Below are 94,867 nucleotides of genomic sequence, written 5' to 3' on the forward strand. Positions count from 1 at the left end.
ATCGGTAAATGAAGTGAATTGCTCTCAAATCGTGGTGAGAGACCGGCGGGACTTTGCGTGCGAAACGGTGGATTTCCGGGAAAACCCGGATATGCGGTGCCGGCAGCTTTGCATGAGGCGAGGAATCATGCTGACTACCGCACTGCACGAATTCACATGACGGAGTTTTCGCCGCACGGCGCAAGGCCGTGCCAGAAGTGGTCGCATGACGGTACAGATTGACATCGGAGAATTGACAAGCGGCGCGCGGGCCGGGCTCGATCTTGAAGAGCTGCTGGCCACCCGGCTTCTGGTCCAGGGCAATTCAGGCTCGGGAAAGTCGCATCTGCTGCGGCGTCTTCTTGAACAGTCCGCCAATTGGGTGCAACAGGCGATCATCGATCCGGAGGGCGATTTCGTCTCGCTGGCCGACAAGTTCGGACATGTTGTGGTCGACGCCGTCGGCACGGAAAAAGACCTGCAGATGATTGCTGCCAGGGTCCGCCAGCACCGGGTTTCGGTTGTACTGAACCTGGAAGGCCTCGATGCCGACCGCCAGATGAAGGCCGCGGCCACGTTCCTGGACGGGCTTTTCGATGCGGATCGCGACCTGTGGTATCCGATGGTCGTGGTCGTGGACGAGGCGCAGCTTTTTGCACCTTCCGCCGCCGGCGAGGTGACCGAGGAAGCCCGGCGGCGTTCACTCGGCGCCATGACGAACCTGATGTGCCGTGGCCGCAAGCGCGGACTTGCCGGAATTATAGCGACGCAGCGCCTGGCGAAACTCGCCAAGAACGTTGCAGCCGAAGCATCGAACTTCCTGATGGGGAGGACTTTCCTCGATATCGACATGGCCCGCGCGGCGGATCTGCTCGGTATGGAGCGCCGTCAGGCGGAAAGCTTCCGAAATCTCGACCGGGGTCATTTCATCGCTCTCGGGCCGGCGATGTCCCGCCGGCCGGTGCCGGTCAAGATCGGTCCCGTGGAGACCATGGGCCGGGGTGGAAGTCCGAAACTGATGCCCTTGCCGGAACAGCCTAAAGAAGATGCGATGGATCTCATCTTCACGCCTGGCACCGACGAAGTGCAGCCGGTGCGCCAGCGCTTTGCCGAGCCGGTCGTGTCAACCGGGGAGGTTCTGGACCAGCTGTCGAGCGCACAGCGGGCGGGGGAAGAGGCGGAGCCGCAGGCGGAAAGTCTTCTGGACTTCGGGGATCGGGAAGAAAAGATTGGCGGGATCATCGCGGAAATTCTCAGCGAGGAAGATGCCGCTTTCCAGCCGATTGCAACGCTCTATCAGGATTTCCAGGTCCGTTGCAGAATTGCCAAACTGCCCGGCGGTGCGCCCGACCTTCAGGTCTTCCGCGAAAAGCTTTCCGTCGCCCGGGCGGGTGTCGAAAAAGGCGAAATGGATGACGGTGCCTGGGCGCAGGCCGAACTGATTGCCGCCGAATTGCCTCAGGACATGCGCGGCGTCTACCTGCTGCTCGCCAAGGCGGCGCTCGGCAAGGCAGCCTGTCCCGGCAATCTGGAAATAGCCACCGCCTATGGCACCCGCTCTCCCGGCCGGGCGCGCTGGCTGTTGAGCCATATGGAAGAGCGCGGCTTTCTCGTCTGCGCCACCGACCTGCGCGGCAACCGCATTGTGACCCTCACGGACCTCGGCTGGCAGACCGCGCCGGGCGATGAGGCTGCGGCTTAGTTTCTGCCTGTTTTTTCGTGATTTTAGTTGTCAGGGGCGCTCGTCGAAAGACGGGACGGTTTCCAGATCGTGATCCCAGTCCGCCCGGCTGGTCGTAAAGATATGTGCGTTGGGTTTCATCGCAACCGGAGTGGCCAGGCAGCCGGCCGGAACCACCAGCCCGGTGCCGATTGCCTTTTCCCTGGAAAGTGCAGAGCCGCAGGTTGAACAGAAACTCTTGCCGAAGCGGGTGTCCGGCAGATGATAGACCTTGACGTTTTCCCGGCCGGAAATCCAGTGGATCGTACCATCGGGCGAGAACAGGTTGGATGCATGCGCCGAACCGCTGGACTGCCTGCACCTGGAGCAATGGCAAAGGAAGAAGCCCTCGAATGCGCCGTTGATACGAAACTTTACAGCGCCACAAAGGCAGGAACCGGAATGTGCGGTCATGGTTGTCAGCCTGGCGTTTGGAAGGGAGCCTTGATCTAACACGGCGCCGTCACTTCGCCAATTGATCAGATCGCCGGCCGCATCCGCCGCGCATGCGTCACCACGTTCACGGGTTTGGACGTCAAAAGGTAGTCGAGCTGTGACAATTCCAGTGTCAGGCTGTCGATCGTGCGGGTCAGGACGCTTTCAAGATAGCTGCCGGCTGGAGACCGGTCTCGGATGTCGATGGCGCGGTCGCGCGCCTTGCGCAGGTATTGCGTCATGGCGCGCACGTCTTCCGCCGTGACATCCGTCTCCCGCACCTCCGGTGAGGGGGCGGACGATGACAGCGCCACGGAATACAGCTCAAGGGTGGGGTCGGCCAGCCGCATGGGAAACCTCAAATGTTCATGTTATGTTCTTGTTTATATCGGTTTGTTCCCTTTGGTGCAAGCCGGATTCTGCTTCAACGGGAAAGGCCGGTGCCAGGAGAGATGGTACGCCTCAGAAATTTCTTGGGCGAATCCGGAAAGCTGAAATTTCATAATGCGTTAGCATTCAGGCCGGACAGCAACGGAGAGGTGCGCGGAAACCGTCTTGACGGTCAAAAGGTAAAAAGTTACATCTGTAACTAATTATCTCTCCGGACCGGGAGGACATCATGGACCAGAGAACGGACAGCAATCCGTACAAGGCGAATAGCCGCCGCAATGCATCTGATCTCGATTATATGCCGGGCTTCGGCAACGACTTCGAGACCGAAGCCCTGCCGGGTGCGCTGCCTCAGGGGATGAACAGCCCGCAGAAATGCGCCTATGGTCTTTACGGCGAACAGCTTTCCGGCACGGCTTTCACGGCTCCTTCCCATCAGAACGAGCGCACCTGGTGTTACCGCATACGCCCGTCGGTCAGGCACACCAGCAGGTTCAGCAAGATCGAGCTGCCTTTCTGGAAATCGGCTCCTAATATCTGCGAGGATGTGATTTCGCTCGGCCAGTACCGCTGGGACCCGGTTCCGCATTCGGGGCTGGATCTGACCTGGCTCACCGGCATGCACACCATGACGACGGCGGGCGATGTGAATACCCAGGTCGGCATGGCGAGCCATATCTATCTGGTCACCAAGTCCATGGAGGACGAGTATTTCTACTCCGCCGACAGTGAGCTTCTGGTCGTGCCGCAGGAAGGTTTCCTGCGATTTTGCACCGAACTCGGTGTGATCGAGCTGGAGCCAGGAGAAATCGCGATCCTGCCACGCGGACTGGTCTACAGGGTCGAGGTGATCGAGGGACCGGCCAGGGGGTTCGTCTGCGAAAATTACGGCCAGAAGTTCGAGTTGCCGGGCAGGGGGCCTATCGGAGCCAACTGCATGGCCAACCGCCGGGATTTCAAGACCCCGGTGGCCCATTTCGAAGATCGCGAGGTGGTGTCCACGCTGACGGTGAAATGGTGCGGCCGGTTCCATGAAACGAAGATTGGCCATTCGCCGCTGGACGTGGTTGCATGGCACGGAAATTACGCGCCCTGCAAGTATGATCTCAGCACCTATTGCCCGATTGGCGCGGTCCTGTTCGATCATCCCGATCCGTCCATTTTCACGGTGCTGACCGCGCCCTCCGGCGTCCCGGGAACCGCCAATATCGACTTCGTACTCTTCCGCGAACGCTGGATGGTTGCGGAAAACACCTTCCGTCCACCCTGGTATCACAAGAACATCATGTCCGAGCTGATGGGCAACATCTACGGACAGTATGATGCCAAGCCGCAGGGCTTCGTGCCCGGCGGCATGAGCCTGCACAACATGATGCTGCCGCACGGTCCCGACAAGAATGCCTTCGAAGGCGCCTCCAATGCGGACCTGAAGGCGGAAAAGCTCGACAATACGATGTCCTTCATGTTCGAGACCCGGTTCCCGCAGCAATTGACCGAGTTCGCCGCGAAGGAAGCACCCCTGCAGGACGACTATATTGACTGCTGGAATACGTTGGAAAAAAGATTTGACGGCACCCCGGAAGGGACCTGGGATAAGGCCGGAAAAAAGAAATGAGCGGGCCCAAAAAAGTTGGAAGGGTAAGATCGCCTGGTCCTTACCGGTTCGCTGGTATTGCCTGATTTCCGGCGCTTGCGGACTTCGCTTGAGACTGCGATCTTCTTTTTGTAAGGCCTCGCCGGATAGGGAGAGAAGATCGTCGCAGTAACCGGTGACGGGACGCGTCTTCGCCAGCACTTTCCAGTGGAACTGCCGGTCTTTGATGAAACGGATTTGCTGAAGGCGATGGACGCCTTCGCGGGAGAAACCATCGTCAGCCACGTCGGATTGACGATCACAGGAAGCGGATCGCACACATGAAACTGGCAACGCTCAAGGATGGCAGCCGAGACGGCAGGCTGGTGGTGGTCAATGACCGGCTCACCTGGTGCACCGAGGCGGGCCATATCGCCGCCACCCTCCAGGCGGCCCTGGACGATTGGGATCAGGTGGCGCCGAAACTGCAGCTGTTGTCCGAAAGCCTTTCCCATGAAGCGGTGCCGATGATCCGTTTTCACGAGCATGAGGCTCTCTCGCCGTTGCCGCGCGCCTATCAGTGGGCGGACGGTTCGGCCTTTGTCAATCATGTCGAGCTGGTGCGCAAGGCGCGCGGCGCCAAGATGCCCGACAGCTTCTGGACCGATCCGCTGATGTATCAGGGCGGGTCCGATACATTCCTCGCTCCGCGCGACCCGGTCAGCATGCGCGACGAGGCCTGGGGCATCGACATGGAAGGCGAAATCGCCGTCATAACAGACGACGTGCCTATGGGCGCAAGTCCGGCGGACGCCCGCGAGGCGATCCGGCTCGTCCTGCTGGTCAATGATGTCTCCCTGCGCGGGCTGATCCCGGCAGAGCTCTCCAAGGGGTTCGGTTTTTTCCAGGCCAAGCCGTCCTCCGCCTTTTCGCCGGTTGCCGTGACACCGGACGAACTCGGCGATGCCTGGAAGGGCGGAAAGCTGCATCTGCCGTTGCATGTCGACCTCAATGGCGCGCCTTTCGGCCGCGCGAACGCCGGCATCGACATGACCTTCGATTTCGGCGACCTGATCGCCCATGCCGCCAGAACGCGCAGTCTTTCAGCCGGAACGATCATCGGCTCCGGCACCGTTTCCAACAAACTCGACGGCGGCCCCGGAAAACCGCTGGACCAGGGCGGGGCGGGCTATTCCTGCATTGCCGAGCAGCGGGTCGTGGAAACCCTCCTGGAGGGGGATGCCAAAACCCCGTTCCTGAAATTCGGCGATACGGTGCGCATCGAGATGCTGGACAGCGACGGCCATTCGATTTTCGGCGCCATCGAGCAGACGGTTGAAAGAGCTGGCGCTTGAAGTCCGTCATTTCGGACAAGCGCAGCAAAACTGCGCGCAGATCCGCAATCCAGCGGTTCACTCGCGCGTCAGCGCGTCAGTGGTTTTGTGCGGGCAAGCCCGCGCTGAGACCCGGATACCAGATCGGCGCTCGGCTGCGCCTCACTTGTCTGGCATGACGAGTGCGAGATGAATGAGATTTGAGGAAAGAAACATGACCAAAAAATTCGCATCCGCCGGTGACATGGCCGAAAAGGAAATTTCCTTTACGGAAATCGGCCGGGACCTGTGGGCCTTTACCGCCGAGGGCGATCCGAATTCCGGCGTCATCATCGGCGACGACAGCGTGATGATCATCGAGGCGCAGGCAACGCCGCGCCTTGCCAGCAAGGTGATCGAGAAGGTGCGTTCGGTCACCGACAAGCCGATCACTCATCTGGCGCTGACCCATTATCACGCCGTGCGCGTGCTCGGGGCTTCGGCCTATGGCGCGCAAACCGTCATCATGAGTGAAAAGGCCCGCTCCATGGTCGCCGAACGCGGCCAGGAAGACTGGGACAGCGAGTTCGCCCGTTTCCCGCGCCTCTTTCAGGGGCACGAGAGCATTCCGGGTCTCACATGGCCCACGACAACGTTCAACGACCGCATGACGATCTATCTCGGCAAGCGCCGTGTCGACCTGATGTTTCTCGGTCGTGCTCATACCGCTGGCGACATGGTGGTTTACGTTCCCGATGCCAATGTGATGTTCACCGGCGACATCGTTGAATATCACTCGGCCTGCTATTGCGGCGACGGTCACTTCCACGACTGGCCGGGCACCCTGGAACGCATCCGCAATTTCAATCTCGATGCCATCGCACCCGGCCGTGGCGACGCGCTCATCGGTCCGCAGATGGTCAACGCGGCGCTCGACTCCACCCGGGATTTCGTCCGCTCGACCTACCTGCCGGTCGCCCGTGTCGCCCTGCGCGGCGGCTCCCTGAAGGAAGCCTGGGACGCATGCCGGGCGGCTTGCGACCCGAAATTCTCCGACTATGCGATCTATGAACATTGCCTGCCGTTCAACGTCGCCCGTGCCTATGACGAGGCGCTTGACATCGACACGCCGCGCATCTGGACGGCCGAGCGCGATGCCCAGATGTGGGCGGATCTGCAAGGCTAACCGATGAGCATTGCCCTGGAGCATCTCAGCCTGATGGCGCGCAACAATGCCTACGCCAACGACCGGCTTCTCGAGGCTTGCTGCGAGCTCGATCAGGCACAGTTTGCGGCCGAGCGCAGCGGCTTTTTTCCCTCGATCCGGGAAACCCTCAATCATATTTGCGAGGTCGACCGCTACTATCTCGATGCCCTGAAGGAGGAAGGGCGGGGCCGTTCGGTGTACGACGCGCCACCCATCGATACGGCAGCGGAGCTGAGAGCGGTTCAGCAGGGACTGGACCGGTCGCTCATCTCCTTTTGCGACGATCTGCGGGAAGCGGATCTGGAGCGGACTGTCGCACAGGATCGGAGTGAAAAGGGCAGGCATTTCGAAACGATCGGCACAACGCTGCTGCATCTGTTCCAGCATCAGGTCCATCACCGCGGTCAGGTTCACGCCATGCTGTCGGGGACAGGCGTCGCGCCGCCGCAACTGGACGAGTTCTTTCTGAAGTTCGAGCGCCATCCGGTGGCCGAAAGTTATCTTTGAAGCGGGAGCCGGGAGGAGAGCCTGTGACCAAATTGTTTGAAGCGCCGCTTTATCCGTACAAGCGCAGCGCTGATCAAGACGCCGGCAAGCCGGTGCGCCATCCCGTCATCATCGTCGGCGCGGGGCCGGTCGGCCTGGCCATGGCCATCGATCTTGCCCAGGCCGACATTCCGGTCGTCGTTCTGGACGACAACGACAAGGTCAGCTCCGGCTCGCGCGCGATCTGCTTTTCCAAACGGACGCTGGAAATCCTCGACCGCCTCGGCTGCGCTGACGAGCTGGTCAACAAGGGTGTCGTCTGGAACGTCGGCAAGGTGTTCTTCGGCGACCGGCAGGTCTACGAGTTCAACCTGTTGCCCGAGGAAGGCCACAAACACCCGGCTTTCATCAATCTGCAGCAGTATTATTGCGAGCTCTATCTGGTGGAGCGCATCCGGGCGCTGCAGGTGGCGGGCAAGCCGGTGGAATTGCGCGGCGGCAACAAGGTTGTCGGTCTCGACCGCAAGACGGACCATGCGGCCCTGAGCGTGCGCACCATGGACGGCGACTACGAACTGGAAGCCAACTGGCTGATTGCCTGCGACGGGGCCGGTTCGCCCACCCGCAAGATGCTCGGCCTGGAGTTCGATGGGCGCATTTTCGAGGACAATTTTCTCATCGCCGATGTGGTCATGAAAGCAGATTTTCCGACCGAACGCTGGTTCTGGTTCGATCCGCCCTTCAACCGGGACCAGTCGGCCCTGCTGCACAAACAGCCGGACGGCGTCTGGCGGATCGACCTGCAACTCGGCTGGCATGTCGACAAGGAAGAGGAAAAGAAACCGGAAAATGTCATTCCGCGGCTGAAAGCCATGCTGGGTGAGGGCGTCGAATTCGATCTGGAGTGGGTTTCCGTCTATTCCTTCCAGTGCTGCCGGATGGAGAAATTCCGCCATGGACGCGTGATCTTCGCCGGCGACAGTGCCCATCAGGTCTCGCCCTTCGGTGCGCGCGGCGCCAATTCCGGCTTTCAGGACATCGACAATCTCGGCTGGAAGCTGAAGCTGGTTCTTTCCGGCAAGGCGCCGGAAGCGCTGATTGAAACGTATGATTTCGAACGCGAGACGGCGGCGGACGAGAATATTCTCCAGAGCAGCCGCTCGACGGATTTCATCACGCCGAAATCGGAAATCAGCCGGATCTTCCGGGACGCGGTTCTGGATCTTTCCGAGCGTCATGCCTTTGCCCGGCCGATGGTGAATTCCGGACGTCTTTCCGTGCCCTGCACCTATGACAGCTCGCCGTTGAATGGGCCTGATGCGCAAGGATTGCCCGCCCGCACCCGTCCCGGCAGTCCTCCGGTGGATGCCCCGGCGGGCCGCTCGTGGCTGCTGGAGGGAACCGACGGCGACTTCACGCTTCTGGGGCTGGGCATCGAGGTGCCGGCACAAACCGAACTTCTGGGCGTGCCGCTGAAGGGTCTGACTATTGCGCATGAGGACATCGGGCCGGAACTCAGGGCGCGCTATCTGGGGGAAGCCGAGGAGGCGGTCTACCTGATACGTCCCGACCAGCATGTCGCGGCCCGCTGGAGGTCGCTTAACTGGGAAGACGTAACGGCCGCGCTGTCGATCGCGCTCGGCAAGGGAAGGGAGATCTGATGGCGGATATCGTCACCACACCTAATCTGAAGGAGCCGGACACCTTCTACGCCGATCTTCTGACGGCACACGAAGGCCTCACCAAGGAAGAGAGCGACGCTTATAACGCCCGTCTGATCCTGCTGATGGCCAATCAGATCGGCGATCACGCGGTGTTGAAGAAACTGCTCGACGAAGCGCGCATGAGGACCGGCAGCGCCTGATCCTGAATGCCGCGTGATGACCGGCCTCGGCAGTTCCGGGCAAGCGATCAAAGATATTTGGTCGTGTAGATGCCGTAGAAGGCCTCCACTTCGAACTGGAAGCCAACGTCCCTGTTGTGCAGAACTTTCCCGGTAGCGGGATCGATAACGGTTGCATTGGGCTGTGTTGTTCCGTCGACGATATAATCGCCCCAGTGGACCATTTCGTGCAGAAGTGTTGCCCTCATGATGAGGTCATAGGCCTTGGAAACCCGGTAGTCCGGATCCAGCCCATCGAATTCCCGGCAGAAGGACCGGCTGAGGAATACCTTGTCGCGATTGCATTTCAGGGCTGGCCGGTATTGACCATAGGCCTTCATGGTCCTGAAATTGATTTCTGGAGCCAGGTTGTTGATGGTCAGGGCATTGATTGCCTGCATGTGAGAGAGCTGGCTGTATTTCTTGAATGCGTTGAAAATCCTGTCGTTGCCCCGGATTTCCGGAAGCTCCCGCTGAACCCAGTAGGCCAGATTGGGGAAATGCCGCTCCAGACGGCCACTGATCTTCATGACATCGAATCTTTCAAAAAAAATGCCGCCGTGCGCCTGAAAATGCTTTGTATCGTCCGGCAGCGGAATCTTGCGGCGACGGACGGACACACTCGGATCTTTGAAGCTTAGCCGAGCAATCGGTTTGTGCAGTGATAACCGTCACATAAGCCCCGAAACGCGCCGCCGGAAATTTGTGGTGCGGGATGAAGAGGTCTAAGTGCATCGGGTTTTTCACAGTGCGTACATTTTGCGACACAATTTCGATTGTTGGATTTGGGCTCATGGCGTAGACAATTTTCACAGGGGGCATATGTAAAAATACACAGCATTTATTGCTGAAACTGAGGGGATGTGTGCGTGTCGGTTTGGAAACAGTTCTTGCTGACTCTGCTCGTGATCGGCATCGCGGCGGTGATCTGGGTTCGCTATTATCCGGGCGCCGGGGCGCATTTGTCCGCTCTCGGCCTGGACTGGCTGTCCTTTGCGGTGGCCGAGGTCTCGCCGGATGAAGATGGAAAACCAAGGCGCGGACGGGGTGCGCCGCAGGGCGCGGTTGTCACCACGCCGGTTGTGACGGTCACCATCAACGATCGTCTCTCCGCGATCGGCACCAGCATTGCCCTGCAGTCCGTCGCCCTCACGCCCTTTACCAGCGGCCGGATGACCGAAATCCTGGTGAAGTCCGGCGCGACCGTGAAGCCGGGGGACGTGATCGCCCGGCTCGATTTCGATGCCGAAGAGATTGCCGTCGAGCGCGCGGCCAATGCGCTCAAGGATGCGGAAGCCCGCCTCCAGCGCATGCAGGCGCTGCTCAAGACCAACACGGCGACTGCCGTTCAGGTCACCGATGCCGACCTTGAGGTTGAAAACGCGCGGCTGCATCTTCAGGAAGCCCAATTGGCACTGTCGCGGCGTTCGGTCGAAACGCCTATCGGCGGGGTCGTAGGCATTCTGCCCATCACCGCCGGCAACTACGTCTCCTCGCAGACGGTTATCGCCACCATCGACGACCGCAGCGAAATCCTTGTCGATTTCTGGGTTCCAGAACGCTACGCCTCCGCGATCCTGGTCGGTTCGCCTTTGACCGCGACCTCCGTGGCGCGTCCGGGTGAAACTTTCTCCGGCGTGATCAGCGCCGTAGACAACCGGATCGACATCGACAGCCGAACGCTCCAGGTGCGCGCGCGCATTCCCAACAGGGCCGACAAGTTGCGGGCCGGCATGTCGTTTCAGGTGGCGATGACATTTCCCGGCGACGAATTCCCGGCGGTGGATCCGCTTGCCGTGCAATGGGGGTCGGATGGCGCCTTCGTATGGGCCGTGCGTGACGGCAAGGGTGCCCGTGTGCCCGTCAACATCATCCAGCGCAACACCGACAGCGTGCTGGTCGATGGGCCGCTTACGCTCGCGGATGAAGTCGTGACCGAAGGCATTCACCTCGTGCGCCAGGGCGCGGAGCTGGCAATTGCAGACAGAAAGCAGGCCCCGGCTTCGGATGCGCCGCCCAGGCCGACATCGACCGAAAGCGGTTCGTAAGGGATTGTGAGAATGCGATGAAGATTGATCGTCTCAAGAACCTCGGTTTTACCGGACTGTTCGTCCGTCGTCCCGTTTTGGCTTTCGTGATCAACATGCTGATCGTCGTGGCCGGTGTTGCCGCGATCTTCGGCGTCGAGGTACGTGAATTGCCTGACGTGGACCGGCCGGTCATCACCGTCAGCACCGACTATCCCGCAGCTGCCGCCGAAACCATTGACCGCGAGGTCACGGGCGTCATCGAGGGGGCTGTCGCGCGCGTTTCCGGTGTCAAGTCGATCTCTTCCGCGTCGTCTTTCGGCCGCAGCCGCGTCACCGTCGAATTCGCCGACGATGTCGATCTCGACGTCGCCGCCTCCGACATGCGCGATGCGCTGGGCCGCATCGTCAACGATCTGCCGGAAGACGCTGATCCTTCCCGGATCATCAAGGCGGACGCCAATGCGCAGCCTGTCGTGCGGCTCGGACTGATCTCCGACACCATGACCGTCGAGGATATGACCGTCCTGGTCGAGGACGAGATCGCCGATACGCTCGCCTCCGTTCCCGGTGTCGCCGATGTCGCGGTTTATGGCGACCGCAGCAAGATCTTCCGCATCGACATCGATCAGGCCAAGATGGCCAGCCTCAATCTGACGATTGCCGATGTCGCCATCGCGCTATCGTCCATGGCCTTCGATACGCCAGCCGGATCCCTGACCAGCCGCGATCAGGACCTGATCGTCCGCGCCACCGCCGCGATAGATACGCCGGAGGCGTTCGAGAACATCATCGTAAACCGGCGTGCCCGGCTGCGGGACTTCGTCACCGTGACGCTCGGGCCGGATCTCGGCCAGACCCAACTGCGCGCCAACGGCAAGTCGGGCATCGGTCTCGGTGTCATTCGTTCCGCACAGTCGAACACGCTGGAGATATCGGAAGGCGTGCGCGCCGCGGCGGATCGCATCCAGGAAAATCTGCCGTCGGGTACATCCATCGAAGTAACCAGCGACGATGCCACCTTCATCAACGGCGCCATTCACGAGGTCGAGATCGCCCTGGCGATTGCCGTCAGCATTGTCCTGCTGATCATCTTTATTTTCCTGTGGGACTGGCGCGCGACGCTCATTCCCGGTGTCTCTCTGCCTGTCGCCCTGATCGGTACTCTGGCGGCCATATATCTTGCCGGCTTCTCCATCAACATCCTGACTCTGCTGGCGCTGGTGCTGGCCACCGGGCTGGTGGTGGACGACGCGATCGTGGTGCTTGAAAACATCGTGCGGCGGCGCAACGAGGGGATCGGCCCGCGTGCGGCCGCGGTTCTTGGAACGGAAGAGGTGTTCTTCGCGGTTCTGGCGACAACGGCGACGCTGATCGCCGTTTTCGTGCCCCTGTCGTTCCTGCCGGGACAGACCGGTGGCCTGTTCCGGGAATTCGGCTTCGTGCTCGCCATCGCCGTGTTCCTGTCGTCCATTGTCGCCCTGTCGCTGTGTCCGATGCTTGCCTCGCGCATCCTGAAGGCCCACTCCGGTGAGGAGAAGTCGGGCCACAGCGGCCCGGTTGGCGCCTTCGGGCGTTTTCTCGGTCGCCTTTACGGACGCTGTTTGAAGGTCTGCCTCGACGCGCCGCTCGTGGTCGTGACGGTGTCTGTCCTCTTCGCCGCATCGGCAGGGGTTCTCTTCGGCTCGATCAAGTCGGAACTGACCCCGACGGAAGATCGCTCCATCGCCTTTCTGCGCATTTCCGCGCCGCAAGGCGTCAGTCTGGATTATCTGTCCCAGGAGATGCGGCAGATCGAGAACCTGCTGCAGCCCTATCGCGACAGCGGTGAAATCATCAGCACCTTTTCCATTGCCGGATCCGGCGGCACCAAGAACCGCGGCTTCATGGTGATGCGGCTGGCCCCCTGGGATGAGCGGTCCCGCTCCCAGCAGCAGATCCTGTCGGAAGTCAATGCGCTGGTACGCGATGTTCCGGGCGTGCGCGCCTTCGCCTTCCAGCCCAACAGCCTGGGCATCCGGGGAGCGGGTTCCGGCCTGCAGTTCGCCGTTGCCGGCAGCGACTACGCCCGTCTCGGTGCTTCCGCGGAAAGCATCATCTCGGTGATGGAACAGGATCCGCGTTTCCGCCAGGTGCGCTTGTCGACGGAAGCCACACAGCCGCAGCTTTCGGTCTCCATCGACCGGGAACGCGCCTCCGATCTGGGCATCGACATCAACGGCCTCGGCTCGGCCATGCAGGCGATGCTCGACGGACGCAAGATCGGCCAGGTGTTCATCAACGACCAGGCCTTCGACGTGAAGTTCGTCTCCACTACCAACCCGGTCAACGACCCGACGGACATGGAGAACATTTTCATCAGGACCGGCGACGGCCGTTTCGTTCCGGTCTCCACTATCGCCACGTTGACCGAAAAGGCTGTGCCGCCGTCCCTGACCCGCGAGCAGCAGCTGCGCGCCGTCGCCATCACCTCCGCGCTCGCACCCGGGGTCGCCCTCGGCGATGCCTATGCGGCGGCGCAGGAGATCGCTGAGCCGCTTCTGCCGCCCGGCGCCCGCATCATTCCGCTTGCCGAAACCGCGACGCTGGGCGAGCAGTCATCGAGCATGGCGCGCACTTTCGGATTTGCCATCGTCATCATCCTGCTGGTGCTGGCCGCGCAGTTCGAAAGCTTCATCAGCGCCATCATCATCATGGCGACCGTTCCGCTGGGCCTTGCCTGCGCGGTGTTCGCCATGTTGCTGACCGGCACGACGCTGAATGTCTATTCGCAGATCGGGCTTGTGCTCTTAGTGGGCATCATGGCCAAGAACGGCATTCTGATCGTCGAATTCGCCAACCAGTTGCGCGATCGCGGCCAGAGCGTGCGCGAGGCGATTGAAAACGCCGCCAATATCCGTCTGCGGCCGGTGATGATGACGATGATCTGTACGATCGTCGGCGGTGTGCCGCTGATCATGGCCAGCGGCGCCGGCGCGGAGGCGCGCATCGCGCTCGGTTATGTCATCGTCGGTGGCCTGGGCCTTGCGACCGCGTCCACGCTGTTCCTGACCCCGGTCGCCTATCTCCTCCTCGGCCGTTTCATCGTCCCCGCCGCCCAGGAGGAGGAACGTCTCCACAACGAGATCGACGCCGCAAGATTGATCGGCCAGGTGCCGGGTGAGTAGGGCGCATCCGAACGGCCTTGTGAGTGATATGGCATCGGAGCGCCCGCAGGTTCGCGGAGCGGGCAAAGGTGCCGGAGCTGTCACCTCGATCCGTGCCGGCAGGTCAGACCGGTTCGCTAAAACAATGTGACGAGAATGGACCCATGTAAAATCGGTCGGAGTGCGAGGATGCGAACCTCCGTCCCTCGTCCCGAACGGGAAATACTCCTCCCAAATGCCCATATCGCAGGATCCAAGTTCATTGTCGGTGAGGGCAGATTGTCGCGCCTACAGGCGCGTGTTCAGCCAGCGAATTTTGTGGCTTTAGCTTTTTCTCCTCAGGCTTCTATCATCGCAAATCGCCACACTTATTTGGCGCTATCAAATACAAGGCACTCCTCAAACAGCCGGCAACCTCAGGTCCACCAGGGACAGCGCCAACTGGTTCGCAAATCGAGCCGGCGCGACCGGCAGGATGCGGCCCTTCATTTGCAGAAGTGAGAGCTTGCCGTAGGGCACGTCCCTCTCTCCCAGCGGGAAAATGGCGAAACGATCATCCCCGTCGATGTTCAACCCAATGGGAAACTGGAAGCCGACGGCCTGATCGTTCAGCACGTAGTGGCGCATGAATTCGAAGGAATCCGCCTCGATTGAGGGCGCCAGTTTCTGCGACATGCGGCCGACTGCGAGATCAAGCAGGTACCGGATCCCGATGGCCGGTGGTGGAACCACGTGAGGATAGGCAAGACAGTCCCGCAGGCGCAGCTTCTCCCGCCCGGCGAGAGGATGGTCCCTGCTCATCACCGCGCAGACGGGCTGCTCGATCGACAGGATGACATCGAACTCGGCGTGATGCCGGGGTTCGAACACCAGGGCGAGGTCACTTTGGTAGCTGCGCAGATCCTCCTCGGCCGCATCGCGATCCCGGACATGGACAGAAAAACTCACACCGGAATGCTCGCGCCGGTATTCGGCGATTTCCCTTGGCATGAAATAGGGCTGGATCGCCTGAGAACAGGCAATAGAGACATGACCCCGGCGGACACCGGACAGATCCGCGACCTGGGCGCGAACCCGTTCAAGATCGGACATTTGCGACCGGATGTGCTGGATCAGCAACTCTCCTGCCGGATTGAGCCGTACCCCGCGCGGCAGCCTCTCGAAGATCGGAGCGCCGAATTCTTCCTCGAAGCCCTGGATGCGCCGATTGAGAGCCGAGGAGGTGATGTTCATATCCTCCGCGGCTTTGCGAATTGATCCTGCCTTGGCGACGGCTTCGATCAGGAGCAGCGTTTGAAGGTGTTTCATTTACAGTGACTTATAATGAGCGCTGCAAATTAGGAAGCACAAAGCTGCAAAAATAGCAATAGAAGTACTCACTAAATCCGCGCATCGTGACCCCAATGGGAAGGGCTGACTTCCGCTTTCCTGCAACGAGGGGAAAAACATGCGAATTGATACTTCACGGCGCGGCTTTCTGAAGGGCGCGGGCGCGACAGCGCTGAGCGCATCCGTGCTTCCGTTTCTGAAAGTCCTGCCGGCGTCCGCAGCAGGTAGCGATGTTGTGGTGGCCGTGACCGGCCAGACCATCAACAGCCTCGACATTCACCGTACCGGAACCAACCGGCCAAGCTATCAGGTTGCCGTCAATGTTTACGACCGTCTGGTCAGTTTCGGTACCAAGACGCTGGAAGACGGCAGCCTCTCGTACGACTACTCGGTGATCGAGCCGGAGATCGCCGAGAGCTGGGAATTCGTCGACGACGGCATGGCAATCGTCTTCAAGTTGCGCCCGGAGGGCAAGTTCCAGGACGGATCGCCGATCACGGCTCAGGACGTGAAATGGTCCCTCGACCGGGCCGTCAGCGTTGGCGGGTTCCCGACGGTCCAGATGAAGGCCGGCTCGCTGGAAAATCCCGAGCAGTTCGAGGTGGTTGACGACCTCACCTTCAAGATCAAACTCCTCAGGAAATCCAAGCTGACGCTTCCGGACCTCGCAGTTCCGGTGCCGATGATCATCAACTCCAGGGTCGCCCTGGAACATGCGACCGATGAAGATCCCTGGGCGATGGAGTACCTCCACAAGAACCCGGCCGGTTCCGGTGCCTTCAAGGTGGCCGCCTGGAAGCCGGGTGAGCAGCTTGTCTACGAGCGCAACGACAACTGGACATCGGGCCCCGTCCCGGCAGTCAAGCGGGTGGTGCTGCGCGAGGTTCCGAGCCCGGCGACACGGCGGGCCCTTCTGGAACGTGGCGACGTCAACATGTCCTTCAACATGCCAAACAAGGATGCGAAGGAGCTTTCCGACAAGGACGGCATTACCATCGCGACCACGCCGATCGAGAACGCTATCTATTGCCTGTGTCCGAACCTTGCCTTCGAACCGTTCAAGGACAAGAAGGTCCGGCAGGCGATCGCATTTTCCGTTCCTTACGAGGAGGTCTTCCAGACGGCCGCCTATGGCCGTGGCGCGCCCATGTGGGGCGGGGAGGGGCCCAGCCCGTCCGACATCGCCTGGCCGCAGAAGTTCCCCTATGCAACAGATCTCGACAAGGCCAAGGCGCTGCTCGAGGAAGCCGGATACGGCAGCGGCTTCGAAGTGCCGCTCTCGATCTCGCTGAGCCAGGCGGACTGGATGGAACCTGCCGCGCTCCTGATCCAGGAGAACCTCGCCAAGGTCGGCATCAAGGCCACCATCGAAAAGATCCCCGGCGCGAACTGGCGCACGGCGTCCCTCGTTGAAAAGCGCCTGCCGCTGCACCTGGAGACCTTCGGCGGCTGGCTGAACTACCCGTGCTACTACTTCTTCTGGGCGTATCTGGAAGGCCATCTGTTCAACTCCTCGAACTACCGCAACGAGGAAATCGAGGCCCTTACGGCCGAGACCCTGCACATGTCGGTCGAGGACCCGGCCTATGCGCCCAAGATCAAGCGCATGATCGAGATCGCCTGGGACGAGGTGCCCCGGATCGCCCTGTGGCAGCCGGCGCTCAACGTGGGAACGCATGAACTCAGCGGCTACGAGTACTGGTTCCACCGCCAGCTCGACATCCGCGGTCTGAAAAAGGCCTGAGGTCATGTCCTTGCGGCTTGCCACGGTCGGTATGAGGATCACGCATTCCATTCCGGTGATCCTCGGGGTTGTCGTGGTCAGCTTCTTGCTGACCCGCGCCCTCCCCGGCGACCCTGCGGTCTATTTCGCGGGGCCCGCCGCCGACGAAGCGTCCATCGCCCAGGTGCGCACCGCGTTGGGACTGGACACGTCGCTGCCCGAACAGTTTCTGGTCTATGCAGGCGATGTGCTGAAAGGCGATCTCGGCCAGTCGATCTCGACCGGGCAACCGGTTGCCGAGGATCTGGCGAACCGCCTGCCGGCCTCCCTCGAACTCACCCTGACCGCGCTGCTGCTGTCCTGCGCGATCGCCATCCCGCTCGGCGTCCTGGCGGCGACCCATCCGGGCTCCGCCATCGATCACCTGTGCCGCGTGCTGGTGACGGCCGGCGTGTCGCTGCCGACGTTCTTTACCGGCATCGTCCTGATCTACGTTTTCTACTACCTGCTCGGAATTGCGCCGTCGCCGCTCGGCCGGCTGGATTTCATCTACATCGAACCGGACCACGTGAGTGGCTTCTATCTGATCGACGCGGCTCTTGCCGGCGATTGGGAAACCTGGTTCGGGGCGCTGAAGCAGCTCATTCTGCCCGCGACAACTCTTGCCCTTTTCACCCTTGCTCCGCTTGCCCGGATGACCCGCGCCGCCATGCTCAGTGCCCTGTCGTCGGACTACATCCGAACCGCCCGCGCGGCCGGGCTCACCGAGAACAGGGTGCTGTTCACCTATGCCTTTCGCAACGCTCTCCTGCCGGTGATCACGACGCTCGGCATGGTGTTTTCATTCACCCTCGGCGCCAACGTTCTGGTGGAAAAGGTCTTCGCGTGGCCGGGCATCGGCTCTTATGCCGTCGAGGCGCTGGTCGTCTCCGACTATGCGGCGGTCCAGGGGTTCGTGCTGGCCATGGCGCTGCTTTTCGTGGCGCTCAATCTGGTGATCGATCTCGCCTACACCCTGATCGACCCCAGGATCGGATTTGAAACCAGATGACCGACGCCGTTTCAAACTCCTCCGCTCTGAATCGAACCGATGGTGCGCTGGCACACTTCATCTACGTGCTGAAGTCCAACCCGGTGACGATGCTGGCCTTCGCCATGTTCGCGGTGCTGATCGCGGTCGGTATCCTCGGACCGGCCATCGCGCCCTATGATCCGCTGGCCTCCAACGCGGCCAGGGCCCTTGAGCCACCGTCGTGGCAGCACTGGTTCGGCACGGACAATCTCGGCCGCGACGTCTTCAGCAGGGTGATTGTCGCGACGCGGCTGGACCTTGCCATCTCCGTTGCGGCGGTTGCCCTGTCCTTTGTTGTCGGCTCGCTGCTTGGCAGCATCGCGGGCTATTGGGGTGGCTGGCTGGATGCGGTGCTGAACCGGGTGTTCGACACGATCATGGCCTTTCCGCTCTTCGTTCTGGCGATGGGCATCGTCGCGGCGCTGGGCAACACGGTCGAGAACATCGTCTACGCGACGGCGGTCATCAACATTCCCTTCTATGCCCGCCTTGTCCGGGCGGAGGTGAACATCCGCCGCGAGGCGGGGTTCGCCCAGGCCGCCAAGCTCTCGGGCAATTCGGACATCCGGGTCCTGGCGCTGCACATCTTCCCGAACGCGCTGCCGCCGATGATGGTGCAGGTGTCGCTCAATCTCGGCTGGGCGATGCTGAACGCGGCAGGCCTCAGCTTCATCGGCCTGGGCGTCCGCCCACCCACCGCCGAGTGGGGGATCATGGTCGCGGAAGGCGCGAATTTCATCGTTTCCGGCGAATGGTGGCTGGCCTTTTTCCCGGGCCTGGCGCTGATGTTTGCCGTCTTCACCTTCAATCTCCTGGGAGACGGGCTGCGAGACATCGTCGACCCCCGGCAACGCTCATGAGCCTTCTCTCGATCAAGGACCTGAAAGTCTCCTTCAAGACCCGGCGGGGCGTGGTTCAGGCCGTGCGTGGTATCTCGCTCGAGGTCGGCAAGGGTGAGATCGTCGGCATTGTCGGGGAATCCGGATCTGGCAAATCCGTGACGTCCTATGCCCTGATGCGGCTTCTGGACAGGGGTGGCACGATTTCCGGCGGCGACCTTGCCTATGGCGGCATTGATCTGAAAGCCGCCCGGGAAAGCACCATGCGCGACCTGCGCGGCCGCGAGATTTCCATGATCTTCCAGAACCCGCGGGCCGCTCTCAATCCGATCCGCAAGGTCGGGCACCAGATCGAGGACGTTCTTCGGCGCCATGCCAAGGCGACACGCTGGACGGCGCGGGCGGAGGCGATAAAGGCGATGGAAGCCGTCCGGATTGCCGATGCCGGGAAACGCTACGACGCCTATCCGTTCGAACTTTCGGGCGGCATGTGCCAGCGGGTGGTGATCGCCATTGCGCTTGCCTGCGACCCGAGGCTGCTGATTGCCGACGAGCCGACGACCGGGCTCGACATCACCACCCAGAAGGCGGTGATGGACCTGATTGCCGACCTGATCACCGAGCGGGGCATGAGCGCCCTGGTGATCACCCACGACCTCGGCCTTGCCGCCCAGTACTGCAAGCGCATTGTCGTGATGAAGGACGGCGAGATCGTGGAGGAGGGGCCCTCCGCGCGGATCTTCGCAGCGCCCCGTCACGACTACACGCGCAAGCTGGTGGACGCGACGCCGCGCGCCGGGGTTTCCGTGCGCGACCTGCTGCTGCCCGATCAGCGCACAGCGCTGCCGGCCCTGCCGAAAGCCGAAGCTCCGCTCCTGCAGGTGAACAATCTCTGCAAGACCTTTCAGGGCAAGTCCGGGCCGGTTCATGCGGTGCGGGATATCTCCTTTTCGGTGAAGAAGGGGCAGAGTGTCGGCCTGGTCGGGGAATCGGGCTGCGGCAAGTCCACCACGTCGTCCATACTGGTCCGCCTTGCCGATCCGACCAGCGGTGAGATCCTGTTCAACGGCGAGGATCTGGCCAAAATACCGGCGAGATCCTTTGCCGGGGATCCCCGGCGCGCTGCGATCCAGATGGTGTTCCAGGATGCGACCGACAGTTTCAATCCCCGCCACACCGCGCGCCATTCCATCGCGGAGCCGCTGGCGCGCCTCGCCCGGCTGTCGCGCAAGGAGCGGCGGCAACGGGTCGGGGAACTGGCTGACCTGGTCGGTTTGCCACAGACGTTGCTCGACCGTTTCCCGCACCAGCTTTCCGGAGGGCAGAAAGCCCGGGTCGGCATTGCCCGCGCGATCGCGCTCGACCCGGAATTTCTGATCCTGGATGAACCGACGGCGGCGCTCGACGTCTCGATCCAGGCGATCGTCCTGAACCTTCTGGTCGATCTGCGGGCCAGGCTCGGCATTAGCTACCTGTTCGTCAGCCACGATTTGCACGTGGTCCGCCTTTTATGTGACGAGGTGATCGTCATGAAGGACGGGCAGATCGTGGAACGGGGGGCGTCCGACGAGGTGATGACGGACCCCGCCCATCCCTATACGCGCACGCTTCTGAGCGCCGCGCCCCAGCCCCCAACCCTGATATCTTCAGCGGTAAGGGCTACCGAATGACACAAGAAAATACTTGAGGTTTCGATGTTCGACCTGCCTTTCACATTTCAATCGCTCAAAGCAGCTTACCGGTCTGGCATGTCTCCCCGGGATGTGGTCGAGGAAGTTTACAGGCGGATTGATGCTATCGGCGATCCGGGGATCTTCATCTGCCTGTTCGACCGGGAAGAAGTGCTCGCCACAGCGGACACCCTTGCTGACTACGATCCGGAAAATCCGCTCTGGGGCATTCCCTTCGTCATCAAGGACAATATCGATGCCGGGGGCAAACCAACCACGGCCGGGTGTCCTGCCTATGAATATCATCCGGACGCGGATGCCTATGTCGTTCGGAATCTGAGAAACGCCGGCGCGTTGCTGATCGGCAAGACCAATCTTGACCAGTTCGCGACGGGTCTCGTCGGCGTTCGCTCCCCCTTCCAGCCACCGAAAAACGCGGTCGATCCACTGATCGTTCCTGGCGGCTCGTCCTCCGGGTCGGCGGTTGCCGTCGGTCACGGCATCGTCAGCTTTTCGCTCGGCACCGATACCGCCGGCTCCGGTAGGGTGCCCGGCGCGCTCAACAACATTGTCGGGCTCAAGCCCACCCTTGGCGCCTTGTCCGCTTCCGGGGTCGTGCCTGCCTGCCGCTCGCTCGATACGATCTCGATTTTCGCGCTGACCGTGGAAGACGCCTATGCGGCCTATCAGGCCGCTGCCGGATATGACGACGAGGACGCCTATTCGCGCAAGATTGCGACGCCGGATATGAGCCCTGTTCCACCGAAGCTCAGGATCGGAATTCCGGACGCCGCGACAATAGAGTTTTTCGGCGATGACGTTCAGGCGAAATCCTTCGCCGACACTGTCGCGCTTCTGAAAGCCAATGGCGCCGAGATCGAAGAAGTTGATTTCACGCCGTTCCGCGATGTTGCCCACATGCTCTACGAGGGGGCCTGGGTCGCCGAACGCCATACGGTGATCGAGGATCTGATGCGCGAGACGCCGGAGGCGGTCCATCCAATCACCCGCCAGATTGTCGGCGCGGCGCTGAAACTGAGCGCGACGGACACCTTTCGCGGCATCTACCGGTTGAAGGAACTCGCCAGAAAGACAGAACCGGTGCTCGCCGCGCTCGATCTCCTGTGCGTTCCGACGATCCCGACATTCTACAGTGTGGCGGATCTGGAGGCGGATCCGGTCGGGCCGAATTCGCGCAATGGTACCTACACCAATTTCGTCAATCTGCTCGACATGTGTGGCCTGGCCGTTCCCGTCGCCCCAAGGTCGGACGGGCGTCCGGGCAATGTCACGCTGCTGGCGAAGGCCGGACAGGACGCATTGCTCGCCGCCCTTGGAAGCCGGCTCGAACAACTTGCGCCGCACACGCTGGGTGCGACCGGCTGGTCCTTGCCCGCAGCGCAAAAGCGGTCTCAGGCGGCGGGCAAGGACGAACTCGCCCTTGCGGTCTGCGGGGCGCACATGTCCGGCATGGCGCTCAATCATGAGCTGACCGGCCGCGGCGCACGGTTTCTGGAAAGAAGCGAAACGAGCGATGCCTATTCGCTTCATGCGCTTGCAGGCGGGCCGCCGAAGCGGCCGGGGCTTGTGCGCGGGGAAGAGGGGAGCGGCACATCGATCGACCTGGAAATCTGGGCGCTCCCGAGAGAGGCCGTTGGCGGTTTTCTCGCCGGCATTCCGGCGCCGCTCGGCCTCGGCACTGTCGAACTTTCCGATGGCCGGAGCGTCACCGGTTTCATCTGCGAGGCAGCCGGAACAAGAGGGGCGGACAACATCACCCACCTGAAAAGTTGGCGCGCCTATGTGAGCGCTGCGGGTGCGCAGTCGATCGCGGCGGCGGAATAGGGCAGATGGAGACAGAGCAGGACATGCCGGACCAGGGCCTTCCCATAATCGATCTTGCACCGCTCGTTTCCGATGAGCCCGGCGGCCTTGAGACGGTCGCCGAGGAGATCGGCAAGGCGGCCCGGGGGATCGGGTTCTTCTATGTGAAGAACCACGGCATCGATCGGGAAGTGATCGAAAAGACCTTCGCGGCAACCCATGAGCTGTTCGCTCAGCCGCTCGAAGCCAAGATGACCCTGACGAAGGACTTCTTCAAAACAAATCGCGGCTATGTGCCGATGAAGGGCGAGAACCTTGACCCGTCAAAGCCTTCCGATCTGAAGGAAGCCTTCAATATAGGTCTGGATCTACATGCGGACGATCCCCGGATCGTCAACGGTGAACCGTTTCGCGCGGTCAACCAGTGGCCTGACATTCCGGGATGGAAAGAGACGGTTCTTGCCTATTTCAACGCGGTCTGGGGCCTCGGCCGGCTGATGCACAGGGCGATCGCGGTCGACCTCGACACGGATCCGGACTTTTTCGAGGACAAGCTGGACGCGCCGCTCGCGACCCTGCGGCTTCTGCACTATCCGCCGCAGCCGGGCGATGCGGAAGCCGGACAAATCGGTGCCGGAACCCATACGGACTACGGCAATATCACCATCCTGCTTCCCGATGCGGTCGGCGGACTGGAGGTGCGCCGCCGGGATGGGGTCTGGCTGAAGGCACCGACCATCGACGACGCCTTTGTCTGCAATATCGGCGACTGTCTTATGCGCTGGACCAACGATATCTATGTTTCCACACCGCACCGGGTGGTCAATGCCACCGGCCGCGAGCGCTTTTCCATCGCCTTCTTTCTCGACCCGAACCCGGAGGCCGACGTCGCCTGCATGCCGGGCTGTGCCGGTGAAGGCCGGCCCGCGAAATACGATCCGATCTCTGGCGCGGACTATCTGAAATCGAAACTGGATGCGAGCTACGAGCCGGTAAAGGCGCACGCGAGATGAGTCGAACAATTGCATAGAAATTAGCCGGAAAATGAATACGCACAAAAAATAATCAAAAATGAAGTGAACGCAGTCCGGATATCGGCTGCGGACGGAAGGGAAGGAAACGGAGGGGCCGTTGTTTCAGAAACGATAACAGTGCCCTGAATGAAAGAAGCTCAAGGAAAATCGACGCGAAATAACTTGGCACGTGCCTTGCTGAAACAAGGGACGAGGCCAGTTCGAACAGCCGGATCTTGCACGGCTAAGCAGTAATAACGGAGGACTAAATGTCAAAATTCGATCTTTCCCGCCGGTCCCTTCTGCAGTCCTCGGCTGCCGGACTGGCCGTGCTTTCAACGACTGGCCTGTCGCGTCTTGCTCATGCGGGCAACCTGACGGTCGGTATCGTCTATGTCGGCCCGCGCGACGATTTCGGCTGGAACCAGGCTCATGCGGTCGCCGCCGCGTCTCTGAAGGATGTTCCGGGCGTCACGGTAGTCGAAGAAGAAAGTGTTCCGGAGACCATCGCCGTTCAGAAGTCGATGGAATCGATGATCAACCTCGACGGTGCCGGTCTGATCTTCGCCACCTCCTTCGGCTACTACAAGCCGTTCGTGCTCGACCTGGCCGCGAAATATCCGGACGTCGAGTTCCGCCACGCCGCGCCGCTTTGGACCGAGGCCGATCCGAAAAATGCCGGAAGCTATTTCGGTTACCTGGACCAGGCGCATTATGTGGACGGCGTCGCCGCGGGCCTCTCCACCAAGTCCAACAAGCTCGGTTTTGTCGCCGCCAAGCCGATTGGAACCGTTCTACGCAACATCAACTCGTTCCTGATCGGCGCGAGGAAGGTCAATCCGGATGCCACCGTTCAGGTCATCTTCACCGGTGAATGGTCCATGCCGGTGCGCGAGGCGGAAGCCGCCAACGCGCTGGTGGACGCCGGCTGTGACGTGCTGACCTGCCATGTCGATGGTCCGAAGGTGGTGATCGAAACCGCTGAGAACCGGGGGATCAAATGCTGCGGTCACAACGCTTCCCAGGCGCCGCTGGCGCCCAAGGGCTTCATCACGGGTGCGGAGTACAAATGGGCGACGATCTACAAGATGTTCGCCAATGATGTTGCCGAAGGGCAGGCGTTGCCGAACTTCACCGGAGGTGGTTTCGACGTCGATTTCGTCCAGAACACGCCTTATGGCGCAGGGGCTTCGGAAGCTGCAATCGCCGCCGCCGACGCGGCACGCGCGGATGTGAAGGCGGGCAAACCGATCTTCACCGGCCCGATCAACAAGCAGGACGGCTCGGTGCTTCTGTCGGCGGGACAGTCCCTCGACAACTACGAGCCGTCCCTCGACCAGACCGATTACCTGATCGAGGGCGTGACCGGTTCCATTACCTGACACGGTCTCTGATCCGGAACCGCCCGGCCGGTAGCTCCCGGCCGGGCACCCCAACAGGAATTTGCTGCCGGGACACAAGCGCCCGGCACGGAAGCTGAGGTGACGGCATGGCCGAAACGGCCGATTTTCCAGGGTTGAGCAGCTCCGTGAGTGGCCTGCGCGAGTGGGGAGACCGGCTCCGCCGCTCATCGGAATTTATTGTCATACCGGTCCTCGCACTTTTCGTTTCCGGCATTCTGTTCTCCGTCTTCCTGCTGGCTCTGGGAAAATCGCCGGCGGACTTCTTTTCCCTCGTCTGGCGCGGCGGCTTCGGCACGAGTTTTTCCTGGCAGAACACGCTTGTGCGTTCCGCACCCTTGATCCTCACCGCGCTTTGCGTTGCGATTCCCGCGCGTCTCGGACTGGTCATCATCGGCGGCGAGGGGGCCTTGGTGCTCGGCGGGTTTGGCGCGGCGGCCATCGCGATCCCCATGGTGCCCTGGGCGCCAACACCGGTGCTGCTCGGTGTCATGGCGCTCGCCTCCATTGTCTGCGGCGGGATCTGGATCGGCCTGGTCGGCGCGCTCCGCCACTACCGGGGCGTCAATGAGACCATCTCGTCTCTGCTGCTTTTTTATATCGCCGTCTCGATCTTGAATTTTTTCGTGGAAGGCGCGTTGCGCGATCCGAGCGACCCGAACAAGCCGTCGACCATGCCGATCGGACGGGACAACATGATTGGCATGATCCCGGGGACCGACGTCCACTGGGGCCTGGTTGTCGGCATCGTTCTCTGCGTCCTGCTCTACCTGCTGATGAACCGGACCACATTCGGTTTTGCCGCACGGATTACCGGCGGCAACCTCAGGGCGGCGCAGGCGCAGGGGCTTCCGGTCGGCCGGCTGATGCTCGTTTCCTGTGCGATCGCCGGCGCCTGCGCCGGCCTTGCCGGGTTCCTCGAGGTCGCGGCCATTCATGGCAAGGCCAATGCATCGCTGATCGCCGGCTACGGCTTTACCGGCATCCTCGTGTCGTTCCTTGCCCGTCACAATCCGCTGGTCATCGTTCCGGTCGCTGTATTTCTTGGCGGCATCGCGGCTTCCGGGGGGCTGGTGCAGCGCCGCATGGACCTGCCGGATGCGACGGTTCTGGTTCTTCAGGGACTGATTTTCCTCGTTATTCTGGTCAGCGAGACCTTTTACGGACGTCTGCCATTCTACCGGTCCAAGGGAGAGATCTCATGAACGATGAAGCAGGTCTAGCAACGGTTCTGCTGGCCATGTTCGCCGGCGCGATCCGGGTCTCCACGCCGTTCCTCTTTGTCAGCCTCGGCGAAACGCTGACGGAGAAATCCGGGCGTATCAATCTCGGCCTTGAAGGCACGCTCGTCTTCGGCGCCATGTCGGGCTACGCGATTTCATATCACACGGGTTCCCCCTGGTTCGGGGTGCTTGTTGCCGGTCTTGGCGGCACCGTTTTCGGGGCGATCCACGGGTATCTCTGCAAGCTGCCCCGTGTGAACGACATCGCCATAGGCATCGCCCTGATGCTTTTCGGCACCGGCATCGCGTTCTTCTTCGGCAAGGCCTATATCCAGCCGCAGGCGCCGCGCCTACCATCGATCTCGTTCGGCTTCTGGGCGGAAAACCCGTCCGTCCGCCAGGCGCTCGAAATCAACCCGCTGTTCCTGATCGGCCTGTTCCTCGCAATCTTCCTCTGGTGGGGTTTGAAGAACACCCGCTGGGGACTGGTCGTGCGCACCACCGGCGACAGCGCACCGGCCGCCCTTGCGCTGGGAATCGACGTCGATCGGGTCCGGCTGCTGTCAACCATGGCCGGTGGATTTTTCGCCGGCGTCGGTGGCTCGTTCCTGTCTCTCTACTATCCGGGAAGCTGGACCGAAGGCCTGTCGTCAGGGCAGGGGCTGATGGCCGTCGCCCTGGTGATTTTCGCCCGATGGAACCCACTCTACTGCTTCGCCGCCGCGCTGCTGTTCGGAGCGGCGGGTGCGCTTGGCCCGGCGCTCCAGTCGATCGGCATTTCGCGCGGCTACCACTTCTTCAACGCCGCCCCCTACATCATGACGCTGCTGATCATGATCGCCAGCGTCTCGCCGAAGCGCTCGCTGAAGGGCGCGCCCGGCGAACTCTCCATCACCAAGTGAAAACAAGGACGCGAACCATGAGCGGTCTCGGAGGTCTCAACAAATCACCCAACGGCGTCGTGCTCGGCATGGCGCAGCTTCAACTGCCGACCGTCGTGACGAAGAGCGACCTTGCGGCGCAGACACAGGTGATCGTCGACATGGTCGGCAAGGCGCGCCGCAACATGCCGACGATGGACCTGGTGGTCTTTCCCGAATACGCGCTTCACGGCCTGTCGATGGACATCGATCCGCAGATCATGTGCTCGCTCGACGGACCGGAAGTCGCGGCCTTCAGGAAAGCCTGTATCGACAACGACATTTGGGGTTGCTTCTCCATCATGGAGCTCAACCCGGGCGGAATGCCCTTCAATTCCGGCCTGATCATCGACAACACGGGCGAACTGAAGCTCTATTACCGGAAGATGCATCCGTGGGTGCCGGTGGAGCCGTGGGAGCCGGGCGATCAGGGAATTCCGGTGATCGAGGGGCCAAAAGGCTGCAAGCTCGCTCTGATCATTTGCCACGATGGCATGTTCCCGGAAATGGCCCGGGAGTGTGCCTACAAGGGGGCGGAAATCATGATCCGGACCGCCGGTTACACGGCGCCGATCCGGGAAAGCTGGAAGTTCACCAACCAGTCCAACGCCTTCTGCAATCTGATGGTGACAGCCAACGTGTGCATGTGCGGAACGGACGGCACATTCGATTCCATGGGTGAAGGCATGATCGTCAATTTCGACGGCACGCTTGTTGCCCATGGCACCAGCGGCCGTCCTGATGAAATCATCACCGCCGAGGTCCGCCCGGACCTGGTGCGCGAGGCGCGCGCCAACTGGGGCGTCGAGAACAACATCTACCAGTTCGGCCACCGGGGTTATGTGGCCGTCAAGGGCGGAGCGCAGGACTGCCCCTACACCTACATGACGGACCTGGCTGCTGGCACCTACCGCCTGCCGTGGGAGAATGACGTCGTCCACACGGACGGAACCTCCTGCGGCTTCGACACCCCGACCCGCCTTTACGGCGACAGCAAGACCCAGGACGCAGCGGAGTAACCGGCCATGAGCATTGTCGACATCAAGACCGACGAGGACATCGCCGGGAGCGGAGGCCCGGTCGAGGCCGATCCCTATCCCTGGCCGTTCGACGGGGACCTGAGACCGGAAAACACCGCCCTGATCGTGATTGACATGCAGACCGACTTCTGCGGGCCGGGCGGTTATGTGGATACGATGGGCTATGACCTGTCGCTGACCCGGGCGCCGATCGAGCCGATCCGCAAGGTCCTCGGCGCCATGCGTGGCAAGGGGTACCACGTCATCCACACCAGGGAGGGGCACAGGCCCGATCTCGCGGACCTGCCGGCCAACAAGCGCTGGCGGTCTCGGCGCATCGGCGCGGGTATCGGCGACAGCGGCCCGTGCGGCAAGATCCTGGTGCGCGGCGAACCGGGCTGGGAAATCATTCCCGAGCTTGCACCGCTTTCGGGCGAGCCGGTCATCGACAAGCCGGGCAAGGGGTCTTTCTGCGCCACGGACCTTGAATTGCTGTTGCGCATGCGCGGCATCCGCAATCTGGTGCTGACCGGGATCACCACGGATGTGTGCGTTCACACCACCATGCGCGAGGCAAACGACCGGGGGTTCGAATGCCTGATTCTCTCGGACTGCTGCGGGGCGACCGACAGGGGCAACCACGACGCGGCACTCAAGATGGTGACCATGCAGGGCGGGGTGTTCGGCGCGGTCGCCGATAGCCAGACCTTCCTCAAGGGGCTGTCCTGATGGCCGTGCTCCAATCCCGTCCAGAAGGCGCGCGCCGTGCCATCGGCCTTGAAACCATCGGCATGACCAAGGCCTTCGGCCCGCTCGTCGCACTGGACGATGTCTCCATAAGGGTCCGTCCGGGCTCCTTTCACGCGCTGCTCGGAGAAAACGGCGCAGGCAAGTCGACCCTCGTGAAATGCGTGATGGGGTTCTACCAGCCGACAAGCGGATCCGCCCTCGTGAACGACCGGGAGGTGTCCATCCCCAATCCGAAGGCGGCCCACGCGCTCGGCATCGGCATGGTCTACCAGCACTTCACGCTGGTGCCCTCGCTCACGGCGGCCGAGAACCTGGTGATATCGCGCGCCGACACTCCGGCGGTCATCGACTGGGCGAAGGAACGCAAGGCACTGGAAGCGTTTCTGGAGACAACCCCGTTCAAGGTTCCACTCGACATGCCGGTATCCGGCCTCTCCGCCGGCGAAAAGCAGAAACTGGAAATCCTGAAACAGCTCTATCTCGACCAGAGTTTCCTGATCCTTGACGAACCGACCTCCGTGCTGACGCCGGACGAGGCCGACGAGGTGCTCGGGCTTCTGCGCGGCATGACGGAAGCCGGTGAACTGACCATCCTGATGATCACGCACAAGTTTCGGGAGGTCACCGCCTATGCGGACGAGGTGACCGTGCTGCGGCGCGGTCGCATGGTGGGCTCGGGCAAGGTCTCGGATCTTTCCATCGATGACATGAGCCGCATGATGATCGGTGACACCGCGATCCGTGAAAGCGCGGCTCGCAAGGCGCATTCGGGCGAACCGCTGAAGCTCGAGATCGCGGGCCTCTTTGCCGATGACGACGAGGAATTGCCCGCCCTCGAAGCCGTCAACCTCAAGGTTCGCTGCGGTGAAATCCTCGGCATTGCAGGCGTTTCGGGAAACGGCCAGTCCGAATTGATCCAGGTTCTTTCCGGTCAGCGGCTGCCTTCGGACGGCCGGATCTTCATCGACGGCAAGCCTTATGAGCCTGAACGAAAGCTCATGGACAGTTTCAAGGTATTCGGGTTTTCCGAGGAACCCTTGCGCAATGCGGCGGTGCCACGCATGAGTGTCGCGGAAAACATGGCTTTCCGGACCTTCGACAAGGTGCCGATCTCGCCGTTCCGGGGGTGGCTGTCGCCGTCGCCGATGCTCAAGAAGGCACGGGATCTGATCGCCGCCTACCGGGTCAAGACGCCCTCGACGGAAGAGCCGATCGAAAACCTGTCCGGCGGCAACGTGCAACGTGCGATCCTGGCGCGCGAGATCTCGGGCGAGGTGGAGGTACTGATCGTCGCCAATCCGTGTTTCGGGCTCGATTTCGCGTCCGTTGCGGAGATTCGGGCCCAGATCATGGACCAGCGCAACCGGGGCGCTGCGGTGCTGCTGGTGTCCGAGGATCTCGACGAGATCCTTGAACTCGCCGACACGGTCGCGGTGATGTCGGAAGGCCGGATCACCTACACCTCGCCGATGGACCGGACCGACCGGGCGACCATCGGTCACGCCATGGCGGGGCATCACTGATGATCACCGTCGAAGCGCATCCATTCGCCTTTGCCTTCGATCCCGCTTCGGTGGCCTTGATCGTGATCGACATGCAGAGGGATTTCATTGAGCCCGGCGGCTTCGGGGAAACCCTGGGCAATGACGTCTCGCATCTGCAACGGGTGATCCAGCCGACCGCCGACCTTCTGGCCTTGTTCCGCCGGGAAGGCTGGCCGGTCATCCATACACGCGAGGATCATCTCCCCGATCTCTCCGACTGCCCGCCTGCCAAACGCGAGCGCGGTTCGCCGAGCTTGAGGATCGGTGATCCGGGGCCCATGGGCCGGATCCTTGTCCGGGGAGAACCGGGGGCCGATATTGTTCCCGCCTGCGCTCCGGTCGACGGCGAGATCGTTATCGACAAGCCGGGCAAGGGCGCTTTCCACGCGACCGATCTCGGCGGCGTTCTGGCGAAGCTTGGCGTCAGGAGCCTTGTCTTCGCGGGCGTGACGACGGAAGTCTGCGTCCAGACCACCATGCGCGAGGCGAATGACCGCGGTTTCGAATGCCTGCTGATCGAGGAGGCAACGGAAAGCTATTTTCCGGAATTCAAGGCCGCTACGCTGGAGATGATCCGCGCCCAGGGCGCAATTGTCGGCTGGACGGCACCGCTGGCCGCCCTGGAACGCGCGGTTGAAAGGGAGCAGGTCAATGGATGAAACGTTCGATGCGGGGACTTATGTCGCGCAGATGGAAAAGGTGATGGGCCTCGCCGTAGATGATGACTGGCGCGAGGGGGTGGAGGCCAACATGGCGGCGACCGCAAGGGCGGCCGAACTGGTGCTTGCCTTCCCGCTGGAGGAAGAGGTCGAGGCCGCGCCGGTGTTCGTGCCATGACAGGTCTTCCAGGTGATCTGACCAACCCGACGGCGGCTCAAACGGTGAAAGCCGTCAGTAGCGGCGCCACCAGCGCCGAAGCGGTTGCGACCCACGCCCTCCAGACGGTCGACAGGCTCGATCCGTATATCAACGCCTTCACGGACGTGACAGCCGACCGCGCCCTCGGTGAGGCAAGGGCGGTCGACGCGGCACTTGCACGGGGCGAGGATCTGCCGCTTGCCGGTGTCGCCTATGCGGTCAAGAACCTCTTCGACATGGAGGGCGTCACGACGCGGGCCGGGTCGAAAATCAACCGGGAAAACCCGCCGGCCAGGGCGGATGCGACCCTGATTGCCAGGCTCCGTTCCGCGGGGGCGGTGCTCATCGGCGGCTTGAACATGGGCGAATACGCCTATGATTTTACCGGTGAAAACGTCCATGACGGCAATTGTCTCAATCCCCATGATACGACACGCATGTCGGGTGGATCGTCGTCCGGGTCCGGCGCTGCGGCCGCCGCCGGAATGGTCTCTGTCACCCTTGGATCGGACACCAACGGTTCGATCCGGGTGCCGTCGTCCTTTTGCGGCCTGTTCGGCCTGAAGCCGACCTTCGGGCGCCTCAGCCGCGCGGGAACCTTTCCCTTTGTCGGCGATCTCGATCACCTGGGTCCACTCGCCCGCACCGCGGAAGACCTGGCGCTTGTCTTCGATGTCATGCAGGGACCCGACAGCCGGGATCCGGCGCAGGCGGACCGGCCTTTTCTTGCCACGGTCCCGGAGCTGGCGAAGGGCATGGACGGGCTCAAGGTTGCCGTTGCCGGCGGTTATTTTCGGCAGAAGGGCATGCCGGCCGCCTTCCAGGCGGTGGACCGTATCGCCGAAGCGCTCGGAGGCGCGGACGAAATCGATATCCCGGAAGCTGCAAGGGCACGGGCATCGGCCTATGTCATCACGACGGCGCAGTCGTCGGCGCTCCATCTGGCGCGGATCCGGGCGCGTGCGGGCGATTTTGATCCCGATACACGCGACCGGTTTCTGTCAGGCGCCATGGTGCCGGCGGCCTGGGTGCAGCAGGCGCAGCGGTTCCGGAGCTGGTTCCGGACGATGATGCGCGACCTCTTCGAAAACGTCGATATCCTGCTGGCCCCGGCGACGCCGTTCCATGCCTTGCCGACGGGAACAAGGACGATCGTTCTGGATGGCGAAGAAATGCCGGCGCGGCCGAATATCGGTCTCTTCACGCAGCCGGTTTCCTTTGCAGGTCTGCCCGTGGTCACGGTTCCGGTATGGCTGCCGGGTGCGGATCTGCCGATCGGTGTCCAGGTGATCGCCAGGGCCTGGCGCGAGGATCTGGCGCTCAGGGTGGCGCACCATCTTCAGCTTGCCGGCGCAGCCGCCGCGCCGATCGCCAAACTCCGCTAGAGGGAAGGGACACATGAACGAGGCACGATGGGCTGGCCGCCACTCCGACAAGGATCTGGTCCGCAACCGCATCTGGGAAAACCTGGTCGACACCGGGGTCAATGTCGGGCCGGTGGACAGCCGGATCCCGAATTTCGCAGGCGCGGATCTGGCCGCGCTCAATCTGTCGCGGCTGGACGCCTGGAAAGACGCCCGGACCGTCAAGTGCAATCCTGACCCGCCGCAGATCCCCGTCCGCTTGCGCGCGCTCTATGACGGCAAGATCGTCTACGCACCGGTTCCCGAACTCGTCAAACCGTTTCCCTTCGTGCGCCTCGATCCCGAACGCCTGGAGAAAGAGGGCATCCAGTTCGAGCTGGCGGCCACGTCCCAGGGCTTTGTCGACTACGGCGAGCCGGTGGAATTCGAGGAGATGGAACCGCTCGACTTTGTCGTGGTCGGCTGCGTGGCTGTCACGAGGAACGGCGGACGCACCGGCAAGGGTGGTGGTTTCGCGGACCTTGAACTCGGCATATTCCGTGAACTCGGCAAGCTTCGGACCGACACGCCGCTGACAACGACGGTGCATGCCTCGCAGGTCGTGGCCAATGCCGACGTCATCATGCAGGCCCATGACAGTGCGCTGCATTTCATAGCGACGGAAGGCGAACTGATCGATACCGCGACGCCTTATGCGCAACCGGCCGGGGTTGCCTGGGACTTCGTCCAGGAGGACCAGTACAGGGACATTCCTTTCCTCAAGACATTGCGTGAACGGATAGAGGCATGACCAGCCCAATGGAGATCGACTTGCCCGAAATCAGGGCCGAAGTGGAAGCTGTCTTTGCCGAATACGAGACGGCGCTTGTGGCCAATGATGTGGAGGTTCTGGACCGGTTGTTCCTGAGGGCACCGACCACGATCCGCTATGGCGGCGGGGAAAACCTTTACGGTTATGACGAAATCGCAGCCTTCCGGTCCGCCCGTTCGTCGAAAGGCCTGGCGCGGCGGCTCGCGCGAACCGTCATCACCACCTACGGCACCGATGTCGCCACCGCATCGACCCTGTTCTACCGCGACAGCGCCCCCGGCAAGGTCGGCCGCCAGATGCAGACCTGGGTCCGCACCGCCGATGGCTGGCGCGTCGCCACAGCCCATGTGAGCGTCATCGATGCTCAACCCTGAATTTGGCCCAACCCTGAATTTTGCAATGCCCAGATGCCCTTCAAACACGGCATCCCGGTTTCAAAAAAGTCTCGGTGTTTCGCGAACGCGCCCAACAACCGGTTGGGTGTGAAGCCGCGCGGTCTCCGGACAATCTTCTCCGAAACAGCGGCGCATTTCCCGCCGATGCGAAAAACTTTTTAAAATCAGCGTTGTAAATGAGAAAGAAATGGTCGGAGTGAGAGGATTCGAACCTCCGACCCCCTCGTCCCGAACGAGGTGCGCTACCAGGCTGCGCTACACTCCGACATGATACCGGGCTGCATGGATTGAAGCCCACCGGGAACAGCGGGCAAGGCCACGCTGCGTGGAGCGTCATTTAGCAAAGCTGACCTCTTCCCGCAAGAGCTTTGCCTCGGCGCTGCCGCTTTTTTTGAATACCTTGAAAAACCGCAAGGAAACGGGCCGATCCGGCGCCGGGTTTCAAATAGGGAGACCGATCAGCCCGTCGGCCAAAAGCCCCGGCCGTTTCCCGCCGGCGCGTTTTCCTGCGGGGCCACGTGCGGCGCTGTCTTCAGGCGTGGCCGTACACCCAGAACCTTTCATACAGCCCTCACCGGCTTCCGGAGCGACCTGTCAGCCCCGCAAGATGCACCGTTTTGAAGAGGCCCTGGATAGCGCATCGCCGCGCCTCCGGGCGCTAAAAATCCGTCTGGGGAAAACCGTGCCAGAGGGGAGGGGCAACAGCTACAGGAAGACTTGCGCAGATCAAGCGACATCGCTATACAGCGTTCCCACAGCGTTGGGGTGTAGCCAAGCGGTAAGGCACCGGTTTTTGGTACCGGCATGCGAAGGTTCGAATCCTTCCACCCCAGCCAGTTTTCCTGAAAATTCGGTTTTGAATAGATCCGGCTTGAAACCGGGTTCGCATAATATGGAATGTGTGTAGCTGTAGCGCGCAACTTCACTTGGCATTTGTAGCGCGCAACTTCGTTTGGCATTTCGCGCAACTTCACTTGGCACCCAGATTGCCTAGCATGCCCCTCCTAAATTGGCCGAGCTAAGTTATTCGTGTGCACCAAGCTCTCCGTCGCTAACACGGTTGAAATTGAAACCAGTAAGCGTTGCGCATGGATTGATCGGGTCGCCCCACAACGCTCGGCGTTCTGCCTCAGGCTTTGCCCAGAAATGGCCAATGGCCGCGACATTGCCGAAATGAAGTACCAATTCTGAGGTTCGGAGAATTCGAGCCAGGCAAGATCTGGAAACCCATTCGCTGACTGCTTCGAGTTTAGCGAGGTGGATGCGCACTTGCCGGTCAAACTCCTCAAGGTGCTGATTTTCGTGAAGGTGTTCGACGTCGCTACGAACGCGATACAAGTCGCCCATCAATTCGTGATGGTGAGGGCCAACGAATAGTTCAGTTCTGCTCTTGAATTGCCTGAGGGTTTGACCTTGTTTCGGAGCAATTAGCCCTTCAATGCAGCGTGTGAACTGATGTATCCGCTCAAGGATACCACGCTCGCACCTCGCTTCCTGGTACAAATTCATGCAACGGTGCAGGCGCCACCTATTGTGATCAGTAGACTGACGCAATTTAGCAAGTCCCCTTGCAATTGGAAATGCATCCTGCAAATCTTTGCGTGATATCGGTCTATCATCGTGCACGATTGATGCCAACGGAGGATCAATTGATCCAAACTGACGGACATCGATAACGCCGTTAACGCAGCTGCCTGTCGCTGTGAAGGCAGCATCCGTTGAACCGAACTTTCGGATTAGAGTGAGGCCCGTAAACCAGTCACCGACTGCCCCTTGCAAGCGCTTATTCTCTGCATCGAGAACGCTCGGCGATGTAGATGCCATTGTTGCTAGTAGGTATAGACTGCACGATTCAATATCCTCAATTCGCAGGCTCCCAAGCCACAGCTTCCAATGTTCAGGAAACTCGAAATCGGCATTGGGAAGGCCAATTAAGCCACCAGGGCACTCGAACCGGTTGATATCGTCGGTAATGCCGACATCTACGCCTATTAGTGCGAATTTCTGGTTGTTTTCAATCCAATCAGGTGCCTGCACCACCGTAATACCTCAAAGTTTCGTTCGCATCCTAAACTTCCGCCTTCTCAATCGGCCTGGGATCGGCTTCCGTCTTCGAGGAGTTGATCGTCCGACCCACCCGATGGTACTCGAACTCTGAGCCTAGGCTATTGCCGAGCAATACCTTGGCGTCGGGAACAGGTGTGCCCGGATCAAGCCAGGCATCATATGCATCCTTATTCAGGCCAATCGGCATTCTGTTATGGACCTGATCAATCGGCGATACTGCCGGTGCTGTTAAGATTGTGAAGGATGTTACATCTAGTTTGTCATTGTAGGCCCACAGCCCCGCAAACGAGAACGGGGCACCATCCGGAAGATGGATAAACCACGGATCCCGGCCGCCATCCTCACCCTTGGTCCATTCGTACCAGCCATCGGCAGGCACCAAGCACCGGCGAGACTTGTATGCATCCCGAAAGGCCGGTTTCTTTTCCGCGTCTTCTGAGCGGGCATTGAACATCGGATATTTGGATTGAAGCTCTTTCGCCCAATGCGGCACAAGCCACCAGCGGCCGTCAGAGACTGTCTGGTTGCCGTCATTGTCGAGACGGACGAAGGGTGCTTCCTGGGTCGACGCAATATTGTACCGCGCTGCCGTGTTGCGTGTGAGGTATTTGTCGTTCAAGCGATAAAGCCTGACGATCTCGCGCCACGGTCTGATTTGAGTAAAACGGCCACACACGCTTCGCAAACTCCATCCAAACAAGCCAATTAAAGGCTATTTAAGCCGCCTTTGAAAGCCGCTCGCTGGCGATGTCGTAATATGCCACCTCCCGCTCGCACCCGACAAACCGTCGCCCGGCCCTCAGAGCAGCCACACCTGTTGTACCTGACCCCGCAAACGGATCCAGAATCGTCCCGGCCGGGCAAACCTGAACCAGTGCGTCCATCAGCGGTACCGGCTTGCCGGTAGAGTGGAGCTTCGGCCCTCCGGCCATGACACCGCAGCGGATCACGCCCGGATATGTCGGCCCATCCTTGTCGTGCCAGGCACCTTTCGAACCCCAGAGGACAAACTCCGCCTGCTGTCGGAACCTCCCTTTTGCCGGCCTGCAGGCTTCGGTCTTGTCCCACGGCACACAGCCCCGGTAAGTGAAACCAGCCGCCTGGACTGCGTCGATCATGACCGAAAGCTGCCTCCAGTCCGTGAAGACCAGAAAGGGGGAGCCGGGTTTCAGAACCCGGTGTGCCTCTGCCAGCCATAAGGTGGACCAGAGCAGATAAGAATGCTGATCCCGGTTCTCGCCGGAGAACTCAGGATACTTGCCCGGGTTGTTGAGGTACTTGTTGTTGGCGCTGTCGGCCGTTCTGCTCGCGGCATGCAGTCCTCCGGAGCTGTAGGGCGGGTCTGTCACCAGAGCATCGAATTGGTCTGCCGACTGCTCATGCAGCCAGGTCAGGGCGTCTTGCTGAAAGAGTTTCCAGGACATGTCTTCTCCGGAGGATGGCGCTCACGGCGTTCGGAGAAGGGCTCAATTGGCCTCAGGTTGTTCAAGGTGCCGCATCGCGTGCACTTGATTTCGACAGGACCGACTATCGCTCGGTCGGCGGATTTCATCAAGAGTTTGCGGCAAGAGCCGCAACGAATTTCATTCATGGGATTCGACAACCTTATGGCGACTCGTCCATATAATCCGGGCATCGCGCGATGCACCGGGCGCGGTGGTTGTCACAGGCTACCGGGCGGGCTGAAGATTGGCGTTGGAGGCCCGCCGTCCGGACGAAAGTCCGGACCGTCCGCCAGCTAGGGGGGAGCAAATTTGCTGGGGTTCTGGTTATCAGTGCTAGGCTTAAGCTTGGACATTATCGGCGTTTGTTGTGCCGCTCCGTTAGTCGCAAGAGCGTCAGAAAATGGAAGGCGAAGGAACGCGCTAAAAGCTTTGGAAACAATCGAACAGGATATCAAAATCCAAGTAGCAGTAGAGCTCCAAGAGCCTGGTCTGCGAGAGTATTGGCGACAGAGGTTTAAATTACCGATTTTAGATATGTACCTGAAAGAAATTGCTGGCCCTGCGCGGCATCTGGAAATGCACGAAGAGTGGGGGGCTTTGAAGAGGTATCTGCAATATGGTTGTGAAAACGAAGCGGCCCTAAAGTCGGCAATTGGCAGTCTCCGAAGAGCATTTTCGGAACGTTGGGGTGAAGTGCCCACCTTCATCGATTTGAGAAAGGCTGAGAGATGGGGGTTCGCTTTTATCCTGATCGGATTCATTCTGCAGCTAATAGGGTTGATTTTCTCCGCTCCGGTTGCAGGGTAAGGCGGTGCAGGCTTGTCCATCAATTTCCAGCTCACTCCCTCGTCTCCACTTCCACCATCGTCACCCAGCCACCGCCTTCCGGGTCGATCGTGTGACTGACGCTGCTGGCGACCCACTGGATGGCCCCGATCGCCGTCCCGAAGCCGGTAAGTATGACCGGCGCACCGGCAACCGCCGCAGGGTTGCCGCGCATCTCAAATGAGCCCGTGCCGCTCCAACGGGTGAGGGCCGTCACCATTGTCGCGGCGGTCTTTTTTGCTTCCGCCTGGCTGGGCGTCAGGTGAAGCGCGCTGAACGGCCCGCCTGTCTCACCGAACGACTGGTTTTCCCGCCCCACCCGGCCTTTCTTCGGGTCGTACCAGCTGGTTTCGGTCTTCTCATGCGCCGGCCGTTCCTCGATATCGACATCCCAGCCATAGACCCGGCGCCGGTCGATCAGGATCGGCGGCAGATCCTTGCCCGAGCCCGATTGCGCCTTGCCCCGCTCCAGGACGACCAGCTTGCCGGCCTGGGGCTTGACGACCGCGCCGATCTCGTCGGCCAGCTCGGTGGCGAAATCCAGCAGGCTCTGGTTCAGCCGCATCCGGTAGGGGATCTCGATCGACGCGATCACCGGGCTGACAAGCGCGGAAACGCCGGCCTCGGCCGCCAGGCTCTCGAAGATCTTCCCGGCGGTGCCGAACCCGCCCTCGGGGTCGTAGTGTTTTGAGCCGCTGGCCTTCATCTTGTCGATGAAATCAGCCGCCCGGCAATGCACCTCCATCGTCTCGCCATCCTCGGCCGAGCCGCCGAAGGCCGTGCGGCTGACCGTGAAGCTGCCGAAGTCCGCCGCCGCGCCGGGTACAAACCCGGCCTTGATGGAATAGCGCGTACCCTTGGGGGGCGGAGAAAAGGGCGGGGCCTTGAATGTCAGCACAGCCTCGTCGCTTTCGTATCCGGCCTGATCGGTGATGGACACACTGAGCAGATCGCTGCCCCAGAAGGGAACGAGATTGGCGCTTGTGGGCCCGGAGACGATCACAAAGGGACGGGCGATCATTCCCAGGGCCTCACCGGGGTTTCATCTGCGGCTTCGGGGGCTGCGGGCACGCTTAGGATTGTGCCGAAGGCAACGTCGCCGGCCGGGTTTTTCTTGTCGCCGGAAAGGCGCCGGTTGGCGGTGAGCAGCGTCTCCGTGGTCGCGCCGCGTTCGCTGCCGTAAAGATCGCGGGCAACGCGGTCGATCCGCTCCGCGTCTTCCGTGACCGTGTAGGTGGTGACTGGATTATCGGTCATGTTGCCTCACACGAAGACCAGGCCGATTTCGGCGTTGAGGGACCGGCCCCGGCCGGTGAACGGATGGAAGCGGTCTTCATCCATGTAAAGCTCGCGGATGACGACCAGACCGAGATTGTCGGCGGCCAGATTGGCGCCGAGACGCAGATAAAGCACCGGCAATTGCGCGGTGTGCTGCGTTTGCAGCCAACCTAGGGCGTCCATGCCGCCGAAGACAAAGGGAAGGGTGAGGACTTCCAGCCTGGCGGAGCGCTCGCCGATCCCGGTCAATTGATAATCCATGCCGGTGAAGGTCGCCCGGCCGGGCACGCGGGTCTCGCTTGCCTGGCTCACATGCTGCGGATTGAGACCGATGACCTTGAGCTGGGCGGCGCCGATGGACACGAGCGACGTCATGCGAAGTCTCCGGTGTCATGCAGCGCACGGGCGCGGGCGGTGCGGATGGCCCGGTTTTGCATGCGCTGTGCTTCGCGGGCGGCCCGTTCCGGATCGCGCACCTGGTTGAAAGTGTTCTGGATCTTCAGGGCGGGAGCAGGCGCAGCCGGCACCGATTTGAAGGACCGCCCCGGACCGCGCTCCCTGTGCGAGATCGGGTCGGCACCGGAGAAACTCGGATTGATCTTCGGCGTGGCGGTGAAGGAAAAACGGGCCTTCAGCTGATCGGCGATCGCGGTTGCCTTGCCGGCCTCTTCTGTGAGCGCATCGGCAAACTCCGACCCGGCCTTGTCGCCAGCTTCCCGGAAGGACTGCGGACCGGGTACCAGGCGTTCAAGGTTCGCGGTACCAGGTTTGGCGCGCGGCGCGGGGACGCCTCCGGGCGCTGGAGATTGCGGCTCGCCCCCACCCTGGAGCTGGCGGGCCTGTTGCAACTGCCACTCCAGTTCCTTCAGCCGCAGTTCCAGGGGCAGGCGGGCCGTATCCGGCAGGCCGAAACGGGATTCCGGCCGGTTCTCGATCTGGCCCTTCAACTCCTCGATTTCCAATTGGAGCGCCCCGGTATCGACCGACTTGAGCCGGCCGGTGTTGGCGATGCTTTCCTCCTGCCTGCGGAAGGCCGGGTTGATCCAGCCGATGAACTCCTCGATGAGCGGATTGGTGATGCCGCCCCAAAGGGAGCCTGCCGTGCGGCCGCTCTTGGTCAAGGCTGCTTTCCTGCGATCCGATTGCGCCTTGGGCGTGTTCTCCAGAAAGCCGGCGTCGAGATCGACGATGCCCTCTGACTTGTTGCGGATGGCTGCGTAAGCCTGATTGTAGAAAGCGCGGTTGTTCAGGAGGGGCCGCAGGGCGGATTTGGCCTGCATGTCGCCGAAGAGTTCGCCAATGGCAAATTCGTTGCCGCCGGTCAGGCGTTGAACCTCATCGAGAAGCGCCAGGATATAGGGCGTTCCCTGTTCCTGCGCCCGCCCGGAAACGGCTCTGAGATCCACGCCCTTTTCCTCGAAATTTTTGACGGTCTCCGGTGAAGCCATTTTCGACAGGAGGTTCTGCAGGTTGGTTGCCGCGCCCGCTTCCATGCCGGCGCCTTTGCGCACGACCTGGGCGAGGGCCACCAGCTCGGCCGAGGCGTCCAGTCCGGAGCGGCCGCTGGCGCTGTAAAGCGCACCCAGCTCCGGGAAGTATTTCGCCATCGCCTCGATTTCGAATTCACCTTCCTTGCCGCCCTTGACGATCTGGTCGAGGAAGGCCGGAACCTGATTTTCCTTGATCCCGAGATTGTTGATCGCGGCGGTTACGGCACGGGCGATGATTTCGGGCTCTGAGCCCGAGGCGAAGGCGGTTTTACCGACCGGCATGAGGAGGGCGTTCTGGCGTGCAACGGGGAAGTTCGCCGCCGCGAACACGTTCCGGGCGGCGTTGACCGCTTCCGTATCCTGGCCGAAGCGCATGGCGACACGGGTGTTTTCCGCCTTGATCGCCTTGACCACTTCCGGGTCGCGCATTTCGGCGGTCACGGCCACGCGGGCGGCCGCGTCGTCCACGGAGTTAAAGCCCTTTTCAAGTTGGTTTAAACCGCGCACGATATTATCGACGGCCGCGAAGGCCGCCAGGGCGCCGAAGGCGCGGCCGGCGGTCGTTTCCAGCCCGCCCATCACGCCCGTCAGGCGCTTTGCCGGAACGACGACCGCGCCCTGGTCCGCGACCCGGCGCCCGAGCCCGTCCACTTTTCTCGTCGCGCGATCCACCTCGCCATGCAGCGCCCGGAACTTGGTGCGGTCGATTGTCCTCAACCTGTTGCCCGCCTGCGTCGCCGCATTGCCAAGCTGCTTCAGCTCCCGTTCCACCCGGTCGGTTTTCTGGGCGTTGAGCGCGCGCATCTTGTTGGCGGGCAGTTCCAGGGCGGTGGCCGCTTTGCGGGCATTGCCGCTGATCTTGTCGAGATCCCGGCCGAGCTTGCGGGTGCCGGAGCCGTCGAGCCGGTCGGCCGCCCGGTCAATCTCCTGAAGGTCTTTCTTGGCACGGCGGGCGCCGCGATCCTTGTAGTCAAGGCGCAGCTTTAGCGAAACGTCCATTCAAGTCTCCGCCTTGTCAGTTCCGGTCATCAGGCCAAAGGTCTCGCCGTGGATGTCGTCGGCCTCTTTCCACCACAGCAGGCACTCGGTCCATTCCCAGCCGAGCACCTGGTGAAGGGGCGTGTGAAGGATGGCGGCCGTGCGGGCGGCGATGCGCCGCCAGTCTTCCGGACGCGCTCTCAGGCGTCGTCCGCCCGGAAGACGCGCGGAAAAAAATCCAGGCACCGTTCGCTTACCGCATCGCCGTCATCGTCCATCAGGCCGCGCAGCACGGCGGCCGGCAGTCCGGTCTGGGCGGCGTAGATCTCATAGAGGTCCAGCTTGCCGTCGCGCATTTTGGAGGCGATCTGCCCGACTTTCGCGACGGTCAGCCGGCGCACGGTGATGCTCTTCACTGTGCGTCCGGACCACTTGAACGGATGACTGAGCGGCACCTCGGCAAGACGTGTTGCCGGATCGGACTGGAAATCGAGATCCGCGATATCAACCGGCACTTCCGGCGCGGGTTCGAGTGCGGATGGCGCGGCCGTGTTGTCCAGATCCGCCGTCAGGTCCTCCGGCGGCATCTGGATCTCTTCAAGCGGCACGTCCAGACCGGGTTTTCTGCTGTCGTTCATGGATGCTGCCTCAGGCCGCGATGATCGCGTTGTGATCGGCGCTGTAGTCGGCGCCGTTGATGACGATCTTGTTGGCGAAGAAGTCGAAGGCGTGGATCCGTTTGCCGTCCACGATGTCCTCATAGGCGACGATCGAGCCGACCTGATATTCGGTCTGTCCGCCGCGCTTGCCGCTGACACGGGGCTGGCTGACCGCGCTCACCAGGCCTTTCAGGATCACGACCCGGCCGATGTTCTTGCCGGCCTGCAGGTCGCGCAGGCGCTCATAATAGTAGAACGTGGTCCAGTCGCCCGCCTCGCGGCCGAAGAGAGAACGCACGTCGTCATGTGAGCCGTGCAGGGAGAAGGGGGCCGACAGGGGCTCGATCTCGCCGGGGTTCTCGAAAGCCATCCAGCTTCCCGCCAGGGTGATCGTGTCCTGGACACGGCTGAGGTTCGGCATCTGCACGGTGTCGAGGCGCAAGCGCTGGTTCAGCGTATCGACATACCAGTTCGCGCCATAGATCACGCTATCCATGTTCGGTTCCTTTAAGCTGTGCTGGCTACGCGGATGTTCTGGTCGCCGAGGGCCTCAAGGGCCTGGGCGATATTTTCCGCCAGAAGATCGAAGGCTTCCGGCTGGGGCTCGGTGAAGATCTGCAGATCGACGAGATCCGGCGTTTCCTCGAAACGCAGCTTGACCTTCAGGGCGCCGTCCCGCAGGGAGGTATTGGGGTTCAGCGCCCGGTCCCAGATCACCTCGTAATCGATGATCGCGCCGAAGGCCTGGCGCTCGGCGCAGGCTTCGGAAATCGTCCGGTAGATGAGTGTCGCCAGATGGGGCCCGAGATCCTGGGCATTGTATTTGCGCATTGCCCGGATGAATGCCTTTTCAATCGAGCGGCGGGTGCGGATGCGCTTGATGGATCGGTAGTCCACAACGGTCGGATCGGTTGCCGTGGTGAAGGGCGCCCACAGCAGCTTGTTTTCGATGATCGTGCCGACACCGGACTGGCAGAGAAAATTGCTGTCGGAAGTCGGGTCGCCGTCGCGGTGGCTGACACGGGTCTCGACGCCTCTGATCCCGACCAGGGGCTTGTTCCAGGCGGCTTTGTAAGGGTTGCCTGCTTCCGCATCCCGCTTCAGGATCTGGGCCGCCCAGGAGGTGGACATGGGGGCGGTCGCATCGGCGCCGTCCTTCCAGATCTTCACGCGCGGATAGCCCATCAGGATATTGAGCGAGGTGGCGAAGTCGGCAGCCGAGGTCGCGGCGGTTTCGCGCGTGGTGCCATCGGCATCGGCGACCACGAAGCAGTCGATGATTTTGGCGCAGACACCTTCGGCGGCCGTTACCACCGGATTGGCTGCATTGCCCGGTCGCTGGTGGCTGTACTCCGGCGCGATGATCAGTGCCGGCTCGATACCGATTTCCGAAAGAGCTTCCTGAAGTGCCCAGACACCGGTCTTCTCCGTGGCGCTGCCGGCAATGTGCCCGAGCTGGGTTTCCTCGTCCGGGCCCTCGGGGCATCGGCTGAAGATGACATCGGTGGAGATGCCGGCAGACGCGATCTGCTCGATCGCGTCTTTGGCAACGCCATTGCCCAGAAGGGCGATTGTGGCCGCGTCTTCCGTCGACACGGCGATGGGCTTGTGCATTTCAATGGAGTTGTCGGCCTCGGGGGCCGGCAGGCACATGCCGATGTAGGTCTGGCGCGCATTGATGGAGGCGACGGTGGGTGTCAGATCCGAAAAGACGCGGGTACCGACATTGGGGACGATGGCGCTCATATCAGCGTGGTCTCCGGCCAAGGGTTAAAGGCAGTTGAAGCTGCCTTCATCATCGGCCGGACGCGCAAAAAAAAGGGGCTGACGATCGTCAGCCCACGGGATTTGTCCTTCGGATATGCGTCATATTGCAGAAAGAAAGGGGCTTGCGCAATCCCGTCTTCTCAGAGCGACAGGGCCTCCTGCCAGAGCGTGTCTACGTCTTCGGGCGAAAATCCCAACGTGCCCGACAGGCTTACGATGAGGGGGTGGAGCCGCTCGAACTGTGTCGCGTATTCCCATTCGATTTGTGCATTGGCGCGCTCGATGTCGTCGGCGATCTGCGCGATGGCCGAGTCCACCTGGTCGAGAGTACGACCGGATTGCACCAGAGCGAGCCGGAATTGCCGGGCGGTCAAGGGGGGCATCCTGGCACGAAGATCCTCGGCTGCCGGCGCACTCCATTCGGGGATCGCGCCTCCTGCATTCAGCCAGGACTGCGCGGCCTCGATGACCTTAAGGTTCCAGGCATTGTTTTCACCCGGCCTCAGTCCGGTAAAAAGGATCTCGCGTTCGCCGTTCGGCCATTCCACTTCATATTCCACCGTTCCGATGAGTTGGCTCAGGTCCGCAAGGGTGTGATCGGTCTCATGGTGCGGCAGGACGCCGATGATCTGTACAATGGAAGCGTTCATCAGGCGACCCTCTGCATAAGAGCGATCGGACCATCTGCAAGTCCGCGAGCCCGCCAGGTGCCGGTAAGACCGGATCCCCGGTTGGGGTGTGAGCTGTCGACATATTGCGCGCTGTTGCCGGTGTAGTGGTAGACCGCTCTGGAGGCGCTGCGGTTCAGGTTACTTCTGCCAGATGCGAGCAGCGTGTGACCGATCGGAAAGTTGGTCGCGCCGCTGCTCGTTTGCGTATCGCAGAGTGCCAGCTTGTGGAAGCCGCCGTCATTTTCTTCCACCACGAAACAATTCTGGCTGTCATCCCACCCGAGTGACCGCCAGGTGTTGCTGTTGTCGTCATAGAAATGATGCCAGCTGTCGCCTCCGCCGTTTTTTCCCGTGTAAAGATCGCCGTGGCCCGCCAGGTTGCCCGTCACCGTCAGGCTTCCCGACATGGTGTCGCTTGCATCGGAGCGGACAAACTGGCTGCTGTTGAGCCCGTCAAGCTTGTCGCTGTCTGCGGCTTTCGCTGTCTTGCCGAGCTTTCCAGCCAGGAGTCCTGTGATTGTCGTTGAAAAGTCCGGATCGTTGCCGAGCGCGTTGGAAAGTTCGTTGAGCGTGTCCAGTGTATCGGGCGCCGCACCGACCAGATCGTTCAGTGCCGCCTGGATGTCGCTCACTTCGGCCTTGCCCGTCTGGATCTCGACAAGGGCCTCCTGGACGTTATTGGCGGTCAGGCCGGCGATCGCATCGATCGCGAAGAACTCCGCCCGTGCCGCAATCGCCCGCCACTTGCCGGTCAGATACTGCAGCAGCATGCCCTGGGTGACATCGGCCGTGTCGGTATCGGCAAGGTCGGAGAGGTTTTCCGGAAGGTTGGCGCTCGCCTGCGTGAGCACATCCAGGGCGTTCTGCAATCCGGTGATATCGCCGATCGCGTGACTGTGCTGGCTTTCCGCCTTGCCGCCAATTGCAACACTGGCGGCATGCAGCAACATGTCGATGAGATCGATTGCCAGGGCCAGACGGGCCATGTCCACGTCGAGGTTGTTGTCCGTATGCGGTTTCGGAATCGCATTGTGTTCGGTTACAGCGTCGGTTGTCATACCTGCCTCCTCAATAACCGTAGGCACGAAGCCGGGCGAGCGATGGGCGCGCTGCCGGCGTTCCGTTCAAGGTCAGTTTTATGCGGCCGCCATTGGGCGCGAAGAAACCGGCCAGCGCATGGGTGGGTTCGTTCCAGCCTCCGCCAAGGGCGCGCACCTTCTCCTGGGCGGCCTCCTGCCAGTTGCCGTCGCCGGCATCGACGGAGAGCGTGACATTCGCCCCTGCCGGCAGAAGCCTGTCGAACAGGGCGCGGAAGCCGATATCCCCGTCGATGGCGAAGCGTCTGGTGATGTAGTCGGCCTGGATCTGGATCTGGCCGCCGACGATCGTCGTTCCCGGCCAGAGCACGGGGGACAGATATTGCGTGCCTTTCAGCACCGCCCGAAGCTTGATCGTCTCCGAGACGTATTCGTCGAATTCCAGTGCCTGGCCCGGCGCAAGCGGGATTATCTCGCCATCCGCCCGTTCCAGCTCGTAGCGGAAAACCGTTGCGGCCGATTGCAGCTCCACCGTGCCGCGCACCAGAAGATCGGTGATCGCCTCGACCGGGCCTTCATAGAGAAGAACGGACTTCTCGGCCGGGTCGAAGCGTGCGGCGATGATGTCGATCTTCAGGTCGGTTTTCTGGTGCGGTATCCATTCGGTCCGGTTGGAGCCGGAATAAAGCACGCCGTTGGTGTAGGGCTGGGAGGAAACGAGCTGCTGGGTTTCGGGCACCACTTCGCCGAGCGTCGCCACCTTCAGGGCGTGGTCGTTGTCATCGCTCATGATGACCACGCAGTATTTTTCCGAAGCACTGGTGAAAACCGGAAAGCGCCAGCGCGGCCGCAGGATGTCGCCGGGCTGAGCATCCGTCATGGACACGAACACATCGGCCAGCACCTCGTTGGTCGGATATCCGTTCAATGTCCTGGCAAGCTGGCAATGAAGACCATTGGCCGGATCGCCGACGGCGGCGACTTCGACGTCGAAACCCAGATTGAAGCAATTGAACGGGGGGACGAAGGTCCAGGCGAGCGGGTCGGCATTCATGCCGCCCTCGCGGCCCGATCCATTGCCGGCCGTTTCGCCTCGAACGGTGGTCGCATTGGTAACCCGCGTCACATTGGTCACGTTGATGATGGTGGGCGGCGGTGCGGCGCGCGTCACGAGAACCACCTGCCGCATCGTTTCCACGGTGATTTCACCGGCACCGGCAAAGGACGCCTCCGCAAAACCGCCTGCCATGCCTTTGGCCGAAACAAGCTGGCTGCCGGTTGGCGTGCGCGCCGGGATCGTGAAGGTGCCGCTGATCTGTCCGGCCGCATCGGCCGGGGCTGCGTCTTCCGGGGTTACATCGCGCCCGGCGAAGGTGAGTTTTTCCAGTTCCTCATTGGGAGCAAAGCCCTCGATGATGAAGTCCACCTCGATCTGCCGCAGAAACTCCGCCTCTCGCGTTGACTGGCTGACCTCCTCCGTGATGGTCGAGCGGCCGGGAGACTGTCCGGGTGCGGCGCTGAATTCGCGGGTGACGGGCGACGTCCATTGGGTTTCTGTTTCCGTCCAGAAGTCGGCATTCGGATTGAGTAGCAGCGCGCCCGGCATGGGATTGAAATTGGCGTAAGGGTTGACCTTCATCTGGCCGGTCGCCAGCGGCTGGGACAAAACCACTTCCTCGGTATAGTCGAGGATCTCGAAGCCGCCGACGGTTCGCACGAACTGCTCATAGACCGGCAGTTGCAGAACGCCCTGATTGGTGGCGGCGGACTGAACTTCGCCATCGTCCCGGTAAAAGTCGTTCAGGAAGTTGTCGGTGAAGATCCCGTCGGCCGCTACCGCCGCGCTGTCCGGAACGGAGAGTTCCATTACCGTGCGATTGAGCTGTTCAACGGCCCTTAAAACGAGATCGAAATAGGCGCGGATCTCCTTGTAGGTCGCGACTTTGGTGCCGCTGTTGACGATGGCGGGAGCGCCGTCCCAGGTATTGTGGATCTCGGCAACCTCAAGATGGCCTTGCGGAGGGCGTGGCGGCAATGCGCCTTTTCGTGCCGCCACGCCCTTGATGATCTCGGGTGTGCCGTTGATGTTGAAACAGATCAGATCCTTTCGCGGGATCTTGGAATTGTAGGTGACCAGCGTCGTCTCGCCGGTCACGCCTCCGGAGACCGTGACGGTCGTATTGTCGAACGCATCCGGCGCCACCTGCTCGAAATAGAGATAGGTGACCACATAGGTGCTGCCCGAAGCCGGCTCATCGCCTTCCGGCGCCCAGGAGATTTCGTCGCCGTTCAGGAGATAGGTGGACGGGTCGAAGGTCACCGCGCTCTGGGTGACGCTCTCGATGCGGACGATCGATCCGTTTTGCAGCGTGTCCAGGCCGTTGGGGACAGGCCCACGCGAGACGTTCTCCGAAACCCGCTTCGTGACAACGGCTGTGACGACCGTATCGATGGGAGGCCGGGCCACGGTCAGGATCGCGGTGCCCGATCCGCCGTCGTTGAAGGCGATGGCCTCGGCCGGTACCAGTTCCAGATCGGGATCCTCGGGCTGGAAAATCGTGTAGGCTTCCGTGCGCGTTCTGCGCCAGCCTTCGATATTGGCTTCACCGGCCGCGATGGACAGGATCTGGTTTCCGGTACCGTCCGGGCCGAGGGCCGCGACATCGCAGCCGGAGACGATGTAGGGGCCGCGCGCCCGGTCATAGAGGGCAATCGTTCCCAGAATGCCATCGAGCGCCGGCGGCGGTGTCTGATCGACCACGGTGCCGTCGCGCACCTGGTAGACCTGGATGAACGCGCCATCGCCGCCAAGGTGGAGCAAGGCCCATTCCAGGGTTTCGTTGGTGCGGTAGGCACCGGGTTCGCCTTCCGCATAGCTGCCGGGATAAAGTCCGGCGAGTGAAGGGTCTTCCTCGTGGCCGGCATGAGAGACAACCCGGCGCACGCCCACGATCACGTCGCCGGCGACAGGAACCGCATCGAAGCTTGTCGCCGAAACCGACAGCACATGCCCGTCCACGTAGAGCTGTCCTTCCTGCAGGATGATGCTGGCCGTGACCGGTGCAGCCTCGGGATCGTCCGCATCGATGTCGAAGACGATCTTGATCTCCGCGCCGCTGACCCTGTTGCCGTTCGCGGCCACCAGATTGCCGATCGCCTGGGAGCGCCTGCGGGCAAGTCCCTGCAACTCGTTCAGCTCCGCGCCCTGGATAAACCGGCCTTCAGCGAAGAGCAGGGCGGTGCGTTCGGGAGGCGCGGAGGGAGTGCGGTCGTAAACGGCCGGAAGCCCGGATGTGTGTTCGTGTGCCATTCAAAACCTCATCAGGAACTGGAGATGCTCGCGAATGCTTTCGCCGAAGGAGATGGAGACAGGCTTGGTGGCGAGTTCCATGCCGCCCGTCAGACCGGCCGGATCCAGCCAGAGACGGCCGGGCCGTGCGGGATCGGTGACAGCGGCGTTGAAGAGGACCGAGACGGACGCGGCCTCGCTGCCCGAGCCGTCGCCGAAGTCTGTCCGGGCGAACAGGTAGATGCCGATCGGGTTGTCGAGGCCGGGTGCCAGATGGCCGGATCCGAAGGGATAGCCGGCAAGCCCCTGTTCGACACCGTGACAGACGGCCTTGCGATAGCCGATGGTCGCGTCGGCGGCATCCGCGAAGCGCAGCCAGACCGGCATCTCCTCAAGGCTGGTTGCCAGTGCCACGCGCCGGGCCCGCTCAAGATCGTCCGACCATTTGAACCCTGCCGTCTGCCAGGGAAAATCCATGTCGGCCCATTTCGGGCTGTCGATTTCGGGGATCCAGATGTCGAGCGCCGTCAGATCCGTTTCGCTGAACGTGTGCTCAAAGGACATGCTGCGACCGAAAGACCATTTCGGTCCCGCGCCGTCGATGCGCACACCGCTGTCGTCCGACAGCAAGGCACCGCTGAGACGCGCCCAGCCGGTTTCGGCCGCCGGTACATCGTAGCCATGCACCCCGCGCCGGAAGGTGGACCGCTCCGGAATGCTCAGATTGACGATGCCGGCGAGCTTCCCCAGATCTTCTTTCCGGTCGCGAACCCGGTCCAGATCGATCTGGAATTCCGCCCAGGCGCGCCGGCGGGCGGGCGGGTCGCTCAGCGTTCCCTGATAGCCGAGCATGGCAAGGCCCTGCGCCACGGCCGCGTGCGTGCCCCGGACGCGGGACCAGGGAAGACCGAGCGCCAGAATGTCGGCATAGTTGGCAAGGTAAGGCGACAGGACGGCGAGCCCGTATTCGTCAACCAGAAAGGGCCGCAGATCTGAAGGTTGACGGACATGTTTCCAGCCCTGGATCTGCTCCACGCCCGGAAGAAGGTCGGGCATCAGATCGAGCGCGGCCGCGAGTGCCCGTTGGGCGGGGCTGGAATTGGAGGGAAGAAGCTCGGCGCTCACCGGTCACGGCCTCCGTCAAGAATAGTGACTGCCCCGATTGCGATCGCTTCGTTCGGACCGGCCGGCACGTCCGCGAGCGGTTCCTCGACGCGGACATTGGTGATGCCAGCGATCATCGCGGACTTGGTGATCCAGGCTTTGGTGAGGTCCAGGCCCAGCAATCCGTCTTCACCGTCCCTGGCTGCAACGATCAGGTCCTTCAGGGTTTGGGAAAGCGAAGCGGGCGCATCGGGTGCAAGTGTCACGGTCAGGCTAAGGTCAACGATCTGACGGACGGCGGACGTCACCTCAAAGCGGTCGGAAACCAGCCGGACATCCGGGGCTTCAAGAGCGGTTTTAACGGCCGCCAGCAAAGTGGCGTCGGCATCGCCGCCGATATCGGTGGAAAGCACCGCGATCCTGACGGTCGGATCCCGGCCTTCGGTCCACACACCGAGATCGCGGACGCGCAGATCCGCACCCATGGCGATGCTCTTGAACCGTTCCGCGGTTCCCCCGACTGAGCCGCCGATCGTGGCAAGCTGGATGCGCTGGCGGAGCCTTGCATCCGTTTCGCCGGCAAGGCGCGTCAACCCGTAGAAGCTTGCCAGGTGATTGAGGTCGGCTCCGGTCGAGAACTTCAGGATCTGATTGCGCGCCGCCTCGTTGACATAGGAAACGAACAGCATGGCGTAAAAGGCGGTGAGCTGAATCTGGATCACCACCGGGTCGCTGGCGAGATCCGCGTCCCACAAGATACCGGCTTCAGCCGCTTCCTCGGAAAACCGGGCGGTGAGCCTGGCCAGCCATTCGTCAAAGTCGATCGGCTTCAGGACTTCCGGATCGGGGAGGGCGTCAAGATCGATCATGCCGCCTCCCTGTAAAGCGCCAGCGGCGCCGACACGGCCGCCTCGATATCTGCCTTGTCCTCATAGTTGCCGAACCGGCCTTCCGGGTAATAGGTGCCGGCATGGCGGACACCGAGCCCGCCTTTGCGGGTCAGGCGCACAAGCTGCATGGAATGGATGCGGTATTCCGGTTCATGTTTGTGCGCGGCCGAAATCAGCGCGTCATAAAGACGGAGGGCAATGTCCGGTGTGACGTCTTCCGCCAGCAGGCCAAAGTGGTCGGAGCCGAAATCCAGCGCCATGACGCGGACATCGAGGCGGGTGGTCCAGATGATCTGCAGGCTCTGGGCAACATGCGCCCAGCCGGTCAGCGGCTTGAACGTCTCGAAATGGACGCCGGTTCTGTAGCGCAGGGCTTTCATCAGGTGATCGCCCTCACGGTGTTGGAGCCTTCGATGATCGGCCAGAGGCCTTTTGAGGATCCGGTTTTTACATCGACCCGGTCGCCGACACGGGCGACCCGCTTGCCGTCTTCGCCGCCAAGGTGAACGTCCTGGCTCTCGACCACGACCTTGGCGGATTTCACCAGCGCGTCGTCACCGCGCAGTTCCAGCCGGGTGCCGCCGAAGGTGACGACGACCTCGCTGGCCTTGTCGGAAGGGGAACCATTGTCGTCGTCGAAGCTGCCGGCAACGGCAATGCTTGCCGTGCCGATCGTGCCGGACGGGCTGAAGAGGATCATCTGTTCATTGTCAGCCGGGACGGCGTGAAGTTTCAGGCGGCCGACACCGGGCGCGGCCCATCCGACAGGAGGGGAGAGCAGGGGCTTTCCGTCGCTGTCGGCACCAAGGTCGAGCCGCACAGTGCGCGCTTCCATATCCTGGCTGCCAGGATGCACCTTGCCGCGCAGAACCTGCCGGGCAAGACGGCCTTCGGCCCGCCTCAACAGCCGGCGCAAGGTTCTCAGTTCCTGGGCGGCCAGATCGCTCATGAGCGGTCTTCCTCGATCATGGCGGCGATCTCGGGCGGGATGCCCGCATCGTCCGGGAATTTGAGACCGGGACCGCGCTCCTCGTCCGGGACGGTGAATGCGGGGGTGGCGCCTGCAAGGAAGTCGGGACCGAGGCCGACAAGCTCCTGTGTCCAGGTCACGGCGTAATAGGCGGTTCCCTTCTGGTAGGCGGTCGCGGTGAACATTGGACGGAAGACGGGCGCCGGATCGCTTTCCGGCAGGCCGATATTCGCCAGGCCCCAGTCCGCCAGATCGGGATCGTTGAGGATGGCGAGCAGCCGGGTTCCGATCGCATGGGCGACCCGTTCTCTGGGAAAGCGCCGGCCGCGTTGCCGGTCCGCCAGATCCTCCACCACGACATAGGCGGCGAATTCGACCGGCAGGCAATAGTGACCGGCGGTCTGGCGCATGGCGCGGATCTGTGTCCAGCCGAGCGCGATGCCGGGTGATTTCACAAGGTCCCGGCTGACCACGTCGTAGATGTCCAGCTTTCCGGGATGGGATCTGACGGCAACGCCCTGGAGCTGTTCTTCCAGCACGGATGAAATCGCCAGGGCCGCCAGGGAAACCGGATCGGCTTCGATGAGGTTGAGAATATGGACGGGCTCGATCACTTCAGACCTCCAAGGCCAAGGAAGTCGGTGACGAGATCCTCGATCTCCGCCTCGTTCCCGGTCGAAAGGCCGACAAATGGTCGGGCGGGAATGGTGACGCGCTTGGCGAAGACGGGTTGACCGCCGATCTGGAAGGCCAGGGCCTTGGCGTCCTTGGGTTCGATCACCGCGCCATATTGATGGACATGTGCGAACTCCCAGGCAGCGCCCCATTCGGCGTCCGTTGCGGAGGATCTCGAAGCGACACTGTCGAGCAGGTTGCGGCCGGTCTGGCGCAAGATGCTGGTGCCTTCATGATTGTCCGCCCAGGGCGTTCCGTCCGGAGCGGTCTTTTCGCTTTCGATCCGCCGGCGGGTCTGGCTTTCGCCAAGAGCGGCGATCGCATCCATCATTGAAGCGGGTTCAAATTCGAGAAGCGGCCGCAAACGAACCAGGGCCTCCTCCAGATCGGAGCTGTCGAGCTGGATTGAAACGCTCATTAAAGCCCCCGTAAACGGTTCCGGGTGAAGACGCGATCCGGGACGTCGATCAGAACCTCGTTCGGAGAAGTGAGATCTTCGTCGTCACCGGAAGAGGGGCCGCCACCGGACGTTTCGAACGACAGGCCGCCCTTGCCCTGGGCGATGGCTTCCAGGCGCTTGATCGCGGCGTCGTAGCGTTCCTTTATCTGGTCGTTGGAGCGCGAAAAGGACAACGCGATCCGGTAAAGGCCGATATCGATGGCGTAGACCTTGAGGATGTCCAGACTGTCGGCGTCGAGGCGCTCAAGATCGCCGCTGCCATAACGCGCTTTGAGAATGGCGCGGATCTCGGTACTGGCGTCGCCAAGCGCCGAGGCCACCCGGCCGGCATCGAGCGAGCCGTCCGTCTCATCGCCGGCAAGCAGGATGAGTTCGTCGGGAAAGCGGTTCTCGATATCGGACTGGGAGGCGTAGGCGGGCATGGCGTCCTCGAAACTGTGATCAGTCGAAGGAACCGGCGACGGCCTGGTTGCGCTTCAACTGGTCGAACTCTGTCTGGGTCAGGGTGATCTCGTCACCCGAGGCGGCTTCCAGCCGGAAAACATGTCGATGGTGAAGTCGTCGCGTGGGGTTTTTCTACTCATCGAGCCAGCCCTCCCGCCTGACCAGCTCGACGATTTCCCTGCGGTGAAGCTTGAAGACGACCATGCGGCCGGCCCTTGGGAGTTTGCTGAGGTTGTCGCAGGCGGATCGCAGCACGCGGTCGGTGGCGGTTTCCGGGTCGCGGCCATCGAGTATCAGCAAGGCGTCTGCGATGGTCCTGGCTTTGGGGAGTTCGCCCAGGATGAGGTCCAGGACCTTCGCCTGGACTTCGGCGTCGATGTCAGCAAGGGCTTTCAGGTCAGATTGTTTTTCGGCGAAGGGCGTACCCTTCAGGCGTTCGCGGGTTTCCGGGGAAAGGCCATTGAAGATGGCGACCGCTATTTGAATAGAACGAGGTGTGAGCCCGGTTGTTTCTGCGGCATTCTGGCAGAACGAAAAAACTTCGTTCTGCCTCTTTTGGCCACCGGTGTGCTGATTTCCGCGTTTGCCGCCGTTCTTGGTTTCGGGGTGCAAAACCTCATAGATGCGCTTCAATTCGCTCAGGGCTTCGCAGCGTTCCAGCGCGTTGAAGTCCTTGCGTCCAAGGTTCTCCAGAATTTCGTGCAGGCGGAGTTCATCCGCTGCCTGCTCGACCGATGGCTCCAGAACCCGGACCTCGATCTCACGCCACTTGGCACGCTTAGCTGCTTCCAGCCGATGGGCTCCGGCAACCAGGGTAAAGCGTTTGCCACTCGTAACGACGTCGATGGGTGTTTTCTGGCCGGTTTCCAAAAACATTCCGGCAAGGCACTCGGCCCAGTCCGGATCCACGTCCCGAAGCCGTCCGTCGGGAATATCGATCAGGGAAACCTTGATGGAGGAATACGCGCTCAAATCGAACCTCTGAATTCTTGAAAAAAAGACCGGGCGGCCTGAACTCTGCGTTTCAGCAGCTCGGTGGCCGTCTGGGCCGCCCGGCAAGTTGAGGGAGGAGTGGCAAGTCTTGATTGGCTTCGTGGCTCTGCCGGAGCGCTCTCGCATCCCGGACAAGGGCCAGGGCATCAGGCTGCCTTCTTGTCCGTTGCCGCGTTGCCTTTCTGGCTGGCGCCGTAGTTGTCGTATTTGCTAGAAAGGATTCGGGCGGTCCTGATGGGGTACCTGTCCGGGAACAGCTCTTCTTTCGGCGTTTCGAGGAACTCGGCTATCGTTTCCTCCGCGATCGAAACACGGCGTTTCCAGACATGTGAGAAAGTGCCGGGCGTCCGGCCCTTCGACTCGGCGAGTTTCTTAAGGGTCATGTGCTGGCGGTGCAGTTCGGCGATTATGCTTTGCTGGTCCCATCCGCCATTGGGGACCTCTTTAGGCTTTGCCATCGGGGGCCTCGCTGGAGAACGGCTTGTTGCCGCAAGCCGTTTTCTTTGGTGTTGGTGTGTAACAACTCGGTTCAATGTGTTGTGCCGATAAAATAGGGATAAAGACGAATTCGATTTTTGTAAATACGAAAACGTCTTTATGTGGAAAATTATTGGCTAGACCTGAAAACAAGCCAAAAACTCAGCTGGCAATTCGATTGCGCGAGGTAAGGCGTGTTCTTGGTGACCCTGAACGGTCAACTCTTGTGGAATCGCTGGGCGTTAGTGTCGGAGCAATCGCCCGTTACGAACGAGGTGAGGCAGAGCCGACAGCTGCTGTGATAGCTAGATACAAGTCGGAGTTTGGGATTAATACTGATTGGCTTGTATCAGGGGAGGGGGAGATGTACGTCGATCCCACGAAGGCTCCGATGAGTACAGGACTTCGAGCAATCAACGAAGTTGTCTTCACTGAGGTCGGTAGCCTGGTTGCCAAGGTTCATACCGAAGAAGGCATAACGCTTCCGCTCAAAGCGCTCCTGAAAGAACAATCCAGCGCCTACAACACCCTGATTGGCAGAGCGGAAGATCCCGGCGACACCGACGAATTGCTAAGCCTGTTGTCCTGGCTGGAAGCCCGCCTCCGAAAATCCCTCAAGGCCGCAGCAAGCGAACCCGGCACCGGGAAACAGCAGGCCTGATGCTTGTAATCTCCGGTATGGTAGCGCCTATTTTACATCTTCAGGTTAATTTACTATTGTCAAAAATTGCAATGAGATAAATTGCAATCACATTGCCCGGTGAAGGAACAGGTTCAGTCAGGCCCAAGAAACTCGAGGGTGTTGAGAAAATCGGCAGGTCAAATGCCGAATTCAGCTTTAAGGGTAGCCAGATCTGCTAAAAACTGATCGCGCATCTGCTTTGTATAAATCCGTGTGACATTGCCCTCGTTTTGCCTCTGAACAATCTTGCGCATGTCATTCATTCGCGCCTTCCAGGTCAGCCCGTCCGTGACGAACAGAAGATTTGTGTCTGGGCGCTTTGTTTCGATGATTGCGTCAAGGTCGCCGATAATGTCGCTCATTTTTGAGCCGGTTGCTCCATATCCCTTGCATTCGATCAGAATGTGCGGATGGTCTCTCCCGGGTATTGCAAAATCGCACTTTGCAGGTCCACGTGGGCCTGTAAAAGAGCAGCGGGCCTCATAGTTGTCTTCAAAAACTTCTCTGACAATCTCCTCCGCCCAATCCTCAAGTTCGCGGCCGCGTCGCAAGCCTGTTACAGCACTCCCGCGTCCTGAACGAAGTCTTTCCTTGAGTATGTCGCTCCAAATGGGCTTTGCATTTACCGTTGCGGTCATGGCGTCCCGCAGGCCCAATTCTTCTAAGGTATTCAGGTATGTTTCGCGATCTTTATTATAGCGGTTAATTCCTGTCCCTCCGGGGCCGAGCCGATCTTTTAGTTCGACTTCTAGCTTGTCCTTTGAATAGCCGAGAAAAAGTCCTACACAGAAGCGCGAAACCACGAATTCCGGTCCAGACTTTGCTTCAATTAAGGACGCAATGTCCTCTCGTGTGTATTCACTTTTTATTTCGACAGTGCTGATGCGGTCCATGATGGATTGTGCAACATCATCCATCCAATCCACGTCGAGAGGAGACAGGCTTTCTATGATATCGTCGAATTCCTGGATAATTCTGCGCATTATTGGCCAACAATCAGGTATTCTTCCACGGAAGATCTCTTCACGCTACTGTGCGTGCCGAAATGATACTTGTGTGCCTTTCTAAAAACGCGCACATCACGTTTAGTTTTCTCCATCAAAGATACGAGTTGGTCGAGGTCAGGAAAGCCATTTGAGCTATAGGACAAAACTATTTTTTGTTTCGAGAACCGTCGAAACATTTGATCGAAAGCATCGATAGCTTTGGACCGATAACTAAATGGAGTGAATTTCTTCGGAATTTTCCTTACCTTTGTTGAATAGTCGATATCCAACCCCTGCCAATAGCAGGATAGTCCCTCTAGAAAATGGTAGCGCTTCACGTAGCAATTGTCGTCTGAACGAGGCACGTAGGGAGGGTCAAGATAAACCAAATCAACTCCCCTTGTGCCGATTTTGAAGACGTCCTCGCGTCCCGAACGGTTTTGACGATTGTTCGAAAAAACCGCTTCGTTATAGGCTTCAATTTGCTCGTAAAAATGTTCCTCGATGGAAAGGCGAAGGTCTCGACGCCCATCGTCATACCTGCTCAGATCACCTGAAATCGTAAAAACCCCGCGGGGTTGACGCTTCACGCAGGATCGCATTAAGGCCGCAGTGGCGAGCGCTTGTTGATGAGGATTGTTCAGTTGGCGAAGGTTGCAGGATACCCGGTCGAGAAAGCGAAGGTCTTCAGGGTTGAAGAAGATTCCCGAGAAATTTTCCTCAATGAAATGGTGCGTATTAGAAGGCCTTGCGAGCAGGCGGCGAAGGGCTGGGCCGTCCAACGTCTGACAGTTGTTCTCGATTAGCGCCTTGCCAATTGTTGCGGAAAGGTTGAGAAAATCACTCGTGATTGTTCTGCGCCCCATCGCTTTGAGCAGATAGGCAACCGAGTTGCTGCCGGCAAATGGGTCTAGAGCAGTTTCAAAGTCGAGCGCGTCGACAACGCCGTGGATCCAATCTAACAAACGTCGTTTTGAGCCCATGTATCGAAGCTCTGGAAATCGCTTTACACGAGCGAGCGCGGTCGGCGTTTCTGAGCCTGGCGAAATTGCCGGCTGCAATTCGTCAACTTTGATCGGACGCAGTTTCATAGAGTATCAATTTTCTGTTGTTTTAGCTTGCAAGGCGCAGTTCCACCTTACACAAATCTATAGCTGATTCGGCCACAAAAAAATTCCATCAAACTGGCCTTGCGAACGAACTGCTCAGCCAGTCTTCAAGCCGGATTCGCATAATGTGTCATATGGAATGATCTGAAAAACACTGTTGTTGCCGTTCGTTTCAATTGCGGCAAAGGTCTGCTCCGAGCCCATTGTGACAGATGCTGCAATCGATATGAATGACTGCATTGGAAGTATGGACGTCCACTTGATCGGCGAAAGCAGCCTTGCAACTAGTATAATTTGCTCAAACCTGCCGTTTTGCTACCCGAAATCATTAACAGAATGTCGACAAGGCCGCAGCTGTGCTTGTGCACCCAGAGACGCAGGAAAGGGTGCACAAAATTCCATTTTTTTGGGTTTCTCGCTATGAAGAAACTTCCAGGGCAATCATCAAAAAAATGGTCCAAAAATTCTTTGGATTTGAGGCTTCTCTGCTACGAAGCTCCAATCACAGAACAGCTTATAGATCATTTCTTTAATGGCGGCCGCATCAAGATTTGGCACAGCACCTGCAGTTTCCTGACAAATCCGATTTAGCCCCGCCTTGGCCGCTCTACGTTGTGCCCCACCCGCATCTACAACCAGCTCTTCTGCAGTCGGTTGGGGTAGCCTCAGATAAGCGGTATTTGTATGCACTCTTAACTCACGTTCTGCATCCGCATGATGGGCAGACAAATATTGAATTATCCCGACTTCTGGTGTCCAAGGTAGATACTTCAGTTGACGGTCGCAGTTCGCGAATAATCGTTGGGTGGCGAGATTATTGCTGTCGATCGCTTGCTGCAGCGTTTCCGTCTTCGCGTCCAGGTCCAGTAAAGCGAGAACTTCAGTCCGTTCGGGGACAAGGCCGCCTCCGTTTGCGATCATGTTCAGCACATTGTTAATCCCGCCGATCTCAACGAAATGTACCGTAGGCGCGTACGCTGCCTTAACTCCCAACCTCTCTGAGACAAAGATTTGCCACAGAATTTCAGAAATTCTACGTGCAGCTTTATCTTCTACATATACCAGATAATCAGGTGCCCGCTCTTCGCCATAACCCAGTTGACCTAAAGCATATGTCGGGAAGCAATTCTTGATTACCTTCGTCTCATTTTCTTCTTTAACTAAAAAATTCAGGTATTTTCTTCCAAAGTATTTAATTAGAGAGGCCGAATGCGTTGAGATAATTGTTGTTAAGTTCTTTTTTTCTGAAATTTCTCTAAGGTATTCGACAAACTTGATCTGCGCCATCGGATGCAGGGCCATTTCGAGCTCGTCAATCAAGATCAAGGAATTGTTCGGGCAATTATGTAAAGAGAGCATTAGCTTCAAAACACATAGCTCCCCCAATCCAAAGTTCTTTTCCGTATGGTACTTAACAGGCACACTTGTCCCAAGACGCATTAGATACGCTTGATTACCGGCCCCTCGCGTCAGATTAACCACTTTCAATTGATTAAATTTATTTGTCTGAAAGACTCGATTTAGAGAAGAAATCAAGTCTGCGGTGGCAGGACGGACCCGTGCTGGTACAAAATCTTGAGCACTAGGCGTGATCCTATCAGCGACAGCACCAGCGTAAATCACGTTAGGAAACCCGAAGTCTTGGATCAATGCGGCACCACTTCGTGGCCTTGGGGTCCAGCGTTCGCTTCGGTAACCGTAAACAACTGACCGACCGTTTATTGAGTACTCAATTGTTGCGTTGCTGTAGTTATCTAATTGCTCCGATTGAACAGACGTCGCGAAGTGAACAGGGAAAGCGTTCCGATAGCCGATCCGCCTCAAACACGCCAATAGTGTCGTTTTACCGCAACCGTTTGCACCAGAAAGAAGATGAAGGCCTGGCCCCGGAATCGTATACTTAAAACTGCCAATGCCCTTCAAATTTTGTATCTTAATGTAACCTGGCATGTGTGAACCATCCCCGAAAGTTGTGTTATCCCTTTATTCCACTTCCGCGCGGCAATAGGAAGCCTTCCGCATGTTCCGAGGGGGAATCGAGACTGTTGGAGGCATAGGAAGGAGCTTCCGGCCAAGCAGAGCCGCGATGCCGCGATATAATTCGGAGAACCGACAGGCGGAAAAGCAAACTAGTGTTTTTTGGGAACGCGATTTGTATTGCCGGGCTATCCGTTCCACAGAGAGCGGTCATTAGGGGGACATCCGAGGAACGACGGTTTCGTCCCGCATAGTTGCCAGTCCCGAGAAGAAGGTCGACAGTCGGCTTTGGAGCATCTTGACCAGTGACGGCGGTTGTTGGCTATCCGCCATTCGGCATCTGCGCCCCGGAAAGGCCACGAGCCCGGCATGCGGCCGTCAGGGGCAGGATTCGCATAACGTAGAATATGAAAAGTTCAAAAAACACGGTTGCTGCCGTTCGTTTTAACTGCGGCAAAGCTCTGGTTTGAGCCCATTTTCACCTATGCTGCACTCGGTTTAAATGTCCGTTTTCAGTAGGGACCAGGTTGCCTAAGTCAATTGTGGTTTGAAGTGCGCAGCGCCCAGTCTGCAAAAACTCTTGCCTTTGCTCTTAGGTCCGAATGCGCCACCAGATAGTATGCCAAAGGTGCATTATCTTCAGCGAATAGCTCTTCTAGCACCCCTAGGTCTAAATCGGTTTGCACCAAAGCGCGCGATTGTAGAGACAACCCATGTCCTGCCCGGGCCGCTGCAATCACCAGCGAGTTGGTCGGATAGTGCCGGTTCACGTCAGCGTCGAAGTTGAGGCCATGCCTTTCAGCCCAATCGCGATGTTCTTGTCGCGTGGTTTCAAACAGCCAAGAATATGTTTTCAAGTCGTTCAGATCAGTTCGAGCGGCGATGTCGACCAAGCCCGGTTTTGCCACGACAACGTATTCAGCTGAAGCAATTGGTGTCGCCCCAAGCCCAGGCCAGTCGCCCAGTCCATACCGGATCGCCAGGTCAAAGGTATCTTTACGTGGATCCGCCAAACTAAGGCTCGGCGCGAGGTTGACCTCAATTTCCGGATGTTCTCTCCAAAACCTTTCCAGTTTGGGCATCAACCAGATCTCAGCAAATGCAGGGGGCAAGGCGATGGTGACAGGACGGTCCTCTTCCGTTCGCATGAGGTTGGTCACGCCATGGGAGAGAGTCTGAAAGCTGTCTGACGTGATCGCCGCAAGCTGTTCACCATTTTCAGTCAGCGCAATTCCTTTGCCACTGCGTTCGGCCAAGTCTTTTCCGAACCATTGCTCAAGACCACGCACATGTTGGCGCACCGCCGCTTCTGTGACGTTGAGTTCACTCGCTGCCGCGGTGAAATTCTTTCTGCGAGCAACAGCGTCGAAGGCGCGCAATGCGTGCAGAGAGGGAATTTTCTTCCAATCCATATCGTAGCTCAACTTCGGTATTGTAACTCATTATAATTTGATTTTCACAAACGCATCAAGGAAACAAAAGAAAATTTAATCAAACAGATGAGGTCTAAATGGATATCGAAGTCTGGCTTACTTTCATTGCCGCCACGACCGCACTTTTAGCCGTGCCCGGGCCGGTGGTCATGCTGCTGCTCGGCTATGCAGTCAGTGGCGGTAGGTCGGTTGCCGCCGCCGCGATCCCCGGTGTTGTTCTGGGCGATATGGTTGCGATGACCCTTTCGCTTCTGGGTGTAGGGGCGATTTTGCAGACCTCCGCAACCTTGTTTCTTGTGCTGAAACTTGCAGGCGCGGCCTATCTGATTTGTTTGGGTCTGAAAATTTGGATCAGCGAGGCCGCATCCACATCAGGAGAGCGCTCCGACGATACCCCATCGCGAACCCGCATTATGCGCGATGCGTTCCTGGTGACGGCCCTGAACCCAAAAGACATCATGTTCTTCGTTGCTTTCCTTCCACAGTTCATAGACCCGACCCAACCGGTTCTGCCCCAGATTTTGCTTCTGGAACTGACCTTCGCGGGGCTTGTGGTTTTCTCGACCACAGCCTGGGTCCTTTTGGCGGATCGGGTAGTGCGTCGATTGAGAAACCCGAAAACGCAGCGTCTGGTTTCACGTTGTGGCGCCGGCTGGCTTGTAGCCGCAGGTGTCGTGACTGCCGCAACCCAATAGCTTCATAGGAGATGAGCCAATGACGACATTTGAAATCCCAACCATCGAGAGCAAGCGACTGATCTTCAGAGAATTCCAAGAAGACCGAGACTTCAGCGCTTACGCAAAATTCTACGCGACCGATCAAACCAGATACTATGGTGGACCGCTCGATCGGTCTTTGGCTTGGCGCGCTGCCGCAGCGATGATGGGTCACTGGGTCATCCGAGGTTTTGGCACCTGGGCCGTTGAGGAAAAGGTGACGGGTGATTTTTGTGGAATGATTGGGCTCTGGCATCCAGATGGTTGGCCCGAGCGCGAGATTACGTGGAGCATCGTGCCAGAAAAACAGGGCAAAGGTTTCGCATACGAAGGTGCTGTCCGGGCGCGTCAATACGCCTACGAAACCCTCGGTTGGGATGCCGTCTTTAGCTGCATTCTGGACGGTAATGCCGCGTCGATTGGCCTTGCAGAAAAACTGGGAGCCAAGTTGGTGTGCAAAGAAGAACGCCCAAACCGGGGTACTTTTCTGATCTATCGGCACACAGCCGGTGAAACCTGAGATCACCAAAGATCAAAGTTCAATAAACCGACATTGGTGCAGCCGCAGCGAAATGGCGCTTTGTCCGCATAGTTGCCAGTCCCGAGAAGAAGGTCGACAGTCCGCTTTGGAGAATCTTGACCGGTGACAGCGGTTATTGGCTATCCGCCATTCGGCATCTGCGCCCTGGAAAGGCTACGAGCCCGGCATGCGGCCGTCAGGGGCGAGATTCGCATAACATGCAATATGGAAAGCTTGGTCGAGGGCAGGGCGGAATTCGGCGGCATTTGGCCAACGTTTGAAGCGCTCTGAAACACCCATTCACCGATCTTGAAAGTTGCTACCTTGGCATAAGGCGATTTCAGGGCATTTCCCCCTTCCACCGCAGATATCTGCTGCTTTTCACGAGGTAGCAACTTGTGGCGATAATTCGGAAAAAGTTGCTACCTTGAAATTGCGCGACAATTGACTTCATTGCGCTTTTTCGGATGGCACAAATCACACACTGCCGGACTGGCCCAATTGCTGCCAAGTGAAGTTGCGCACCCTGTATGGCCTGGTCTCACCCAAAGTGTCAGAGAACCGCCAAAAATCAGTTGATCCCACCTAATCCCGGAAAAGCCTTCAGTGCCAAGTGTTCTTGCGCGTTACAAAAACACGGTTGCTGCCGTTCGTTTTAACTGCGGCAAAGGTCTGGTTTGAGCCTATTCCGTTGAAAAACTCGATGGTTTTGCGGTTTTGACCGGGGCGCTGAGTTCGAGCAATCCGGTCCTTTTTCATGCAGGGCAGCCGGTTTGCGGGGCCGGGATGAGTTTTGCGAGTTTGCGGAGGTTCTGGGTTGTGGCTGCGAGGTGGAATTCATCGCGGGCGCCGCACGGTCCACGCAATCGAAGCCGTCGAAGGCCAAGTATGCGTTTGAGGTGGGCAAACAGCATTTCGACCTTTTTTCTCAACTTGCACGAGGTTGCATATTGGGTGGTGTGTGAGATGGCACGGGCTACATCGCGCGAAGGCTCGTGGATCGACCTCGTGACTTTGCGTTGAGGCTCCTTAGGGCAACACCTCAGCTTCAGGCCGCAGGCATCACAATCGGCCTTTCGGGCGCGGTAACGCAACGTCCCATCCTTGTTTGCTCCAGCTCGTGGCGTCGTGAAAGCGCGGCGGAATTGTTTGAGTTCTTTGCCGCCTGGACAGATGTAGACATCGTTTACGGTGTCATAGGTGAAGTCCGCCCGCTCATAGGTTCCATCCTTGCGTCCGGACTTGTCTATAACTGGAATATGCGGGGCAATTCCTCGCTCGTTGACCAACCAGTCTAGCATGTGACCAGAACCATAGGCGGTATCGGCAATCAGCCGCTCGGGCATCAGATCAAACCTGTCGCCCACCCGATCTATCATGGTTCGCACGGAGCCAACCTCAGCCTGCCGGATTGAACGTGTGGCTTCCACATCCAGGATCACTGCATTGTCGGTATCGATCAGATAGTTCGTGGAATAGGCGAAATAGGCAGGGCCGCCACGTGCGCCAGTCCACTGAGAGGCCGGATCGGAATGGGAGGTGAACTTCGGCTCCACCACACTGGCTGCGCCGAAGGCTTCATCGTCCAGTGTTTCCAAATATTCCCTGACCGCTCTCGGGGCATCACAGGGATCAATCTTGTCAGGCGCCCACTCCGATTGAGGTGAGGAGTTCTGCCGGTTGGCATCCGCCTGGATCAGACTCGCGTCAGCCGCAAGGCGTTGGCCGCTCGCCAGTCCTTCTTCGATGCAACGTGCCACAACGGTCTCGAAGACATGTCGCAACAGATCGCTGTCCCGGAACCGTCCGTGGCGGTTCTTCGAGAAGGTCGAGTGGTCCGGTATTGGATCGCTCAGATCCAGGCGGCAAAACCAGCGGTAAGCCAGATTGAGATGGACCTCTTCGCAAAGCCGCCGTTCTGACCGGATACCCATCGTGTAACCGACCAGCAGCATCCTGATCATCAGTTCCGGATCGACTGAAGGACGACCGGTCGAGCTATAAAACGGAGCCAGATGCTTGCGAAGATCGGAGAGATCAACAAACCGGTCAATCGAGCGTAACAGATGATCATTCGGGACATGATCATCAATCGAGAACTCATAGAACAGCGCGCTTTGCGCTTCCTGCCTCGGCCCCATCATCGCCAGCATCTCCCAAATCAGTAAGGAGATTGAATCAGCGTTCAGAACTTAAAACAACAGGAGTTTTTCAACGAAATTAGCCCTTTGCGGACCTTGGAAAGGTGTCGCAGATCGAGATAGAGCTTTGAAAATGCAATCCCCAAAAACAATCAACCATTACGATTATTTCACAAACGAATTGCCGTCAGCTATGATCAAATAATATGCTAAAATTGGAAGACGAAATATTAAAATTAATGGTAAAGTATTGGATTGGTGGAGGGGGAATTTGTGGTGATTGTAAAATATTTCATTTCACTTGGGAGTTTCTTTGTTTCCAAAGTCGTCTTGTCAGGGATATTGATTTCCATTCTTTTTGGAAGCGTCAAAGCTGATGCAAATGTTGGAATTTCAGCGCCTCTATTCGGTTGCAGATTTACTGAGGGTGCCAAATATCAGGTTGATTGCCCAACACCACCAGCAGGCACGATATCCCGCTCAAAATTGCACAAACACATTTTTGCTGTGGTGACGATCTTAGGTTCGGAACCTGCGCTAACGTATCTGGAAAAGAATGGAAACTTGCCTCTAAGAGTGACGTTCATTCACGATGGAGTGCGTCAAGACACAGTAGACTACGGGATCAACCCCAAGGATTGGTTCAAGAATAGAGAGGCGTTGAGGTTTGAGTTCGAACGGGATGGGTACTTCGCATGGCGTACCAGTATAATAAGTCAAAAGATTTGGGGCGGAAAACTGGAACTCATCTTTGAAGATTATCGCGGTGGTCGAGTAGCTCCGGTGGGAGACCCTGAAAGCTACTCTGCGACAATACATTTCTCAGATTAGGGGGCTACAATGAGCGATCTTTCATTAGCAAATAGACAACTTCAAAATATCCTGTTGCGAGACGACTTGCCAGACACAGCAAAAGCCGAGCTGGAGGCCATGCAGAAGGAACTCAACTCCCCGCTGCAGACTGATCGATGGATATATCGTACAGTTGTTGTGGTGTTGGGCACCGTCGTCATTGTGACGGTATTTGGCGGTATATATCTCGAAATCGTGTCAAATGGAGACGAAAAGATAGGGCTTCCCCAAGCAATAGTTTCAATTGGATCTGCTGCAATTGGAGCTTTAGCGGGACTATTGGCGCCATCGCCTTCAAGCTGATTTTGCCGGTGAAAAGCTGGAGTAACGAACTAGCCGAGTGAAGAGCCTCATCAGGTCGGCTTTGTCCGCATAGCTGCCAGTCCCGAGAAGAAGGTCGACAGTCCGCTTTGGAGCGTTTTGACCAGTGACGGCGGTTTTTGGCCATCCGCCATTCGGCATCTTCGCCCCGGAAAGCCCACGAGCCCGGCATGCGGCCGTCAGGGGCCGGATTCGCATAACGTATGATATGGAACTCTGGTCGAGGGCATGGTGGCAAATCAGCGGCATTTGACGAGTGTTTGAGGCCCTCTGAAACGCCCTTCACCCGATATTGAAGGTTGCTACCTTGGCATGTGGCGAACTCAGCGCTCAGCCCCGTTCCACCGCAGACTTCTGCCGGTTTTCATAAGGTAGCAACACGCCGCCAAAATCCGGAAAAGTTGCTACCTTGAAATTGCGCGGTCGTTTCCGCCTGGTCTCGGCCGAAGTGGCAGAAAACCGCCAAAAACCGTTATATCCCGCTTGGTCCCGGAAAAGCCCTCCGTGCCAAGTGCTCTTGCGCGTTACACGAACCTGCCGTTCAAGTGCCGCAACTCGAAGTCGGCTTTTGGAGTATTAAGTTGCGCTGATCAAACACTCAATGTCCGTTGTAAGAACGCGACGAGAAGCTCATGGTGCTTGTTTTCTCCATCGCTGCCAGGAACATGACCTTCGCCTTCATAGTAATGCACTTCACCCGGCAAATCAGCTTTCTTACGGCGCTCTTCCAATCGTCGGGTCATGTCTGGCGACCACGTCCGGTCCTCGAGCCCAACGGACAGAAAAAGCGGACCAGGGTAGCGTTCAATTTCAATTGGAGTCGTTGGTAGCAGGGCATCAGAGCTTCCATTCCATGTCCATGCACGCCTGGATGGGTCCCAGGCTTGCCATCCCGGATCGCCAATGTCGCGGTAGCTTTTTGAATCAAACGCGCCACAAACGACATCTGGCGCCGCAAGGCATGCTACTGCATCCGGCAATCCCTCCATTCCGTGTTGCGCCATAAGTGATGAGAGCAGCAAAGCGTGCTCCGCTCCGCGAGACACGCCGTAAACCGCAACTTTTCCATTGCCCGCCGCGAACTTCCGCAACGCAGCCAGTGCCTCTGCGGTTCGTGAGATCTCAACATCTTCGATATGACCAGCGTTCCAGGCGTTACCGCCTTTGGAATAGCTATGCGGGTAGCACAGGAAGCCGCTTGACGCGAGGATGGCCGCAGTTCGATGCGTCCAACCTGACATTCCGCCCTCGGAGCCGTGAAGCAGCAATACACTCGGAAAGGAGGCTTTTCCCGCCGGCCCATAAGTTGTGCCCCAGTCGGGCAAAAGACGGCGGATTACAGACAATTCCATTGCTAGCGTCCAATTTGGTTTTGGTACTATTCTCAGTTACCAGACATCCGTCCGCGATGCAGCATCAGCGGATTTGGGCTCGAAGCCGTCATTCTACGCCTTCTGCCCTTTCCAGGGCTTTTTCCCGTTTGGCGATCACCTCCGGTTCGTTGGAGAAACTCGTTCGAGCTATGAAATGGCCGTTCAACTCATCTTGAAAGCTGCGACCTTGAAATTGCGCGGTCGTTTTCGCCTGGTCTTGGCCGAAGTGGCAGAAAACCGCCAAAAACCGTTATATCCCGCTTAATCCCGGAAAAGCCCTCGGTGCCAGGTGTTCTTGCCCGTTACATTTCGATCCCAAACCTACCCAAATACCGTGCGGCGATTCATGGCAGCGTCTGAACATGAAAAACCGGTTGGAACGTGCAAATCTGTTCCAGTGTATGAGAGAGATGAACGCGATGAGTGCTGATGTCCGATTGTTGGTTCGGGTTGACGATGCCGGATCAAGCTGGTCCTCCAACATAGGCTGCCTGCGCGCATGCTCGGAGGGGATAGCCCGCAGTGTCGAGGTCATGATGCCGTGTTCATGGGTCGCGCACGCCGCGACGCTGTTCAACGCCCAACCTGAAATAGACATAGGTATTCATCTGGCTCTGACGAGTGAATGGGACGCTGTCAAATGGCGTCCACTGACGCAAGCGCCGAGCCTTGTCGACGAACAGGGAGATTTCTTGCCGATGGTCATGCCCCGGGAGGGGGACGTCAGGCCATGCCTGGCGGACGTCGATTGGTCGATCGATGAAATTGCCAATGAATTCAGGGCACAAATCTCGCTTGGAGTTGCCATGTTTCGAAGCGTTTCACATGTCAGTTCCCACATGCTGAAGCATTTCAAGGATTTTGATCCCAAGGTCGGTGAAGTGGTCTGCGATCTTTGTCACGAGTTCGGCCTCGCTGACGATGCGTACGGCTATGGGCTGCCCAGGTTCGAGGGCTATCCGAAATTCCTAAGGAACGCCGCATTCCGGACGGCTGGATTCATGGATCATTTGGCCGGGTTGTCTCGGGGAACATACATCTTCATCGACCACCCGGCGGTGAATTCGCCTGAGCTTGAGGCAACCGGTCACGAGGGCTACGAGGATGTGGCAGCCGATCGGTCGACGTGTCTGGAAACACTGGTAAGCGTTGCCTTGAAACGGAAAATTGATGACCTTGGGATCGAACTGATCAGCTACCGCGACCTTTAGGCCGTGTGGACGCATTGGAGATGCATGTCTCCGGGAGCTGCATCGTTCAGGATCACGTCAATCCGGTACGGGTGATACTGTCAGGTTTTCAAGATTTTACGAGGCCGGAGACAGATGCTTTCTGAACAACCCAAAGGACACCAACCCGGCGGGAAAGAGCCGCTTCAAAGCCTTCCACACCTAGTGCAAAGGCAGTCGCCAGGCCCAAATGCTATCGATTAAAGGCATGAATCAAAGCAAACAAAAGCACTTATAATGACAAAATAAACAGTGAATTAATTGCTGATGCTTGCAGATAAGGTGTGGGGTACGGAGTTGCGCATATATTTTTTATGAATTTTTCAGTTAATTTCGGGAAGTGAAAGACAAGGCTTAAATCAGTCCGTGGCGGAAAGAAATCGGCTTATGATTTCAAGTGTATTGCGAATTTTTGCAATAGCCGTTGTCTATGCTGCGCTCGGGAAGCTTGGCTTGCAGCTTGCCATCCCGCCCGGGTATGCAACCGTGATCTGGCCGCCTTCCGGAATTGCCGTCGCCGTTATACTGGCCTATGGCCACAGGGTGTGGCCCGGTATCTTTATCGGGTCCTTTCTCACCAATTTCAGCGCGGACATTGAAGCGGGATCTCTTGCGGATGTTGTGCAGGCCGCGGCAGTGCCTGCCGGTATTGCCGTCGGGGCGGTTCTTCAGGCGGTCGCAAGTTCAGGTCTTGTCCATAAATTTGCAGGGTATCCAAACCGTCTCGAAACAGAAAAACAGGTGTTTTCGTTTTTCTTCTGGGCCGGACCTGTCGCATGCCTGATCAATTCGACAATCGGCAGTTCGGTTCTCTGCGCCGCCGGCGTCGTCTCGACGGCGGACTATCTGGAAAATCTGGGGACCTGGTGGGCAGGCGACACCATCGGGGTGTTCATTTTCACGCCTTTGTCCCTGGTCTGGATCCTGGGCCTTTCGGCTGACTGGAAACCAAGACGCATGATCGTAACGGTGCCGATCCTGGTATCCTTCATGCTGACGGTCATCTTGACCGTGGCCGGATCGGATTTCGATCGCGAGCGCCTGCAGTTGAACTTTGCCCGGCAAGCCGCGTCGCTTCCTCCCGCGCTTGAACGCACCCTTGAACAGCAGATCAACGTGCTCAACTCCCTTGCCGGCCTGCGCGTTGCATCGCCTGACATGGACCGGCAGACCTTCAAGGTGTTTTCAGACCGGGCGTTCAGATCGTTCGAAGGTATACAGGCGCTGTCCTGGAACCCGGTGATCTACCCGCAGGACCGCGCGGCATTCGAGCAGCAAACGCGCGACGAGGGCTTTGTGGAATTCGCGGTCGTCGAACGGGACGACAGCGCCGGACTGGTACCCGTTGCCGATCGTCAGGATTACGTCGCCGTTCATTTCATCGAGCCGTATGACATCAACAAGGGGGCTCACGGCTTCGACGTCGGGTCGAACACCACACGCAGACAGGCATTCGAAAAGGCCCGGGACACGGGGCAGCCGGTCGCCACCAGCAGAATTACGCTGGTGCAGGAAACAGGCGAACAGTTCGGCGTGCTTGTCTTCATGCCCGTCTATAAACGCGGCGCCATGCCCGTGACGATTGAGGATCGCAGACAGCAAATTGAGGGCTACATGGTGAGTGTTCTCAGGGGCGGCGACATTGTAAATGCCGCGCTTGATGACATAGCGTCGGAGCGCTTCACGTTCCGACTGTTCGATGACAGCGCCCCTCGATCCGAGCAGTTTCTCTTTCAGAGCCGCCGCGCCGACGACAGTGTCAGAGTTCTCGACGAAACGGGGGTTTTCGGTGGCGCGGCGGAATTCGCCGTCACGACACTCATTGACTTCGCCGGCCGCCGCTGGCGCTTCGAAATCAACCCGGCTCCGGAATTCCTTGCTCAGAACCGCTCGGCGAATTCCTGGATCATCCTGTTGGGCGGGGTATTGATAACTGGATTTATTGCCTCGTTCTTCCTGCTTGTCAGTGGCAGAAGCGAAATGCTTCGGGCGATGGTCATGGAAAAGACCAGAAGTCTGTCGATCAGCGAGCACAGGTTGGCGCAGGCACAGCGTATTGCGTCCCTGGGCAATTGGGAATTGAATGTCGAAACCGGCGTGTTCTGGTGGTCCGATGAAGTCAATCGCATCCTGAATACGAATCCAGACAACGCCGCGAAGACCGTAGATCTGTTCCTTGCCTTCATTCATCCCGACGACCGCGCGCTGATCAGCTCCGAAATTGCCAGGCTGCTGAACAAGCGGGGAGCCCTGAACATCGACTGCCGCCTTCTCCTGTCCGGCGGTACGGAGAAGATGGTACAGCTTCAGGCGGAACTCGCCTATGAGGATGGAGAACATCCAATCCGCGTTATCGGCACCATTCAGGATATCAGCGAACGCAAGAAACTCGACCGCATGAAGGATGAGTTCATTTCAACCGTCAGCCATGAATTGCGCACGCCGCTCACGTCAATTCAGGGATCTCTTGGCCTGCTCATGGCCAAGGCCGGCGCCGATGTCGATGAGAAAAGCCAGAAACTGCTTAAGCTTGCCTATGACAATTGCCAGCGCCTGTCCCGCCTCGTCAACGATATCCTCGACATCGAAAAGATCGCCGCCGGCAAGATGGAGTACCGGCTGGAGACCGTCGAAATCTGCCGGCTTGTCTGCGATATCGTCGAGAGACAGCAGTCTTTTGCCGAAAAATACGGTGTCGAATTCGAACAGCACTTCGATGTGCCGGAAATCTATGTGAACCTCGACCAGGACAGGTTCAACCAGGCGCTGGTCAACCTGTTGTCGAATGCGGCCAAGTTTTCCGATGAAGGCGACAGGATTGAAATCCGTGTGTCCCGAAACTCCGCCGGCGAGGCGTTAATTTCCGTGAGCGATAACGGTCAGGGCATCCCCGAAGCCTTCCACAGCAAGGTTTTTGAAAAGTTCGCTCAGGCAGACGGATCCGAAACCCGCATGACAGGCGGCAGCGGGCTTGGATTGAACATTACCAAGAAAATTATTGAAGCTTTTGACGGCACGGTGGAATTCGAGAGCGAAGAAGGCGTAGGGTCGACCTTCACCTTTACTTTGCCTGTCAGTCAGCCTGATGAGAAAGGTAGCGGAAACAATGCCTGAGAAACTGACAAGGATCCTGTACGTCGAAGACGACGAGTCGATCGCTCAGATCGTCATGATGACCCTGGAGGATCTCGGCGGCTTCACGGCAATACATTGCGACAGTGGCCAAAAAGCGCTTGAGACCGTCATCGACTTCGCCCCGCAACTCATTTTGATGGACGTCATGATGCCCAAGATGAGCGGTCCGGAAACCCTGGAGCACCTTCGCAAGATGCCCGGAGCGAAGGATATCCCGGTTGTCTTCGTCACAGCCAAGGCTCAAATCCATGAGCAGGAGGCCTACATGAAGCTTGGCGCAACAGGCATCATCGTGAAGCCCTTCGACCCGATGACGCTGTCGGAGGAGGTAACGTCGCTATGGGACCGGTTCAACGCCAATCTCGACAAATCCCAGGCGACAGGACCTGTCTGACCGTCTCGCTGCCTGTCTACCCGGCGTGTCCGGAGGGAGGTATTACCCTCCGTCAGCCGGTGATGCCGGCGGGACTTCCGGGACGGCGCTGCAGGTGGTGTCGCCGCCGAAACAGCCGTATTTTTCGCCCTGCAGGGAGGTGGCATAGCTGACGCCCGCGCCGGGTGCTTCTTCCGGCACGGTTTTGGCCGTCAGGACGAAGTCCGCCTGCTCTTCAAAGATGATCACGAAATCAGACCCGCCAAAGGCGAAATTGGCGAATTCCCAGCCCTTGTCGGCCTCCGCATTCTCTTTCACCCAGTCGCGTTTCACGATGGAGGAGACCTGAGCCATGCCCATCGGCGAGATCACCACCGTGCCGTGGTCCTCGGTCTCGATGCCGATGACCATGCGGGTCTGGCCGAACTGCCAGTCGGCTGTGTCCTGCGGATCGTAATGGCTGACTTCCTCCGGACGGCGGGCCTCGGCCCAGCCGGATTTCATCCGGACGCCAGATTGAAAGTGCCTGAGGTAAACGATTTTGCCTGCCACCGGTACATGCAGCCGGTGATAGTTGTTGACGTTCAGGAACTGGTGGGTCCAGGTGCCCCTGTTGAAAATCTCCGGATCGATTGAACCGAATGTCTCCAGAACGGTTTCGCCTTCCTTGCCGATAATGAAATCGGCGACGTCGCTGTAAAGCTGCCCCTTGATCACTTCGCCGCCCTGGGAGACGCCGTCATAAGTGGTCACCAGCTTGCCGTTGCCGCTGATTGGCCACCATCCGGCCGAGGTGCTGTCGCCAATGGAAACAACGGTCGCGGGATCGTCGTAGCCCTGGACGGGGCGCGAACCGGTGGGGAAGGTGGCCGCGCACAATTCGCGGGTGAAAAAGTCCTGGAACGTCGTGTACCCAGTGTCCGGCGGGCAGTACCAGTCGCCGAAATTCGGATCGTTGGTGAAGTCGGGCACGTGGACGGCTGAGGCGGGCGTTTCCAGATAGCGGCCCCACTCTTCGGCGATATCGCGCATCCAGCTGGAAAAGGCGTCATTTTCGAACTGAATCTGTCCGCGCGGGTCGGTGGTAAGCTGCCGGTCGACCAGGAAGTAGCTGAAGGACAGGATGTCGAGAATGTTCCAGTTGCAATAGTTGGCGCCATCCATGCTGACCCGGATCTTGCCGTCGTAAATCCCGGTGTCGATGTTCTGCGGCGGATAGGTGACCAGAGCGTCGATGAAGCGATAATAGTCCTCCAGGCTTGCGACCGGATTGGTGTCGGGGTTCGAATTGACGATCTGTCCAAGCTCTATGGAGCGCTCAAGCTGCTCCTGAAGGTCCGGATCGCCCAGGATCAGCGACATCAGCTTTTCCGTGGCCGGCTGCAGGCCCGGTTCAGGACATTCCTGCGCCAGAACGCCGCCGGCGGAGGTGCAAAGCGCGAGGACGAAGAAGGAGGCAAAGCGTTTGTACATTGGAATAATCCCCTCGATTATCGCGATTTTGTCGAAAAGAACGTGCGTCGGGTAACGCCAGACAATCTCTGATCGGATGTTCGGATATTAACGTTGCGTCATCATATGCGGTTTTTGACAAGTAACAACCATAAATAGCAGGCTCTGGATCTTTCAGTGCCTCGCGAGTCCCCTGTAGTGCGCACCTTGAAAAGGTTTGCGCAGGGAAGAGCTGGAAGCCGGATCACGGGCGGGAAAAGATTCTCTATCAAGGGTTGTGTTTTTTGCCCGCCGGCGTGACCCCGAGGGCGCTCACGAAAGCCAGCCATAGACATACCCGGCCATCAGCGACCCGCTAACCGCGAGAGCGAGGTAGAGAAGGAAGGGCGTCAGCCGGAGGACCGGGAAGATTGCCATCGCACCCCAGATGCTGACGACACCGCCGGAAACCAGGAAAGCCATGCCCGCTCCGGGCGACATGCCGTGCTCCATCAGGCCGCGTGTCAGCGGCAGGGCGGCGTATCCGTCCAGATAGGCCGGTGCACCGACGAAAACGGCGAAGGGAATGGCCCACCAGACATCCTCGCCCACATAGGCCGCCAGAGCTTCCGGCCGCAGGGCGGCATTCAACGCGAACTCCGCCGCGAAGGCCGGAATGAGGCAGATCAGGATCAGCCGTGTGGTGGCGCTGAAGGTGCGCCGGAAGATCTCGCGCCGCGCCGCGTCCTTCCAGATCCATGCATCGAAGGGCAGGGGTGTCCCGCATGCGCACTTTGAAAGATCGCCGGTGATAGCGTTGCTGCGCAGGGCCGCTGTCGCCCAGCCTTTTTTCGCGAAGATCGACGTGATCATGCCGCCCCAGAGGCCGAGGCCGAAGGCCGCGAGCGTCTTGCCGGCAGCGAAACCTATCCCGAGTGTTGCCGCGGTTGTCGCCAGCATCGCCGGATCGGTGACAGGCGAAGACAGCCAGAATGCCATGACCGGTGCCAGCGGAATGCCGGCGGCCAGCAGGCCGGCCATCAGCGGCAGCACGGTGACCCCGCAGACCGGCGTGACCGCACCGATGGCCGAGGCCGCAAGGATGGCGGTGAAGAGCCGTCCCTCGAAGGCCCGCGCAATGTGAGCGTCGGCGCTGCTGGCCATAATCCAGGCGGAAAGAAAAATCCCCGGAATGACAAGCGGTGCGACCAACACCAGTCCAAGCGTCACGAATTGAGCCATCTCCCAGGCCTGCGAAGGCCAGACCAGCGTTCCGGCAGCCGCCGCACCCAGCAATCCGAGTAACGGAAGCAGCCGGACAATCGGGCGGGAAACCGGTTCAGTACGTTCGGACATGGCAGTCTCCTTGCATCGGTTCCCCGAGTGTCGGAGGTTGCGTGCCATATGTGAAACGGGTAATTCATAATTCAGATATGAGGAATTTGAATGGGACAGCTCGACAGCGATATACTGCGCACCTTTCTTGCGGTGGCCGAGGCGGGAAGCGTCACTCAAGGGGCCGCGCGGATCTTCAGATCGCAATCGGCCACCAGCCTGCAGATCGGCAAACTCGAGGCAATGCTCGGTCACCCGGTTTTTGAACGGCACGGGCGCGGCGTCATTCTGACAGACGCGGGCGAGCGCCTGCTGCCGGTGGCGCGGGACGTGACCGGCAAGCTGGACGCTGCCCTGCGCGAACTGACTTCGGACGATCTCGATGGCAGATTGCGCCTTGGCATTCCCGACGATCAGGGCAAGGAAACGCTTTCGAGAATTGTCGGCGAATTCGCGCAGTCCCATCCGCGTGTCGATCTGGAAGTTACATGTGCAATGAGCGCCGGGTTCCCGGATGCCCTGGCCTCGGGAACTCTGGACCTGGCCATTTACGAAGCGGCGCATCCGGCCCCGGGGGCCGAGGTCCTGCGCCGGGAGCGTACCTGCTGGATGGTCTCGCGCCATCATGATCTTCTGACCCGCGACCCGCTTCCGATTGCGCTGTTCGACCGGGACTGCTGGTGGCGCGACGCGGCTCTGGACGCCCTGCGCGCTGCAGGGCGCCCCTTCCGGATCGTCTATTCCAGTCAGAGCGTCGCTGGCGTTGCCGCCGCAATAGAAGCCGGCATCGCCGCCGGGTTGCTCGGCGAGACGAGCCTGAGCGAAAATCTCCGGCAGGTGGATCTGAGTGGTGGTGCGATGCCCGTCTCCAACCTTGTCCTCGGCCTGGGCCCGGATACCGTCACGCCACCGATAGAAGCCATGAGGTTGGCCATCCGAAACGCGTTTGGCGTGGAGTAGGGTGAAAGGATGTAAATTGCCGAAGCGCCGTCGCCGACAGGGCCGGACATACCCTCGGAGCCACAATAGCATACCGGGAAAGTGTCAGTCGGAGACTACCGCCGTTTCCCGAAAGTCGGTTTGCCGGCGCCTGCCGGCCGGGCACGTTGATCCGATTGCCCGGAGTCCTGCGGTTTTTCCGCGGCCAGCTTGCGGGCAAAGAAACTGTCGAGGCTTTCCGTGCGCGTGTCGACCTCGGTCTTCAGTGCCTCCTCGGAGGTCTTCAGCACCTGGGCGCGCTGCCTGGAAGAATGGCGTTTTTCGCTGACGAACTGTACGCCGCAACGCAGACCGTCTTCCCAGCGGCGTTCGCAGGTGACTTCGTAATCCTCCAGATCGATCTGCAGGTCGAATTCCTTCGGCAGCAGAAACGCCTGCTCGAATTCCAGCATCGCACCGCCATCGGACAGGTTGCGCACCGTGCAGGGTATGGACCGCAGGCCGCTCTGGAATATCATTCTGCCCTTCTTGAAGACACGTGCCCGCCGCTGGCGCGGCAGCAAATCGCGGTCGTCTGCGTCCGCTTGACTGGACTGCGGTTCCGGCTTGGCGTCCGACATGGTCATCTCACATCCGTTGGTTACGCACGAAGGTTTTTTACCATCTGTCAGCTATCTTATCAGCAAATGCCTTGCGAATCCGTGAATTTTCAGACCGCCTCGGGCATCTGTGCCTGCGGTTCCCTTGAGCGCGGGAACAAAACCCCCTAAGGCGGTGTGCCGGGAGTGGAAGCTTTTTCTTTTCGGCCGCATTCGTGGAACGCCATTCCTTGTAATGATACTGTTCTTTCTTTCTATTTGCGGCCAGGGAAAACGGGCGAAAACTGTGACAACATTTCGGAATTTGAACGGGTTGAGGCGTAAATGACTAAAGACCAGATATTTTTCCTGAACCGGCTGGCAATCCGGGCCGGTGAGGAAATCCTGAGAATCTACGCCGAACCGTTCGACGTCGAGAACAAGGCCGACGGCTCTCCGGTCACGAAAGCCGACGCCGTGGCGGAGAAAATCATCCTGGCAGGGCTGGCCGAAGGCTTTCCGGGCGTGCCTGTTGTCGCCGAGGAAGCGGTCGAGGCCGGGCACCTGCCAGCCGTCGGAGAGCGCTATTTTCTGGTTGATCCGCTCGACGGCACAAAGGAATTCCTCAAGAAAAACGGCGAGTTCACGGTCAATATCGCCCTCATCGATCAGGGTAAACCGGTCTATGGGGTCGTATCGGCTCCGGCGCTCGGCGAAATTTTCTGGGGTGGATCCCTGGAAGGTGACGCGACCGCCGGGCAGGCATTTTCCGGCCGGATTGAGGGCGGCGATATAACCGCCATTGAGCCCATCAAGGTCAGAAAGCCGCCGGTGGAAGGCTTGAGCGTGCTTGCCAGCCGGTCGCATATGTCGGAGGAGACGGCCGAACTGATCGGGCGCCTGAACGTTGCCGAACAGCTGTCGGTCGGCTCGTCGCTGAAACTGTGCTGGGTCGCGGCCGGAAGGGCGGATCTCTATCCGCGCCTTGCGCCGACCATGCAGTGGGACATTGCCGCAGGAGACGCGGTGGTGCGCGCGGCGGGCGGCTCCGTCGTCCTGGCCGAAACCCACGAGGACTTCGTCTATCGCGTGCCGCCGGGGGCTCGCAAGGACGATCTGCGCAACGTGCATTTCATCGCCGTCAGCTCACGCGAGCTGCTGTCGGCTCTGGCATCCGCCGCCTGAAACACCGCACGCGAACCACTTTCGGACAGACGAGTGTTGAGCCGGGCCGCCGGCACGAACGGAAAAAGTGAACATGAACATGCAATCTCACGGCGTCACGCCCGAACGCCTCAGCAATCTGAAGCGTCTTGAAGCGGAAAGCATCCACATCATCCGCGAGGTGGCGGCGGAGTTCTCCAACCCGGTGATGTTGTATTCCATTGGCAAGGACAGCGGTGTCATGCTGCATCTGGCCATGAAGGCGTTCTATCCGTCAAAGCCGCCCTTTCCTTTGCTGCATGTGGACACCACCTGGAAATTCCGCGAGATGATCCGGTTTCGCGACGACACCGCCAAACGTCTCGGTCTGGACCTGATCGTTCACACCAATCCGGAAGGGCTGGAGAAGAACATCAGCCCGTTCGATCATGGCTCCTCCGTTCACACCCGCATCATGAAAACCGAGGCGCTGAAGCAGGCGCTGGACAAATACGGTTTCGACGCTGCCTTCGGTGGCGCACGCCGGGACGAAGAGAAATCCCGTGCCAAGGAACGCGTTTTCTCCTTCCGCAACGCCAATCACGGCTGGGACCCGAAGAACCAGCGTCCGGAACTGTGGAACCTGTACAACGCCCGGGTCGCCAAGGGTGAGAGCATCCGCGCCTTTCCGCTGTCCAACTGGACGGAGCTGGACATCTGGCAGTACATCCTGACGGAAGACATCCCGATGGTGCCGCTGTATTTCGCCGCTCCCCGTCCCGTGGTGGAGCGCGACGGCATGCTGATCATGGTCGATGACGAGCGCATGAAGCTGCAGGCCGGAGAAACAATCGAGGAGAAGATGGTCCGTTTCCGCACTCTCGGCTGCTATCCGCTGACGGGCGCAATTGAATCCGAGGCCGATACGCTTCCCGCCATTGTCCGCGAAATGCTGATCGCCCGCACCTCCGAACGCCAGGGCCGTCTGATCGACAAGGACGAAAGCGCTTCGATGGAAAAGAAAAAGCGGGAAGGATATTTCTAGGATGACCATCGCAGATATTCACGAAACCGCCGAAGCAGCCGTCAACGATTACATCCTCGCCCAGGAAACCAAGGATCAGCTCCGGTTCCTGACGTGCGGCTCGGTCGATGACGGCAAGTCGACCCTGATCGGCCGCCTGCTGTACGACACCAAGCTGATCTTCGAGGATCAGCTTGCGGCGCTGGAACGCGACTCCAGAAAGCACGGCACGGTCGGAGAGGATATAGATCTGGCGTTGCTGGTGGACGGGCTGGAAGCCGAGCGTGAACAGGGCATCACAATCGATGTCGCCTATCGTTTCTTTGCCACGGACAAGCGCAAATTCATCGTCGCCGATACGCCCGGCCACGAGCAGTATACCCGTAATATGGCGACCGGTGCCTCAACCGCCGATCTTGCCGTGCTGCTTGTCGATGCCCGCAACGGCCTTATGGTCCAGACCCGTCGGCATGCCTTCATCGCCTCGCTGCTGGGCATCCGGCATGTGGTTCTGGCGATCAACAAGATCGACCTGGTCGGCTTCTCGCAGGAGCGCTTCGAGGAAATCCGCAAGGAGTTCGGGACCTTCGCCAACGGCTTTGATTTTGAAACGCTGGAAGCGATCCCGATGTCCGCGCGCTACGGCGACAACGTCACCGCGAAAAGCGACAAGATGAGCTGGTACTCCGGTCCGACGCTGCTGGAGCATCTGGAGGCCGTGGAATTCGGCGAGCATGCGCTGGAAGCTCCGTTCCGCTTCCCGGTCCAGTGGGTCAACCGGCCGAATCTCGACTTCCGTGGCTATTCCGGCACCATCGCCAGCGGCCGGGTATCCGTCGGCGAGGAGTTGGTCGTTGCCGGTCCTGCGAAGGCCTCCAGGGTCAAGACTATTGTCGGCCCGGATGGTGAGGTGCCCGAGGCTCGTGCGGGGGAAGCCATTACTCTGACACTTGAAGACGAGATCGACATCTCGCGCGGCGACCTGCTGTCCTCCACGGCGCACCGGCCGGATGTCGCGGACCAGTTCGCCGCTCATCTCATCTGGATGTCCGACGAACCGCTGCTGCCGGGGCGTCCGTATATGCTGAAGATCGGTGCCCGAACCGTCACCGCCACCGTTTCGGAGATCAAGCACAAGATCAACGTCAATACCTTCGAACATATGGCCGGCAAGACACTCGAACTCAACGAGATCGCCTTCTGCAATTTCTCGCTGTCTTCCGCCGTGCCCTTCGACCCATATGAGGCGAACCGCACGACCGGCGCGTTCATTCTGATCGACCGCATATCCAATGCGACTGTTGGAGCGGGCATGGTCTGGTTCGCCCTGCGCCGTGCGAGCAACATCCACTGGCAGGCGCTGGAAATCGACAAGACGGCGCGCTCCCAAAAGCTCGGCCAGAAGCCCGCCGTTCTCTGGTTCACTGGCCTGTCCGGCTCCGGCAAGTCCACCATCGCCTCCATGGTGGAGAAAAAGCTGCATGTCGACGGCCGCCAGACCTATACGCTCGACGGCGACAATGTCCGTCACGGCCTCAACAAGGACCTCGGCTTCACCGATGCCGACCGGGTGGAGAATATCCGCCGCGTGGGAGAGGTTGCAAAGCTGTTCACCGATGCAGGCCTGATCACGCTTGTCTCCTTCATTTCGCCCTTCAGATCCGAGCGCAGGATGGCGCGCGACCTGATGGGCGAGGGCGAATTCATCGAAGTCTTTGTCGATACACCCATAGAGGAATGCCGCAGACGCGACCCCAAGGGTCTCTACGCCAAGGCCGACCGGGGCGAGATCAAGAACTTCACCGGTATCGACAGCCCCTATGAGGCTCCGGGAAACCCGGAAATCCATATCAGGAACATCGACCGCGATCCGGAGGATGTTGCCGAGGAAATCATCACCTATCTGCGTGAAAAGGGGTTCCTGGCCGGCTTCGCCGAGGATGGCGAAGGCATCTGATCGTCCAGTCCGCACTCCCTCGAACGCCGGCAGGAAACCTGTCTTGCGATTGGTCGTTCCGGTCAGGTTTGCAGGCGCCTCCCCATGAAGGACACCCGGCCAGGCGTAACGCTGAGCCGGGGGCACTCGTTTGCAGCGAACTGGTTGGGTGTCTCCGGCGGCCGCCCGATAAGATGAGATGAGGCCCTGCCAGGCGGCACGGTGCGTAGTCCCTGTTGCTGGACGTAGGTCTGGATGATTGCGAGACAGAGGCCGAGCCCCTGTCATGCCGCGTTCTGGTCGGACCGCAGCTCTGCGGGTCGGCCACGGATCGCGTGGAAAGCAGAGGAGATCGCGGACGGGGAAACAATTTTGTCTTAGCCGTTGCCCGCGCATGCGAAGCCTTTTAAGACCGCTTGCAGAATTCGATAACTGGTGGAAGGGCCTCGTGCAGCGAATGAAAACCGTTTTGGTGACCGGGTCGGCGGGATTTATCGGCTATTTTCTCTGCACGCGCCTGCTTGAGGACGGCTTCCGGGTGATCGGCCTCGATGCGATGACGGACTATTACGACGTCCGTCTGAAGGAACGCCGCCAGCAGATGCTGCTGCAGCACGAGCATTTCAGGGCCGTGAACGACCGGGTCGAGACAGCCGATCTGCTCATGTCGCTGTTCAGTGCCGAAAAACCCGACTTCGTCATCCATCTGGCCGCCCAGGCCGGTGTGCGCTACTCCATCGAGGCGCCGCGTTCCTATCTGGAAAGCAATATTTGCGGCACGTTCGAGCTGCTGGAGGCTGCCCGGGCGTTTCCGCCCGAGCACATGCTTCTGGCCTCGACTTCATCGGCCTATGGCGCCAACACCGAAATGCCTTACACGGAGACGGACAAGGCTGACCATCAGATGTCATTCTACGCGGCGACCAAGAAGGCGACCGAGAACATGGCGCATTCCTATGCCCATCTCTACGGTCTGCCGGTCACCATGTTCCGCTTCTTCACTGTTTACGGCCCGTGGGGCCGCCCGGACATGGCGCTGTTCAAGTTTACCAAGGCAATCCTCGAGGGCCGGCCCATTGACGTCTACAATTACGGCGATATGCGTCGGGACTTTACCTATGTGGAGGATCTGGTCGAGGGCATTCGCCTGTTGATGGACGCGGTTCCCGTGCGCCCTGCCGACGACGAGGACGTGCCCGAAGGCGACAGCCTGTCTCCGGTCGCGCCCTGGCGCGTGGTCAATATCGGCAATTCCACATCCGTTCAACTGACCGATTATATCGAGGCGATCGAGGCGGCGACGGGGCGGAAGGCGGAACGCAACCTGATGCCGATGCAGGCCGGTGACGTTCCGGCGACCTGGGCAAACGCCGACCTGTTGCAGAGCCTGACCGGATACCGGCCCCGCACTCCTGTGCGGGAGGGGGTTGCCCGGTTTGTCGAATGGTACCGGGACTACTACCGGTCCTGAACACCCGGACACTTCCTGAAAGTGTGGCTCAGGTACTCCCGGGCGGTGGCTGGCAAACATCCACCCATTCACACGCCGTGATCTCCGCCATGCGTTCCGGTGCGACCCTCACGGCGGCATTGGTGGCCCGGCCGCGGGTATGACAATGTCGTAGTCCTTCAGGGAGACGTCGCAGTAGATTGGCAGCGGCCGGGCGAGCCCGAACGGACAGACACCACCGACGGGATGGCCCGTCAGGGCTTCGACCTCTTCCAGTGCGAGCATTTTCACCTTTCCGCCGAAGGCCGCTTTCGCCTTCTTGTTGTCCAGCCGTGCGTCTCCTGCCGTAACCAGCAGAAAGATCAGCTCCTTGAGCTGAAGCGACAGTGTCTTGGCGATCTGGCCGGGCAGAACGCCGTGTGCTTTCGCGGCCAGATCGACGGTGGCGCTGCTGTCACCGGTCACAATCACTTTAAGCTCGGGGGCTGCGCTGGCAAGATGTTCGCGGACGCTTTCAAGGCTCATGCTGGCCTGCCTTTCGGGGTGTCTCGATAGGAAATCTGGGAAAACTGCCGTGCCTTGGCAGCCAAAGAAACCTGAATCACTTGTGCATATTATCAATATTCGGCATGATGTGAATTGAGCTTACGCCCTAGCGATCTTAAGCAGGTGTTAACTCTTGCATCTTAAATGCTATGATAGTCGGATTTGGAGCCTTTCCTGTATATCCGCGTTATTGTCATTTAAAGGAACTTTATAATGGCAAGGGCCGTGACAGCCGCTAGTCAAGTCTGCCAGTCCGATCTGCATGAGGACAAGCGGTCCAAGCAGACGGGTCATCAGGATGAAACGGTGCATTTTCCATTGATGTTGGCGAAAAATATCCTCTTCTGGGGATCCATATCGTTGAGCATTTACGCCCTTTATGCACTGGCTTCCGCGCTCTGACGCTGCCCGGTCACCTGATCGCGCGTCCCGCTTTTTTCTGCACTGAATTCTGTCGAACCCTGACCGGGCCTATCTGTCCGCTTCAAGGCGAGCAGTGCCGAAATGGTTGTCCGGCCGGAAAGTTTCCGGAAGCGGGCGGGCCGGCTCCCGGCCAGTTATTTCCGCGACCAGACACTCGGCGACCAGATGGGCGATGCCGAAGGAAATCTTGAACCCGCCGGTTGCCGCGTAGATGGCGTTGAACCCCGGCAGACGGCCGATCAGCGGGTCGCGCTTGTGACAGCGCGGGCGGATTCCGGCCCATTGGGAAATCACCGCGCGCCCGGCCAGTTGCGGGCAGAAGGCCGTCGCACGCTGTATCAACTCGGCGGAGCGCTCGGGTGAGGCAGTGTTGTCCGTGAACTCCCGGTCAGACGTGCTGCCGATTGCAACAGAGCCGTCGTCATGGGGCACCACATAAAGCCCGTCACAGTAGATCGCCGGTCTGCCGGCAAGATCCGCGCCTTCCAGTAGCAGCGCCTGGCCCTTCTCACCGCGCCCGATCCTCTCTCCGGTCAGTGTCTCGATCATATCGAACGCCTGAAATCCACCACTGATGACGAGGCCTCCGGCCGCGACAGGTTCTGCGCCACCTGACAGCAGAACCTGGCTGGCTGCTTCGTCGAATCCGGTCACTTCCACCCCTTCGATCAAGGTGCCGTGCCGGCGGACATAGGTGCTGAGGGCGGCAAGGTATGCGCGCGGGGAAATGCGGGCCGCCAGGCTCTCGTAGACGATGCCGAAAGGGGCCGCCTCCGGTGCCAGCCAGTCCGAACGGCTTCCAGCCCCTTCCACCTGATAGGAGAAACCTGTCTCGTCGGGATGCCAGCGCAATATGCTCTCTTCGGCACGCTCCAGATGATGCTCGAGCTTGTCCCGGGTGGTCAGCGGCAGAATGCGGCCGCAACGGCGGTAGCCGCAGACAAGGCCGGTCTCCGCTTCCAGTTGCCCGATATGCGCCTCAAGGCTCGAAAGCGCCTGGAACTGAAACTCCTTCTTCGGGTTCCAGCGCGCCGGCATATGCGGCATCAGCGCGCCGAGCAGCCCGCCGCTCGACCCGGCCCCAACACGGTCGGCTTCCAGGACGGCCACCCTGAGACCGGCCCTGATCGCTGCATGGGCCATGGACAGGCCGAAAATACCCGCCCCGGCTATGGCAACGTCGAACGGTCCGTCGGAGGTCTGCGCCATGTCCGGCGGCTCCTTGTAGATTGATTGTTCAGATTGGCTCTCTTATGAGAGCAGGGCGGTCAAGGCAAAGGCTTTCGCTTTGCCCTTTTATCGAAAACCGGCAGAAACAGGAACGATGACCACCAAGGCTCCAGATCTGGATTGGCTCGATGGCGATGTGCCCAGGGCGCATGGCTTCGACGATACCTATTTTTCCAGGGCCGGCGGGCAGGAGGAAACCCGTCACGTGTTCCTGAAAGGCAACGGTTTGCCCGAGCGCCTGCATGGCCGGGACACCTTCACGATTGCTGAATTGGGTTTCGGCACCGGGCTCAATTTCCTGACAACGCTCGCCGCCTTGCGAACCATGAGCGATGCGCCCGCGCTCACCTTCCTGTCCTTTGAGCTTTATCCCATGACGGCCGATCAGCTCCGCCGGGCTCTCGGCGCTTTTCCGGAATTGTCAGAGCTGGCGCAGGACCTCATTGCCGTCTGGCAGCCGGAACCCGGCTGGAACCGGTTGAATGTTGCCGGTGCACGGCTGCTGATCGGGATTGGCGATGCGCGAGAATTGATACCGGAGGTCCGTCTGCAGGGATCAGAAAGAGGAGCGGAGGAGGGGAGCATCGCACCCGTCGACGCCTGGTATCTTGACGGGTTCAGCCCCGCGAAGAACCCGGATCTCTGGCACGAGGATCTTCTGAAGACCGCAGCAGATCTGACCGCGCCCGGCGGGACGCTGGCGACCTATACCGCCGCCGGTTGGGTCCGCCGCAATCTTCAGGCAGCCGGTTTTACGATTGAAAAAACCAGCGGCTTCGCAGGCAAGCGTGAGATGGTTGTCGGTCACAAGCTTGACACCGGAGAGCCTTGACCGGCCCCTGTCGAAATCGGGGCTTTTATCTCAGCCGCCTGCGTCAGGTCTCCATCGAATCTGCCGCGGCCGCAGTCAGCCACCGGCGGAACTTCTGCATGGCGCCGGTTTCCTCCCGTGATTTCAGCCAGGTGAGCCAGTAGCTGCCGGTGCGGGTCGTGGTCCCGAAAGGCTGCACGATCTCTCCGGATCCGATGTGACGGGAGAACATCGAGACCGGGGCGAGAGCCACGCCTGAACCCTGGGCAGCAGCCTCGACCATCGCCAGCGAACTGTCGAACATCCAGCCGCGGGTTCGGGGCGGCGGCAGCCCGGCAGTCTGAAACCACATGGCCCATTCATCCATTCGGTAGGATCTCAGCAGGGGTTCGTGCAACAGGTCCACCGGGCGCGTGAGGCGCGCTGCGGTCTCCGGTGCACAAAGCGGAGCAAGCGGGGCATCCATGAGTTTCTCCGCATTGGTCGCGTGCCAGGCGCCATCGCCGAAGCGAATGAAACAGTCCAGCCCGTCGACGAGCATGTCCGCGCGGTTGTTGTTGGTCTTCAGGCGAAGGTCGATATGCGGATGGGCCTCGGCAAACTGCTGCAGGCGCGGCAGCAGCCAGCCGGTGGCGAACGAACCGACCACGCCGACTGTCAGCACTTCGCGGAAATTACCGTCCTCGAAGCGGCTGAGCGCCGCGCTCATCCGCCGGAAGGCGTCGGTGAGAACCGGCAGCAGCGCATGCCCCTCGTCAGTCAGCACAACGCCGCGCGGCAGGCGCTCGAACAGTGAGACCTGCAGCACGTCTTCCAGCGCCTTCACCTGATGGCTGATCGCCGTCTGGGAGACGCGCAGCTCCAGCCCCGCGCGGGTGAAGCTGCTGAGCCGCGCGGAAGCCTCAAAAGCCCGCAGCGCGTTCAGCGGCAATTTCGATACGTCCATGATTGTCTCCGGAAGGCCATATTTTTCTCATGTCTGATCGTATTAATGGTCATTTGCGTAATGACTGTGGCAACGGCAAGGTCGGAAAACCTTGAGCCGTACGCACCGCATTGGCTGACGCGGGCGGCAGGGTGAATGCAACAGACAACAAGAGGTTTTCAGATGATGAACCGGAAGCGCCGCAGTGCGTTGAGCCTTGCGCTTGCCTTTTTCACGGTTGCCCCCGGGTGGGTCACTACCGCCGCCGCCGATTTCGATCCCGCACCGCTGGCAAGTGCCGTAGACGATATTGCCGCTCGTCTGCCGGCCAGGGTCGGCGTTGCGGTGATCGATACGCAGAGCGGGACCCGCTGGTCGTACAGGGGGGACGAGCGGTTTCCCTCCAACAGCACCTTCAAGGCCTTCCTGTGTGCCGCGCTTCTGGATGCCGGAGCGCGAGGGGTCGCGGATCCAGACCGCAGTGTGACGATCCGCCGGAGCGACATCGTCTCCTATTCGCCGGTGACGGAAAAACACATCGACGGGAACGCGTTCACCATCCGAGACCTGTGCGAGATCACGGTGACGATCAGCGACAACACGGCAGCGAACTTCGTGCTGAAGGAGATCGGCGGGCCACAGGCCGTGACAGATTATCTGCGCGGCATCGGAGACGCGGTCACCCGGGTGGACCGAATGGAACCGGACTCCAACACCGGCATTCCTGGCGATGACAGAGATACGACAAGTCCGAACGCGGCGGCCGAAACGCTTGAAAAACTCGTGCTTGAAAAGACATTGCCCGATGACGCCCGGCGCGCGCTCACCGGTTGGTTGATGGGCAACAAGGTCGGGGATGCCACCTTGCGTGCCGGGCTCCCGGACGGCTGGCGGATCGCCGACAAGACCGGCGCCGGCGCGAACGGATCGCGCAACAACATCGCGGTGATCTGGCCGGAAGGGCGCAAGCCCGTGGTAATCGCGGTTTACATCACCGGAACGACCGCTTCCTTAGAGGCGCGCAACAGCGCCATCGCTGAAATCGGCGCAGCGCTTGCCGGCAGTCTTGTCGATTGAACAGCTTTCCCGGGCGGGTTCTGTAACCCGCCCGGAGGCTTTCCCGAGCCTGTCAGTATTTCATGCCGAAGGAGAGTTTCTTGTCTGATTGCAAACCGGCCCGGATCCTGGTCCTGGGTGCCATTATCCTGGGAGGCGCCATATCCGCCTCGGATGCATTGGAAACGCGGGACGCGCGGCGGGCGCGAAACTGTGACTACTACCGCGAGATGGTCCGTTATGCGCTTGAAAGCATCGACGGGAAATCCCTGACGCCGGGATTTGTCGAGGAACATGATGCCTTCATCGACGGCGGATGCCTGGCCACAAGTCCGGCCTGCCCGATATCTCCGGTGGATTTCGCCTTTGCCGATATGCTGCTCATGATGACGGTCAGCGCGAACATGGGCAGCACTTTCACACCGTTCTGGTGTCCGGTGAAAAAACACGGATGAAGCGCCCCGGCAAGGGGGCGCCTTCCTCAAGGCAGATCCGGTCCGCTCATCGGAACGTTTTCCAGGCCTGACGCGGGTCAGCCCATTTCCGGAACCGGCGTCACCGCCTTGCCGGTCTCGAACCAGCTTTTCAGGTTGTCGACCACCAGTTGGCCCATGGCGTTGCGGGTCGCCTGAGAGGCGGAGCCGACGTGGGGCAGCAACGTGACCCGGGGAAGCTGCATCAGTTTTTCCGGCACGTTGGGTTCGTCCTCGAAGACATCCAGCCCAGCGCCATGGATCGTACCCTTTTCAAGCGCAGCGATCAGCGCTTCCTCGTCGACCACGGTGCCCCGGCCGATATTGATCAATATGCCTTCAGGCCCCAGAGCCTCAAGCACCTCGGCGTTGACGGCATGGTTCGTTGCCGCACCGCCGGGCGCCACCACCATCAGCGTGTCGCAGGCGGCCGCCAGTTCTTTCAGGGTGGGGTGATAGGGATAGTTCACATCTTCCTGCCGGTTGCGGCCGTAATAATGTACCTCGAGATCGAACGCCTCCGCGCGTCTGGCAATCGCCTTGCCGATGCGTCCAAGCCCGAAAATCCCGAGCTTCCGGCCCTGAAGCGTTGCCTGGCTCAGCGGGTAGGCGCCTTCGCTGGCCCACTTGCCGTCGCGCAGCCAGGTTTCGGCCTGGCCAAGTTCCCTAACCGTCATCAGCAGCAGGCCGAGCGCCGTATCGGCGACTTCGCTGGTCAGCACGTCCGGAGTATGGGTGACCATCACCTTGGCGGCGAGGCAGTCGCCGGTGTTGATGTGATCGTAGCCGACTCCGAAGCTGGAGATGATTTCCGCGTTCGGAAGATTGGCAAGAAACGCCGCATCCATCTTGCCGCCCATTGCTGCCACACCGCGGATCTTTTCGCCGACCTCCTTCAGCAGCGCGTCCGGGTCATCGGCCTTGAACAGCTTGTGAACAACGAACTCCGCGTCCAGCTTTTGCTGCACAAGCGGGGGCATCGGGCGGGGCATCAGAATTTCAACGGGTGTCATGGTGGATCCGGTGGAATGGGGATTTGGAAAGAAAGTGTTCGACAAGTTTAAGGGCAACCGCACCGGGAAAAAAGGCCCAATTGCTCTACTGGGGTACGGTTGTTTCAGGTCCGGGCGGGAATACGCAGCGGCATATTGCGTTTCAGTGTCTAGCCGGACAGGCGACGGGATGCCGGACGCCGACGCTGAAACCAACATATTTTGTAATGTTGGCGGGGTGTCTTGAAACAGGCATTCGCCGGGTTCAAGCTGGCGCACCGGTTTCCGGACCCAGGCCCGCACTGGGGATTTCTCGAACCGGGGCGCTTTCTAATCCGTCTTCCCCCATTGCCCCGGACGGTCATTTCCCCTAAAAGACCCCGCAGCAATCCAGAGAATCCCGATAGTTTTTTCAAGTGGAGAAGCGGAGCCCCATGGCGCGCCAGTTCATCTATCACATGCACGGCCTCTCCAAGGCCTATAACAACAAGAAGGTCCTCGACAACATTCACCTCAGTTTCTACCCGGACGCCAAGATCGGCATCCTGGGCCCGAACGGGGCGGGTAAGTCGACGCTTCTGAAGATCATGGCCGGTCTCGACAAGGAGTATACCGGCGAGGCCTGGGCCGCAGAAGGCGCCAAGGTCGGCTATCTGCCGCAGGAGCCGAAGCTGGACGAAACCAAGACCGTGATGGAAAACGTCATGGAAGGTGTCGCTCACAAGCAGGCCAAGCTCGACCGCTACAACGAGCTGATGATGAACTACTCGGACGAAACCGCGGACGAAGGCGCCCGGCTTCAGGACGAGATCGATGCCCAGGATTTGTGGAACCTGGAAAGCCAGGTGGAAATGGCGATGGAGGCCCTGCGCTGCCCGCCGGCCGACGCCGCTGTCGACAATCTTTCAGGCGGTGAGCGCCGCCGTGTCGCGCTCTGCCAGTTGCTCCTGTCGGAGCCGGACCTGCTGCTGCTGGATGAGCCGACCAACCACCTGGACGCGGAAACCGTTCACTGGCTGGAGCGGCATCTTCGGGAATTCAAGGGCTCTGTCCTGATCATCACCCACGATCGCTACTTCCTCGACAACGTCACCGGCTGGATTCTCGAGCTCGACCGTGGCTCGGGCATTCCCTACGAGGGCAACTACTCCGCTTATCTGGAGAAGAAGACCAAGCGTATGGAGCAGGAAGGCCGTGAGGACATGGCGCGCTCCCGTGCGATCTCCCGCGAGCGTGAATGGATGGGCATGAGCCCGAAGGGCCGTCAGACCAAGTCGAAAGCCCGTATCCGGGCCTTCGAGGACCTGCTGTCCGCTCAGGAAGAGCGCATGCCGTCCATCGAGCAGATCCTGATCCCGGTGGGCGAGCGTCTCGGCGCCAACGTCATCGAGGTCAAGAATGTCTCGAAGGGCTTTGAAGACCGCCTGCTGATCGACAATCTGTCCTTCAAGCTGCCGCGTGGCGGCATCGTCGGCGTCATCGGTCCGAACGGGGCCGGTAAATCCACCCTCTTCAAGATGCTCACCGGTCAGGAAAAACCTGACAGCGGAGACGTCATTGTCGGCGACAGCGTCCACATGGGCTATGTCGACCAGTCGCGCGATGCCCTCAATCCGTCCAACAATGTCTGGGAGGAAATTTCCGGCGGCGCCGAGATAATCTATCTCGACGACAAGGAGATCAACTCGCGCGCCTATTGCTCGTCCTTCAACTTCAAGGGTCCGGCCCAGCAGGCCAAGGTCGGCGATCTTTCAGGCGGTCAGCGCAACCGTGTGCATCTGGCCAAGGTCCTGAAACAGGGCGCCAACGTTCTCCTCCTCGATGAGCCGACCAACGATCTCGACACCGAGACCCTGGCTGCTCTCGAAGATGCGCTGGAAAACTACGCCGGCTGCGCTGTGGTCATCTCGCATGACCGCATGTTCCTCGACCGTCTTGCCACCCACATGCTCGCCTTCGAGGGCGACAGCCACGTGGAATGGTTCGAGGGCAACTTCGAGGATTACGAAAAGGACAAGGTCCGTCGTCTCGGCGCCCATGCCGCCGATCCGCGCCGGATCAAGTACAAGCCGCTGACCCGATAGTCCGGGACGGCGCTGGCTCATTCGGGAAAGGCGGTCCAAAGGGCTGCCTTTTCTGCTTTTGAGGCCTGAACTCCATCCTTTGCACGGGACCTGACGGTTTCCGGCGCGATGCAAGAGGGGCGATAGCGATCATGGCGATGTTGCAGCGAGCCCGACGGGCTGCCACCGGCCTGTTGCGTCTCGACCCCGGCGCCATTCGCCTCGTGCGCGGCGTCGATCTGATGCTGACCATTCTTGCCGCCGTCGCCCTGGCGGAATGGTTCGGCCAGTTTGTAACTACCGTCCCGGCGTTCACGCTGGCTGTCGTGACGGCGTTTCCGGCTGCGTTCTGCATTCTGTTCACCCCGGTTTCGACCCGCAAGCAGGAAGCGGCGGATATCCTCCGGCTGGGCCTGATCATTGCCGGCGTTTCCGCAGTCGGGGCCATGGCCGTCAGCCTGTCTGGAAGTTTAGCGCCGATTGCGCTGCAGATCCTTTGGGTCTTGGCGATTGCTGCCGGCTTCGCGCTGGACGGGCTCGGAGGTTTCTGGCAACGCGGCGGCCGTGTCGTTGCGATGTCCTGGCTGCTTGTGATTCTTTTCAGCGAGTCTCACGCCCCGGGCGTTTGGCTGCCCGTCATGGCGGTCGTGGGAACAGCCGTTGCGATTTGTATCCGCATTCTCCTGTGGCGGCCTTCGCCCGAAAGAACCTACCTGAGAATCGAGAATGTGTTCCGGAGGACCCTCGCCGAGCAGCTCGAAGGGATAATCCTCGGGGAAGACGCGCACGCAACGGCTAAGAGCGGGGCGTCGGCGGAGCTGGCGACGCTCAGAACGGAACTGCGGCTCTCCGCCGGTTTGCTTGACCGGAAGACCGCCGTCACGGGCCTGTCGCCGGAAGCCGCGGTTATGCTGCAACTGGCTCTCGAGGTCGTGCGGGATGCTGCATTGCAGCTCTCGCCAGACGGCCGCACCTGGCTTGCGCGTAAATCCGGTTTTCGCGAAACGGTGTTTCGGCTCCGCGATCGCATTGCAGAGGGGAACGGGTCCACGCCGCCCGACGAGGACTGGACACAGAATGTCGATGCGCTTTCGCGTGACGACCGGTTTCAGGTCATCAGAATCGCGCAGGCATTCCGCAGGCTCTCGTTGCTTTCATCGAAAGGCGCGCCGCTTGCGTCTCTCGCTCCCGGGGCTGCGGACGAGACGGCGGAGAGGTTCTGGCGGAAGCTTTCCTGGCGTCTTGCATTGCAAGCCGCGGTCGCCGCATCTGTCGGCTACGGAGTTGCGGCCTATTTCGACCTGAACCATGCCTACTGGGTCACGCTCACGATCATCATCATCCTGACCAACAGTCTTGGCATGACCATCCGCAAGTCTGTGCAAAGGACGGTCGGAACGGCCGCGGGAGTTCTGATTGCGCTGACTGTCGATCCTCTGTTGTCGGGATATCCGGATATTCGGCTCACCCTCGTGATCCTGTCGATCCCGGCCGTCATCGTGTTCGTTGACCGGAATTACGCCATTGCGGCGGGCTTCATCAGTTTCATGGTCATGGTCGGCCTGCAGACACTGGAGCATTTTCCGCTCATCGAGTTCTGGGCCCGCCTTTACGACACGATGATCGGAGCGGCGGTCGGTCTGTCCGTCGCCTGGCTGCTGTTTCCCGTGCGCACCGGGCAAAGCGTTCATGACCTCACCACCTCCTACCTGGCCTCCTGCGTGCAATTCCTCACGGCTCCGAGCCGGTCCGAGGAGGAGGAGCGAAACGCCTATGCCCGGTTGAACGACACGGCTTCCCGGCTGGTTTCAGCAGCCGGCTCCTACCGCACGGAGCATGCGCCCTGGTCGTCCTTTTCGAATGCATCGAGCGGCCTTGATGTCATGGTCATTGTTCTGGCCGACTATCTCGTGCTGTACCGCGAGGCGCGGGCAACCGTTCTCGGCGAGGCCGGAGAGCGGCAGCCGGATCCGGCGGTCGTGCCGATTGTCACCCGGATGGACAATCGCCTGAGGGCCGAATTCGAAGCCGTGCTCGAGGGACGGGAAAAGCAGACAGACCCGGCGCTGATCGAAGACTGGATGGCGGCCATGCCCGAGACGGCGACCGAAGGATCCGGGATCATGGTCGACTGGGTCGCGATGCTCTATTACGCCCGCAAGGTCGTGCAAAGCCTGGATGGTTTGCGACAGGACGGCATGTGGAACAGCGCTGTCGCCAACGCGTTGCGCTGAGGGGCTCCAGGCAAGCGGTGGACTGACTTCGCGGCGACGCCTCGTGTTCGCCCGATCGATCAAAGAAACCGATCGAAACATCAATGAGTTTTGCTGGTCTGGGCAGGTTCTCCGGCTTAAAGTCGTACCCGAAAACGCACAGGAGATCTGTATGACAGACCAACTCGCACTCTGGCCTGACGACATCAAGGTAGCGCCAAAATTCAAGGCGACCGGCAGGGTGGAGAGTATATACCGGACACCGTCACCGGAGGATTTCCAGACCGAGGCCGTCGATGCCCTGGAACTGACGCTCGAGGGTATTCCGGGCGACAGGCACTCCGGGTTCACCAGGAAATCGGGTGGCCGGGAGCCCTGGTATCCGCGTGGAACGGAAATGTGCAACGAAAGACAGGTTTCCCTGCTTTCGGTCGAGGAACTTGGTCTGATCGCGGAACGCATGGAGCTTGAAGACGTCAAGGCAGAATGGATCGGCGGCAACATTCTGGTCTCCGGGATCGCCAATTTCACCCGCATGCCGCCGCGCACCCGCCTGGTCTTCGAAGGTGGCGCCGTGATTCGCGTCGATGGCGACAACACACCCTGCCGGTTCGCCGGGGCGGCGATTGCCGCCCGCAATCCCGGACGGGAGGGACTGGATCTCCTGTTTCCGCAAAAGGCCGCAGGATTGCGAGGACTGGTGGGATTTGTCGAAAAACCTGGCAGTATCACCGCTGGGCAGGCGGTGACGGCGCATATTCCCGAGCAATGGATTTACCCCCGCACCTGAGAGAGTACTCTGATCGGCATGTTTGACCTGCCGAAGTAGACTTCCATGCTTCCCATCCACCACATGGTCGACCGGGCCCCCCGGCCTGTCGCACCGTTTTCCCATGCCGTCGAAGCCGATGGCTGGGTGTTCGTCACCGGCCAGATGCCGACCGATCCCGACGCCCCGGACGCGCCATTGCCAGAGGGGATCGCGGCGCAGACGGTTCGGGTGATGGAAAATCTCGAGCTGGTTCTGGCAGGGGTTGAACTTGGCCTGCAGAACGTAACGTTCGTAAGGGTTTATCTGACCGAGTTCAAACGCGACTATCAGACGATGAACGAGACTTACAGCGCGTTTTTCCCCGAAGGCCAACTGCCCGGCCGCACATGCGTGGGGGTGTCCGGTCTGGCTGTCGATGCGCTGGTGGAAATTGACCTGATCGCACGGCGGCCCTGAAGGAAAGGCTATTCGGCCGGGCCATCCTCGCTCTGCACTTCCCTGTTGCAGCCCCAGCCGCGCAGGCGGTCGTTCATATCCCCGGCGACAAAAAAACGGGCAGCGTCCCGGTCGTAGCCGTCGTCCAGAAGCGTGTCATAGTCGGTATGCTCATGCCGTACATGGCTGGTCGTCGCCTGCCAGAGCGCGATGGAGGGCGGCAGATGGCGCAGGTGGCCGGCCAGGGCGATCGTGAGGATCGTTTCAGCATCGCTCATCGGCACCCGTGGCAGAAGCGCCCGCAGCACCTTGCGCATCTCCTTCTGCCGTTTTGTTCCGCCTGCCATGTGGCTCCCTCTAGGGTGTGGACCCATATAATTGTACTTTCAGGCATCAATCCGGCTGCGAAGAGCCGCGTCAAAGTCTTTGCCCCATGCACCAGTATGGCTCTTCAGGCTTTTCCTTGCTCTTCTTTGTCGTATTGATGCCTGAAAGTACAATTTTATGGGTCCACACCCTAGGTGTGGTTTCCAATGAGGTTGTTCATTGATTTTGGATCAATCGGCTGATCGGTGTTTTGAAGTTAATGCCGCCATGTGGCCTTTGGCAATTGTAGATATGGAGCCATCGTTGCAATGCGGCGTTCCTTTGCTCTGAGCTTTTGTACGGCACGCCGTAGGCCCATTCTTCCTGGAGGGTTTTGATGAAGCGTTCGGCCTTTCCGTTCGTCTGGGGCGTGTAGGGTCTGGTTCGGATGTGTCTTGCACCGAGCTGCTGTGTGGTTGCGGCAAAGAGGTTTGATCGGTAACCGACG

At 59.9% G+C, this 94,867-nt stretch carries 88 protein-coding genes, 2 tRNA genes and 2 pseudogenes; 49 read left to right on the forward strand and 43 right to left on the reverse strand.

What is annotated here, in order from left to right:
- Window positions 1-205: 205 nt before the first annotated feature.
- On the forward strand, window positions 206-1,681 hold the full coding sequence (locus OA90_RS15090) for an ATP-binding protein (protein WP_068413357.1): 1,476 nt from the start codon (window positions 206-208) through the stop codon (window positions 1,679-1,681).
- 30 nt (window positions 1,682-1,711) lie between these two features.
- Here the strand turns inward: OA90_RS15090 and OA90_RS15095 are convergent, their stop codons facing one another.
- The gene (locus OA90_RS15095) at window positions 1,712-2,113 is read right to left on the reverse strand and encodes a GFA family protein (RefSeq protein WP_068413360.1); all 402 of its coding nucleotides are present in this window, start codon (window positions 2,111-2,113) and stop codon (window positions 1,712-1,714) included.
- A gap of 65 nt (window positions 2,114-2,178) precedes the next feature.
- The gene (locus tag OA90_RS15100; protein WP_068413362.1) at window positions 2,179-2,484 is read right to left on the reverse strand and encodes a hypothetical protein; all 306 of its coding nucleotides are present in this window, start codon (window positions 2,482-2,484) and stop codon (window positions 2,179-2,181) included.
- Window positions 2,485-2,753: 269 nt separating this feature from the next.
- Here OA90_RS15100 and hmgA point away from each other — a divergent pair, with 269 nt between their 5' ends.
- The 6 genes from hmgA to OA90_RS15130 all read left to right on the forward strand — a co-directional run bounded on the left by hmgA (window position 2,754) and on the right by OA90_RS15130 (window position 8,967).
- Entirely contained in the window at window positions 2,754-4,139 is a 1,386-nt protein-coding gene (hmgA, locus tag OA90_RS15105) for a homogentisate 1,2-dioxygenase (protein ID WP_068413365.1), read from the forward strand.
- Between the two features lie 299 nt (window positions 4,140-4,438).
- Entirely contained in the window at window positions 4,439-5,452 is a 1,014-nt protein-coding gene (locus OA90_RS15110) for a fumarylacetoacetate hydrolase family protein (protein WP_068413368.1), read from the forward strand.
- 193 nt (window positions 5,453-5,645) lie between these two features.
- On the forward strand, window positions 5,646-6,596 hold the full coding sequence (locus tag OA90_RS15115) for an MBL fold metallo-hydrolase (protein ID WP_068413371.1): 951 nt from the start codon (window positions 5,646-5,648) through the stop codon (window positions 6,594-6,596).
- Window positions 6,597-6,599: 3 nt separating this feature from the next.
- Window positions 6,600-7,124, forward strand: a complete 525-nt coding sequence (locus OA90_RS15120; protein WP_068413374.1) for a DinB family protein — start codon at window positions 6,600-6,602, stop codon at window positions 7,122-7,124.
- Between the two features lie 23 nt (window positions 7,125-7,147).
- Entirely contained in the window at window positions 7,148-8,764 is a 1,617-nt protein-coding gene (locus OA90_RS15125) for an FAD-dependent oxidoreductase (RefSeq protein ID WP_068413378.1), read from the forward strand.
- A complete protein-coding gene (locus OA90_RS15130; protein ID WP_068413381.1) occupies window positions 8,764-8,967 on the forward strand; it encodes a DUF2783 domain-containing protein in 204 nt (67 codons plus the stop codon). Before OA90_RS15125 ends, OA90_RS15130 begins: the two co-directional genes overlap by 1 nt.
- Before the next feature lie 47 nt (window positions 8,968-9,014).
- On the opposite strand, the gene OA90_RS15135 is transcribed toward OA90_RS15130, so the two are convergent.
- Window positions 9,015-9,515: a hypothetical protein gene (locus OA90_RS15135; RefSeq protein WP_156510513.1), complete on the reverse strand. Its 501-nt coding sequence runs from the start codon at window positions 9,513-9,515 to the stop codon at window positions 9,015-9,017.
- A 360-nt stretch (window positions 9,516-9,875) separates the two neighbouring features.
- On the opposite strand from OA90_RS15135, the gene OA90_RS15140 reads away from it, so the two are divergent.
- Together OA90_RS15140 and OA90_RS15145 are read left to right on the forward strand one after the other, a co-directional pair.
- Window positions 9,876-11,033, forward strand: a complete 1,158-nt coding sequence (locus OA90_RS15140) for an efflux RND transporter periplasmic adaptor subunit (RefSeq protein WP_347876837.1) — start codon at window positions 9,876-9,878, stop codon at window positions 11,031-11,033.
- Between the two features lie 17 nt (window positions 11,034-11,050).
- Window positions 11,051-14,179, forward strand: coding sequence for an efflux RND transporter permease subunit (locus OA90_RS15145; protein ID WP_068413390.1), 3,129 nt, complete (start codon window positions 11,051-11,053; stop codon window positions 14,177-14,179).
- A 378-nt stretch (window positions 14,180-14,557) separates the two neighbouring features.
- Here OA90_RS15145 and OA90_RS15150 read toward each other — a convergent pair whose 3' ends face one another.
- Window positions 14,558-15,466, reverse strand: coding sequence for a LysR family transcriptional regulator (locus OA90_RS15150; RefSeq protein WP_068413392.1), 909 nt, complete (start codon window positions 15,464-15,466; stop codon window positions 14,558-14,560).
- 139 nt (window positions 15,467-15,605) lie between these two features.
- Between OA90_RS15150 and OA90_RS15155 the strand changes: the two genes are divergently transcribed.
- From OA90_RS15155 to hpxZ, 17 genes are all read left to right on the forward strand, one after another.
- Window positions 15,606-17,231, forward strand: a complete 1,626-nt coding sequence (locus OA90_RS15155; protein WP_068413395.1) for an ABC transporter substrate-binding protein — start codon at window positions 15,606-15,608, stop codon at window positions 17,229-17,231.
- A 4-nt stretch (window positions 17,232-17,235) separates the two neighbouring features.
- Window positions 17,236-18,261 (forward strand): ABC transporter permease, encoded by a 1,026-nt coding sequence (locus tag OA90_RS15160; protein WP_068413399.1) that lies wholly within the window; start codon window positions 17,236-17,238, stop codon window positions 18,259-18,261.
- Window positions 18,258-19,142, forward strand: a complete 885-nt coding sequence (locus tag OA90_RS15165; protein WP_068413402.1) for an ABC transporter permease — start codon at window positions 18,258-18,260, stop codon at window positions 19,140-19,142. The genes OA90_RS15160 and OA90_RS15165 overlap by 4 nt, the downstream gene beginning before the upstream one ends.
- Window positions 19,139-20,791, forward strand: coding sequence for an ABC transporter ATP-binding protein (locus tag OA90_RS15170; protein ID WP_068413405.1), 1,653 nt, complete (start codon window positions 19,139-19,141; stop codon window positions 20,789-20,791). Before OA90_RS15165 ends, OA90_RS15170 begins: the two co-directional genes overlap by 4 nt.
- A 24-nt stretch (window positions 20,792-20,815) precedes the next feature.
- Window positions 20,816-22,636: an allophanate hydrolase gene (gene atzF, locus OA90_RS15175; RefSeq protein ID WP_068413408.1), complete on the forward strand. Its 1,821-nt coding sequence runs from the start codon at window positions 20,816-20,818 to the stop codon at window positions 22,634-22,636.
- A gap of 5 nt (window positions 22,637-22,641) precedes the next feature.
- A complete protein-coding gene (locus OA90_RS15180) occupies window positions 22,642-23,628 on the forward strand; it encodes an isopenicillin N synthase family oxygenase (protein ID WP_208986150.1) in 987 nt (328 codons plus the stop codon).
- A 269-nt stretch (window positions 23,629-23,897) separates the two neighbouring features.
- Window positions 23,898-25,010 (forward strand): BMP family ABC transporter substrate-binding protein, encoded by a 1,113-nt coding sequence (locus OA90_RS15185; RefSeq protein WP_068413411.1) that lies wholly within the window; start codon window positions 23,898-23,900, stop codon window positions 25,008-25,010.
- Between the two features lie 107 nt (window positions 25,011-25,117).
- The gene (locus OA90_RS15190) at window positions 25,118-26,233 is read left to right on the forward strand and encodes an ABC transporter permease (RefSeq protein ID WP_068413414.1); all 1,116 of its coding nucleotides are present in this window, start codon (window positions 25,118-25,120) and stop codon (window positions 26,231-26,233) included.
- Window positions 26,230-27,153 (forward strand): ABC transporter permease, encoded by a 924-nt coding sequence (locus OA90_RS15195; RefSeq protein WP_068413417.1) that lies wholly within the window; start codon window positions 26,230-26,232, stop codon window positions 27,151-27,153. Before OA90_RS15190 ends, OA90_RS15195 begins: the two co-directional genes overlap by 4 nt.
- A 17-nt stretch (window positions 27,154-27,170) precedes the next feature.
- Entirely contained in the window at window positions 27,171-28,190 is a 1,020-nt protein-coding gene (locus OA90_RS15200) for a formamidase (protein ID WP_068413420.1), read from the forward strand.
- 6 nt (window positions 28,191-28,196) lie between these two features.
- Window positions 28,197-28,919 carry an isochorismatase family cysteine hydrolase gene (locus tag OA90_RS15205; protein ID WP_068413423.1) on the forward strand — a complete coding sequence of 241 codons (723 nt, stop codon included), beginning with the start codon at window positions 28,197-28,199 and terminating at the stop codon, window positions 28,917-28,919.
- The gene (locus tag OA90_RS15210; protein WP_068413426.1) at window positions 28,919-30,463 is read left to right on the forward strand and encodes an ABC transporter ATP-binding protein; all 1,545 of its coding nucleotides are present in this window, start codon (window positions 28,919-28,921) and stop codon (window positions 30,461-30,463) included. The genes OA90_RS15205 and OA90_RS15210 overlap by 1 nt, the downstream gene beginning before the upstream one ends.
- Window positions 30,463-31,143: an isochorismatase family cysteine hydrolase gene (locus OA90_RS15215; protein WP_068413428.1), complete on the forward strand. Its 681-nt coding sequence runs from the start codon at window positions 30,463-30,465 to the stop codon at window positions 31,141-31,143. Before OA90_RS15210 ends, OA90_RS15215 begins: the two co-directional genes overlap by 1 nt.
- Entirely contained in the window at window positions 31,136-31,321 is a 186-nt protein-coding gene (locus OA90_RS15220; RefSeq protein WP_068413431.1) for a DUF4089 domain-containing protein, read from the forward strand. Before OA90_RS15215 ends, OA90_RS15220 begins: the two co-directional genes overlap by 8 nt.
- Entirely contained in the window at window positions 31,318-32,727 is a 1,410-nt protein-coding gene (locus OA90_RS15225; RefSeq protein ID WP_068413434.1) for an AtzE family amidohydrolase, read from the forward strand. The genes OA90_RS15220 and OA90_RS15225 overlap by 4 nt, the downstream gene beginning before the upstream one ends.
- A 13-nt stretch (window positions 32,728-32,740) precedes the next feature.
- The gene (locus tag OA90_RS15230) at window positions 32,741-33,496 is read left to right on the forward strand and encodes a 5-formyltetrahydrofolate cyclo-ligase (protein ID WP_068413437.1); all 756 of its coding nucleotides are present in this window, start codon (window positions 32,741-32,743) and stop codon (window positions 33,494-33,496) included.
- 8 nt (window positions 33,497-33,504) lie between these two features.
- Window positions 33,505-33,891 carry an oxalurate catabolism protein HpxZ gene (gene hpxZ / locus OA90_RS15235; protein WP_068413440.1) on the forward strand — a complete coding sequence of 129 codons (387 nt, stop codon included), beginning with the start codon at window positions 33,505-33,507 and terminating at the stop codon, window positions 33,889-33,891.
- A gap of 209 nt (window positions 33,892-34,100) precedes the next feature.
- Here hpxZ and OA90_RS15240 read toward each other — a convergent pair.
- Window positions 34,101-34,177, reverse strand: a tRNA-Pro gene (locus tag OA90_RS15240).
- Window positions 34,178-34,673: 496 nt separating this feature from the next.
- Here OA90_RS15240 and OA90_RS15245 point away from each other — a divergent pair.
- Window positions 34,674-34,748, forward strand: a tRNA-Gln gene (locus tag OA90_RS15245).
- 187 nt (window positions 34,749-34,935) lie between these two features.
- Here OA90_RS15245 and OA90_RS15250 read toward each other — a convergent pair.
- From OA90_RS15250 to OA90_RS15260, 3 genes are read right to left on the reverse strand one after another with little or no spacing between them, the layout of a single operon-like run.
- On the reverse strand, window positions 34,936-35,952 hold the full coding sequence (locus tag OA90_RS15250; RefSeq protein WP_068413443.1) for a hypothetical protein: 1,017 nt from the start codon (window positions 35,950-35,952) through the stop codon (window positions 34,936-34,938).
- Window positions 35,953-35,980: 28 nt separating this feature from the next.
- On the reverse strand, window positions 35,981-36,655 hold the full coding sequence (locus tag OA90_RS15255) for an SOS response-associated peptidase (RefSeq protein ID WP_068413446.1): 675 nt from the start codon (window positions 36,653-36,655) through the stop codon (window positions 35,981-35,983).
- Between the two features lie 40 nt (window positions 36,656-36,695).
- Window positions 36,696-37,403 carry a site-specific DNA-methyltransferase gene (locus tag OA90_RS15260; RefSeq protein WP_068413455.1) on the reverse strand — a complete coding sequence of 236 codons (708 nt, stop codon included), beginning with the start codon at window positions 37,401-37,403 and terminating at the stop codon, window positions 36,696-36,698.
- Between the two features lie 450 nt (window positions 37,404-37,853).
- Between OA90_RS15260 and OA90_RS15265 the strand changes: the two genes are divergently transcribed.
- Window positions 37,854-38,231, forward strand: coding sequence for a hypothetical protein (locus tag OA90_RS15265; RefSeq protein WP_068413458.1), 378 nt, complete (start codon window positions 37,854-37,856; stop codon window positions 38,229-38,231).
- A gap of 31 nt (window positions 38,232-38,262) precedes the next feature.
- Here the strand turns inward: OA90_RS15265 and OA90_RS15270 are convergent, their stop codons facing one another.
- The 20 genes from OA90_RS15270 to OA90_RS15365 form a co-directional block, all read right to left on the reverse strand.
- Window positions 38,263-39,270: a hypothetical protein gene (locus tag OA90_RS15270; RefSeq protein ID WP_068413462.1), complete on the reverse strand. Its 1,008-nt coding sequence runs from the start codon at window positions 39,268-39,270 to the stop codon at window positions 38,263-38,265.
- A complete protein-coding gene (locus tag OA90_RS15275; protein WP_068413465.1) occupies window positions 39,267-39,506 on the reverse strand; it encodes a hypothetical protein in 240 nt (79 codons plus the stop codon). The genes OA90_RS15270 and OA90_RS15275 overlap by 4 nt, the downstream gene beginning before the upstream one ends.
- A 6-nt stretch (window positions 39,507-39,512) precedes the next feature.
- Window positions 39,513-39,902, reverse strand: coding sequence for a hypothetical protein (locus tag OA90_RS15280; protein ID WP_068413469.1), 390 nt, complete (start codon window positions 39,900-39,902; stop codon window positions 39,513-39,515).
- Window positions 39,899-42,016, reverse strand: coding sequence for a phage tail tape measure protein (locus OA90_RS15285; protein ID WP_068413473.1), 2,118 nt, complete (start codon window positions 42,014-42,016; stop codon window positions 39,899-39,901). The genes OA90_RS15280 and OA90_RS15285 overlap by 4 nt, the downstream gene beginning before the upstream one ends.
- The gene (locus OA90_RS15290; RefSeq protein ID WP_156510515.1) at window positions 42,017-42,241 is read right to left on the reverse strand and encodes a hypothetical protein; all 225 of its coding nucleotides are present in this window, start codon (window positions 42,239-42,241) and stop codon (window positions 42,017-42,019) included.
- Window positions 42,196-42,633 carry a phage tail assembly protein gene (locus tag OA90_RS15295; protein ID WP_068413476.1) on the reverse strand — a complete coding sequence of 146 codons (438 nt, stop codon included), beginning with the start codon at window positions 42,631-42,633 and terminating at the stop codon, window positions 42,196-42,198. Before OA90_RS15295 ends, OA90_RS15290 begins: the two co-directional genes overlap by 46 nt.
- Window positions 42,634-42,643: 10 nt before the next feature.
- Window positions 42,644-43,150 (reverse strand): phage major tail tube protein, encoded by a 507-nt coding sequence (locus tag OA90_RS15300; protein ID WP_068413479.1) that lies wholly within the window; start codon window positions 43,148-43,150, stop codon window positions 42,644-42,646.
- Window positions 43,151-43,161: 11 nt separating this feature from the next.
- The gene (locus OA90_RS15305; protein WP_068413482.1) at window positions 43,162-44,400 is read right to left on the reverse strand and encodes a phage tail protein; all 1,239 of its coding nucleotides are present in this window, start codon (window positions 44,398-44,400) and stop codon (window positions 43,162-43,164) included.
- A 161-nt stretch (window positions 44,401-44,561) separates the two neighbouring features.
- Complete coding sequence (locus OA90_RS15310; RefSeq protein ID WP_068413484.1) at window positions 44,562-45,071, reverse strand: hypothetical protein; 510 nt, start codon at window positions 45,069-45,071, stop codon at window positions 44,562-44,564.
- A complete protein-coding gene (locus OA90_RS29035) occupies window positions 45,071-46,150 on the reverse strand; it encodes a hypothetical protein (RefSeq protein ID WP_068413486.1) in 1,080 nt (359 codons plus the stop codon). The genes OA90_RS15310 and OA90_RS29035 overlap by 1 nt, the downstream gene beginning before the upstream one ends.
- Before the next feature lie 10 nt (window positions 46,151-46,160).
- A complete protein-coding gene (locus OA90_RS15320; RefSeq protein ID WP_068413490.1) occupies window positions 46,161-49,439 on the reverse strand; it encodes a DUF4815 domain-containing protein in 3,279 nt (1,092 codons plus the stop codon).
- Entirely contained in the window at window positions 49,440-50,543 is a 1,104-nt protein-coding gene (locus tag OA90_RS15325) for a phage tail protein (protein WP_068413493.1), read from the reverse strand.
- Window positions 50,540-51,391 carry a baseplate J/gp47 family protein gene (locus OA90_RS15330; RefSeq protein ID WP_068413496.1) on the reverse strand — a complete coding sequence of 284 codons (852 nt, stop codon included), beginning with the start codon at window positions 51,389-51,391 and terminating at the stop codon, window positions 50,540-50,542. The genes OA90_RS15325 and OA90_RS15330 overlap by 4 nt, the downstream gene beginning before the upstream one ends.
- Window positions 51,388-51,792 carry a GPW/gp25 family protein gene (locus OA90_RS15335; RefSeq protein WP_208986151.1) on the reverse strand — a complete coding sequence of 135 codons (405 nt, stop codon included), beginning with the start codon at window positions 51,790-51,792 and terminating at the stop codon, window positions 51,388-51,390. Before OA90_RS15335 ends, OA90_RS15330 begins: the two co-directional genes overlap by 4 nt.
- Window positions 51,792-52,361: a phage baseplate protein gene (locus OA90_RS15340; protein WP_068413502.1), complete on the reverse strand. Its 570-nt coding sequence runs from the start codon at window positions 52,359-52,361 to the stop codon at window positions 51,792-51,794. Before OA90_RS15340 ends, OA90_RS15335 begins: the two co-directional genes overlap by 1 nt.
- Entirely contained in the window at window positions 52,358-52,996 is a 639-nt protein-coding gene (locus OA90_RS15345; protein WP_068413505.1) for a hypothetical protein, read from the reverse strand. The genes OA90_RS15340 and OA90_RS15345 overlap by 4 nt, the downstream gene beginning before the upstream one ends.
- Window positions 52,993-53,475: a phage virion morphogenesis protein gene (locus tag OA90_RS15350; protein WP_068413508.1), complete on the reverse strand. Its 483-nt coding sequence runs from the start codon at window positions 53,473-53,475 to the stop codon at window positions 52,993-52,995. Before OA90_RS15350 ends, OA90_RS15345 begins: the two co-directional genes overlap by 4 nt.
- A complete protein-coding gene (locus OA90_RS15355) occupies window positions 53,475-53,939 on the reverse strand; it encodes a DUF1320 domain-containing protein (RefSeq protein WP_068413510.1) in 465 nt (154 codons plus the stop codon). Before OA90_RS15355 ends, OA90_RS15350 begins: the two co-directional genes overlap by 1 nt.
- 154 nt (window positions 53,940-54,093) lie before the next feature.
- Window positions 54,094-54,933: a ParB N-terminal domain-containing protein gene (locus OA90_RS15360; protein WP_068413514.1), complete on the reverse strand. Its 840-nt coding sequence runs from the start codon at window positions 54,931-54,933 to the stop codon at window positions 54,094-54,096.
- 167 nt (window positions 54,934-55,100) lie between these two features.
- Window positions 55,101-55,412: a helix-turn-helix domain-containing protein gene (locus tag OA90_RS15365; RefSeq protein ID WP_068413517.1), complete on the reverse strand. Its 312-nt coding sequence runs from the start codon at window positions 55,410-55,412 to the stop codon at window positions 55,101-55,103.
- 74 nt (window positions 55,413-55,486) lie between these two features.
- On the opposite strand from OA90_RS15365, the pseudogene OA90_RS29520 reads away from it, so the two are divergent.
- A pseudogene (locus OA90_RS29520) lies at window positions 55,487-55,765 on the forward strand (hypothetical protein); the annotation flags it as partial.
- A gap of 30 nt (window positions 55,766-55,795) precedes the next feature.
- A complete protein-coding gene (locus tag OA90_RS29525) occupies window positions 55,796-56,092 on the forward strand; it encodes an XRE family transcriptional regulator (RefSeq protein WP_244274644.1) in 297 nt (98 codons plus the stop codon).
- Window positions 56,093-56,250: 158 nt separating this feature from the next.
- On the opposite strand, the gene OA90_RS15375 is transcribed toward OA90_RS29525, so the two are convergent.
- The 4 genes from OA90_RS15375 to OA90_RS15390 all read right to left on the reverse strand — a co-directional run bounded on the left by OA90_RS15375 (window position 56,251) and on the right by OA90_RS15390 (window position 61,597).
- Window positions 56,251-57,030, reverse strand: coding sequence for a DpnII family type II restriction endonuclease (locus OA90_RS15375; RefSeq protein ID WP_199823724.1), 780 nt, complete (start codon window positions 57,028-57,030; stop codon window positions 56,251-56,253).
- Window positions 57,031-57,095: 65 nt separating this feature from the next.
- Complete coding sequence (locus tag OA90_RS15380; protein WP_199823725.1) at window positions 57,096-58,190, reverse strand: DNA adenine methylase; 1,095 nt, start codon at window positions 58,188-58,190, stop codon at window positions 57,096-57,098.
- A gap of 462 nt (window positions 58,191-58,652) precedes the next feature.
- Entirely contained in the window at window positions 58,653-60,158 is a 1,506-nt protein-coding gene (locus OA90_RS15385; protein ID WP_068413526.1) for an AAA family ATPase, read from the reverse strand.
- 563 nt (window positions 60,159-60,721) lie between these two features.
- The gene (locus OA90_RS15390) at window positions 60,722-61,597 is read right to left on the reverse strand and encodes a LysR substrate-binding domain-containing protein (RefSeq protein WP_068413671.1); all 876 of its coding nucleotides are present in this window, start codon (window positions 61,595-61,597) and stop codon (window positions 60,722-60,724) included.
- 98 nt (window positions 61,598-61,695) lie between these two features.
- On the opposite strand from OA90_RS15390, the gene OA90_RS15395 reads away from it, so the two are divergent.
- Both OA90_RS15395 and OA90_RS15400 read left to right on the forward strand, forming a co-directional pair.
- On the forward strand, window positions 61,696-62,313 hold the full coding sequence (locus tag OA90_RS15395) for a LysE family translocator (RefSeq protein WP_068413529.1): 618 nt from the start codon (window positions 61,696-61,698) through the stop codon (window positions 62,311-62,313).
- A 19-nt stretch (window positions 62,314-62,332) separates the two neighbouring features.
- Window positions 62,333-62,854, forward strand: a complete 522-nt coding sequence (locus OA90_RS15400; RefSeq protein WP_068413532.1) for a GNAT family N-acetyltransferase — start codon at window positions 62,333-62,335, stop codon at window positions 62,852-62,854.
- Window positions 62,855-63,609: 755 nt separating this feature from the next.
- On the opposite strand, the gene OA90_RS15405 is transcribed toward OA90_RS15400, so the two are convergent.
- Window positions 63,610-64,998, reverse strand: coding sequence for an IS1182 family transposase (locus OA90_RS15405; RefSeq protein WP_068413674.1), 1,389 nt, complete (start codon window positions 64,996-64,998; stop codon window positions 63,610-63,612).
- Window positions 64,999-65,268: 270 nt separating this feature from the next.
- Between OA90_RS15405 and OA90_RS15410 the strand changes: the two genes are divergently transcribed.
- Both OA90_RS15410 and OA90_RS28575 read left to right on the forward strand, forming a co-directional pair.
- Window positions 65,269-65,826, forward strand: coding sequence for a hypothetical protein (locus OA90_RS15410; RefSeq protein WP_156510516.1), 558 nt, complete (start codon window positions 65,269-65,271; stop codon window positions 65,824-65,826).
- A 9-nt stretch (window positions 65,827-65,835) separates the two neighbouring features.
- Window positions 65,836-66,150, forward strand: a complete 315-nt coding sequence (locus OA90_RS28575) for a hypothetical protein (RefSeq protein WP_156510517.1) — start codon at window positions 65,836-65,838, stop codon at window positions 66,148-66,150.
- Between the two features lie 608 nt (window positions 66,151-66,758).
- Here the strand turns inward: OA90_RS28575 and OA90_RS28050 are convergent.
- Window positions 66,759-67,520, reverse strand: coding sequence for an acyl-CoA thioester hydrolase/BAAT C-terminal domain-containing protein (locus tag OA90_RS28050; protein WP_082837070.1), 762 nt, complete (start codon window positions 67,518-67,520; stop codon window positions 66,759-66,761).
- 440 nt (window positions 67,521-67,960) lie between these two features.
- On the opposite strand from OA90_RS28050, the gene OA90_RS15425 reads away from it, so the two are divergent.
- The 3 genes from OA90_RS15425 (at window position 67,961) to OA90_RS15435 (ending at window position 72,299) form a co-directional block, all read left to right on the forward strand.
- The gene (locus OA90_RS15425) at window positions 67,961-68,752 is read left to right on the forward strand and encodes a ChbG/HpnK family deacetylase (RefSeq protein WP_199823726.1); all 792 of its coding nucleotides are present in this window, start codon (window positions 67,961-67,963) and stop codon (window positions 68,750-68,752) included.
- Window positions 68,753-69,157: 405 nt separating this feature from the next.
- A complete protein-coding gene (locus OA90_RS15430) occupies window positions 69,158-71,884 on the forward strand; it encodes a CHASE domain-containing protein (RefSeq protein ID WP_068413547.1) in 2,727 nt (908 codons plus the stop codon).
- Window positions 71,877-72,299: a response regulator gene (locus tag OA90_RS15435; protein ID WP_068413550.1), complete on the forward strand. Its 423-nt coding sequence runs from the start codon at window positions 71,877-71,879 to the stop codon at window positions 72,297-72,299. The genes OA90_RS15430 and OA90_RS15435 overlap by 8 nt, the downstream gene beginning before the upstream one ends.
- Before the next feature lie 42 nt (window positions 72,300-72,341).
- On the opposite strand, the gene OA90_RS15440 is transcribed toward OA90_RS15435, so the two are convergent.
- On the reverse strand, window positions 72,342-73,751 hold the full coding sequence (locus OA90_RS15440; RefSeq protein WP_068413553.1) for a phosphatidylserine decarboxylase family protein: 1,410 nt from the start codon (window positions 73,749-73,751) through the stop codon (window positions 72,342-72,344).
- Window positions 73,752-74,042: 291 nt separating this feature from the next.
- Window positions 74,043-75,065 carry a permease gene (locus OA90_RS15445; RefSeq protein ID WP_068413556.1) on the reverse strand — a complete coding sequence of 341 codons (1,023 nt, stop codon included), beginning with the start codon at window positions 75,063-75,065 and terminating at the stop codon, window positions 74,043-74,045.
- 90 nt (window positions 75,066-75,155) lie between these two features.
- On the opposite strand from OA90_RS15445, the gene OA90_RS15450 reads away from it, so the two are divergent.
- Complete coding sequence (locus OA90_RS15450; protein ID WP_068413559.1) at window positions 75,156-76,004, forward strand: LysR family transcriptional regulator; 849 nt, start codon at window positions 75,156-75,158, stop codon at window positions 76,002-76,004.
- Window positions 76,005-76,099: 95 nt separating this feature from the next.
- On the opposite strand, the gene OA90_RS15455 is transcribed toward OA90_RS15450, so the two are convergent.
- Window positions 76,100-76,609, reverse strand: a complete 510-nt coding sequence (locus tag OA90_RS15455) for a PilZ domain-containing protein (RefSeq protein ID WP_208986152.1) — start codon at window positions 76,607-76,609, stop codon at window positions 76,100-76,102.
- A gap of 297 nt (window positions 76,610-76,906) precedes the next feature.
- On the opposite strand from OA90_RS15455, the gene cysQ reads away from it, so the two are divergent.
- The 4 genes from cysQ to OA90_RS15475 all read left to right on the forward strand — a co-directional run bounded on the left by cysQ (window position 76,907) and on the right by OA90_RS15475 (window position 82,135).
- Window positions 76,907-77,746: a 3'(2'),5'-bisphosphate nucleotidase CysQ gene (gene cysQ, locus OA90_RS15460; protein WP_068413564.1), complete on the forward strand. Its 840-nt coding sequence runs from the start codon at window positions 76,907-76,909 to the stop codon at window positions 77,744-77,746.
- 73 nt (window positions 77,747-77,819) lie between these two features.
- A complete protein-coding gene (gene cysD, locus OA90_RS15465; RefSeq protein WP_156510518.1) occupies window positions 77,820-78,749 on the forward strand; it encodes a sulfate adenylyltransferase subunit CysD in 930 nt (309 codons plus the stop codon).
- 1 nt (window position 78,750) lies between these two features.
- Window positions 78,751-80,685, forward strand: coding sequence for a sulfate adenylyltransferase subunit CysN (gene cysN, locus OA90_RS15470; RefSeq protein ID WP_068413567.1), 1,935 nt, complete (start codon window positions 78,751-78,753; stop codon window positions 80,683-80,685).
- 436 nt (window positions 80,686-81,121) lie between these two features.
- The gene (locus tag OA90_RS15475; RefSeq protein ID WP_068413570.1) at window positions 81,122-82,135 is read left to right on the forward strand and encodes an NAD-dependent epimerase/dehydratase family protein; all 1,014 of its coding nucleotides are present in this window, start codon (window positions 81,122-81,124) and stop codon (window positions 82,133-82,135) included.
- 28 nt (window positions 82,136-82,163) lie between these two features.
- Here the strand turns inward: OA90_RS15475 and OA90_RS15480 are convergent.
- Together OA90_RS15480 and OA90_RS15490 are read right to left on the reverse strand one after the other, a co-directional pair.
- Window positions 82,164-82,639: pseudogene (locus OA90_RS15480) on the reverse strand (YbaK/EbsC family protein).
- 492 nt (window positions 82,640-83,131) lie between these two features.
- On the reverse strand, window positions 83,132-84,292 hold the full coding sequence (locus tag OA90_RS15490) for an FAD-dependent oxidoreductase (protein WP_068413577.1): 1,161 nt from the start codon (window positions 84,290-84,292) through the stop codon (window positions 83,132-83,134).
- Window positions 84,293-84,407: 115 nt separating this feature from the next.
- Between OA90_RS15490 and mnmD the strand changes: the two genes are divergently transcribed.
- Window positions 84,408-85,145: a tRNA (5-methylaminomethyl-2-thiouridine)(34)-methyltransferase MnmD gene (gene mnmD / locus OA90_RS15495; RefSeq protein WP_068413581.1), complete on the forward strand. Its 738-nt coding sequence runs from the start codon at window positions 84,408-84,410 to the stop codon at window positions 85,143-85,145.
- Window positions 85,146-85,188: 43 nt separating this feature from the next.
- Here mnmD and OA90_RS15500 read toward each other — a convergent pair whose 3' ends face one another.
- Complete coding sequence (locus OA90_RS15500; RefSeq protein WP_068413584.1) at window positions 85,189-86,070, reverse strand: LysR family transcriptional regulator; 882 nt, start codon at window positions 86,068-86,070, stop codon at window positions 85,189-85,191.
- Window positions 86,071-86,232: 162 nt separating this feature from the next.
- On the opposite strand from OA90_RS15500, the gene bla reads away from it, so the two are divergent.
- On the forward strand, window positions 86,233-87,126 hold the full coding sequence (gene bla / locus OA90_RS15505; RefSeq protein ID WP_082837072.1) for a class A beta-lactamase: 894 nt from the start codon (window positions 86,233-86,235) through the stop codon (window positions 87,124-87,126).
- A gap of 80 nt (window positions 87,127-87,206) precedes the next feature.
- Window positions 87,207-87,560, forward strand: a complete 354-nt coding sequence (locus OA90_RS15510) for a hypothetical protein (RefSeq protein ID WP_156510519.1) — start codon at window positions 87,207-87,209, stop codon at window positions 87,558-87,560.
- A gap of 77 nt (window positions 87,561-87,637) precedes the next feature.
- On the opposite strand, the gene OA90_RS15515 is transcribed toward OA90_RS15510, so the two are convergent.
- Complete coding sequence (locus OA90_RS15515; protein WP_068413591.1) at window positions 87,638-88,591, reverse strand: 2-hydroxyacid dehydrogenase; 954 nt, start codon at window positions 88,589-88,591, stop codon at window positions 87,638-87,640.
- 413 nt (window positions 88,592-89,004) lie between these two features.
- On the opposite strand from OA90_RS15515, the gene ettA reads away from it, so the two are divergent.
- From ettA to OA90_RS15540, 4 genes are all read left to right on the forward strand, one after another.
- The gene (gene ettA, locus OA90_RS15525) at window positions 89,005-90,654 is read left to right on the forward strand and encodes an energy-dependent translational throttle protein EttA (protein WP_068413596.1); all 1,650 of its coding nucleotides are present in this window, start codon (window positions 89,005-89,007) and stop codon (window positions 90,652-90,654) included.
- A gap of 131 nt (window positions 90,655-90,785) precedes the next feature.
- Window positions 90,786-92,867 carry an FUSC family protein gene (locus OA90_RS15530; protein ID WP_068413599.1) on the forward strand — a complete coding sequence of 694 codons (2,082 nt, stop codon included), beginning with the start codon at window positions 90,786-90,788 and terminating at the stop codon, window positions 92,865-92,867.
- A gap of 151 nt (window positions 92,868-93,018) precedes the next feature.
- The gene (locus OA90_RS15535; RefSeq protein WP_068413602.1) at window positions 93,019-93,636 is read left to right on the forward strand and encodes an MOSC domain-containing protein; all 618 of its coding nucleotides are present in this window, start codon (window positions 93,019-93,021) and stop codon (window positions 93,634-93,636) included.
- Window positions 93,637-93,681: 45 nt separating this feature from the next.
- Entirely contained in the window at window positions 93,682-94,074 is a 393-nt protein-coding gene (locus OA90_RS15540; RefSeq protein WP_068413605.1) for a RidA family protein, read from the forward strand.
- Between the two features lie 8 nt (window positions 94,075-94,082).
- Here OA90_RS15540 and OA90_RS15545 read toward each other — a convergent pair whose 3' ends face one another.
- Together OA90_RS15545 and OA90_RS28055 are read right to left on the reverse strand one after the other, a co-directional pair.
- Window positions 94,083-94,400 carry a DUF2293 domain-containing protein gene (locus OA90_RS15545; RefSeq protein WP_068413608.1) on the reverse strand — a complete coding sequence of 106 codons (318 nt, stop codon included), beginning with the start codon at window positions 94,398-94,400 and terminating at the stop codon, window positions 94,083-94,085.
- Between the two features lie 196 nt (window positions 94,401-94,596).
- Window positions 94,597-94,867 (reverse strand): integrase core domain-containing protein (locus tag OA90_RS28055; protein ID WP_156510520.1); only part of this gene is annotated, 271 nt, incomplete at its 5' end.

Source organism: Labrenzia sp. OB1 (assembly GCF_001624695.1).
Lineage (GTDB): Bacteria > Pseudomonadota > Alphaproteobacteria > Rhizobiales > Stappiaceae > Roseibium.

Coding starts and splice junctions, on each gene's coding strand:
- OA90_RS15090 (WP_068413357.1), top strand. CDS start 206: ATGACGGTACAGATTGACATCGGAGAATTGACAAGCGGCGCGCGGGCC.
- OA90_RS15095 (WP_068413360.1), bottom strand. CDS start 2,113: ATGACCGCACATTCCGGTTCCTGCCTTTGTGGCGCTGTAAAGTTTCGT.
- OA90_RS15100 (WP_068413362.1), bottom strand. CDS start 2,484: ATGCGGCTGGCCGACCCCACCCTTGAGCTGTATTCCGTGGCGCTGTCA.
- hmgA (WP_068413365.1), top strand. CDS start 2,754: ATGGACCAGAGAACGGACAGCAATCCGTACAAGGCGAATAGCCGCCGC.
- OA90_RS15110 (WP_068413368.1), top strand. CDS start 4,439: ATGAAACTGGCAACGCTCAAGGATGGCAGCCGAGACGGCAGGCTGGTG.
- OA90_RS15115 (WP_068413371.1), top strand. CDS start 5,646: ATGACCAAAAAATTCGCATCCGCCGGTGACATGGCCGAAAAGGAAATT.
- OA90_RS15120 (WP_068413374.1), top strand. CDS start 6,600: ATGAGCATTGCCCTGGAGCATCTCAGCCTGATGGCGCGCAACAATGCC.
- OA90_RS15130 (WP_068413381.1), top strand. CDS start 8,764: ATGGCGGATATCGTCACCACACCTAATCTGAAGGAGCCGGACACCTTC.
- OA90_RS15135 (WP_156510513.1), bottom strand. CDS start 9,515: ATGAAGATCAGTGGCCGTCTGGAGCGGCATTTCCCCAATCTGGCCTAC.
- OA90_RS15145 (WP_068413390.1), top strand. CDS start 11,051: ATGAAGATTGATCGTCTCAAGAACCTCGGTTTTACCGGACTGTTCGTC.
- OA90_RS15150 (WP_068413392.1), bottom strand. CDS start 15,466: ATGAAACACCTTCAAACGCTGCTCCTGATCGAAGCCGTCGCCAAGGCA.
- OA90_RS15155 (WP_068413395.1), top strand. CDS start 15,606: ATGCGAATTGATACTTCACGGCGCGGCTTTCTGAAGGGCGCGGGCGCG.
- OA90_RS15160 (WP_068413399.1), top strand. CDS start 17,236: ATGTCCTTGCGGCTTGCCACGGTCGGTATGAGGATCACGCATTCCATT.
- OA90_RS15165 (WP_068413402.1), top strand. CDS start 18,258: ATGACCGACGCCGTTTCAAACTCCTCCGCTCTGAATCGAACCGATGGT.
- OA90_RS15170 (WP_068413405.1), top strand. CDS start 19,139: ATGAGCCTTCTCTCGATCAAGGACCTGAAAGTCTCCTTCAAGACCCGG.
- atzF (WP_068413408.1), top strand. CDS start 20,816: ATGTTCGACCTGCCTTTCACATTTCAATCGCTCAAAGCAGCTTACCGG.
- OA90_RS15180 (WP_208986150.1), top strand. CDS start 22,642: ATGGAGACAGAGCAGGACATGCCGGACCAGGGCCTTCCCATAATCGAT.
- OA90_RS15185 (WP_068413411.1), top strand. CDS start 23,898: ATGTCAAAATTCGATCTTTCCCGCCGGTCCCTTCTGCAGTCCTCGGCT.
- OA90_RS15190 (WP_068413414.1), top strand. CDS start 25,118: ATGGCCGAAACGGCCGATTTTCCAGGGTTGAGCAGCTCCGTGAGTGGC.
- OA90_RS15195 (WP_068413417.1), top strand. CDS start 26,230: ATGAACGATGAAGCAGGTCTAGCAACGGTTCTGCTGGCCATGTTCGCC.
- OA90_RS15200 (WP_068413420.1), top strand. CDS start 27,171: ATGAGCGGTCTCGGAGGTCTCAACAAATCACCCAACGGCGTCGTGCTC.
- OA90_RS15205 (WP_068413423.1), top strand. CDS start 28,197: ATGAGCATTGTCGACATCAAGACCGACGAGGACATCGCCGGGAGCGGA.
- OA90_RS15210 (WP_068413426.1), top strand. CDS start 28,919: ATGGCCGTGCTCCAATCCCGTCCAGAAGGCGCGCGCCGTGCCATCGGC.
- OA90_RS15215 (WP_068413428.1), top strand. CDS start 30,463: ATGATCACCGTCGAAGCGCATCCATTCGCCTTTGCCTTCGATCCCGCT.
- OA90_RS15220 (WP_068413431.1), top strand. CDS start 31,136: ATGGATGAAACGTTCGATGCGGGGACTTATGTCGCGCAGATGGAAAAG.
- OA90_RS15225 (WP_068413434.1), top strand. CDS start 31,318: ATGACAGGTCTTCCAGGTGATCTGACCAACCCGACGGCGGCTCAAACG.
- OA90_RS15230 (WP_068413437.1), top strand. CDS start 32,741: ATGAACGAGGCACGATGGGCTGGCCGCCACTCCGACAAGGATCTGGTC.
- hpxZ (WP_068413440.1), top strand. CDS start 33,505: ATGGAGATCGACTTGCCCGAAATCAGGGCCGAAGTGGAAGCTGTCTTT.
- OA90_RS15260 (WP_068413455.1), bottom strand. CDS start 37,403: ATGTCCTGGAAACTCTTTCAGCAAGACGCCCTGACCTGGCTGCATGAG.
- OA90_RS15270 (WP_068413462.1), bottom strand. CDS start 39,270: ATGATCGCCCGTCCCTTTGTGATCGTCTCCGGGCCCACAAGCGCCAAT.
- OA90_RS15275 (WP_068413465.1), bottom strand. CDS start 39,506: ATGACCGATAATCCAGTCACCACCTACACGGTCACGGAAGACGCGGAG.
- OA90_RS15280 (WP_068413469.1), bottom strand. CDS start 39,902: ATGACGTCGCTCGTGTCCATCGGCGCCGCCCAGCTCAAGGTCATCGGT.
- OA90_RS15285 (WP_068413473.1), bottom strand. CDS start 42,016: ATGGACGTTTCGCTAAAGCTGCGCCTTGACTACAAGGATCGCGGCGCC.
- OA90_RS15295 (WP_068413476.1), bottom strand. CDS start 42,633: ATGAACGACAGCAGAAAACCCGGTCTGGACGTGCCGCTTGAAGAGATC.
- OA90_RS15300 (WP_068413479.1), bottom strand. CDS start 43,150: ATGGATAGCGTGATCTATGGCGCGAACTGGTATGTCGATACGCTGAAC.
- OA90_RS15305 (WP_068413482.1), bottom strand. CDS start 44,400: ATGAGCGCCATCGTCCCCAATGTCGGTACCCGCGTCTTTTCGGATCTG.
- OA90_RS15310 (WP_068413484.1), bottom strand. CDS start 45,071: ATGAACGCTTCCATTGTACAGATCATCGGCGTCCTGCCGCACCATGAG.
- OA90_RS29035 (WP_068413486.1), bottom strand. CDS start 46,150: ATGACAACCGACGCTGTAACCGAACACAATGCGATTCCGAAACCGCAT.
- OA90_RS15320 (WP_068413490.1), bottom strand. CDS start 49,439: ATGGCACACGAACACACATCCGGGCTTCCGGCCGTTTACGACCGCACT.
- OA90_RS15330 (WP_068413496.1), bottom strand. CDS start 51,391: ATGATCGATCTTGACGCCCTCCCCGATCCGGAAGTCCTGAAGCCGATC.
- OA90_RS15335 (WP_208986151.1), bottom strand. CDS start 51,792: ATGAAAGCCCTGCGCTACAGAACCGGCGTCCATTTCGAGACGTTCAAG.
- OA90_RS15340 (WP_068413502.1), bottom strand. CDS start 52,361: ATGAGCGATCTGGCCGCCCAGGAACTGAGAACCTTGCGCCGGCTGTTG.
- OA90_RS15350 (WP_068413508.1), bottom strand. CDS start 53,475: ATGAGCGTTTCAATCCAGCTCGACAGCTCCGATCTGGAGGAGGCCCTG.
- OA90_RS15355 (WP_068413510.1), bottom strand. CDS start 53,939: ATGCCCGCCTACGCCTCCCAGTCCGATATCGAGAACCGCTTTCCCGAC.
- OA90_RS15365 (WP_068413517.1), bottom strand. CDS start 55,412: ATGGCAAAGCCTAAAGAGGTCCCCAATGGCGGATGGGACCAGCAAAGC.
- OA90_RS29525 (WP_244274644.1), top strand. CDS start 55,796: ATGTACGTCGATCCCACGAAGGCTCCGATGAGTACAGGACTTCGAGCA.
- OA90_RS15375 (WP_199823724.1), bottom strand. CDS start 57,030: ATGGATGATGTTGCACAATCCATCATGGACCGCATCAGCACTGTCGAA.
- OA90_RS15380 (WP_199823725.1), bottom strand. CDS start 58,190: ATGAAACTGCGTCCGATCAAAGTTGACGAATTGCAGCCGGCAATTTCG.
- OA90_RS15385 (WP_068413526.1), bottom strand. CDS start 60,158: ATGCCAGGTTACATTAAGATACAAAATTTGAAGGGCATTGGCAGTTTT.
- OA90_RS15390 (WP_068413671.1), bottom strand. CDS start 61,597: ATGGATTGGAAGAAAATTCCCTCTCTGCACGCATTGCGCGCCTTCGAC.
- OA90_RS15395 (WP_068413529.1), top strand. CDS start 61,696: ATGGATATCGAAGTCTGGCTTACTTTCATTGCCGCCACGACCGCACTT.
- OA90_RS15400 (WP_068413532.1), top strand. CDS start 62,333: ATGACGACATTTGAAATCCCAACCATCGAGAGCAAGCGACTGATCTTC.
- OA90_RS15405 (WP_068413674.1), bottom strand. CDS start 64,998: ATGATGGGGCCGAGGCAGGAAGCGCAAAGCGCGCTGTTCTATGAGTTC.
- OA90_RS28575 (WP_156510517.1), top strand. CDS start 65,836: ATGAGCGATCTTTCATTAGCAAATAGACAACTTCAAAATATCCTGTTG.
- OA90_RS28050 (WP_082837070.1), bottom strand. CDS start 67,520: ATGGAATTGTCTGTAATCCGCCGTCTTTTGCCCGACTGGGGCACAACT.
- OA90_RS15425 (WP_199823726.1), top strand. CDS start 67,961: ATGAGTGCTGATGTCCGATTGTTGGTTCGGGTTGACGATGCCGGATCA.
- OA90_RS15430 (WP_068413547.1), top strand. CDS start 69,158: ATGATTTCAAGTGTATTGCGAATTTTTGCAATAGCCGTTGTCTATGCT.
- OA90_RS15435 (WP_068413550.1), top strand. CDS start 71,877: ATGCCTGAGAAACTGACAAGGATCCTGTACGTCGAAGACGACGAGTCG.
- OA90_RS15440 (WP_068413553.1), bottom strand. CDS start 73,751: ATGTACAAACGCTTTGCCTCCTTCTTCGTCCTCGCGCTTTGCACCTCC.
- OA90_RS15445 (WP_068413556.1), bottom strand. CDS start 75,065: ATGTCCGAACGTACTGAACCGGTTTCCCGCCCGATTGTCCGGCTGCTT.
- OA90_RS15450 (WP_068413559.1), top strand. CDS start 75,156: ATGGGACAGCTCGACAGCGATATACTGCGCACCTTTCTTGCGGTGGCC.
- OA90_RS15455 (WP_208986152.1), bottom strand. CDS start 76,609: ATGACCATGTCGGACGCCAAGCCGGAACCGCAGTCCAGTCAAGCGGAC.
- cysQ (WP_068413564.1), top strand. CDS start 76,907: ATGACTAAAGACCAGATATTTTTCCTGAACCGGCTGGCAATCCGGGCC.
- cysD (WP_156510518.1), top strand. CDS start 77,820: ATGAACATGCAATCTCACGGCGTCACGCCCGAACGCCTCAGCAATCTG.
- cysN (WP_068413567.1), top strand. CDS start 78,751: ATGACCATCGCAGATATTCACGAAACCGCCGAAGCAGCCGTCAACGAT.
- OA90_RS15475 (WP_068413570.1), top strand. CDS start 81,122: ATGAAAACCGTTTTGGTGACCGGGTCGGCGGGATTTATCGGCTATTTT.
- OA90_RS15490 (WP_068413577.1), bottom strand. CDS start 84,292: ATGGCGCAGACCTCCGACGGACCGTTCGACGTTGCCATAGCCGGGGCG.
- mnmD (WP_068413581.1), top strand. CDS start 84,408: ATGACCACCAAGGCTCCAGATCTGGATTGGCTCGATGGCGATGTGCCC.
- OA90_RS15500 (WP_068413584.1), bottom strand. CDS start 86,070: ATGGACGTATCGAAATTGCCGCTGAACGCGCTGCGGGCTTTTGAGGCT.
- bla (WP_082837072.1), top strand. CDS start 86,233: ATGATGAACCGGAAGCGCCGCAGTGCGTTGAGCCTTGCGCTTGCCTTT.
- OA90_RS15515 (WP_068413591.1), bottom strand. CDS start 88,591: ATGACACCCGTTGAAATTCTGATGCCCCGCCCGATGCCCCCGCTTGTG.
- ettA (WP_068413596.1), top strand. CDS start 89,005: ATGGCGCGCCAGTTCATCTATCACATGCACGGCCTCTCCAAGGCCTAT.
- OA90_RS15530 (WP_068413599.1), top strand. CDS start 90,786: ATGGCGATGTTGCAGCGAGCCCGACGGGCTGCCACCGGCCTGTTGCGT.
- OA90_RS15535 (WP_068413602.1), top strand. CDS start 93,019: ATGACAGACCAACTCGCACTCTGGCCTGACGACATCAAGGTAGCGCCA.
- OA90_RS15540 (WP_068413605.1), top strand. CDS start 93,682: ATGCTTCCCATCCACCACATGGTCGACCGGGCCCCCCGGCCTGTCGCA.
- OA90_RS15545 (WP_068413608.1), bottom strand. CDS start 94,400: ATGGCAGGCGGAACAAAACGGCAGAAGGAGATGCGCAAGGTGCTGCGG.